This is a genomic window from Bradyrhizobium sp. CAR08 (assembly GCF_052871955.1).
Window position 1 is genome coordinate 55,891 of record NZ_JBIXJX010000018.1, and the last position, 85,241, is coordinate 141,131.

The following is an 85,241-nucleotide window of genomic DNA, read 5'->3' on the forward strand; positions in this document are numbered from 1 at the left end:
GGTGACGACCGACGGCGTCGATTTCGTCGATGAAGATGATGCAGGGCGCGTTCTTCTTAGCCTGCTCGAACATGTCGCGGACGCGGCTGGCGCCGACGCCGACGAACATCTCGACGAAGTCAGAACCCGAAATGGTGAAGAACGGCACGTTGGCTTCGCCCGCGACCGCACGCGCGATCAGGGTCTTGCCGGTGCCGGGAGGTCCGACCAGCAGCACGCCGCGCGGAATTCGGCCGCCGAGGCGCTGGAATTTGCCGGGGTCGCGCAGGAATTCGACGATCTCCTGCAGGTCCTGCTTGGCCTCGTCGACGCCCGCGACGTCCTCGAAGGTGACGCGGCCATGCGCTTCAGTCAGCATTTTTGCGCGCGACTTGCCGAAGCCCATCGCCTTGCCGGCGCCGCCCTGCATCTGCCGCGACAGGAAGATCCACACGCCGATCAGCGCGATGAAGGGCAGCCAGGAGACCAGCAGCGAGACGAACCACGGCACGTTGTCGCCGGGCGGCTTCGCGGTGATCTGCACCTTGCTGTCATAGAGGCGCTTCACGAGCGTCGGATCGCTCGGCGCATAGGTCTGGAAGCTCGAGCCGTTGGTGAAGGTGCCGTGAATGTCCGGCCCCTGGATTACGACGTCGCGCACATTGCCGCGGTCAACCTCGCTCAGGAGCTGGGAGAAGGCGATGTCCTGCGAGGAGGCGCGCTGACCCGGATTCTGGAAGAGCGTGAACAACGCCAACAGCAGCAGGACAATGATGACCCAGAGGGCGAAATTGCGCAGATTGGCGTTCATCGATCTTCCTTCGTGGTCGCGCGGATCGCGGCCTGAGCCTTGGGCAGTTATTTGGGCAGCGCGAGGAAATCCCCAAGGAATCCTCTCGGTTAGACGCATACAATCTAGGTGTCGCTCCGGTCGCTGCCAAGGGAACGAGATGGGACTATTTAGCCCATCTTAGTCCGATTCCCGCTGAAATAATGGCGCCCGGATCCGGGTTTTTCCTGCCTGGTTAAGGTGTCCTCACGGCGCGGTCTCGAAACGGCCGGTGCCATGATCCGCCCTTATTCACCCTTGATCCACCCTTGCGCCGGGCCGGCGCCGGGGCGATGCGGATACGTCCCCCGGCAAGGCTGATCAAGGCTCCCGCAAGCGTCTGCTTCAGGGCCGGCCAGCCATTTGCGGGTGCGCGGGCACTTGCGGCAATGGCCTGATCGAGCACGGCCAGGAGGGATTCGACCTTGCCGAGTTCCGCCGGCCCCTCATGCCCGAACGCGTTGATGGCCCGCAGCAGGATCCGCAGCCGGACCTCCTCCGGCAGGGCGGCAAACCCGGAGGCCTCGAAGCTTCGAACGCCGGCCTGCGGCGCATCGCCGCGATCCCGCAAACGGAGGAAGCGCTCGGCTCCATCGGTCAGCACCTCGACGGCCAAATTGGCGCGCGCCAGCCTTGCCGCGAGCCGAGCCAGGCTGCGGGCATCACCGCCCTCCGCCGCGAGCTGCGGCAGCAGCGCACGCAGCCGCGGCCGGGTAAAGGCAGCGTCGTGGTTGGTGGGATCGTCGGCAAAGCCGATCTTCGCCCGCTTCAAGGTCGCGATCAGCTGCGACTTCGGAACCTCGAGTAGTGGACGCGCAAGAACGACGCCGTCGCGCTCGGTGAGACGGGCCATCGCCGACAGCCCGGCTAATCCGCTGCCGCGCACAAGCCGCATCAACAGGGTCTCGGCCTGGTCGTCGCGGGTGTGGGCGGTCAGCACGTGGCTCGCACCGGCGAGGCGCGCGGCCTGCACAAGCAGGCGGTAGCGAGCTTCGCGCGCGGCGGCCGGCAGTCCCGTTTTCGGCTTTGCCCCGCGCCAGCGCACGGTCCGGTGCGGCAGGCCAAGCCCGGTTGCGAGACGCTTGACCTCGCGCGCCTCGCGCGCCGCCTCCGGCCGCAAGCCGTGGTCGATGGTGACTACGGTGAGACGCGGGCCGCGCGAAAGGCTGCGATGCCAGCGCGCCGCAAGCCACATCAGCGCCACCGAGTCGGGCCCGCCGGAGACCGCGAGCAGCAGTCCCTGCGCGCCTTTCAGGCCTGCGAAGAGGCGCTTGGCCTCACGCGCCGAGATCGGTGAATTGTCCTCTGACATGACACTGCAATCGTCCGCGGATGGACACTGTTTAGCGCAGCGCCATCCGTCTTGTCAGGATCAATCGCCGCGCCTCAGCACTTCACCCGCTTCTGCTCGCGGTCGACCGCAGCTTTGACGCCGGCGGAAGCGCGCGGATATTTGCGCCCGACTTCACCGAAGGCGGCACACGCCGCCTCCTTCTCCTTCAGCGCCGCCAGCGACTGGCCGAGCCGCAGCAGGGCATCCGGTGCCTTGGCGGATTTGTCGTATTTCGTGGTGACGGCGAGGAAGGCTTCCGCGGAGTCGCGATATTGCTGGCGCTGGAAATAGCTCTCGCCGAGCCAGTATTGCGCGTCACCGAGCAGCGGGTCGCTCGGATATTTCTGCGAGAAATTCTTCATGGTCTGCTCGGCCAGCGCATAGTCCTTGCGCTGCATGTAGCCGATTCCGAGGTCGAATTCGTCGCGCGGCGTTGCCGAGGGCGGCAGGGTCGCAAGGCCCGTGCCGCCTGATGGCGCGGGAGAGCCGGATGAGACCGGCGGATAGCCGGGCTGCGCAGCCTGAGGCCCGACCGCCTGCGGATAGCGGGGGCCGCTGTTGGCGAGATCAAGCGGTTCGCCGGCGCCACGGCCGCCGGGCGCGCCGCTCGGGGCACCTGCAGGCATCGGTTGCTGCCCGCCGCCGAGCGCGCGCGGCGCACCCGGCGCATTCGGACTCTGGTTCGGGTCGAAGGCATCGCCGCGGCGGCGCGTGCCCGGCGCGCCGGGCGCAGGCTGCTCCTGAACGATCGGTGCCGGAGAGGCGATCTGCGGCTGCTCGTAATTCGGCTGGGCCGCTTGCTGGTGCGGCGGCTGCTGGCGATAGGCCGGCGCGGCTTGTGCGGGCGGCATGGCCGCGACATTGGGCTGGACCGGCGTCTGGCCGGGCGAAGCTTGCGCGCCGCCCTCGAGCGCTCTTAGCCGCTCTTCGAGCTGGCGGTTGCGATATTGCAGCTCTTCGTTCTGACCGGTGAGCTGGCGCAGCTGGTTCTCCAGCCGCTCGATCCGCATCTCGGGATCTGCATCGTCCGATTGTGCGAGGGCGGGCGAGCACAACGAAAGCAGCGCGGCGATCGCCACGGTGCCGGTGAAGACCTTAAATCTGGATGACATCTTGCCCTGACGACGAAAGCGAAATGGCCTGCGACCGAACATTCGACGCGCCACACATTGAAGGGGAGTACGCCAAAACTGTGACTGTAACAAACGGGTTTCTGTCACAGATCGCTGAAACGAAACCGGCGCCCGAGAGGGCGCCGGCATAATCGCTATCTGAAGATGAACGGCGCCTGACCGATCGTCAGGAGCTCGCGTTCAGCACGGTGACGGCGCGGCGGTTCTGCGACCAGCAGGAGATGTCGTTGCAAACGGCCACCGGCCGCTCCTTGCCGTACGAGATCGTGCGCATGCGGTTCGGATCGATGCCGCGCGAGGCGAGGAACGAACGCACCGATTGGGCGCGGCGAGCGCCGAGCGCGATGTTGTATTCGCGGGTGCCGCGTTCGTCGGCATGACCTTCGACGGTGAAGCTGTAGCGCGGATAGCTCTGGAGCCACTGCGCCTGCTTCTCCAGGGTCACGATCGCCTGCGGGGTCAGATCGGTCTGGTCGCTTTCGAAGAACACGCGGTCGCCGACATTGACGACGAAGTCTTGCTGGCTGCCCGGCGTCGCCGCGTTGGCCATCGCATCCGTGGCAGAGTTCTTGTTGGCGCAGGCACCCATCGACAACGCGACGGCAAGCACCGCGGCCAGCTTCAATCCCTGGAGGATGCGCATAGGATGTTTCATTCCGGAGCCTCCACGCTCACGTTTCGTCCACTGCTGTCCGGTCTACAGGGGGTTGGTTAAGCGAACGTTCCGTCAACCTTGATGGAACCTTGCCACAGCCGGTCAAATGCCCCCAACCAGCGAAAAGCAACCGTCATGGTTAATGGGTTGTAAATGTGGCGCGACGGTGAAGGCAAGCCGCAACGACCGGCAAAAACCGCGGCCTTTGCTGGAATTTTAGGCTCGTCGCGTGGGGCCTAGCGGGCAGAACCCGTTGCCGAGACGGCTACGTCCGGGGGCCGCTGCGTGGCCAGCGACACCGGGCGCGCGGCAGCCTGGCGGGGGCTGCTGCGTTGAAACAGCATGCGCCGCTCAAACGCGCTGGAGCGCATGATCGGAAAGCGCGTCAGGACCTTTTCCCGCTGGTTCCGGAAATCGGACGCCATCAGCACGGCCTTCTTGGTGGGCCAGCCCGGAAACCCGCGTGGCTCCGGTGAAATGGTCTCGTGCAGGAAGATGCGACGATAAAACGCCTGGTGGTCGGTCCGGATCATGGCCAGCCCGGTATCGGCGTTGAAATGATCGCAGGCCACAAAGGCCAGCCGCACCGTCAGATAGGGCAGCTCCGGAAAACGCTGGTGCTTTTCGGGATCGGCAACAAACCGGCATGGATCGATGAGAACTTCGCCGCGGTCGAGGCGGGGATGCAGCACGTCGCCAAACACTTCGGTCGTGTAGGACATCCGCCAGTCCGACGTCAGGACGTGAATGCGAACGGAGCTGCAGAGCTCTCCATCGACATAGACCCCGAAATTCCAGGTGTTGGGCGCATCGTCGAAGCGATCGGTTACGCGCCGCGACTCCGACGGCTCGATCAGACCGGCGTGCAGATAGGCCCGGTACCGCATCAAATAGAGGTTGTCTCGGTCCTCGGGAGTTTCGATCAGGCGGTAATCGATGCGGTCAAACAGAGCGGCTCCCCGCGGAAGGAGCACCGTTTGCGGTTCAGCTCCAGACGTCATCCAGTACCCCTACACTCCAAAGCAACTTCTGCGAGTGTGAGGAGATTAATGGTTCATTAACGGAATTGCAAAGGCTTAGAAACGTTAGGGTTAACCTTTGCAGCCCGCAAAAACACGGGCGAACGAGAGCTAAATGCGTTGAAGGAGCGAGGCGGAGAAAGATCAGGCGATCGATCGCGAGGACACCATGACGATGTGGTCCTCAGCCCCGCGGCGGCCATGCGAGGCATTGAGCAATTGGCGAATCCGGACTGCCGGCACCGGCCGGCTGAACAGATAGCCCTGCCCTTCGGTCACGGTGCCGTCGGCGCTGATCAACTCGAGCTGATCATTGGTCTCGATGCCCTCGACCACGACCGCCATGCCGAGATCGGCCGACAGCCGCGCTACGCCGCGCAGCAGCGTCAGCGGCCGGTCGGCATCGATGCCCTCGAGGAAGGAGCGGTCGATCTTCACCTTCTGCATCGGGAAATTGTGCAGGTAGCTGAGGCTCGAATAGCCGGTGCCGAAATCATCCAGCGAAATGCGCACGCCGATCGCATGCAATTGCGACAGGATGTCGTGCGTGAGCTGGGTGTTGCGCAACAGGGAGGATTCGGTGATCTCGATCTCCAGCCGATGCGCCGGGAGCCCCGAAACCTCGAGCGCGTAGCGGATTTCGCTCAAGACGTCGCGCTGGTGGAATTGCTGCGGCGAGAAGTTGACGGCGACGCTGACGCCCTCCGGCCATTTCATGCATTCCATGCAAGCGCGGCGCAGGATCCAGCGGCCGAGATCGACGATCAGCCCCATGTCCTCGGCGACCGGGATGATGTCGATCGGCGAGACCGTGCCGCGCACCGGATGATTCCAGCGCAGCAGCGCCTCGCACGTCGTGATCTTGCCGGATTTCAGATTGACCAGCGGCTGATAGAACAGCTCGAACTCCTCGTTGGCGAGCGCCTTGCGCAGATCGAGCTCGAGGATGCGGCGCGCCTCGACGGTCGCCGCCATCTCGTCGCGGAAGAAGCAGAAGGTGCCGCGGCCGTCGGCCTTGGCCCGGTACAGCGCCATGTCGGCATTCTTGAGCAGCGTGTCTGCGCTGATGCCCTCCGGCAAGGTCAATGCGATGCCGACGCTGGCGCCGATCTCGACCAGATGATTGTCGATGCGGTAACGCTCGCTCAGCCGTTCGACGATCCGGCGCGCCAGCGCAGCGGCGTCCTCGGGCGAGGAGATGTTCTCCTGGAACACGACGAATTCGTCACCGCCGAAGCGGGCGACGAAATCCTCGGGGCGCAGCATCTCGCGCAGACGGTTGGCGACCGCGCACAGGAGCTGGTCGCCGCAGGGATGGCCGAGCGTGTCGTTGACCTGCTTGAACTGGTCGAGGTCGACGAACAGCAGCGCGGACAGGCGCTCGGCGCCGTGCGAGATCGCCAGCAGCCTTTCGATCTCATCGCGGAAATGAACGCGGTTGGGCAGCGCGGTGAGGTCGTCGTAGCGCGCCAGATGCGTGATCTTGGCCTCGGCGCTACGTCGCTCGGTAATGTCCTCGAGCAGCACCACCGCGCCACCGTCAGCCATCGGCTGGACAGTCCAGGACAACGACCGGTTTCGCTGCGTATCGGGATCGGCGGTGATGATCTCCTTGGCTTGCGAACTCTCGATGTCCGCGACGATTCGCTCGCCGCTCCCAGCGGAGATGGATCCCGCGCTCACGCACGCCGCGACGATGTCACGCGCGTTGACCCCGCGCTGCGCGAGACCTTCCGGCAGATTCATCATTGCGCCGAAGCGGTGGTTCATGACCGCCAGCTGTCCGTCGACGCGGAACATGCAGAGGCCGTGCGGCATGTTGTTCAGAGCCGTATCGAACTGGCCGGCGAGCGCGGCTTCACGCTCACGTGCCACGACCGCTCCCATGAAGATTCGATGCAGATTCACCGAGAGCTGCATGATCGCCATCAGGAACGCGGCGCTGACCAGCGCCATCGCGATGTAGTAGGGTGTTCCACGCAGCGCCAAGGCAAGCACGGCCGGGCCGAAGATCAGCACGGCCTGGAGGTGGAAGATCGCAGGCCGGCCATATGCCCTGCCCGCGCCGCCTGCCGCGATTCCGGTCGTGACGGACAAGGCGATCATGTGGGCCACGGCGTCGTCCGTGGCCAACAGGGTGGTGGCGCACCAGATGCCGATCGCAGCCGCCTGGATCTTTGCTCCGATCTGATAGCGCTTCTGCCAGCGTGCGGCCGCCTCGACGGTCATGACCGCGTGACGTGCCTGATAGAGGCGCAGGTCGATCGCCCGCGCGGTCCCGGCCAGGATCAGAAGTGCGACGCACGCCCAGATCAGCGGCTCGCCCGTCCTCAGCGCGGTGAGGGCCGCACCAATCGACACGAAAATGAGTCCCGCCAGCAACGGGCCAGGCGCTTCGAACAGCGAATCGATTTGCGCCGCCGAAGTTTTCGGCGGCCGCTGTTCCGGCTCTCCGCTCTGACTTGCAAACTGCATCTGGTGTTTACGCGCGTCCTGTCTGGAGCGCAGTTTTACCGATCCGGTATGAAGTCTTTCTGAGGGAACATCGTTAAAGTCGAGTTGTTTTGAATGACCAATAGTCGGAATACATCAATAGAAACAAACCCATGGGAAAAGTTTGCCTAGTGCAACCTTAAAGAACAATTATCGCGGGGAAACATCTCGCCAAGTTGCCGGAAAAGGCGCGCGGTCAAATCATCGCGCGCCGGGGGCGGCGGCTAGCCCGATGTCGAGGACAAGAGCGGCGACCATGCCGGGTCGGAGGCGAAGCCCGGCGTCGGCACTTTCAGCTCGTTGCGCCCCGAGATGTCGACGGAGAACAGCGACGGCCCGCCGCTGCCGCCCGGATCGCGGAAGAACATCAGCACGCGGCCGTTCGGCGAGAAGGTCGGACCTTCGTTATGATAGCCGGAGGTGAGAAGCCGTTCGCCGGAGCCGTCCGGCTTCATCACGCCGATCGAAAACTGCCCGCCACCTTGCCTGGTGAAGGCGATGTAATCGCCCCGCGGCGACCACACCGGCGTCGAATAGGTGGCGTTGTTGTCGTCCTTGGAGAAAGAGATGCGCTGCGCCGCTCCGCCGCCCGCGGCCATGACATAGATCTGCGATCTGCCGCCGCGATCGGACTCGAAGCAGATGCGGGTGCCGTCCGGGGAGTAGGAAGGCGAGGTGTCGATCGCGGGCGTGTCGGTGAGGCGCGTGGTCGAGCGCGAGCGCAGATCCATCACGAACAGGTTGGAATTGCCGCCCTGCTGCAGACTCATGATGACGCGCTGGCCGTCCGGCGAGAACCTCGGCGCAAAGGTCATGCCGGGGAAGTTGCCGACGATCTCGCGCTGGCCGGTCTCGATGTTGAACAGGTAGACCTTCGGATCGCCCTGGCCAAATTCCATGTAGGTGATCTCTTGCGAGTTCGGCGAGAAGCGCGGCGTCAGCACGAGGTCGGAGCCGCGGGTCAGATAGCGCACATTGGCGCCGTCCTGGTCCATCATCGCGAGCCGCTTGACGCGGCGCTCTTTCGGCCCGGTCTCGTCAACGAACACCACGCGGCTGTCGAAATAGCCCTTCTCGCCGGTCAGCTTCTCATAGATCTGGTCGGAGATGATGTGGGCGATGCGACGCCAATATTCCGGCGAGGTGAAATATTGTTGGCCGGCGAGCTGCTGGCCCGTGACGACGTCCCACAAGCGGAATTCAGCCTTGAGGCGGCCGTCCGGCTGCCGCGTCATGCGGCCGGTGACGAGGGCCTGCGCGTTCAGGGTCTTCCAGTTCTCGAACTGCGGCGCGACGTCGATGTTGCTGATGCGCTCGATGAAGGCGGCCTGGTCGACCGGCGCAAACAGGCCCGAGCGCTTCAGATTGTTGGTGATGACCTGGGTGACGCCGTTGCCGACGTCACCGTCGGCCGGCGAGCCCGGCACAAAATTGGTGATCGCAATCGGAATCGGCCGAAACTCGGTGGGATCGATGCGGAGCCGTCCCTGCGGCTGCTGGGCCAAGGCTTGTCCGCCCCCCAGCATCGCGAGCGTCGATCCGGTCAGGGTCATGAAGCGGCGGCGGTTCATCGATCGAACGTCATTCATCGCAAAATTCTTTTGTTCGGATGTCACAACATGTCTTTCAGGCCGAAAGTCATCGGAATGAGCTTCCAGCTCTCGTATTGCTGCTTCGGCATGAACGAATAGACCTGACACTGCACGATGGCGCGTCTGGCACTCTCCGCCACCGCCTGTGCGATCGATCGCGACGGTCCCCTCACCGCGACGACGATCGGCTCGGACGCGAGCGATCCGTCGATCTTCATGGGAATGTCGATGTCGGCTTCGTATTGATCCGCATCCTGGCCGTTATAGGTCGGCGTGAAGCAGCGCTTCACCGCCCCCTGGAACGCGCCCCGCCAGGTCGCAATGTTGTTGGCGGCCGTTCCGGTCGTCGATCCCAGCGAGGCCGACGCATTCAGCGTCGAGCCGGCGAGTTCGTGCCGGGTCGCGGCGCGCTTGTCGAGATCGCGCTGGATCTGCGCGGGATCGAAGCTGCGCTCCTTGGGCTTCGGCAGCTGCTGTTGCGGCTGCACCGCCGCGACCTTTTGCTCCGGCGGCTTGGGCGGCGGCTTCTTGGTTTCGAGCTTTTTCTGCAGCTCGGCGATCGGATCTTCCTTGGCCGGGTCAGGCTTTTTTTCCGGCGGCTTCGGTTCTTCCTTGGGCTTCGCCTCAGCGACGGGCTTGGGCGGCTCGGGCTTCTTCTCGACCGGCTTCTCCACGGGTTTTGGCGGCGGCTCCGGCGTCGAGTTGGTCTTGATCAGCTCTTTCTTCTCGGTGACCTTGCCGACAGCGTCTTCCTCGGGCTTGGCTTCCGCGATCTTCTCGACCTTCGGCTTCGGCTCTTTCTTGTCGCCGGTCTTCTGCCCCGACATCATCTGCGCGAGTTGATCGGTGGAGATGATGTCGATCGGCAGCGACTCTTCCGCCGGCACAAAAGCCCTGCTGCTAAAGGTGACGAGCCCCCATCCCAGCACGAGGACGTGGAGGGCAATCGACGCAACGAGTGTCTTGTCGACCTTCACCTTCACGGTTTACCCCTGATCCGCTTCCGTGACGAGCGCCAGCTTCTTGAAGCCTGCGCCGGACAACTGGCCCATGACCTTGGCCACCGTCCCGTAATCCGCCTTCTTGTCGGCACGCAAATAGATGCGTTCCTCGAGCCCGCCGCGCGCGTCCGTGATCGCCTTCAGCTTGGGGATCAGTTCGTTGATCGCGATCTCGGCGTCGTTGATGAACACCTTGCCCTTGATGTCCACCGACATCTGGATCGGCTTCTGGTCGTTGTTTTCGAGGCTCTTGGCCTGGGTCTGCGGCAGGTCGAGCGGCACGCCGACCGTCAACATCGGCGCCGAGACCATGAAGATGATGAGCAGCACCAGCATCACGTCCACCATCGGCGTGACGTTGATTTCGGCCACGACCGGCTTGCGCCGGCCACGGCGCCCACCGCCTCCGGACGAACTCGCAACGTTCATGCCCATGGTCTGGTGCCCAAATTGCCCTTCACACTATACATGCCGTCCGTCAGCCCCGCTCGTCGATCTGGCGCGACAGGATGGCTGAAAATTCATCGGCGAAGCCTTCGAGCCGCTGGGCCTGCCGGTTCACCTCGGAGGTGAACTTATTGTAGAAAATAGTGGCAGGAATGGCGGCGATAAGGCCGACGGCGGTCGCAAACAGCGCCTCCGCGATGCCAGGGGCCACCACCGCCAAAGAGGTGTTTTTCGACGCCGCGATCGACTGGAAGCTCGACATGATGCCCCAGACGGTGCCGAACAGGCCGACGAAGGGGCCTGCGGAGCCGACGGTGGCGAGCACCAGCAGCCGGCGTTCCAGCCGCTCGACCTCGCGGGCGATCGAGACATTCATGACCTTGTCGATGCGCATCTGAAGGCCTGCGACCGAGCGGGCCTGGCTCTCGAACGAACGCTTCCACTCGCGCATCGCGGCGACGAAGCAGGCCGCCATGGAATGTGTCGGCTTGGCCGAGAGCGTGCGATAGAGGTCCTCGATCGACTCGCCGGACCAGAAAGCCTGCTCGAAACGGTCCATCGAGCGGCGGGTGCGGGCAAACAGGAAGATCTTGTCGATGGCGATCGCCCAGACCCAGACCGAGCAGGCGAGAAGCCCCAGCATCACCGCTTTCACGATCCAGTGAGCCTGCCAGAACAGCGCGATCAGCGACACGTCCGCGGAAGCGGCAACCGGAAGGGCTGACTGAGCCACGTCGGCCGGATTCATAAGCAGTATCCTCTCAAGGCGATCGTTACCTGATGTCCCGACCTAATGTCCCGGCCAGCAAATGGCCGCCGGTTCCCCAATAGCCGCGCTAGAACCGGCGCGGCCGGCAAGCCCGCTCAAAGCCTTGTCTTTCTGGGGTGCAGGGCTCGTCCAAAGCCGGCCGCCTGCATTCCCTGCCAAGATGTCAAAACTATGGGCCCGACCCCAAGGCTCAGACTTCAGGCTTTGGGCGCGCGATTGTCCGCAATTACCAGAGCCCGGCGATGGTTAATGCTGGGTTACCGCAGACGAATTTGAGTGCGGGAAAGGGAGGTCGCACAGGGGGATGGGAGGCGCGGCGGGCGGGCCGTGTTCCCGACGGGACGGTGCGCTGCGCCCGGGACAGCAGAGTTCCGCTTTCCCGTGCGCATCAGGAGCGGAGCCCGCTATCCCGGTCAGAGGAACCAGCCTCCGTCCGAAAAATTGTCTGGAAAATCACTTCTCGCGAGGTTTTGCCATGAGCATCAACCCCAAGACGACCGCCGCGGTCGGCGATCATCCGCTCCACCCCATGATCATCCCGTTCCCCGTCGCCTTCCTGGTCGGCGCGCCCATCGCCGATCTCGCCTTCATCGGCACCGGTGACGGCTTTTGGGCCAGAGCCGCGATCTGGCTGATCGGCGCCGGTATTGTGATGGCGCTCGTTGCGGCCGTGGCCGGCTTCACCGACTTCTTCAGCGACGCCCGCATCCGCAGCCTCAATGACGCCTGGTATCACATGATCGGCAATCTCGTAGCCGTCGTGCTGGCCCTGATCAATTTCTACCTCCGCTACGCGCAAGGCGCGGAAGCTGCAATCAAGCCGTGGGGCGTGGCGCTGTCCCTGGTCGTGGTCGGCATTCTGCTTTTCACGGGCTGGAAGGGCTGGGAGTTGGTCTACCGGCATCACGTCGCGGTGCTGGACGCGCCGGGCCAGACCAGTTCGGAGCCGGTCAGCCCGCGTCATGGCGGCGAGAGCCGCCGCCGCGCCGCGTGAACGAGGAGCACGTCGCCTGATGACGTGACGGCGAGTCAGGCCGCGGAAGCGGGCTCTGGGCAATTGGTCAGCCGCGCCGGATTGCCGATTGCGGTGCAGCCCCGGGGCACGTCGCTCGTCACGACGGTGTCGGCGCCGATCTTTGCAAAATCGCCGATTCTGACGTTGCCGAGAATTGTCGCGCCGGAGCCGATGAACACGCCGCGACCAATGCGAGGCGAGCGCGCCGGCAGTTCCGTGCCACGACCGATGCTGACGTTCTGAAGCATGGTGACCTCGTCGCCGATCACCACATCGGCACCGATTACGATGCCGGTGGCGTGGTCGAGATACACCGACGATCCCAAGCTCGCCGACGGATGAATGCTGACCTGCAGGACGTTCGACGCCTCGTTCTGAAATAGCAGCGCCGCGTCACCACGGTCGTGATGCCAGAGCCAGTTCGAGACGCGCCACGCCTGCAAGGCGACGTAGCCCTTCAAGTGCAGCAGCGGCGCCAACACTCCGCTGATGGCGGGATCGCGAAGCACGATGGCCTGCAAGTCGCGGCCGGCCGCCTCGATCAGATCCGGCTGACCATTGAAGGCGTCGCGGGAAATGTCGTGAAGCGCGCGCGTTCGACCTCGCTGTCGCCAAGCCGGCGTCCGATCAGGTCGGACAGTGCGGCGGTAAAATCGTCATGGACGAGGATGAGTCCGACAAGAGCCTTGCCGAATATGGCGTCGGCTGCCGCGGTGCGCTGCGCCTCGTCGCGGATCTTCTGCCAGAGGGTTTCGCTCGCCATCATCGCCGCTTCCGCCATCGTTGCTGCCTGCGGTATTTTGACGCTTCCTTTTCACTGTCGGCTATAGGCCGTCGGCAGCCCGCGCGCCACGCACCCCGTGAGGCTACGAGCTTGCATGCCAAGCAGTCGGGATCATATATATGGAGGCAGCCGAGTTCCGCCCGTAGCTATGGTCTCAGGTTCGTGCTGCCGCGCTGGCCCGGGTTGCTCAGGCAAAGCATCTCGTTCAAAGCCCCGCAGTGGTCCGCCATCCCCGGGATTGTCGCACACAGCGGCCCTCAGTGCTGCCGAAGCGAATCCCGAATCCCCGTCCTCCAAGGTCACGCCAATACATGTCGCCCAACGCCCCCGCTGACGACCAACACGACGACATCATGTATCCCTCCGCCCTGCCGTTCCTGCTGGTCCATCTCGGCTGCATTGCTGCGATCTGGACCGGCGTTACCTGGCAGGCCATCGCGATCTGCGCCTCACTCTATGTCGTCCGTATGTTTGCGATCGGAGCAGGCTACCACCGCTATTTCTCCCATCGGGCTTTTGCGACCGGTCGAGTGTTTCAGTTCATCCTGGCCTGGCTTGCGCAAAGCACCGCGCAGAAAAGCGTTTTGTGGTGGGCGGCCAAGCATCGACATCATCATCTGCATTCCGATACCGAAGACGACGTGCATTCGCCGCGTCATCGAGGCTTCCTCTACAGTCATCTCGGCTGGATTTTTTACAGGGAGCACGATGGCACCGACCTCGTGAAAGTCGGAGATTTCGCCGCCTATCCGGAGTTGATGTGGCTGCATCGCCTGGAACTCCTGCCAGCCGTCACGCTGGCTGCGCTCTGCTTCCTGGTTGGCGGATGGTCCGGTCTCGTCGTCGGCTTCCTGTGGAGCACCGTGCTGGTCTATCACGCGACCTTCTGCATCAATTCCCTCGCCCACGTGCATGGACGCAAGCGGTACGTGACCGGCGATGATTCACGCAACAATTGGCTGCTGGCCTTGTTCACTCTCGGTGAGGGCTGGCACAACAATCACCACGCCTACCAGAGCAGCGTGCGGCAGGGTTTTCGCTGGTGGGAAATCGACGTCACCTATTACATCCTGAAGGTGCTGTCCTGGTTCGGCATCGTCTGGAACATGAAGTCGCCACCCGAGCAGGTGCTGCGCAACGAGCAGCCGCTTGGCGCACGCGTCATCAACCGGGCGGCCCGCGAGCTTGCCGGACGGTTCGATGCGCAGACCCTGGCGCATGCGATTTCGTCGGCGCTCCGCCGAGCCGATTTGGCCCAGTTGCAACTGCCGACGCTGCACGACATCCTGAGTCGCGCGCACGAAGGTGTCGATGCACTGACGCATCTGCACTTGCCGAAGATTCCGACCCGCGAGGAGTTTCTCGCCGAGGCCAAGGCGATGTTTGCGCGAACGCGATCACTGAACGAGATCGTGGACTATGCCTACGAACACTTCCTGGAGTCGGTTCGCGCGCAGCTCGCCACGGCGCGCTGACCAAGTCTCTCTGGACCAGGACTTTCCAGACCAAGACTTTTCCAAACCAAGGCAATCCGGACGGTCGCGGCAGCCTGACGCGCATTCCCAAAATCAAACCGCCCGCCTGCGGGTTGCGCAGGCGGGCGGCTCGGGGCCATCAGGACTTTGGGGGCATGCGCCTGACGGCTTTGAGAGGCGTCAGTCCCGAGATCAAGCTTGAGATCAACCTTGCTGCTGGTCGGTCGGCGGCGGGGTCGGGCGTGTCTTGTGTTGCGCCATGAACTGGTCGAACTCTTCCTTGTCCTTGGCGTGACGCAGACGGTCGAGGAAGTTCTTGAACTCGACCTGCTCCTCCTCGAGCCGCTGCAATGTCTCGGTGCGGTACTCGTCAAAGGCGCGGTTGCCGCTCGAGGGCGGACCGAAGCCAAAGCCGAAACCGTGGCGCTCCATGCGGCCGCGCATACGATCCATCTTGTACTGCATCCGCTCCATCTTGTTCTGCCAGCGATCCTGGTTGCTCCAGCACGACATTCTTCTGCTCCCGAGTGTGAAAAAGAGAAGGGCAAGTCCGATCGGCCACCAGATGATGAAGCCGAGGATGGTCACGGCGATCCAGCCGGGATGCCAGGGCGTATTGAGCATGTGGGGGCGCTCGTAGTGTTGGTCCGAAGGGCCGCGCCATCGATTGACATCAGCGGTGTAGGCCATTTCCCTCTCCATGACGGCATCAGCGCCGTTGTGAATGTAAATAACATTTACATAGGTAGATCATCCCGCGGTTTTGTCAAGCCGACCGCCTGACAGGGCGGGGCAATTATTTGGGTAACTTTATTTCGGCTTGCCCCAGGGACCACCGGGCGGCACGCCTGAACCGGAGGATGCCTCCGGCGGCACCGGCGGCGGCTCGGCGCTTTTCGCCGGGGGACGGCGATCGGTCGGGAAGCCGAGACCGCGCAGATAGATCAGCACCTCAGCTTCGAGCAGCTCGTCCGGCGACATCGGCAGCTTTCGACGCGCGGCGTCACCGCGGGAGAACAGCGAGGCCACGCCATGCGCCATGGACCAGATGTGCAGCGCCATCATCATCGCCGGCGGCCGCGGCGTGCCCGGCGGCGCCAGCGCGGCAAGCCGCTCCGCCGCGGCACGAATGATGTTGAAAGCACGCTCGCTGGCCGCCTGGAGCGCCGGATTGGCATCCACCGGGAGGCCAGATTCGAACATCGCGTTGTAGAACGCGGGCTCCTCGCGGGCGAAGGCGAGATAGGCCCTGCCGACACGCTCGAACGCCGTGACGGTGTCGGGCCGTCCGTCGTCCCAAGCCGCGGTCAGGCGCGATTCAAACTGCTCGAAGCCGCGCTGCGCGATCGAGGACAGCAGTTCTTCACGGTCGCGAAAATGCCGGTACGGCGCCGCCGCACTGACGCCGGCCATGCGCGCGGCATCGGCAAAGGTGAAGCCGGCCGCGCCCTTCTCGGCGATCAATCCGAGGGCGGCCTGCAACAGGGCTTCCTTCAGATTGCCGTGGTGATAGCCGCGCTCGGCGCGGCGCGTCTCCTTGCGCCAGCTCATGTGAACGACCTTTACATGAGCCGGCGGTGAAGGTCACTAGCGGCGACGGGTTGATCAGCCCGTATTCTTCCCGGTCCGGCGAGGCGGCCCGAGATCCTAGCCGCTAGGGATCGGCAGCACCGGCATGATCTCGACGCGTTCGCCGGGGAAGATCGTGAAGTGCGGGTGGTTCTCGAACATCTTCGCCGCGGCTTCATGGGACGCTGCGCGCACCACGGTGAAGGCGCCCATCTCGTTGGCGATGTCGGCGATGCCCTTGCCGTCGACCTTCTTGGTCTTGCCGAGCGGGCCGCCCATGGGCTCGATCGCGCCCTGGTGCTTTTCGACCCAGCCTTTCCACGCCGCCATGCCCGCCTGCTCTTTCGCCTTGCGCTCGGCCTCGGGCATCGCATTCCATGCGGTCCATTTGGAACTGGTCTTGCTGCCGAGGAAAACGGCGAGATAGGTGTCGGTGCTCATCGGTTCTCTCCTTTGGTGATGGATAGACGAAGCTGCGGCTATTTCTTCAGGTCGCCGAAACCGGCGGCCTCCTGCACGTCAGGCGGGAAGTCGCTCATCTCCTGCACCTGACGGATCTCGATGATTTCGTTCGGTGCGGCCGGACACCGCCTGGCCCAGGCGATCGCCTCGGCACGCGAGGCAACCTCGATCATCCAGTAGCCGCCCAGGACCTCCTTGGCCTCGGCGAACGGACCATCGGTCACGATGGGCTTGCCGGCCGCAAACGAGACGCGCGCGCCCATCGAGGGCGGGTGCAGGCCGTCGAGCGTGATCAGCACGCCGGCGTCCTTCAGCGCCTCGTTGTAGCGCATCATCGCAGCGACCCGCTCGGGATCGAGTTGAACGTCGGGCGCCGCGGTCTCGTAGCCGAGCGGGATCATCAGCATCATGAATCGCATGAGCACTCCTTGCGTGCTTTTTCGTTCGGGTTGCGCGGCGAGGCGCCACTCCGGATGGGCGGGAGCGACGGCCCGGGCCGCCCACCCTCACCTCCAAGACGAAGGAACCTTGACGAAACCGACAGGTGACGAAAATTATTCTGGCGATTATTGGCTGGCGCTAGCGCGCCTGCGGCAGGAAACGCCCGTCCTGCCGGGCAGCGCCGAAATAGACGTCGATGCGGCGAACCTTGCCGCCGGCGAAGGTGAAGAACTCGGTGTTGCGAAAGCTCCTGCCATCTGTCGCCCGGCAGAGATAGGTGACGAAGGCCTCGTCGCCTTGGACGAAAATCCGCTCGATGTCGTGCCGCGCAATCCAGCCGGTGTCCCTCCAGCAACGCTCGAAATAAGCCGCCTTGTCGAGATCGTCGTCGAACGGGCTGGTGAAGCGGAAATCGTCCGCCAACGCGTCGGCGACCCGTTGCCGGTCGTTGCCGAGATAAGCGGCGAAAAGGTCTCGAATCTGGCGCTCGTGGTTGGACATTGCGGATCTCCCTGGCAATGGTCCCTGGAAGACGATCCATCGAGGACCGTCCCGACATCGTGCCTTCGAGTTAAGGCCTTCCTCGTCGGGACGAAAGCGAAGTAAAAGAGGCTCGCGTTTGCGCGACCCAATCTTTCATAAGGACCGATCAGCCAATGCCCCCTACCCCGCACCGCGTTGCCCTCGTCACCGGAGCCGCGCGTGGCATCGGGCTTGCGACCGCGAAGAAGTTTTTGAGCGAGGGCTGGCGGGTGGCGTTGATCGACATCGAGGGCGAGTTGCTCGGCTGCGCGGTCGCCGAGATCGGCCGGGACGAGGCCACGCTGGCGTTGACCTGCGACGTCTCGGACGCAGCCGCGGTTGCCGCCGCGATGACGACGGTCGAACAGCGGTTTGGCCGGCTCGATGCGCTCGTCAATAATGCCGGCATTGCCGTGTTCGCGCCGCTGATGGAGACGTCGGAGACCGATTGGCGGCGCGTGCTCGAGGTCAACCTCACCGGCCCGTTCCTCTGCACCAAGGCGGCGGTGCCGCTGATGCGCGACGGCAATGGCGGCGCCATCGTCAACATCACCTCGATCTCGGCAGTGCGCGCCTCGACGCTGCGCTCGGCCTACGGCACCAGCAAGGCCGGCCTCGCGCACCTTACCAAGCAGCTCGCGGTTGAGCTCGCGTCCCTCAACATCCGCGTCAACGCGGTCGCGCCGGGACCGGTCGACACCGCGATGGCGAAGCAGGTGCACACCAGCGAGATCCGCGCCGATTATCACGACGCCATTCCGCTCAACCGCTACGGCCTGGAAGAGGAACTCGCCGAAGCCATCTACTTCCTGTGCTCGGAACGATCGAGCTACATCACCGGACAAATTTTGGCCGTCGATGGCGGCTTCGATGCGGCAGGCATCGGCCTGCCGACGCTGCGCGGCGAGCGGAGGAACGGGTAGGCACCGCGTAGGTTGGCCTAGCGAAGCGTTACCACCTCTTCTCGTCGGCCTATCCTACGGACTCGAATTCGCGGAGGCTTCATGCGGCGCGTCACCTTTCTCAGGGCCCTGATCCTCGCATCCGCGCTGCTCGCCGCCACGCCTGCCTCGGCCGAAATCCGCATCATCCAGTCGCCCGGTGGACAGGTCGGGCCGTTCCTCGATTTGTTCGAGAAGGTGCGCGAGAGCGGCGAGCGCGTGGTGATCGATGGTCCCTGCCTGTCCGCCTGCACACTGGTACTGAGCATCGTGCCGGGCGAGCGGATTTGCGTGACGAAACGCGCCGTGCTCGGCTTCCACGCGGCGCGATCGGTCGATCGGCGCGGACGCTTCTACGCCGAGCCGGAAGCATCAGATGCGGTGCTTGCGGCCTATCCCGGCCCGGTGCGTGACTGGATCAGCCGCCGCGGCGGCCTCTCGTCGCGGTTGCTTCTGCTGAAGGGACGCGACCTCGCCGCGATCTATCCGCGTTGCCGGTGATGATCGGCGGACGCAATCGCCCGCCAAAATTGCGCCGGTCACCGCTTCGAGAGGTCTAGTAAAAACTCTGGATCAACTCGGTCAATTCCATGCTCGCGCAGATGAGCATACCCCAAAGTGCAAAGTTGATCTGCAGCGCCGCCGCCATCGGTCGCTCCCCTTCCAAGTCCGCCCGCCCCAGTTTTTAGAATTTATGACGAAATAAATAACGATTCTGTCCCGGAGTTCACAGCCTAATCTTGCGCCAGTTGTTGTGCGATGCGGTCCGCATCATTTCACGAAGCGGCCTCACTGCTCTCGCAATGTGGTGCGACAGCAGAATTCATATTCGGCCATGTCGGCCACGCGTTTCCCTTAGGTTCCATTTGAGCGGTGCGACGCAAGCTTCGGTAAGCGGACTTGGCGCGTCGCATACAACACCCAAGGGTCCGGCATGATGCGACACGGCTTCGTCTTGCTCACTTTTTGCGCAACGCTCATGGGATGCGTGGTCGCGCCTGCGCAGGATCGCCGTCCGATCGCATGGGACGGCCTCGGTCAGGATCCGAACCGTCCCTCCGTCATCAAGCGTCGCGTGGCGACCCAAGCTCCCGCGGCGAGTGATCCGAATCAGGAGCGGGAGAGAGTCCTCGGCACCTTGCGCCCGTACTCCGCGGCGTGGTGGGCAATCCATGACGAAATCGAAGCGGAGAATGACAGGCAGCTCGGGACAAAGCTCGTGATCTGTCCGCGCTGCGTTCCCTCCTCCCAGCCACCGAGCAATGACGTGACCGGATCGATCCGCTGAGGGGCACGCGGTCGACGCGACGTCCTCATGGGCGCCCCTCTCCCGCATCGTAGGGGAGAGGGGATCGCCGTTCAGCGCGTCAGGCGATCGCGCCTGTCACATTTCCTCGGCCGGGCAGTTCACCATCCAGGGAATACCGAACTTGTCGACGCACATGCCAAAACCCTTGGCCCAGAACGTCTTGCTGAAGGGCATGGTGACGTTGCCCCCATCGGCGAGCGCGTTGAACTTGCGCTCGCCCTCCGCCGGGTCCGCGACCGTGAGCGAGATCGAAAAGCCCTGCGGCTTGTGAAAATGTTCGCTTGGTGCGTCGGAGGCCATCAGCACGCTGCCGTCGGGCAGCGACATCCGCGCATGCATGATCGTCTTCTCACGGCCGGGCGGCGCAGCCATGTCCGGCGGTGCGTCCGAAGAACGCATCATGGCGTCGATCTTGCCGCCGAGAACCTTGGCGTAATAATTGAACGCCGCTTCGCAGGTGTCCTGATAGAACAGATAGGCATTGAGCATCGTTTCTCTCCTTTTTGCTTTGGTTCGGGGTGACGGCGCTACTTCTCGGTGAGCTTCTTCAGGCTGGCCAAGCCCGCCTCGAAATCCTTGCCGATCATGTTGTCCATGTTGACGAACACCTGCATGACTTTGGACAGGAACGGGGCCGGACCGGACATCGCCCACGTGACCAGTGTGGCATCGCCTTGCGGCACAAAGGTGAACTCGGCGGTGTTGTGGCCTTCGAAAGGCCGCTCGAAATCGAGCTTGATGCGTAGTTTTGACGACGCACTCGCCTCGAGGATCTCCATATGGCCGGCGCCGACATTGTTGTTGCCGTCCCAGGCATAGGTCGCGCCCCTTCCTTCCGCAGTTCCGCCGAAGGTGCGCTTCATGGCGGGATCGCGGCCCTCGTAGGGGGACCAGGCTGTCCAGCGATGGAAATCGGCAACCAAGGGATAGACTGCATTGGCCGGCGCTTTCACGGCGAGGCTGCGCTCGACGCGGAATGTGTCGGGCTTCGTCAGGGCAAAGCCGAGCACGCCCACGATTCCGACCGCGAGCAGGATGGCGATGACGGCAATGGCTTTCAGCATGAATGGCTCCCTGGATACGCTCCTAGGACGAAGGGAGGGGACCGGGCCCGACAAGGCGAAGCGGAAAAATTTGTTATGCCCGAGGCAGGCGCTCCCTCTTCACCTTTGCGCCTTCGACCTTAGCGTCTTGCCTGGCGCCGCCATTGGCGCCCTTGGGCTGGCTGTCCCGGATCAGGCGATCGAGATGCATGCGGATGTGAGCGGCTTCTGCGGACGTGTTGGCGAGGGCGATGGCGCGGTCGAAGGCGACGCGGGCTTCGTCGTTGCGGCCGAGCTGCATCAGGAAGGCGCCGCGCACGCCATAGAAATGGAAGTAGTTGGCAAGCTTTGGCGCCAGCGGCTCGATCAGGTCGAGCGCGGCTTGCGGTCCGCGCACCTTGGAAACCGCGACCGCGCGGTTGAGCGTCACCACCGGCGAGGGCTGCACCACCTCCAGCGCACCATAGAGCAGGTCGATCTGCGCCCAGTCGGTCTCCTCAGGCGTGGAGGCGCGGGCATGCAGCGCGGCAATCGCGGCCTGGATCTGGTAGGGCCCGCTGCGGCGATGGCGTATCGTCTTGTCGATCAGCGCGAGGCCTTCCGCGATCATCGTGCCGTTCCACAGCGAACGATCCTGGTCGTCCAGCAGGATCAGCGAGCCATCCGCGGCAAAGCGCGAGGCACTGCGCGCATGCTGCAACAAGATGAGCGCCGTGAGCCCCATGATCTCCGGCTCGCTCTGGAACAGCCGCAGCAGCAGCCGCGCCAGCCGGATCGCTTCCTCGCACAGCGGCTTTCTGATTTCGGCGGTGTCGCCGCTCGCCGAATAGCCCTCGTTGAAGATCAAATAGATCATCGCCGCGACAACGGCGAGCCGCTCCGAACGCTCGACCGCGCCCGGCGTTTCAAACGGCGTCCCGGCCTCCGCGACCTTGGCCTTGGCACGCGTGATGCGCTGCTCCATCGCCGCTTCCGACACCAGGAAGGCGCGCGCGATCTGCTTCACCGTCAGGCCGCAGACGATGCGGAGCGCCAGCGCGATCTGCTGCGTCGCCGGCAGCCCTGGATGGCAGCAGATGAACATCAGCCGCAAGATGTCGTCGCGGTAGTGCGAGCCGTCGAGCCGCTCGGCGAGCGCGCCCTCGGCGTCGTCGAGATCGGAGATCGCCTGGTCGTCCTCCGGCAGCGGCTGCTGCTTGCGGGTGCGGCGCACCTCGTCGATGGCAACGTTGCGGCCGACCATGATCAGCCAGGCGGCGGGATCGCGCGGCGGTCCGTTCTGCGGCCAGGTCTTCAGCGCGCGCAGGCAGGCGTTCTGGAAGGCCTCCTCGGCGGTGTCGAGATCGCGGAAATAGCGCAGCAGCGCGCCGACCGCCTGGGGGCGCGCCGAGGTCAGCGCGGTCTCGATCCAGGCGGTATCGGCTTCGCTCATTTCAGATTCCCTCCGGGACTGAACACGCCGACGGGGCGCACCTCGTAGGCGCCGCCGGGATTGGCGGCACCGAGGTCGCGGGCGACATCGAGTGCGTCATCGAGATTCTTGCAATCCACGATATAGAAGCCGAGCAACTGCTCCTTGGTCTCAGCGTAGGGGCCGTCGAGCACCAGTGGCGGGTCCTCCTTGCGCAGCGTCGCTGCCGCAGTGGTCGGCAGCAGCCGCGCCACCGGGCCGAGCCTGTCCTGCTTCGCGAGACCTTCCTGCACCACGGCGAGCTTCTTCATCACGGCCTCGTCCTGGTCCTTGCTCCATGAGCCGACGAAGTCCTCGTCGTGATAGCAAAGGATCGCATAAAGCATGGCAGTACCTTCTCTGAGCGCTTGTTTTGAAGACGATCCAGTATGCCTTGCCCCGACATGGCTGCGGAAAAAAATTGCAAGAAAAATCCGGCAGATCGTGCCAAGGAGGGCCTTCAAAAGCGGAACTTAAAGAGGCACTTCGAATGACCGTTGGCACCCTGGCCGTCCTGATCAACAGCACGCAGCAGAACTGGCTGCCTGAGCGCTGGAAGGCCCGGTTCGACGCCGTCTGCGGCGGCCGCCGCGTGGTGCTGCTGCCCGATGCCGGGCTCGATCCGGCCGAGGTGCATTATGCCGCGGTGTGGAAGCCGGTGCCGGGCGACCTCGGCTCTTTCCCCAATCTGCGTGCGATCTTCAATCTGGGCGCCGGCGTCGACGCGCTGATGGCGGACAAGAGCCTTCCGAACGTGCCGCTGGTGCGCGTGGCCGTGCCTGATCTGACCGGCCGCATGACCGAATACGTCGTGCAGCACGTGCTGATGCACCACCGCCAGGAGCTTTATCTGCGCCAGTCGCAGCGCGAAAAGCGCTGGGAGCCGACCTATCAATGGCCAGCGAGCGCCGTCACGGTGGGTATCATGGGCCTGGGCACGCTCGGTACTGATGCGGCCGATGTGCTGCGGCAGCTTGGTTTCCGCGTCGCCGGCTGGAGCCGCAGCCCGCGTATCATCGCGGGTGTCGAATGTTTCCATGGCGCCGGGCAAATCGACGCGTTCCTGCGCACGACCGATATTCTCGTCAGCCTATTGCCGCTGACGCCTGATACACACGGCATCCTCAACCGCGACGTCTTCACCAAGCTCAACCGCAAGAGCCCGCTCGGTGCGCCCGTGCTGATCAACGCCGGCCGCGGCGGCCTCCAGAATGAAGCCGACATCCTGGCCTGCCTCGACGACGGCACGCTGGGCGCCGCCTCGCTCGACGTCTTCGTACAGGAGCCGCAGCCGGCGGACAGCCGGTTCTGGACCCATCCCAAGGTTTTGCTGACCCCGCACAACGCCGCCGACACCGACGCCGACGCGATCTCGGCCTATGTCGCCGAGCAGATCGCGCGGTTCGAGGCGTGTGGTGTGCTGGAGAACGTGGTGGACCGGACGCGGGGGTATTAGGCCGCACGCCTGAAAAAGGCACGACCGCTCCCTACCCTCCGTGTCGTCCTGGCGAAAGCCAGGACGACCCCCTACATCGTGGGGGACGACCGCCCCCCCCCCCCCCGTGGTTGCCGGGGGGCACAACCCCCCCCCGACACCAGACTTCTTTGGTCACTCCGTCACCCCCGAAGGCACCCGCTCGGCCGGCATCCCGTTCACCCTCTCTTAGCGAGAAGTTGATAGGTCTCCTTAATCAACGCTCAACGAACGAGTCGGACATGCGCTTCACGCTCGGCCTCAGGATGCGGATCACGGTTGCGCTGGCGGTGACGGCGGCGGCGACCGCCCTGTTCGCCGTGCTCGGGGCGATGTGGATCATTTCCGGCATCATCGACCGGGCCGACCAGCGCGAGCTTCGCAGTCATTACGACGCGCTCCAGTCGCGAATTGCCGAGGAATCCCAGCGCGCCGCCGCCATGAGCGCCGTCGTCGCCGCGATGCCGGCAACGCAGGACGCGATGGCCAAACAGGATCGCAATGCCCTGATCAGCCTGTTCGGGCCGGTGTTTGCTGCGACCAAATCGGAGTACGGCGTCGAACAGTTCCAGTTCCACGTGGCGCCCGCGACCTCGTTCCTGCGCGTGCACCAGCCTGCTAAATTTGGCGACGACCTCTCGGGCTTCCGCAAAACCGTGATCATGGCCAACCAGGAGCGCAAGGTCGTGGTCGGCCTCGAGGGCGGCTTGGCTGGGCTCGGCATCCGCGGCGTCGTGCCGATCGCGCAAGGCGGCAAGCATCTCGGCTCAGTGGAGTTTGGCCTGACCTTCGGCCAGTCCTTCCTCGACGATTTCAAGACCAACCGCCATGTCGACATCGCCTTCCATCTCGCGGACGGCGGCGGCTTCAAGCTGTTCGGCGGCACGCTGAAGGGGAAGAGCTTCTTCGATGCGGCCGATTACGGCCGCGCCGCCGGCGGCGACTTCACGGTACGGCAGGCCAAGCTCGACACGACGCCGGTAGCGGCGCTGCTCGGACCGATCAGGGATTTTTCCGGCAAGCCGCTCGGCGCCGTCGAACTGGTGATGGACAATGCCGACTATGTGGCCTCCGCCGACCGTGCCTGGCTGCTGGCATTCGGCATCGCCGCGCTCGGGCTCGTGCTCGCCGCCATCGTCGGCTATCTCATCGCCCGCAGCATCTCGCGCCCGATCATTTCCATCACCAGCGTGATGCGCGAGCTGGCCGACGGACACCTCGATGTCACCGTCCCCGTCAGCAAGGCGAATGACGAGGTCGGCGCGATGGTCAAGGCTGTCGCGGTGTTCCGCGACAACGCCGTCAACTTCAACCGGCTCCAGGCCGAACAGGCCGACACTAAGGCGCAATCCGAAGCGGAGAAGCGACGCGCGTTCGCCGCGCTCGCCGACAATTTCGAAGCCAGCATCCGCGAGGTCGTCACCACGGTCTCCTCGGCCGCGGTCGAGATGGAGAACACGGCGCGCTCGATGTCTGATATCGTCGAGCGGTCGCGGCAGCAGACCGGCACGGTGTCGTCGGCCTCGGCGCTCGCCTCGGAAAATGTGCAGACGGTCGCTGCCGCCGCGGAAGAGCTGTCGTCGTCCATGACCGAGATCAGCCGGCGCCTTGCGCACGCGACCGCGGTGGTCGGCAAAGCCGCGAGCGACGGACGACGGTCGAACGAGCGCGTGCAAAGTCTGGCCGACGCCGCGCAAAAAATCGGCGACGTCGTCTCCTTCATCAGCGGCATCGCCGAGCAGACCAATCTGCTGGCACTCAACGCGACGATCGAGGCGGCGCGCGCGGGCGAAGCCGGCCGCGGCTTTGCGGTGGTCGCCTCCGAGGTGAAGGCGCTGGCAACCCAGACCGCCAAAGCGACCGAGGAGATCGGCGCCCAGGTCACGGCGGTACAAGGCGAGACCACCGGCGCAGTGGACGGCATCCAGTCGATCTGCGCAACGATCCAGGAGGTCGACGAGATCTCCGCCGCGATCGCCGCCGCCGTCGGCCAGCAGGGCACCGCAACGCAGGAGATCGCCCACAACGTGCAGCAGGCAGCCGCCCGCACCGGCGAGGTCTCGCAAAACATCGCAGGCGTCACCGCCGGCATCGCCGCGACGGGAACAGCAGCGGAGGAGGTGCTGGGCTCCGCGATCGAGCTGTCAAAGCAATCGCAGCGGCTGCGGGACGAGGTGGACCGCTTCCTCGCGCATATTCGCGCGGCTTAGGCGGGCTACAGGGAGGAGCTGCGGCGCGACGGCGGCAACTCCGAATCTTCGCCAAACCAGATTCGGTGGCTAGGGGTCCTGGCTTTCGCCAGGACGACGTTAGCTCGCGCCACGCAACCGCCTAGCTCTTTCGTCCCACCATCACGTCGATCGCTCCCTTCACGATCGCCTCGAGATCCTTCCGCGACACGCGCGCGCGCGAACGAATGGCAATTGAGTGCACGGTCGCTGAAGCGAGCTGCGCCAGCACGGCGGGATCGGCGCTTTCGGGCAATTCGCCTTTCTCCTTGGCGCGGCGGAAGCAACTCGCAAACGCCTTGTCGAGTTCGTTAAGGCCATCGAGCACCATGGCGCGGATGTCGGGATCGCCGACCGCTTCGGAGGCCGCCGTGACCACGGTGAAGCAGCCGCGCGGGCCGGTTGCGCCGGACAGATAGATGTTCAGCGCGGAGGCGAAGATACGCTCCAGCCGCTGGCGCACGGGCATCTCCTGGCGAAAGATCTCCACCATGGATGCGCGCGCGTCCTCACGGTAGCGCTGATAGCTCTTGATGTAGAGCTCGCGCTTGTCGCCGAAGGCGCCATAGAGGCTCGGGCGATTCATGCCGGTGGCTTCGCTGAGATCGTCGAGCGAGGTCGCGGCGAAACCCTGCGTGCGGAACAGGTCGAGCGCCTTGCCGAGCGCGACCTCGGGTTCGTAGGCGCGCGGACGGCCGCGGCGCTTGGGCTCAGTGGCAGCAGCTGGCGGCTTCGATTTTTGTACCATTTCGCAATTTAATCCTTGACCAACTCCATAATATGCAAGACAGTACAAAAATCAATCTGGCCAGGTTGAGCGCCACTCCAAAAGTCACATCGAAGAATTGCCCAAGGAGGCTCAAGATGGATCTTTATTTCTCGCCGCTCGCCTGTTCGATGGCGAGCCGCGTCGCGCTGTATGAAGCCGGCGCCGAAGCCAATTATCTCGAAGTCGATCCGCCGACCAAGACGGTGCTGAGCGACGGCACCGACTTTCGAACCGTGAACCCGATCGGCCTGGTGCCGACACTGCGGACGGACGACGGCGTGGTGCTGACCGAGAACGCCGCGATCCTGCAATATATCGCCGACCGCTTCCCGCAATCGGGTCTCGGAGCCGCAGCGGGCATCGAGCGCACGCGACTGCATCAATGGCTCTGCTTCATCGGCACCGAGCTGCACAAGGGCCTGTTCATCCCGGTGCTCGACCGCAAGGCGCCGCAGGAGACGAAAGCCTACGCGCTGGAGAAGAACCTGTCGCGGCTGGACTATCTCGACAATTACCTGAAGGGGCGCGACTTCCTGCTCGACCAATTCAGCGTCGCCGACGCCTATCTCGTCACGGTCATCAACTGGACCATGGCGACGCCGCCGATCGAGCTCGCCAAATGGCCGAACGTGAAGGCCTATTACGAACGCCTGCGTCAACGGCCCTCGATCGCCAAGGCGATCGAGGAAGAGTTCGAGCTGTACAAGGCCGAGCAGGCGCGGAAGAAGGCCGCGGCGTAAGCTTTGACGATTGAGGCGCGCCGTCCCGGCTGAGCGGCCGGGACGGCGCAATCTATCCGTACAACACCCTCGGCAGGATCGTGACTATGCCGGGCCAGAGCGTCAGCAGCAGCACGAATCCGACCATGATGAGGAGATAGGGCATCGTGACGCGCGCGATGTAGCCGAGGCCGTCGTCGGTCAGGCCTTGGATCACGAACAGGTTGAAGCCGACCGGCGGCGTGATCTGGGCCATCTCGACCGCGAGCACGAGGAAGATGCCGAACCAGATCTCGTCGAAGCCCGCGCCCTTCACGATCGGCAGCACGATCGGCAGCGTCATCACGATCATCGAGAAGCCATCGAGGAAACAGCCGAGGATCAGATAAAAGATAATCAGCACCACGATCAGCATGAACGGCGATAGCCCCAAGCCCTTCACGAAGGCGGCGACTGCCTGCGGGATGCCGAGGAAGGCCGCGGCGTTGCCGAGGATCGAGGCGCCGAGCACGATCAGCGCGATCATCGAACAGGTCACGACCGAGCCGATCAGCACGTCACGCATCACCTGCTGCGACATCGAGCCCTGCGCCCAGGCGACCAGCGCCGCGCCGAACACGCCGACCGCGGCGGCCTCCGACGGCGTCGCCAGCCCGCCATACATCGAGCCGAGCACGCAGGCGATCAGGAACAGCGCCGGCGCGAGGTCCTTGAGCGCCGCAAACCGTTCGCGCCATGGCACTTGCGAGAGCTTGGCTTCCGCCTCCGGCACCATGCCGGGGTTAAGGGTCGTGTGCAGCATCACCCACCCCATGAAGGTGGCGGCCAGCAGCAGTCCGGGCAGCACCCCGGCCGTGAACAGTTTCAGGATCGAGACGTCGCCGAGCACGCCGTAGATGATCATGATGTTGGATGGCGGGATCAAAAAGCCGAGCGTGCCGGCGCCGGCGAGCGAGCCGATCGCGATGTCGCGGGAATAGCCGCGGCGCAGCAGTTCGTTCAGGGACATGCGGCCGATCACCTGCGTCGTCGCCGCCGACGAGCCGGAGATTGCGGCGAAGATGGTGCAGCCGATCACGTTCACATGCAGAAGACGCCCCGGCAAAAGCCCCGCCCAGGGCGCGAGCCCCTGGAACAGAGAACGTGACAGACGGGTGCGAAACAGCAACTCGCCCATCAGGATGAACAGCGGCAGCGCCAGCAGTTCCTGCGTCGTCAAGATGTTCCAGGCGTATTGCGGCAGCAGCTTGTCGAGCGGGATTGAGCGGAACATCGCCAGCAGCAGCGTTGCGGTGAGCGCAAGCGTCAGGCCGATCCATACGCCGCATGCCAGAAGCGCAAACAGGATCCCGAAGAGAGCAACGACTTCGATGGTCATGGTATCCGGTGTCTGCTGGCTGGCGCGTGGGCGATCATTCGACGGGCGAGGCCTTCATGCGGTGGTCCTCCAGCGGCAGGCCGAGCACGGCCTGGATCACGCGCGCCAGGAACTGCAGCGTCAGCAGCAGCATGCCGAAGGTGACGACGGCCTGTGGAAACCACAGCGGGGTGTCGCTCGAGGTCGAGACCTGGCCGCGCACATAGGCGCCGAAGGCGAACTTCGCCATCGATGATGTCAGGAAGGCCATGAAGGCGAAGCCGGCGGCGGCCGACAGGATTTCGATCGCGCGCTGAAACGGAGCGGGGACGTTCTTCAGCAGCAGCACGACACGGATATGGCCGCCGACGCGCAGGGTCATGGCGGCGCCGAAGGTGAAGGACGCCGCCATCAGATAGGAGGAATACTCCCACGCGATCGAGATTGTGGGCGGAAAGAACGGCAGGAAGTTCGAGAGGAAGCGCGTTGCGACCTCGCACAGCATCAGCAGCGTCAGCATCAAGAGGCAGCCGCCACCGATCCAGCCGTCCAGCCGGCCAAGACGGTCGATGCCGTCGAGCAGGATGCGCAGCGGCGCCGGCGCCGCCGCGTTGAGACTATGGGACGACGCAGGCAAAACATCCGCCACTGCAAGTCCTCAGCGCTTCATTTCGGCGAGATAGGCCCGCACCGGCTTGTCGGCCGCCGGCACGCGCTTGACGAAAGCGTCGAGCTGCGGCGCCGTCTTGGCGCGAATGTCCGTGATCATGGCATCCGAGACCGGCACCACCTCCATGCCGCCTTCCTTGAGCCGGTTGAGGCTGTCGACGTCCGCCTTGAGCGAGTTCGCCCAGAAGCCCGGCTCCATCTTCGCGGCAATGCCGGCGACGAGCTGCTGCTGATCGGCACTCAGCGCCTTCCAGGAATCGAGGTTGACGGTGAGCATCTGCGACGACCAGACGTGGTTGGTCGGGTAGATGTATTTCAGGAATTCCCAGAATTTTCCGTCGACGCCCGACACCGACGAGGTGGATACGCCGGAGACCGCGCCCGACGCCAGCGCCGGGATGGTCTCGCCCCACGGAATCATCACCGGCGCCATGCCGACCACGGCCAGCATGTCGACGGCGTTCTTGTCGGGCACGCGGATCTTGATGTTCTTCAAGCCGTCGACATCGGCGACCTTGACCTTGAGATGCAGATATTGCGTCGGCCAGGGCACGATGTAGAGGATCTTCTGGTTGTTGCGCGCGGCGACCTTCTCGTATTCGGGCCGCACGTATTTGTGCAGCACCTTCAATTCGTCCATGGAGCCGCAGAGAAAGGGAATGCTTTCGACGCCCATGAAGGGTTCGTCGCCGACCTGCTGAATATTGAGGACATCGGCGAGCGGCACCAGACCGTCGCGGACGGCGCGCAGATGCTCGGGGCCCTTGAAGCCGAGCTGTCCACCGGCCTTCACGGTGATCGCGACCGAGCCAGCCGTCTGCTTCTTCACCTCTTCCGCGAAGGCAAACGCGTTCTGGGTGTGGAAATTGCCGTCGGGCCATACCGTCGACATGTCCCAGCTTACCGTCGCCGCTCGCGCGCGGGTCGAGATGTGGCCGGCTGCGAGCAGCGTCGCTGCGCCCGCGGTAAAAGTCCGTCGCGTGATCATTGAGCCCCTCCGTTTGCTACGCGCACGGCGCCTGAAGCGTCATCGCGTGTGCCCATAAATTTCAACCGCATTGTCGGCAGACACGAGGCCGCTTTCGATGTCGTCGTTGACGGCTGTCGGCGCGCGCTCCCGGGGATCGCCGATGCCGGCGCCGCCTGGTGTCAGCACCACCAGCCGGTCGTCCGGCGGCACCTGCTGAAAGCCTTTTCCACGCAGCTTCTTGCCGGACTTCAGGCCGACATAGCCGGCCTCGCCGTTCTTGCCGCCATCACGTCCGCGTGGCGGATGATCGATGCGATCGAATGCCGCCAGGATGTCGAACGGCGCATCGACACCGCTGCCGACCTCGATGATCTGGCCGAGGCCCCCGCGGGTTCGCCCTGCCCCGCCGGAATCCGGACGCAGTTCCTTGCGCCAGAAGATCAGCGGCGTCTGCGTCTCGGCGATCTCAACCGGCGTGCCGCGCACGCCGCTGGGATAGGCGGTCGCCGACAGCCCGTCCTTCGCGAAGCGCGCGCCGGTCCCGCCATTGGAGGTCACCGCCATCGAAAATCCGTAATTGCCGCCGGCGCCCGAGCGGGTCTGGCCGCGCACGTTGAGATTCCACAGGCACGAGGTGCCTTCCGCGGGCACGCGCTCGGGAATGATCTGGCGCAGGCAGCCGAACACGACATCGGGCAGCATCTGGCCGATGATGTGGCGCGAGGCGACCGGCGCCGGCTTTGGCGCATTGAGGATCGCGCCTTTGGGAGCCGACACCGTCAGTGGCGAGAGCGAACCGGCATTGTTCGGAATCTGGGAGGCGACGACGCAGCCGAGACCGAACACGGTGTAAGCGATGGTGTAGGACAGAGGCACGTTGATGCCGAACCTGGACGCGGCCGAGGTGCCGTCGAAGTCGACGTGGATGCCTTCGTCCGAGATCGTCAGCACGGCGGCCAGCGTGACCGGCTCATCATAGCCGTCGACCACCATGGTGTTGCGCCAGCTGCCTTTCGGCAGTTTGGCGATCTCGGCCAGCACGGCCTCGCGCGAGCGGTCGCAGATGTAGTCGCCGAGCGCATCGAGCGAGTCGATGCCGAACTCGGTCATCATCTCGACCAGGCGCTCGCAGCCGACGTCGTTGCAGCCGGCGAGCGAATAGGTATCGCCCTCGGTGTCGATCGGCAGCCGCGTGTTGGTGCGGATCATCGCCATCAGCGTCTCGTTGACGACGCCCTGGTCGATCAGCTTCAGCATGGGGATGTAGAGCCCCTCCATGAACACGTCGGTGGCGTCGGGTCCGAAGCCGATGCCGCCGATGTCCATGAGATGGCTGGTGCAGGAAAACAGCGCGACCGGCTTGCCGTCCTTGAAGCAGGGCGTGGTGACGACGAAATCGTTGAGATGGCCGGTGCCCATCCAGGGATCGTTGGTGATGTAGGCGTCGCCCTCCTTCATCGTCTCGATCGGAAAGTGGGCGATGAAGTGCTTGACCGATTCCGCCATCGAGTTGACGTGGCCGGGCGTGCCGGTCACCGCCTGCGCCAGCATCCGTCCCTTGAGGTCGAACACGCCGGCCGAGAGGTCGCCGCATTCGCGCACGATCGGGCTGAAGGCCGTGCGGAGCAGCACCTGCGCCTGCTCCTCGACCACGGCGATCAGCCGGTGCCACATGATCTGAAGGTCGATCAGGCTCGCGCCGCTTGCCTTGCTCATGATCAGGCCGCCTTCCGTTCCATGACGATGCTGCCGGCACCGTCGATATGGGCATCAAAACTGTTGGAGACGAACGTCGAGGTCTCGTCCTCCGCGATCACGGCGGGACCTGCAATCGTCGCGCCTGGCGCCATGTCCTCGCGGCGATAGAGCGGGATCTCGATCACCTCCCCGACCCGGCCATCGAAGAACTTGCGGCTGCCGGTCGCCTTCCCGGCGGGCTTGCGCGTAACGGTTGCGACAATAGGCGGATTGCGCGCCTCGGTCGTCGCAAGCACCGACCAGCTCAAGACCTCGATCGCCGCACCCGGGATCGGCCGCTCGAACATCACCGCATAATCCGCCTCGAACTTCTGACGCAGGCCGGCCAGATCGGCCGTCGCCAGCCGCCGGTTCGGCAGTTCGATCGAGATCTCATGGCCTTGACCGACATAGCGCATGAAGGCCGCGCGGCGCTCGCGGACCGGCGCGCCTGCCGCACCCGTCTCGACCAGCGCACGCGCTTCGGTCACCATCTCCTGGAGCAGATCGGAGACCCCTTCGGTGTCGAAATCGTCGAGCCGCACATGACGGCTGCGCACCAGCTCGTAGGCGATCGGAGCCGCGAGGAAGCCAACGGCCGAGCCGACGCCGGCATTGGAAGGAACGATCACGCGGGAGACACCGATCTTCTCGGCGACGCGCGCCGCATGCAGAGGCGCCGCGCCGCCGAAGGCGATCAGCGTGTGCTGACCGACAATCTCACCGCGCTCGACCGCATGCACGCGCGCCGCGCTCGCCATGTTCTCGCAGACGACCTCGTGCACGGCATAGGCCGCAGTCTCTGCCGACAGACCCAGCGGCTCGCCGACGCTGCGCAGCAGCGCCTGCTTCGAGAGTTCAGGGTCGAGCTTGATCGTGCCACCCGCGAAGTCGTCCGGATCGATCATGCCGAGCGCGACGTCGGCATCCGTCACGGCCGGGCGCAGGCCGCCGCGGCCGTAGCAGGCGGGCCCGGGCTCCGACGAGGCACTCTCAGGACCGACCGTGACGCGCTTCATCGCATCGACATGGGCGATCGAGCCGCCGCCGGCGCCGATCTCGACCATCTCGATCACGGGAATCCGCACCGGCAGACCCGAACCTTTCAGGAAGCGCGCTGCGCGATCGACCTCGAACACGCGCGAGGTCTCGGGCTGGTATTTTTCGATCAGACAGATCTTTGCCGTGGTACCGCCCATATCGAAGGACAGCACCTTGCTCTCGCCGAGACGCGCCGCGATCTGCGCCGCGAAAATGGCGCCGCCGGCAGGACCGGATTCGACGAGGCGCACCGGAAAGCGCCGCGCCGTCTCGATCGAGGTGACACCGCCGCCGGAGGTGACGAGATAGATCGCGCCGCGGTACTGCTCGACCTGCAAGGCGTCGGACATGCGAGCGAGATAACCATCGATTAGCGGCTGCACATAGGCGTTGGCCACTGCAGTCGATGTGCGCTCATATTCGCGGATCTCCGGGCACACCGCGGACGATACGGTCACGGAAATGCCGGGCATCTCCTCACTGATGATCGCGGCCGTGCGGCGCTCGTGCTCGGGATTGGCGTAGGAGTGCAGGAACGCGATTGCGACGCTCTCGACGTTCAGCGCGCGCAATCTTGGCGCGAGCGCGCGCACCGCCGCTTCGTCCAACGGGAGGCGGACGGCGCCATGCGCGTCGATGCGCTCGGGCACGGTGAAGCGCAAAGATCGCGGCGCCAGCGGCTTCGGCTTGTCGATGGAGAGGTCATACTGGTCGTAGCGGCTCTCGGTGCCGATATCGAGCACGTCGCGAAAGCCCTCGGTCGCGATCAACGCCGTCTTGGCGCCGCGACGCTCGATGATGGCGTTGGTCGCGAGCGTCGTGCCGTGAATGAAGACGTCGATGTCGCTGATATAGGCGCGCGCATCAGCGAGAATGAGCCGCATGCCGTCCAGCACCGCCTCTTCCGGCCGCTGCGGCGTCGTCAGCAATTTGCGCGTCTTGCGCACCTCGCCCACGTCCAGCACGATGTCGGTGAACGTGCCACCGATATCGACGGCAAGCCGCACCTCGGCTCCCTCAAGCATTCCAAACTCTCCGTGCTGATCGTCAAGACCGAGGACAAAAGCGCAGCAATTTCCATGCCATGGATGACAGGAACATGCTGCCGTCCAGCTATTCTGCTTGGCACCCATGCAATAGGCAAGGCGTGTTCGCAGGCCGCGCGATCAGAGCAGGAATGCAAGCGCCGCTTCGCAGCGCTCCTCGACCTTCAGCGTGAGGAGATCATCGGCGCGGGTGCGTCCGAGATTGACCGCAGCGATCGGGATTTGCCGTTGCGCGGCCGCCTGCACAAAGCGGAAACCGGAATAGACCATCAGTGACGAGCCGACGATGAGCATGGCGTCCGCCTGCGCCAGATGATCCTGCGCGGTCACGACCACGTCGCGCGGGACGGTCTCGCCGAAGAACACGACGTCGGGCTTGAGGATGCCGCCGCAGGATTCGCAGGCCGGCACCTTGAACGACGAAAAATCCGCATGCTCCAGGTCCGCATCGCCGTCGGGCGCATCGGCCGCGTCGAGCGTCAACCATTCCGCATTGGCGTGGCCGAGCGTCTCCTGGAATTCGCTCCGCGGGGTCTTTTGACCGCAGCCCATGCAGCGGACCAGATCGAGCCGGCCGTGCAGGTCGATCACCTGGCGGTGGCCGGCGGATTGATGCAGCCGGTCGACGTTCTGGGTCAGCAGCATTCCGCAACGCCCGCTCGCCTCGAGCCGGGCGAGCGCGTGATGCGCATCGTTCGGCCTCGCCTGGCCGAACCGCCGCCAGCCGATCAGGCTGCGCGCCCAATAGCGCCGACGCGTATGCTCTTCCGACATGAAAGCCTGGAAGTTCACCGGCTGGGTCCGCTTCCAGTTGCCGTGACTGTCGCGATAATCGGGGATGCCCGAATTGGTGCTGCAGCCAGCGCCGGTCAGCACGAACAGATTTTCGTGCCGTCCGACGAAATCGCGGAGCGGATGATTTGCCATGACGCAGATGTAGTCTGCGCAGGCCGGTTTTGCCAGATGGCGAGGAAGCCCGCTAGCTTGCCCAGTTCTCGCGGAATTCGGGAAACAGCGTCAGACCTCCGCACGCATAGATGGTCTGCCCCGTGATGTAGCTGGCCTCATCCGAGGCGAGGAAGGCGAACACGCCGGCGATCTCCTCCGGCGTGCCGACACGGCCGAGCGGAATGTGGCTGGTGACCACACCGCGCTTTTCCGGATCGCCGGTCCAGGCCGCGTTGATTGGGGTGTCGATCGCGCCTGGACCGACCGCATTGACGCGAATGCCGCGGCCGGCGAATTCGAGTGCCAGCGTGCGTGTCAGATTGGCCATGCCGCCCTTGCTGATGGAATAGGCGAGGTAGCCGGGTTTCGGGATGATCTGGTGGACGCTGGAGCAATTGATGATGCTGCCGCCTGCGCCGCGCGCAACGAAATGCGCGAGCGCCTTCTGGGCGCAGAGCACGGCGCCGTTGAGATTGACGTCGATGATGCGGCGATAGGTGTCGATGTCGAGCGCCTCGCTCGGCGATTCCCGCTGGAAGCCCGCATTGTTGACCAGGCAGTCGAGACGCTTCCAGCGCGCCAGGATCGTCTCGAACATCGCGGCTACGTCCTGCTCGTTGCTGACGTCGGCCCTGACGACGACATGGTCGAGCTTGCCGTGGCCGCGATCGCTCGATGCCGTACGCGCGTACGCGAGCACCTCCTCTGCCTTTTCCGGATGATCGACATAGTTGATGGCAACGGTCGCGCCTTCCTGGGCAAGCCGAATGGCGACGGCGCGGCCGATGCCTTGCGAGGCGCCCGTCACCAGCGCGTATTGGCCGACGAGGCGCGAAGAAAAGGTGGTCGAGCGGTCGGTATGTGGCATCGTTCTTCTCCGGGGACACATCAACATGGAGGGAACCGGCGTTTTGTTCCATCCGTCGGCGCACCGCTGGGATTCACTCCTAGCGGCGAGCCAGTCGCGAAGTCAGGATCTGGTACAGGATGATGGCGCCAAAGGTTGCGGTGCCGATCCCGCCGATCGTGAAGGCGCCGAATTTGAGCGTGAGGTCGCCGGCGCCTGCGGTGAGCGCGACCGCGACGGTGATCAGGTTTGCCGGACTTGAGAAGTCGACCTTGTTCTCGACCCAGATCCGGCCGGCCATTGCGGCGATCAACCCGAACAGCACGATCGAGAGCCCACCGATGACGGGACCCGGGATCGACAGGACCAGCGCGCCGAATTTCGGCGAGAAGCCGAGCACGATCGACACCATCGCCGCGAAGGCAAACAGCAAGGTCGAATAGACCTTCGTCGCCGCCATGACGCCGATGTTTTCGGCATAGGTGGTGACGCCGGTGCCGCCGCCGCAGGCGGCCACCATGGTCGCGAGGCTGTCGGCAAGCAAGGCGCGGCCGAGATAGTCATCGAGGCTCCGGCCCGTCATGGCGCCGACGGCCTTGATGTGACCGAGGTTCTCGGCGACGAGAATGATCGCGACCGGCGCGATCAGGACGATTGCATCGGCCTGGAAGGTCGGCGTGGTAAAACTCGGCAGGCGGATCCGCGACGCAGCCGAAACTTGCGTGAAGTCGATCGGCCTGCCGAAGCCGAGGCCGTTCGCGAACAGCAGGTACAAAAGATATCCGCCGATCGCGCCGAGAATGATCGGCAGGCGGCGCCACAGGCCAGGCGCGCCAACGGCAACCACGCCGATGATCAGAACGGTCGCGAGCCCGATTCCTGTGTCGAACGCATTGGCGCTCACTGCCTTGACCGCCACCGGCGCGAGGTTGAGGCCGATCGCGGCGACCACAGCGCCGGTGACGACCGGCGGCAACAGCTTCTCGATCCAGCCAACCCCCGACCACATCACGACCAGCGCGATCAGGCCATAGAGGACGCCGGCTCCTACGATGCCGCCAAGCGCAACCGACAGGTTCGGGTTCGGCCCGTGCCCGGCATAGCCTGTGGCGGCGATCACGACCGCGATGAACGCGAAGCTCGAGCCGAGATAGCTCGGCACGCGCCCCGCGACGATGACGAAGAAGATCAGCGTGCCGATGCCGGAAAACAGCACCGCAACATTGGGATCGAACCCCATCAGCAGCGGCGCGATGATCGTCGAGCCCGACATTGCGACGCAATGCTGGAGACCGGAGACGACGGTCTGGCCAAGCGGCAGCCGCTGCTCGGGCATGATCACGCCGGAGGACTTCACAATCCAACGCGGAAAATAGCCTTGCGCTCGCTCATCGGAGCCCGTTGCAATCGGCATGTTCCCCCCAGTTGCGGTGCAGCGACCGATCTTCGTGCGAACAGACAAAAATGTGATTGTCGCTTCTGCAGCGGCCATCACATGATGCAAATCAAACAAGATCAATACGTCCGGGGCCTATTCTATGACACAGATTGCGATCCAGCCAGCCGTCCACCGCCGGCACCAGCCCTGGTACAAGATCCTCTACATTCAGGTGCTGATCGCGATCGCACTCGGGGTGCTCGTCGGCTATTTCTATCCCGATCTCGGCAAGGCCCTGAAGCCGCTCGGTGACGGTTTCATCGCGCTGATCAAGATGATGATCGCGCCGGTGATCTTCTGCACCGTGGTGCACGGCATCTCCTCGATGGGCGACCTCAAGCGCGTCGGTCGGGTCGGGCTGAAGTCGCTGATCTATTTCGAGACGGTCTCGACCGTGGCGCTCGCGGTCGGCCTGCTGGTCGGCGAGGTGCTCCAGCCCGGGCACGGCTTCAACATCGATCCCGCCACGATCGACCCGAAATCGGTGGCGACCTACGTCACCAAGGCCAAGGAAGAAGGCATCGTCGCCCATCTGATGGCGATCATCCCCGACAGCTATCTGGGCGCCATCGCACGCGGCGATCTGTTGCAGGTGCTACTGATCTCGATCCTGTCGGGCTTCGCCATCGCGTTCCTCGGCAAGGCCGGCGAGCCCATTGCGGAGGCGATCGACAAGGCCGCAAAGATGTTCTTCGGCATCATCCGCATCATCGTGCGCGTCGCCCCGATCGGAGCGTTCGGCGCGATGGCGTTCACCGTCGGTGCCTACGGCCTCGGTTCGCTGCTCAACCTCGCGGCCCTGATCGGCACGTTCTATCTCACCAGCATCCTGTTCGTTGTGGTCGTGCTCGGCGCAATCGCGCGGCTCGCCGGCTTCTCGATCTTGCGTTTCATCGCCTACATCAAGGACGAGCTGCTGATCGTGCTCGGCACCTCGTCATCAGAAACGGTGCTGCCGCAGATGATCCAGAAGATGGAGCATCTCGGCGCCTCGCGTTCGGTGGTCGGCCTCGTCATTCCGACCGGTTACAGCTTCAACCTCGACGGCACCAACATCTACATGACGCTGGCAACGCTGTTCCTGGCGCAGGCGACCAATACCCATCTGACCATCTGGCAGGAGCTCGGCATTCTCGGCATCGCCATGATCACCTCGAAGGGCGCCTCTGGCGTGACGGGGGCGGGCTTCATCACGCTGGCGGCGACGCTCTCGATCGTGCCCGACATCCCGATCCAGTCGATTGCGATCCTGGTCGGCATCGACAAGTTCATGAGCGAGTGCCGCGCGCTGACCAATCTGATCGGCAACGGCGTCGCCTGTGTCGTCATCAGCATCTCCGAAGGCGAGCTCGACCGCGATGCGCTGCACGAGACCATGGCCCATCCGCTGGAGATGGGTGAGGCGCTCGAACCGGGCGGCAGCGCCGCCTCCTAGGCGGGCGCAGGTTGGGCGGCGTCCGGTTCCAACGCGGTAGTTTCCCGGGGTGGTAAATTGGAGCGACGCGAGTCACAACTGCTGCGTTGGGATCACGGATTGATACTCATCTTTTTCCACCCGACGCGCTGGGGGCAGGGCGTCGGGTTTTTGAAAATTGTCGTCGTGCCGAACCGCAAAGCGGGATCAAATGATCCTGCAACCGGCGCGCTGCCTCGGGGCAGCAAGATCGAGCCGTCGGGTAATCCCGATCGCCTGCAAAAACGCCTCATCATGACTGACGACGAGCAGCGCGCCGTCATAGGCCCTCAAGCCCGCTTCGACGGCTTCGATGGATTCGATGTCCAGATGATTGGTCGGCTCGTCGAGGATCAGCAGCGACGGCGGCATCGCTCCGCCCAGCACGCAGGCAAGGCCTGCACGAAACATCTGCCCGCCGCTCAAATGTCCCGCAATCTGCAAGGCGGCATCGGCTCGAAACATGAACCGGGCCAGCGCCGCATGGCATTCATTTGCACCCGCCTTCGGATGGAAGCGCCTGAAGTTATCCAGGATGGAGACCGCGGGATCGAGCAGGCTGGCCTTCTGATCGAACAGCGCAAGATCCGGCCTGACCCGCATGGTGCCGGAGAGCGGACGTAGTTCGCCGGCGACGAGTTTCAGCAGCGTCGTCTTGCCGGAACCGTTGGGTCCGACAATTGCCAGGCGCTCCGGACCAACGATCGCGAGCGATAGATCGCGCAAGACTTCCCGGTCCGGCCGATAGCCGGCGCTGACGCAATCGAGCCAAACCACCTCCCTGCCCGCCGGCAGCCGGGTCGAGGGCAGCTTTACCGACAGCGGCTGAAGAATCTCGATGCGCCGGCGCGCCGTATCGACGGCCTCAAGCGCATCCGCACGCCGCCGCTCGGCGATCTCCGCGGTCTTGCCGCCGGTGTCTTCGCTACGGTCCTTGCGTGCGCCGGCCAGGATGCGCGGCATGTCGCCCTTGGCGCGCTTCTTCTTACCCCCGCCGTCCTTGCGCGCTTTCCTCTCCGCGGCTTCCTGCGCTTTCCCGTCGATCTCGGACAGGCGCCTCTGGGCATGCGCGAGGTCGTGCCTGACAGCCGCGAGCGCAACGGCTTTCTGCTCGCAATAACTGCTCCAATTGCCGCCGTATCGCGTAGCTCCGAGCGACGTCAGCTCGACGATCGCATCCATGGTTTCGAGCAGGCTCCGATCGTGGCTGACGACGATCGCCCCACCGCGCCAAGACGCAAGGAAATCGATCACCGCCTTGCGCCCCTCCCGATCGAGATTGTTGGTGGGCTCGTCGAGCAGCAGGAAGTCTGGCTCCGCAAAGATCAGCGCGGCCAGACGAACCCGCGTGACCTGCCCGCCCGACAGGCGGTCGAGCTCGATCTCCGGAGCGACGTCGAACCCGACACGCGCAAGGGCGGACGTAAGCCGTGTTTCGAGGGTCCAATCGACCTCGGAAACCTCCTCGGCCAAGGCATCCCCGCGCTCGGCACGGCGAAGCAGATCGAGCGCGGCTCGCGCACCGAACAGGTCGATCACCTTCGCGCCCGCAAGGGGCTGGACGTCCTGGCGCAACAGACCAACGGTTCCGTTGATAGCAACGCGCCCCGATTGAGGAATGTGCTCTCGCGAAATCGACGCAAGCAGCGTCGTCTTCCCGACGCCGTTGCGGCCGACGAGGCCGGTCCGCTCGGCGCCGAACGTCAGGTCGATGTTGGAAAAAAGAGAGCGGCCGTCAGGCGTGGACAGCGACAGGTCGGACAGGATGATGGAAGCAGGCATGGAATTCCCCGTGAGCAAGGCAGGTCGGCTTTGCGGTCGGGGTAAAATCCATGGCTCTCGAATATCCTGGTTGAGGGCTCTCTAACTAATCCCATCGAAGGGCGAGATCAAGGCGAGGCTCGCAGGAACGACGGCGCGCGGAGCGCCGACGTCCGCCGCAGGCCCGCGCGATCAACCCTTGAGCGCGGTGACCACGACCTCGATGAGCGCGCTGCCACCGAGATCGGCGACGCCGACGGTGGCGCGGGTCGGCAGATTGTCGCCGAAGAACTCGGTCCAGACCGCGTCCATCTCCTTCTTCTTGGAAAGATCCGTGACGAAGATCGAGGTGCTCACGACGCGCGACTTGTCGGTGCCCGCTTCCTTCAGATAGCCGGCGATCTTGCCGAGGATGTTGCGGGTCTGCTCGCCCATCGAAACAGAGGTGTCGTCGGCGATGGTGCCGCCGATGAAGACGAAGCCGTTGGCTTCGACGGCGCGGTGCATGATGGGCGTGCGGATGCTGCGGATGATGCTCATGATGTCCTCTTGATGCTAGTGCGTGGAAGGATGGAAACGGTCGATGCCGAGATCGCCGATCCGGGTCTGGGTGCCGCCGTTGACAATCAGCTCCGCCATGACGGCGCCCGCGCCGGGGCCGAGCTGGAAACCGTGCAGCGAGAAGCCGAACTGGTGATAGAGGCCCTTGTGGCGGCTGCTCGGCCCGAACACGGGCAGATCGTCCTTGGTCTTGGCCTCGATGCCGGCCCAGGCGCGAACGATCGTCGCGCCGCGCATCACCGGGAACAATTCGAACACGGTGCGGGCGCTGGTTGCAAGGCTTTTCCAGTCCAGCACCGTCTCGTTGCGGTCCCGGTACGGCGTTGCCAGATGGCCGCCGCCGATCAGCACCGTGCCGTTCTTGAATTGCTTGAAGGACAGTTTGCGCCCGCGCAGGATCACGACCGGATCGATGAAATGCGGCACGCGCGAGGTGATCATCAACATCGGCGCCACCGTCTCGACCGGAACGGGCTCACCGAGCGCGGCCGCGATGGTCCCGGCCCAGGCCCCGGCGGCATTGACGAGCACCGGCGCGGCAAAGCTCTCGGCGCCGACATCGACATGCCAGAGACCATCGGTGTGCCGGATATTCGTGGCGGCAATGCCCTCGCGCACGGTCGCACCGAGCTGCCCGGCCTTGCGCCGGAACGCCGTCGTCGCCTGCGCGGGATTAGCCGCACCGTCGCGGCGCGAGACCACGCCGCCGGGACAGGTCTCGGCGACGGCGGGCACGAGGCGCCGCAACTCGGCCGCATCGATCAGCTCCTCGTGGGTAAAGCCGAGCGCGTTGAGCTCGGCCACACGTGCGCGGCAGACCGCGAGTTCCTCCTCGTTCTCTGCGACAAGGACCTGGCCATAGCTCTCGAAACTGCAATCGTCGTCGAGGAGATCGGCGATCTTCTCCCAGATTCCCATCGAGCGGATCGAAAGCGGGATTTCGGGGATGTGCCGCGCAAGCTGGCGGACGCCGCCGGCGTTGACACCGGAGGCGTGCCGGCCGGCATAGTCCTTCTCGATCAGCACCGGCTTCAGGCCGGCGAGACACAGATATAGCGCGGTCGAGCACCCGTGGATGCCGCCGCCGACGACGATCGCATCCACATTTTTCGTCATCCGCGCACCACCGCCTTGATGTCGTCTGCGCTCTTTGGAACGGCGGCGAGCTCGGCGAGCGTGATCGGCTTGACCGGCGCGCGCAGCCGGTAATAGCCAATCTCCTGCGGGCTCTTGCCCCGCGCCTGCGCCATCAGCTCGGTGACGGTGAGGCCGCAGAGCCGGCCCTGGCACGGCCCCATGCCGGTGCGGCGGTAGGCCTTGAGCTGGTTCGGCCCGGTCGCGCCGATCGCGACGGCGTCGAGAATATCCTTTGCGGTGACCTCCTCACAGCGACAGACGATGGTGTCGCCTGCGGGAATGCGAAACTGCGGCGCCGGCCGGAACAGCGTGTCGAGAAAAACGCGACCACGTTCGGCCTTGGCGAGATCGGCGCGGAGGCTCGCCATCGGCGCAAATTTTTTTGCAGCCGCAGGCGCCAACGCCTCCACTGCCGCGCGTGCCGCGATGCGGCCGCGCACTACGGCTGCGTTCGCCCCGCCGATGCCGGCGCCGTCGCCAGCAATCGCAATGCCGGCGACCGACGAATTGCCGCTGGCATCCAGCACCGGAGACCAGCACAATTGCAAATCATCCCAGCGATGCTCGATTCCGGCCGCCATCGCCAGATTGACGTTGGGCACGACGCCCTGGTGCAGCAGCAAGAGATCCGCAAGGACGGTCTCGCGTTTGCCGCCGGCGACATAGCTGACGTTCGCGAGTTGGCCGTCACCAGAGGCAGCAAGCTCGCTGACACCTGAGAGGACCTGCACCTTCGCCTTCACCTCGCGCATCATCGACAAGCCCTTGGCGAAATACGGCGAGGTCAGGAAAGCGAAAGCGTGGGGGAGTGCGGCGAAATAGTTTCCGCGCTCGGTGGTGTCGAGAATGCGATCGATGCGACCGCCGAGACGCAAGATCTGCGCGGCGAGCAGCCAGAGCAGCGGCCCCTGCCCCGCGATCACCGTGCGGCCATCCGGCACCAGGGCCGATGATTTCAACATGGTCTGCGCGGCGCCCGCGGTCATCACGCCCGGAAGCGTCCACCCGGGAATCGGAAACGGCCGCTCCAGCGCGCCGGTCGCGAGGATCACGCGCCTGGCCTTGACGAAGGCGGACGCGCCGCCGACCGAGACGGCGATATCGAGATTGCGATCGAGGCTCCAGACCGTTGCGCGCTGAATGACCTCCGCGTTGCCTGCGCGTAGCGCCTGCACGAGATCGGTACCGACCCAATAGTCCTCACCGAGCTGGCTGCGGTCGGTCACCGGCGTCGAGGCGATGGCACGAAACACCTGGCCTCCGGGGCCGATATTCTCGTCGAGCAGCAGCGTGGACAGGCCGGCTTCGGCGGCCGTCGCGGCGGCGGCAAGGCCGGCAGGCCCGGCCCCGATCACCACGACGTCATATTCTTCGCGCTTGGGAGCCACAGTCATTTCCCGATCTCCCGCTTGCCCTTCTGAATCTCGATCTGCATGCCGTCGGTGACCGGCACCAGGCAGCCCTGTCGGTTGCCGACGCCATCGATGGTGACGAGGCAATCGAAGCACACGCCCATCATGCAATAGGGCAAACGCAGCGCCCCGCTGACTGCGGTCGAACGGCGTGCATCGCAGCTCGAGGCCAGCAGCGCGGCGGAGACGGTGTCGCCCTGCCGCGCCGCGACGGCAACGCCATCGACGAAGATTTGCACCGCTGGCCGCTTGTCCTGCTCGGATCGTTTGAACATCCTGGCTCCTTCAATGTCCCTAGTAGCCGCTGTTGTTCGCGGCACCGGCGGCGCCAAAACGGCTGGCCGAGAACGCGCCGACCAGCTCCGGCTCGAGCGCGCCCTGCGCGACCATCCGCGCGATCTCGAAGGCGTGGTTGGAGGCGAGCGTCACGCCGGAATGACAGCAGGCAACGAAGGCGCCGGGGTGCGTCTCCGACTGGTCGTAGATCGGAAAACCGTCCTGCGGCATGACGCGGATGCCGGCCCAGCTCCTGACCACGTTGAGCCGCGCGAGATGCGGAAACATGCGCTGGGCGCGATCGGTCATCACGGCGCTGATCGAATGCTTCATCGTGCGATCGTCGAGCTCGTCTTCCTTGCTGTCGCCGATCATCACCGTACCCTCGTCGGTCTGGCGGATCGTGGTCAGCGGATGCGGCAGGAACGGCATGGTGCGCTCGGTCACGACGATCTGGCCACGGGTCGGGCCCATCGGGGCGTAGAGACCGACCATCGGCGCCAGCGTCTGGTTGGCATTGCCGGCGGCGAGCACGATCTTGGCGGCACGGAGCTCGCCCTGCGGCGTCGTCAGGCGGAATTCACCGCCGCTCTGGCTGATCGCCGAGACCGGACGCTCCGGAAGATAATCGATGCCGAAGGCCCTGAAGCCGGTGTGGAACGCACGAAACGTGCGCAGCGAATTGACGTGACCGTCGAGTGGACAAAAGCTGCCGCCCGAAACTTCAGGCCCAATCAGCGGCAGCGCCTTCTTGACCTCGGACGCCGGCAGCATCTCCATCTTGTAGTCGGCGGCGCCTGTCTGGTTGTGCATGCGCTTGACCAGCTCGGTGCGCTGGCCGAATTCGTCCTCGCCGAGCGTGAGATGAAAGCCGCCATTCTGCTGAAGCGAGACATCCAGGCCAGTCTGCTGCTTCAGCTCGGACGCGAGCCGGCTCCATGCCTGTGACGCTTGCACGGTCCACACCGTATAGGCCGGCATGCCGAGCCCCTTGCTCTGCACCCAGACCAGCGCAAAGTTGGCACGCGAGGCACGCTTGGTGATGTCGCCTTCATCGAGCACGGCGACGCTCTTGCCGAGTCGGCCGAGGCCCCAGGCAATGGCGGAGCCGAGCAATCCGCCACCGACGACGGCGACGTCGTAATCTGTTCGCATGGACTCTCCTATCGCCCTGTATCGCCCTTGCCGGCGAGCACGCGGTCGAGCCCGTAGAAGCGGTCGAGCAGAATGAGGGCGGTCATGGTGATCGCGATCACGCAGGCCGAGACTGACGTCACCAGTGGATCGATGTTGTCCTGGATGTACAGAAACATGCGCACCGGCAATGTTTCGGTGCCGGGTGCCGCGAGGAAGACGGTCATGGTGAGATCGTCGAAGGACTGGATGAAGGCGAGCGCCCAGCCGCTGATGACGCCGGGCAGGCTCAACGGCAGCGTCACGCGGCGGAATAGCGTCCAGCCGCCGGCACCGAGCGAGACCGCCGCCATCTCGACCGAAAGGTCCATGCCGGTCGCCGCCGCCAGGGTCAGCCGTAGCGCGAACGGAAACACGATGATGACATGCGCGATGATCAGCGCGGCGAAGCTGCCGCCCATCCCGGCCGAGGTGAAGAAGCGCAGGAACGCGATGCCGAGCACGACATGCGGGATCATCAGCGGCGAGAGAAAGAGGGCCGCGAGCGCATCACGGCCGCGGAAGCGATAGCGCGCGATCGCGAGCGCCGCCGGTACCGCGAATAATAGCGCGACGAACGACGATAGTGCGCCCAGGCCAAGGCTGACCCAGAAAGCATGGACGAATTCGGGATAGTTGGCGATCGCCCTGAACCAGCGCAACGAAAAACCGTTTGTCGGCAACGACAGGAAGCCTTCAGGCGTGAACGCAACGAGGCAGACGACGAGGATCGGCGCCACCATGACGATGACAAAGATGGTGTGGAAGATCAGCGCGAGCGGGCCATTCCGGCTCATCGGAACACCTCCGCGTAACGGCGCTCGATCAGTGCGTTGCTGCCGACGACGATCAAGACCAGCGCGGCCAGCAGCAGCGTGGCGACCGCCGCCCCCAGCGGCCAGTTCAGCGTGTTGAGGAACTCGTCATAGGCCAGCGTCGCCGCGACCTTGAGTCGACGGCCGCCGATGATGGCGGGCGTCGCAAACGCGCTGGCCGAGAGCGAGAACACGATGATCGCCCCAGACAGCACGCCCGGCATGATCTGCGGCATGATGATGCGGTGGATGATGGTCGCAGGGCCGGCGCCGAGCGACATCGCGGCATTCTCGATCTGCGGATCGAGCCGCTGCAGCGCCGCCCACACCGACAGCACCATGAACGGCATCATCACGTGCGCGAGTGCGACCACCATGCCGGTTTCGGTGAACATGAAGGGGATAGGCGCGCGGATCAGCCCGGCCGACATCAGCAGCTTATTGACGAGGCCGTTGTTGCCGCCGAACAGCAGCGCCCAGCCGAGCGTCCGCGCCACCACGGAAATCAGCAACGGCCCCAGGATGACCAGGAGAAAAACGCTCTTCCAGCGTCCGCTCATGCGGTTGAGGATGTAGGCCTCGGGTGCACCGAGCACGGCGGTGAGCAGCGTGGTCAGGATTGCGATGCGAAACGTCCGCCCGAACATCTCGGCGTAATAGGGATCGGTGACGATCTCGTGCCAGTTCTTGAGGATGAAGACCGGCTCGATGCCCTTGTACTGGCCCCAATCATGGAACGACAGCATCACGGTCATTGCCAGCGGAATCAGGAGCACGCCGACGAACAGCATCAAAGCGGGCGCCGTCAGCGCCCAGGGCGTGCGTGCGTTTCGTTCCTCGGCGGAAGCGCTCATGCGACGCCCCTCACGCTCATGTCCTCGGGCCGCCAGGTGAGGTGAACGGCCTCGCCTTCGACCGGCTGCGACCGGCCGTCATTCTGGCGGATCACGGTCGCCGGGCCACATTCGCTCTCGCACTGGAACAGCCAGTGATTGCCCTGGAAGATGCGTGTGACGATCTTTGCGCTGAGGCCCGCGTCGCCAAAATCGATCCGCTCGGGGCGAATGCTAATGGTGACGGGACCGCTGCGCCCGACAGGCGCAGGCGCGCTCCACGAGCCGACAATCAATCGCCCAGGCGCACTGGTCCGATCGATCATCGCGGCAAAGTCGTTGGTCTTTCCCAAAAACTGCGAGACGAAGGCCGAGGCCGGCTTCTCATAGGTCTCTTGCGGGGTGCCGATCTGCTCGATCCGGCCCTGGCTCATCACCACGATGCGGTCGGACAACGACATCGCTTCGTTCTGGTCGTGGGTGACGAGGATCGTGGTGGTGCCGATGGTGCGCTGGATCTGGCGCAGCTCGATCTGCATCTCCTCGCGCAGCTTGGCGTCGAGATTCGACAGCGGCTCGTCGAGCAGCAATACGCTTGGCTTGATCACCAGCGCGCGCGCCAGCGCCACGCGCTGCTGCTGGCCGCCGGACATGCGGCGCGGATGGCGATCCTCGTAGCCCGCAAGCCCGACCATCGCGAGCGCGGCGCGGACGCGCTCGGTCCGTTCGCCGCGCGCCACATTGCGCATCTCGAGCCCGAAGGCGACATTCTCGGCCGCGGTCATGTGCGGAAACAGCGCGTAGCTTTGGAACACGATCCCGAGCCCGCGTTTGGCCGGATGGATCGCGGTCAGGTCCTTGCCTTCCAGCCGGATCGCGCCGCGGGTGGGATCGAGGAAGCCCGCGATCATCTGCAGGGTCGTGGTCTTGCCGCAGCCGGAGGGGCCGAGAAAGGAGACGAACTCCCCCTTCCCGACCGCGAGACTGAAGTCGTCGACGACAGTCTGCGCTCCGAATTGCTTGGCGACCCCTTCGAGCTCGAGATAGGCCATCGCACTGTCTCCGGGATGACCGATCAGCGCTCGACCTCGCGATTCCAGCGCTTGGTCCATTCCTCGCGCTTCTCGTTGATGACGGTCCAGTCCGGATTATAGAGCTTTGCCGCGCGCTCGCCGATCGGCGCCATCTTGCCGAGCTCGGGCGGGATCACCAGAGATTTCAGCACCGGGCCGTAGCCGTAGTCCTTCAGCATCACGAGCTGGATCTTGGGTTCGAGCAGCATCTTGACGAAGCTGGACGCAAGCGGCGAGGCGTTCGGCTTGGTGATCGGACAGGCGGTCGTCAGCAACGTCGCGGCGCCCTCCTTCGGATAGACGAAATCGACCGGGAAGCCGGTATTGGCAAAGCTCTGCACGCGGCCCGTGCCCCACACCGCGATCACGGCCTGGCCGGACTGAAACAGCTCGGTCATCTTCCCCGGCGACGGCTCATAGGCGAGCACGTTCGGATTGATCTGCTCCTTGAAGATCTTGAAGCCGGAATCGACATTGGCCTCGCCGCCGCCATTCATCTTCGACAACATCACCAGCGCTTCGAGCCCATAGGTGTTGTTGATCGGCGGGATCACGAGCTGCTTGGCGTATTTCGTGTCCTTCAAATCGTTCCAGGAGGTCGGCGGCGCCCAGCCCTTCTCCGCAAACACCTTGGTGTTGTACATCAACCCGGTGGCGACGATGCCGATGGCGACCGCGCGATCGTCCTTGAAGCGCGCAGTGTCGTAGAGATCGGCAGGCAGTCCCTCGAGCTTGCCGCAGAAGCCGAGCTGGATCGCCTGGTACATCGGGCCGTCGTCGACGATGGCGACGTCGATCTGCTGGTTGCCCTTCTGCGCCTGGAGCTTGGCCAGCGTGTCGGTGGAGTTGCCGGCGACGTACTCGACCTTGACGCCGTTCTCCTTCTCGAAAGTCGGGATCACCTCGTCGCGGATGGTCTTCTCGAACGAGCCGCCATAGCCGGCGACATAGAGCGTCTTTTGCTGAGCCGTGGCAACCGACGGGGCGGCGATGAGGGCCGCGATGCTGACCGCTGTCAGAAGGCGAAAAGTCTTCATGTGGTCCGATCTCCATACCGGGATGAGGTGACGTGCCGACGAGTCTCGTTGGCTGGACCTTCCGCATTTCCTTCCGCGCAAAACCCCTCTCCGACCAGGGCTCCGGCCCCTGCTCGACAGGTTTGGCGCGATCCGGAGGTTCGAACCCCTCCAATCTGCCGAAAAAGCGGGCCGTCTCCAGCTCTGATGAAAAAGATCGCAAACTCCGGCTTCCGTCGTCCAATGAATAATGGCACCCTCTGTATGCCTAAATGTTATGAATGGAATTCAGGATGGCGCGCATCAATTCGCGGCAGGTGGAAGCCTTCCGGGCTACGATGCTGACCGGCAGCGTGACTGAGGCGGCGGCGCTGATGAAAGTGACGCAGCCGGCGGTCAGCCGCTTGCTGCGCGACCTCCAGGCGCTGCTGAAGATGGAGCTGTTCGAGCGGCGCGGCACCGGCCTCGTGCCGACCGCTGCGGCAATGGCGCTCTACACCGAAGTCGAGCGCTCCTTCGTCGGCCTTGAACGGATCACGGCGGCAGCCGAGGAAATCCGCGGCCGCCGCACCGGCTCACTGCGGATCGCGGCACTTCCAGCATTGTCCAATGGCTATTTGCCGCGGCTCACCGGGCACTTCCTGAAGGAGCGGCCGAACCTCAACCTCGCTTTCTTCGGCGTGATCTCGCCGATCGTGGTCGACTGGGTACTGAACAATCAGTGCGACGTCGGCTTTGCCGAGGTGCCCATCGCGCATTCGGGCTTGCCGAGCCAGAAGCTGCCGGCGCCCGCGCGTGTGGCTGTACTGCCCACCGGTCACCGCCTCGCGGAAAAGGAAGTGCTGGAGCCCCGCGACTTCGAGGGCGAGACTTTCATCTCGCTGTCGGCGGGCTCGTCGAGCCGCCACCTCGTCGACCAGGTCTTCCATCGCCACGATGTCCGCCGCGTGCTCAGGGTCGAGACCACGCTGTCGGAGATCATGTGCGGCATGGTGTCGTCAGGACTTGGCGTCGCCATCTGCGATCCCTTCACCGCCCAGGAATTTTCTACCCGCGGCGTCGTCGTGCGCCGCTTCCTGCCGCGCATCGACTTCGAATTCTCGGCGGTCTTTCCGGCACAGCGCAGCCCCTCGCCGGTAGCGCTCGATCTGGTCGAGACCATACGCAAGGCGCTCGCCGAATTCGACGAGCCACCCCTCAGCCGTTGAACGCCGCCTGTGCCTCCGGCAGGTCCCAGATCTTGCCAATCGCAGCGGTGCCGGCAGCCGTGATCGCCGCCTCGTCGGCGCCGAGATAGCGGCCGGCATCGACCAGCATGCGGCCGTCGACCATGACCTGATCGATATTGGCGCGATTGGCGAGCGCGATCAGCGCGCGGCGCGGGTCGAACAGCGGCTGAAGATGCGGATGGGTGAGATCGACGATCGTGAGGTCGGCGGTCGCGCCCGGCTCGATACGGCCGAGATCGGGCCGCTTGATGACATCGGCCGCGATTGCCGTGTTCGCCTCGATCAACTCGGGCGCGTTCGCGACATCGGCACGCGCCGAGGTGATCTTGGAGATCAGCGACGCCGCATTGAGCTCGCCGAGCAGGTCCATGTTGTAGCCGTCGGTGCCGACCACCGTGCGCACGCCGTGCTCCGCGAACTGGCTGAAGGCCGCGGTGACGCCGGCGCGCGCGAACACGCGCGGGCAGTTGAGAACCGTCATACCGCGCGCGGCCATCAGCTTGAGATCGTCATCGGTGCTGAACATGCAGTGCGCCGCCATCAGGTCGGGCGCCAGCAGGCCGAGCCAGTCGAGATATTGCGCCGGCGTGCGGCCGCCATAGCGCTTGCCAATGGTTTCGACCTCGGCGCGGCTCTGCGCCATATGCGTCGTGACGGGCACGCCGAGCTCGCGTGCCCGCGCGGCACAGGCCCTCAACAGATCAGGCCCGCAGGTGTCGGTGGCATGCGGACTCATCGCAAGGCCGATGCGGCCGTCGCCGCGATTATTCCAGCGCTGGTAGAGTGCATCCCAGGTCGCCATGTCGGCTGTGCCGTCATCGCCGGAATAGTGCACCACGCCGTCGGGGCCGGCCTTGGCGTCCGACGTCGAGAACAGATAGGGCGCGCCGTAGAAGCGGATGCCCATCTCCTCGGCGGCATCGAACATCTCCGGGATCGAGTTGCGGAACGGCTCCATCACCGTGGTGGCGCCGCCCTTCAGGAGTTGGAGGATGCCGAGCCGCGCGACCGCCATGCGCTCTTCCGCCGACAAGATATCTGCACCGCGCTTGGTCAGCGGCAAAAGCACCGTGTAAACGATGCTCTGGTTGTTGCGGCGGCCGTTGCCGTCCTCGGTGTGGCTGCGCGCCACCGCTTCGGAGAAGCAGTGATTGTGCAGGTTCAACAGGCCCGGCAGAACGAAGCGGCCGGGACGGTCATGCACCTCGTCCGCCCGCGGCTTGTCGCGCGTGACCGCGGCAATCTTCTTGCCTTCGACCAGAACCCAATGGTCGCGCAACACGTCCTGCGCGCCGTCCTTGCGTGACAGCACATAGCTGCCGAAGATTGCGATCATGCTCATGCGGGGCGTACGTTCCAGAAGACGGCGGTGCCGTCGAGAATGCCGGTGATGGCTTTGCGATAGGCGGTCGGCTGCTTGTACAGGCCAATCGGAATATAGGGGATTTCCTGGAAAGCCACCGCCTGGATCTCACGGCAGATGCGCTGCTGCTCCGCGAGCTCGGAGGCCGCGAGCCACTGGCTGCGCAAGGCTCCCATCTTCTCGCTCGCATACCAGCCGGCGACTTTGCCCTCGCCGCGTATGTTGGTGTTGCCGGCCGGATTGAGCCAGTCGATGCCCTGCCAGTTGCCGACGGCCGCGCTCCAGCCGCCCTGACCGACCGGATCTTTCTTGAGCTGGCGCTGCAACACCACTGCGAAATCGAGCCCGGCATATTCGACGTTCATGCCGGCCTTGCGCAAGGAGTCGACGGCGATCTCGCCAAGCGGCTTCTGCGCCAGTGAGTTGGTGGGCACGAGCACCACGACCTTCTCGCCATTATACCCCGCGGCCTTGAGATCGGCCTTCACCTTGGCGTAGTCACGCGGGCCGCGGAAGACATCGAGGCCGACATCGCTGGCCATCGGCGTATTCGGCGCGAAATAGCCGATCGGTGAGACCTGGAAGTTCGGATCGGTACCGGCCACCGCGGTCATGAAGGCGGATTGATCGATGGCCCCCAGGAGCGCGCGGCGAACGGCAGGATTGTCGAACGGTGGCTGAAGATGATTGAGGCGCAGCATGCAGGCGTAACCGCGGGGATCGAGGATCCGCGTCTCGATGTCGCCGGCCGCCTTGATGATCGGCAGCAGGTCGTGTGGCGTGGTCTCTTGCCAGTCCTGCTCCCCGGTCTGCAGCGCGGCGACGCCGGTGCCGGCATCGGGCGTGGTGGTCCAGACCACCCGATCGTAGTGCACGATCTTCGGGCCCGCTGTCCAATCCGGCTTGCCGTCCGTGCGCGGCTGATAGCGCTCGAACCTCGCATACGCGTTGCGCGCACCCTGCACGCGCTCGTCGGCGAGATAGCGGAACGGGCCGCTGCCGATCACTTCGGTGAGCGGCTTGAACGGATCCTGGCCCGCCAGCCGCTCCGGCATCATGAAGCACGCGTTGATCGCGGCCTTGCCCAGCGCTTGCGGCAACAGCGGGAATGGACGTTTGAGGCGGAAGCGGATGGTGCGGTCGTCAGTGGCCGACAGCTCGTCAGTCGCCTCCATCAGCTCGCCGCCAAAGCCGTCGCGCGCGGCCCAGCGGCGGATGCTCGCGACGCAGTCGCGGGCGAGCACGCGCTCGCCATCGTGCCAGAACAGACCGTCGCGCAAGCTGAGGTCCCATTGCAGCCGGTCGCCGGAGACGACATGGCCCGACAGCATCTGGGGCGAGACCTGGAGCGAAGAGCTCATGCCGTAGAGCGTGTCGTAGACCATGAAGCCGTGGTTTCGCGACACTTGTGCCGTCGAATAGATGGGATCGACGAAGGCGAGGTCGATCACCGGAATGAAGCGTAGCGTGGTCTGGGATTCGGCGCGCAGGATGCCCGGAAATGACAGCGCCGGCACCGCGGCTGCGGCCTTGAGGAGCGAACGGCGGGAGACGGGCATTGCAAGAGGCTCCTGAAGGATCTTACGTGTTCAACAAGACCGCGCCGATCGCAGCGGCCACCGCCTGCTGCGCCGGCTCGACCACGGGCACACCGATGGCATCCGCAATCGCCGCGCGGTGCGAGGCCATGCCGGCGCAGCCCATCACCACGACATCGGCACGGCATTGCGAGACCAGCGCGCGGCCGGCTTCAATCAACCGTCCCCGGATGTCCGCGCCTGCCGTCTCCGCCGCGCTCGCGCCGACCGACCAGCTTCCGGCATAGCGGCTGTCGATGCCCATCAGCCGCACCATCCGCTGCTGGCGGCGAATGCTCGACGGCGACAGCGCGATGACGCCAAATCGCTCGCCCAGCATCATTGCGCGAAAGATGCCGCACTCGGCGATGCCCATCACCGGGCGCCCGCCGGCCGCCTCGCGCACCGCATGCAGGCCGGGATCACTGAAGCAGGCGAGCACGAAGGCATCCGCATCGGCGCGCGACACACGGTTGACCAGCGGCATCACCATGCTGTCGGCGTCGCGTTGCGAGCTGATGCCCGGCGGCCCCCCGGCAAGGCCGACGACCTCGATTGCGGGTCCGCCGGCGATGCGTAGCGGCGCGACGGCGTCGTCGATCGCCGCCGTCACCGATGCGGAGGAGTTGGGGTTGATGACGAGGATACGGGTCATGGCGTGGCTCAACTTTTTCCGGCCTCGTGGCGCAGGAAGTTGGCCGCGATCTTCTCACCGGTCGTGATCCAGACATCCGGGCACGACTTTGCGTAGGTCAGGAATTCGCGCAGCAGGCGCAGCCGCATCGGTCGACCGCTGCATTGTGGATGCAGCACGGTCGTCACCATCGCGCCCCAGTCTCTGGTTTCGTCGAGCTCGTCCTTCCAGATCGAGAGCACATGCTCCTTGGGGAAAATCGAGCGCGGACTGAAGCGCGCGGACAGGCCGTGCATCCAGTCGTCATAGCTGGCGGTCACCGGCAGCTCGATCGTGCCCGGCTTGCCGTCGGCGAGACGATGGCGATAGGGCCGCACGTCGTCGCGGAACGAGGAGGTGTAGACGATGCCGTGGCGCACTAACGCCACCCGCAGTTCCTCGGTGAATTCGCCGTAGGGCGCGCGGTAGCCGGTCGGCCTGACGCCGAGCCGGCGCTTGAGCGCCTCGAAGCCGCGCTCGAGTTCCTCCTCGATCCAGGGATCGCCGGGATCGGGAAGGAGATGGTGATAGCCGTGGTGGCCGATCTCGTGACCGGCCTTGAGAATGGACTCGGCCATCGCCGGATGCGCTTCGACCGACCATCCCGTGACGAAGAAGGTCGCCTTGAGATCGAACTGGTCGAGCAGCTCCAGGAGCTTCGGCGTGCCGACGCGTGCCTCATAGCCGCCATAGCTCATGGTGATGAGCCGCTGCGCGTGCACCGCGTCCTTGCTGGTCCAGGCGCTCTCCGCGTCCACGTCGAACGACAGGAACATCGCCGAATTGTACGGCTTCGGCCAGGGGTATTCCGGCGCAGGATCCGCGGTGTTGGCTGGGGTGAGCGGGATGCTCTGGAGTGCGTTACTGTCCAGCATTGATGGTCGCCTTTTCGAGTGCGTTGTCGCTCAGTTTCCACTTGGCAAGCAGCGTGCGATACGTGCCGTCCGCGATCAGCGCGTCGACCGCCTCCAGCATGGCTTGCTGCAGCGCCTTTTCCTTGACCGGCAGAGCGATGCCGGTGAATTGCTGCGCGATGGGCTCGCCCACGGTCGCATAGGTGCCGGGCTCGAGGTCCATGATGTAGGGCAGCGTCTCGTTGCCCTGGGCGGCGGCATCGATGCGGCCCTGCCTGAGCTGGGTGCGGGCGTCGGCCGAGCCGTCGGTGCCGACGAACTGGATCGGATTGGTGCCGCAATTCTTCTCGCTCCAGGCCGCGATCTGCGCCGGGAACATGGTGCGGCGGCTGGCGCCGACCTTCTTGCCACAGAGCGCGGCTGCGTCCTTGAACTCCGCCTTGCGCGACTGCTGCACGAAGAACTGCGGGCCGCTGCGTAAATAATCGACGAAGGACGCGATCTCGTGCCGGCTGGCATAGTCCGTGAAGCCGGACAGGATGGCGTCCACCCGCCCGGTCGAGATCGACGGCATGAACTCGGCAAAGCTGGTCTCCTGCCACTCGATCTTGACGCCGAGCTTGCGGCCGATGGCCTCGCCGAGATCGATGTCGAAGCCGGACAACGCGTTGGTGGCGGGATCGCGGAACTCCATCGGCGGATAGTTCGGCACCAGCGCGACCTTGATGCTGCCGCGCTTGGCGATCTCCGCCGGCAGCTCGACTGCCATGACCGGAGCGCTCATGGCGCCAACGAGTGCCGCCGTAACCAGAAGTCTCTTCATCGATACGCCCCCATTCAGATCACTGCCGAAAGAAATGCCTTGGTACGCTCCTCGCGCGGCGCGCCCAAGATATCGGATGCGCGCCCGTGCTCGATGATCGCGCCCTGGTCCATGTAGACGACGCGGTCGGCGACCTCGCGCGCGAAGCCGAGTTCGTGCGTCACGACCATCATGCTCATGCCGCTCCGCGCCAGCTCCTTCATGACCGCCAAGACCTCGCCGACGAGCTCGGGATCGAGCGCGCTGGTCGGCTCGTCGAACAGCATCAGCATCGGCTTCATGGCAAGCGCGCGGGCAATCGCGACCCGCTGCTGCTGGCCGCCGGAGAGCTGGGCGGGATACGCGTCCGCTTTGGCCGACAATCCGACGCGCCGCAGCAGCTCGATCGCCTCAGCGCGCACCTCGTCGGATTTTCGGCCTTGAACCTGGAGCGGACCCTCGGTGATGTTTTCGAGCGCGGTCTTGTGCGGAAACAGATTGAAGCGCTGGAACACCATGCCGGTTTTCAGCCGTTGCCGCCCGATTTCGCGCTCGCTGAGCCGATGCAGTCGTCCGCCCTGCTCGCGCACGCCCAGGAGCTCGCCGTCGAGCCAGATGCCGCCGCTGTCGATCGCCGCGAGCTGGTTGATGCAGCGGAGCAGTGTGGTCTTGCCCGAGCCGGAGGCGCCGATCAGACACATCACCTCGCCGGGCCAGACGTCGAGCGTGACGCTCTTGAGAGCCTGGAACTCGCCGAAATTCTTGGCGACGGAGCGAATCGCGACGAGGGGTCTTGTCATCGCGCGAGCCGCAATGTGCCGCGCGCAAAACGGCGTTCGAGCAGCATCTGGAGCGGCGTCAGGATTGAGACGACGAGCAGGTACCAGAGCCCGGCCACGATCAGGAGCTCGATCACGCGCGAATTGGCGTAGTAGATGTTTTCGGCGTTGTGCAGCAGTTCCGGATACTGGATGACGCTGGCGAGCGAGGTCGCCTTCACTATGCCGATGAACTCGTTGCCGAGCGGCGGGATCACCACCCGCATCGCCTGCGGCAGCACGATCCGGCGCAGCGCACGCAGGCGTCCCATGCCAATCGCCTGCGCGGCCTCATATTGCCCGATATCGACTGACAGCATGCCGGCGCGCATCACTTCCGAGGTATAGGCACCCTGGTTGATGCCGAGCCCGAGCAGCGCGGCAAGGAACGGCGTCATGACGTCGACGGCGCGCGCACTCCACAGGCCGGGAATGCCGATGGTCGGAAACACCAGCGCGAGATTGAACCACAGCAGCAGTTGCAGGATCAGCGGCGTACCGCGGAACAACCAAGTGTAGCCGGCGGCAACGGTCTTCAGTACCGGGTTGGGCGACAGCCGCATGATCGCGACGACGACGCCAAGGAAGATACCGAGCGCCATCGCCAGCACCGCCATCACCATGGTGTTGACGATGCCCTCTATGATCACCTTTGCGGTCAGGAAGCGGCCGACATAAGACCATTCGATCTGGCCGCCCGCAAAAGCGCGCCCGATCAATGCAAGCACGAGGACGATCAGCGCCGCGCTGAGCCAGCGAAACCAGTGCGGCTCGCGCGCGACCCGCATTCCCGACAGATCGGGAAAACCCTCCGCGAGTGCCGGTGCCGGCTTCATTGCGGCGCCGCGTTCAGCATGGGCTGGGCGACCGCGTTGCCGCCAAGGCTCCATTTGTCGAGGACAGCCTTGTAGGAACCGTCGGCGATCATCGCGATGAGCTTCTCGGTCACCACTTCACGAAGCGCCGCATCGTCCTTGCGGAACATGATGCCCTGATAGCCTTTGGCAAAGGGCTCGCCGATCACGCGGTATTTGCCGGGTTCCTGCGTCTGCGCATAAGGCAGCGTCTCGCTGCCCTGTACGGCGGCGTCGATGCGGCCCTGCTTGAGCTGGTTGCGGACGTCGATCGAGTTCTCGCCCGGCACGTACTGGATCGCCGGCTTGCCGGCCGCCTCGCAATTCTGCTTGCTCCACTTCTCGATCTCGACCGGGAAGCTGGTGCTGCGGGTGGTCCCGACCTTCTTGCCGCAGAGATCGGTCGCAGCCTTGGCTTCGTTCTCCGCCATCACGAAGAACTGCGGGCCGGTCCCGAGATAATCGACGAAATCTGCGGTCTCGCGCCGCGAGGCGCGATCGGAGATGCCGGAGATGATGAAGTCGGCGCGCCTGGTCTGGAGCGACGGGATCAATTCGGCGAACGGCGTCTCGCTCCAGACGATCTTCACGCCGAGGCGCTTGGCGAGCTCGTTCGCCAGATCGACGTCGAGCCCGACGAGCTCATTCGTTGCGGGATCGCGATATTCCATCGGCGCGTATGTCGAGTTGACCGTGAGCTTCAACGCGCCCGCTTGCTTGATCTCGGCCGGAAGCTCCGCCGCCTGCGCGGACGTGGCGGCCGTCAGCGCTGCGATGCCGAGGAAATACGAGAGGCGCGTCATATCGGCTCCTTTGCCAACGTTGTTGGAACGTCCTGTCAGTCCGCGTCGAGAACCGCGGGTTCGATGACGCCGGCGCGTTCGGTGATCACCCTGTATTGCTCCGGCCGCCGGTGCGCGGCGAAGTTGAACATCTTGTCCTTGCCCTGGCGGCAGAGGTCCAGATCGATATCGGCGACGATCACCTCGTCGGTCAGCGTTGCGGCCTGCGCGACGATGCGGCCATTGGGATCGACGATGCAGGAGCCGCCGATCAGCCCGGAGCCGTCCTCCTCGCCCGCCTTCGCCACCGAGATCGCCCAGGTCGCGTTCATATAGGCGTTGGCCTGCGTCACCAGCGTGGAGTGGAAGGTGCGCAAGGAGGCATCTTCCGTGCTACCGCCATTGGGATCATAGGCCGCCGAATTGTAGCCGATGCAGACAAGCTCGACGCCCTGCAGGCCAAGCACGCGCCAGGATTCCGGCCAGCGGCGATCGTTGCAGATCATCATGCCCATAATGGCGTGGGCCCAGGCCGAGCCGGCGCGGAAGGCCGGAAAGCCGAGGTCGCCATAGTCGAAATAGCGTTTCTCAAGCTGCTGGTAGCGCGCACCTTGTCGCGGCTCGACCGAGCCCGGCAGGTGCACCTTGCGATAGCGGCCGAGCAGCTCGCCGTCGCGGTCAACCAGGATGGCGCAATTGTAGCGGCGTCCATCCGGCGTCAGCTCGGCATAGCCAACATAGAAGCCGACGCGCAGCGCACGCGCACGGTCAAACAAGGCGGCGACGTTCGGGTTCGGCATTCCGCGTTCGAAATAATGGTCGAGCGCGTCGCCTTCGAGCAACCAGCGCGGAAAGAATGTGGTGAAGGCAAGCTCGGGAAACACCACGAGGCTGGCGCCGCGGCCGGCCGCCTCTTCCAGCAGCGCAAGCATCCGCGACAGCGTATGCTCGCGCGGATCGGCTTTTTGCGTCGGCCCCATCTGTGCGGCGGCAGCGCGAAGGACACGAACCAAGATTGCCTCCAATCTGTGCGCAGTGGCGCCTCAATGGGCGGATGAACCCTTTGATGCGACGTGCAAATCCGCGGCCATTACGCGGAAGCGGGGCTGCAAAATCAATTCGTTCTGCTATGATGTTTTGGCCCAGAGTATAATCGGCAGTGATATGAACCTGCGCCAGCTCGAGATTCTCCGCGCCGTCATCCGCCACCGCACCACGGTTGCGGCCGCCGACGAACTAGCGCTGTCGCAGCCTGCAGTCAGCAATGCGCTGAAGACGATGGAGGCGCAGGCGGGTTTTGCGCTGTTCGAGCGCGTCAACAACCGGCTGTTTCCGACCACGGAAGCGATGGCGCTCTACAAGGAGAGCGAGGCGATCTTCGCGCTGCACGCAAAGCTCGAGAACCGCGTGCGCGATCTGCGCGAGAACCGCTCCGGGCATCTCGCGCTGGTCGCGACGCCGCCGCTCGCCTACAGCATCATCCCCGCGGCGCTGTCAGGCTTCCTGCGCCGCCGCCCGGAGACGCGGGTGTTCTTCGACGTGCGGCGCTATGAGGGCATCATCGAAGGCGTGCTCAACCGCGTCGCCGAGCTCGGCTTCGCGCTCGGGCTGACACATCATCCCGGCATCGCCCATGAGGTGGTGCACACCGGCGAGATGGTGTGCGTGCTGCCGCTGCAGCACCCGCTCGCCGACCGGCCGGTAATCTCGGCCGCGGACCTGTCCGGACTCCCCTTCATCGGGCTCGAGCGCGGGACGCGGCTCGGTGAAGCCGTGCGCGACAGTTTTGCCCGCGCCGGCGCGCCGTTCCAGCCGACCGTCGAGGTGCGCTACTGCAACACGGCCTGCGTGCTCGCCGCCGCTGGCGTCGGCGCCGCGGTGGTCGATCCCTTCTCGCCACGGCAGAACGGCGGGACCGGCCTCGTCGTACGGCCGTTCGCGCCGACGACGCACGCGGTGGCCTATATGCTATGGTCGGAAGCCGAGCCGCTGTCGCGCCTGGCCAAGGCGTTTCTCAACGAGGTCCGGAAAGAGAGTGCGCTGCTGGAGCCCACAGGGCCACACCAGCAACATGGGGCAGGAAGCGACGAGGCTTGACCTTTACCAGAGGGCACATGGCACGCATCACCATCATCGAGAGCGGGCAGGTCCCACAAAAATATCGCGAGCGCCACGGTTCATTCCCGGACATGTTCGAGCGCATGGTCCGCGCCGAGGATCCGACAGCTACGGTCGAAATCGTCAGCATCCCGAACGGCGATGCGCTGCCCGATCCGCGCAATTTGGAGGCGGTGCTGATCACCGGCGCGGCCGCCGGCGTCTATGACGGGCTCGACTGGATCGCGCCGTTGGAAGATTTCGTGCGCACGGCCTACGCCAATAGGACACCCATGGTCGGCGTCTGCTTCGGCCATCAGTTGATCGCGCAGGCGCTCGGCGGCACCGTGCGCAAGTCGGAGAAGGGCTGGGGCATCGGCCGGCATGTCTATCAGGTGCTGCCGGACAACGGCGTCGTTGACGGCGAAGCGGTCGCCATCGCCTGCTCGCATCAGGACCAGGTGATTGAGCCGCCCAACGATGCGTTGACGATCCTCTCCTCCGATTTCACCCCGCATGCCGGCCTGCTCTACGCCAACGGCGCGACGCTCACCCTGCAGCCGCATCCGGAGTTCGACGTGGAGTTTGCGCAGGTGTGCTGCGAGCTGCGCATCGGCAAGGCGCCGGAGGATGTCGTTGCCACCGCGAGGGAATCACTGGCGCAGCCGATGGATCACGCCAAGCTTGGTGGCGCGATTGCAAGGTTTCTGGCGAAGCGTACGGCAACGTAGTCCGCAGCTCTCGCCACGCAGACTCTTCCCTTCTCCCCTTGTGGGAGAAGGTGGCGCGAAGCGCCGGATGAGGGGTCTCTATCCGCGGATTCAATCGCGAGAGGTGCTCGCTGAGGGAGACCCCTCACCCGTCTCGCCGCTTCGCGGCGAGCCACCCTCTCCCACAAGGGGAGAGGGAAGAAAGCGACAAGCTCGTCTTGATAGGCCTCAGAACGGATCCGTCCCCAGCCCCACCACATCCGCAGGCCTCGGCCCCGGTGCCGGCCAGTGAAACCGCCGGTCCTTCTCCGCAATCGCGATGTCGTTGATCGAGGCTTCGCGGCGCCGCATCAGGCCGTGCTCGTCGAACTCCCACTGCTCGTTGCCGTAGGAGCGATACCACTGGCCGCTCGCATCGTGCCATTCGTATTGGAAGCGCACCGCGATGCGGTTTTCGTCAAACGCCCAGAGGTCCTTGATCAGGCGGTAGTCGTGCTCCTTCTCCCATTTGCGGGTGAGGAACGTGACGATGGCCTCGCGCCCCTGAAAAACCTCGGAGCGATTGCGCCAGCGGCTGTCCTCGGTATAGGCGAGCGAGACGCGCACCGGGTCGCGCGAATTCCAGGCATCCTCGGCCATGCGGGCCTTTTGCGCTGCGGTCTCACGGGTAAAGGGCGGGAGCGGCGGGCGCGACATGAGGGCCTCATCGGTTGGCGGGAGTGCAATCTATCGCCGCGCGCGGGGGAGTCGAGAGGCCGTCCGCTATCGCCCGATCACGAAATCGGATCAGCCTTCATCAACGCGCGGATCGATTTCGGGATCGGCTGGGCACGGCCGCCGCTGATGAAGGCGACCCGCACCTCGGCTTTCACCAGCACGACTTCGCCGCGCCGCACCTCCTGCGCCAGCATGATGGAGGCACCCTTCACGGCGACCGGCCAGGTCACGACGTCGAGCACGTCGTCCATCCGGGCAGGCTTGAGGAAATCGAGATGCATCGAGCGCACCACGAAGGCGAAGCTTGCGTCTTCCGCCTCGGCCTGCTCGAACAATGCCTGCTGCTCGGCGCCCATCAGCCGCAGATGATTGGTCCGCCCGCGCTCCATGAAGCGCAGATAGTTGGCGTGATAGACGATGCCGGAAAACTCGGATTTGACGATATCGCAACAGAATACCAACTGCTTGATTTCGTTGGGGCGCTGGAGGGCGGTAGCGTGAACAAGCGCAGATTTTTCTACGTCCCTTTCATGGCGAGCCGCAGCGCCTTCGGGATCAGCTTCAGTGTTCACCTAGCTCGCCTCGAGAGAAATGTCAGCCCGGCCGCGAGCATAGCGGCCCGAAGGGGCATGCGGGACGAGTGCAGCGACAACACCGGTGTTTGAGCGGCACGCGGGAACGGGGCCGTAATAACGCTCGCCACAGGCGAGCCCGTTTTCCGAGTGCCCCCGGCGAGGAGCACTTTATGGCTTGCGCGAGGCATCGTGATCCGAAAGGCCGAGACAGCATGGCTCGGCAAGCTGGCTCATAGAGCCCCGTCCGCGGAGCGGACGCGCCCACAACCTAATCGGACCCGTACTTGTGCCATGGGCGAAAACCGCGGCACTTATGAGCCTGATTTCGGGAGATCCTATCGCGGACCTCACACCACTGACCCACATTAAGAACGTGTGCGGTTATTTGCGTGAGAGTTTCCGGGTTCGTTGCTCCGTCGGCGCCGCCCCTGACCGAAAGCCCAACCGATCGCTCCTGCATTGACGGTTTCATCCGCGGAGCCGGAGCAGGACTGGCGTGTATCGTACTCCGTCAACCCAGCTCCATGGTCTGGCCGGAATAGTCGACGAACAGCTTCTCGCCGGCGACATGGACCTGGGGACAGGATGGGCTTGAGGGGGCCGGCCCATTGCTTGTAGCGTTCGCATAGCTGAAGCAGTCGGAGTTAGGCAAAAGACCAAGGTAGCCGGGTTGCAGACTGTCAGCGGTGCGCGCCTCCTGCGTTACCCCGATCGCAATCGCTGAAATAGCGATCACGATCGGCTGGAAACGGTGATCACGATGCTCTGGAATGGGCGATCACGATGGCTTGGACTCCGTGATCACGAACGGCTGGAACACGCAATTACCGGGCGCCCCGTCGACCTACCACGCTACTACGTCGCGAGGTGGAGCATGCCGTCAAGCTGTCGGGTGCGCGAGAGGCAGGACACCGCGCTGATCTACGCTCGCAAGCGAAGGGGCATGTCAAGGAGTTGGAGATATCTGCAACGCCGCAACCTGACGCGGCGTTTGTTTCACGCATTTCTTCCAGCGCCAATGTTGCGATGCAGTTACAGCAATTTGCGTGCACGTTGTTAAGACGCAGCAGGCTGGGGGGCACTCAAGACATGGGAATAGAAATGAAGAACTTGTTGCTTATGACAGTCAGTACGGTGGCGCTTGCTGCGGTGGCCCCCGCATTCAGTGCTGATCTGCCTGCGCAACCCATCAGGCCTCTCTACACCACCGCTCCGGGACCTGTCGCGGCTGCAATCTACGATTGGAGTGCTTACTATTTCGGCGTGAACGGTGGTCTGAGCTCAGGCGAGAGTTGTTGGGAGTACCTTGGCAGCAAGCCCGAGGGCTGTCATCATCCGACAGGCGGTAGCGTGGGCCTCCAGATCGGCTATCGATGGCAGATGGGCCAGATCGTGCTGGGTGTTGAGGGCCAGGGCAACTGGGCTGATTTGACCGGGTCCAATCACAGCATCCCGTTTTCCGATACTACCAACCAGACTAAGATTGACGCGTTCGGTCTCATGACGGGGCAGATTGGTTATGCCTTTGGGAATAACGTACTTTACGGCAAAGGCGGCGCCGCAGTCACGAGCAACATCCATCAGATCAGCTCGACCGTGGCAGGAGCCGCTAGGAAAAGTGACGTTCTTTGGGGCGGTGTGTTGGGGGTCGGATTCGAGCACGGCATCGCACCGAACTGGACGGTGGGCTTCGAGTACGACCACCTGTTCTTCCAGCCCCGCACGGTGAAATTCAGCGGGAACATTGGTGGGGCCGATCGCATCCGCGAGGATCTCGATCTTATCACGGTACGGGTCAACTATAAGTTCGGCGGTCCGATTCTCCTGAAATATTGATCCCTAGTTGCGTCGATGGCCCCGGCCTAGCCGGGGCCATTTGAAGGGAAGCATGGCCCGCTCAGAGCCCGGCCATTCAGGCAACTCCGACGTGAGATTCAAGCGCCGCCTGCGCGATCCCGGCCCCTTTCGCTGGCCTGCGACCCCTCCTTCTCCGGACGGCAAGCTCAGCACTTCGCGGGGAACCACCGGCTCAGCGCTGAGCACACTCGACACCGAAAGTCAGCCGTAATCGTGGACAGGGGTAGTCGCAAGGGCGACGAGCTCGGAACCTGCGTCGATGCCGCGGGAATGATACTGCTTAGCTTGCGGCTGCCGCCTTGCCAGGGTAAGCGGCGCATCGCCGTCGCAATCGAGGCAGACGAGATCGTCGAACACAGCTGCCTCCGCTGAGGCGGCCACGGCAAGATCCGCCTGCAAGCGTTGAGGACATAATAGATTGGCTCATCCGCGTCTGTCGCGAACCCGGACGATAGGCAGCTCGGCTTTCCAACATCTCACCGGCCCGTCCGATCTTTCGGATCACTCGGCCTCGCCTGCTTCGGCTACTAGCGGCAACCGAGCAGGCGAGCACCCTGCCCTCCGACATCGCCGACATCGCGCGCCAAGCGCCGATGCGGACCGAGGAGAAATCATCTGTGCCGCGGGCGGGGCGCAATGACGTCAGTGACAGCCGCGGACACGGGCGACCTCATGATGAGGCAAGGCGGCATCCACAGCAGGACTGACCCGAGTTTCTCCGGCCAGGACGCCATAACCCTCGCGCTCAGATGGCATCGCTGCCGGGCGCAAGCTCCATGGCCGGGCAGACCTCTAATCTCGCGTCGCCTTGCAACCCGCCGAAACCCAGGCGGTCAGCCACGCCGAAGCGCGGGGAATAGTTTGGAGTTCATTCTCGGTCCTTCACACCTCGAAGGGGGTTCTGCAGTTCGCACCCGTAGCAACCACAACAGGATTCCTGCAGAGTCCGTAGCGCGAGACGCGTCAAGACAGTTGGATCCAAGTGACCTTTTGCGGCCAGAGCTAATATCTTTTCGGCGAGGCACGCCTTCAACGAAGACGTCCGGTTTGCTTCGGGCACCATCCCGATCGCATCGTCCAGAACACCTCGCAACAAAGCGCATAGTTTGATTTTCGGTGTCATGGCGCTAATCCAAAACCAACGGAGATCTGGCCGACCTCGGCTCCGGCCCGCCTGGCCGGCGGCCACCGGCAAGCCATGCGGAATAAACCTTCTTCGCTCCAGGGAGCTGGGGGAATAAGGGAGGGCCGAGCCTACAAGTACAAGAGCTAGGTTTCGGTAATGTGACAGTTCGTGCTCCGCTCATTCTGGATGCATAACGGCTTAAGAAAGCATCCTGCGGATAGGTCCTTTGGTTTTCAGTTCAACGCTTGCTGACGCTATCAATAAAAGTTCGTAAAGCATTTGGTGAGGATCGCCGCGCCGTGATTGGGCAGCCTTAGTGGATTGCTGTTCCGATCGCGCCAATTCCAGCTTAGGAGCTCGTCGCGCCTTTTGAGCCGGATGTACGGCGCGGTTGCTATAGTCGGCGAGCCACGCTTGTGAATCCACGCTGCTCAATCTGGCGGTCATGTTCACGGCCAGAGCTCCGGCTCGGCGGAAACGGATTGGTCCGCAGGCTCAGAGTTGTCAAATCCCGGTTCTGGTAGTTGAAACACGACGCAACATCATCTTGAACTCTTCTGGCACGGTTCACAGTTGAGCTTACGGTGATAAGAATTTCTCTTCCAGATCATTTCGGCGTGCTCCGGCCAGCCCAGCTAGTCGCCGTCCAGGATCGCTGGTTCGAGTGGCTCGATATTCGCACCGAAACTTTCGCCCAGCTGCGCGATCCAGTGACGCTAGAACGTGCTTGGGTGCCACTGGGCTCGATTACCGTTCCGCCAGAACCAGAATGGACACCAACACATCCGGCGGTCGCCAGGGCTCGCCGCCCCACGTAATGCCTACCTCCCTGTTTAGCACCGTATTCCATGGAGCGGATCAAGTTTGAAACATCCCGCATGGTCGTTCTGGCTAGTCAGTCACTGTCCGGTGCCATGTGGGACACAATTATGATTGCTCCCGGGACAACACCGTTGAGGCGTGTCTGACTCACACTGTCGAACTTACGACACGGTGGTACCTATTTGTAGAGCTGGCGGTGTGGACTCTGAGAACCCATTTCCAGGAGAAAAGGAGAAAATCAGATTCATGGCTGTTTTCTCGGAGCAAGTCTTCGGTGTCATGAACCCCTGGCTCGACCGGAGGTCGAACGCGACGCGGCTGCTTTGTAGCTTACCCGCGGCGGCTGTAATGGCCCCTACAGCCATCCGCCGCCCCTTTGCCTCAGTCCGCGCGCTGCAACAGAGCGCTAGCCGTCATCCACAACAACACGTCACGGGGGTTCCGATATGCAGCTGCTAAGTTTCTCCACGCCGAGCGCCATTCTCTCGAATGCCCTTCTCACAACTTAAGCAATTCAGCAGCGTTGCGACCGATTGACGCGGAACGGAAGGTCAGGTGTCCGTCAACTCCCTACAGCTATAGGAATCATGTGGCTTGCTTCCTTATCTCGATCGACGGCAGTAGCCCACCGTGGATCTTTGCCTCAAAGCTCCGCAGGCGCTGATAAATCGAGATCAGTTCGACGATCGTGCTCCAGGAGTTGACGAGATACTGAAACGAGGTTCGCACTTGGTTGAACGCGTTGAGGATCTGGTTCATCGCGCCGAGGGTGATCCTGCCCGCGATGATTGTGGGCGCAAGCAGCAGATAAGGAAAGATGACGTCAGTCTGCAGATAGACGATCCGGCCGATATTGAAGTACATGAAGTTCACATAGAGCCGGAAGTAATTCCTGCGAATGTCTCTAAACAGTACGCTCAATGTCGGCGCATTGGCACGCGCCGTATCATCCTCGCCGAGCACGAGCTCCTTGCGATAGGCCGCTTCGACCCGCTGGTTGAAAAATTCAATTCCGGGCAGGCGGATGCCGATAAGCGCGAGAACGCCGGTGCCCAGGATCGACCAGATCACCGCGGCGAACACCAGCGGATAGGGAATCGAGCCGAACAGAGGCAGCTCGGTGACGTTGCTGGACAGCCTCACCAGAACCGGCAGGAACGCCAACAATGTCAGCACCGCGCTGATGAGATTGACGCCTAGACCTTCCATGGTGCTGGCGAAGCGCATGGTGTCTTCCTGGATGCGCTGGGAGGCGCCTTCGATCGTGCGCAGCCGTGGCCAGTTGGCGACATAAAAATCGTTCATCGCCGTGCGCCAGCGGAAGATGTAGTGGCTGACGAAAAATCGCGTCATCACGCCGACCACGACGGCCACGAGCGCGATACCGGCAAAGGTCGACAATTCGTTGTAGAACTGCTCAACCGTGACCGGCGCCGATTTCGAAAGCGCAGCCTGGACCAGGTCGTAGAACGGTCCATACCAGCTGTTGATCGCGACCGAGACCTGAACCTGAAAGTAAGAGGTGAACAGGATCAGCGCCGAACCAAGAATGGACCACGTCGCCCAGGGATGGGGGGCAAATAACATCCATGCCGCCGCGAACACCGTAACGGTCAGCGCAAAATAGAGATCAAACCACAGCGCCGAGGCCGACCAGAACGTCGCAAGCCCGACCGGCTTCTCCGGGGCTGGAAAGAGATTGCCGGCAAATACATACCAAAACGCCATCGCCAACGCCGTCCAAAGAATTGACGACGCAAAGAACAACTTTGGTCGAGGGAAGAATGAAACGAACATGCTCGCTGTCCTTTATCGACTTAGAACTTCAGCTCAGAAGATGAACTCGCCGCGATTTTGCTAACTATTCGTGACTTCCGGTCACCCGCCAGTCGCGTCGCACGCGCGATGCCTGAAAGGCCCCGGTCTAGCCGGGGCCTTCGATTCACCAGTCCGACTTCAGATCAATATTTGAGCAGAATCGGGCCGCCGAACTTATAGTTGAGCCGCGCAGTCACAAGATCGAAATCCTGGCGGATGCGGTCGCCGCCCAGCGAACCAGCAGCCACGACAAAGTTCACGTCGGCATCCCGCATGAACAAGTGGTCGTACTCGACGCTTACCGACCAGTTCGGCGCGAAACCGACTTCGATCCCGGCGCCCACAGTAGCCCCCCAAGGGCTGCTATCAGCGCCCGCGAACTGCGCGCCCGTGACTGCGGAGTTGACTCGATACGTGTTGCTCGACACTGCGACGCCGCCCTTGGCGTAAAACAGTACGGTGTCGAGCGCATAACCGATCTGCCCAGTCATCGTACCGAACGCACCAATCTTGCTCTGGTCGACATCGCCGAACGCAATGCTGACGTTGGATCCGGTCAGATCAGCCCAGTTCCCCTGACCTTCAACGCCCAGCACGATCTGACCGATCTGCCATCGATAGCCGATCTGCCCGCCGACGGTAATGCCGGTTGCATCATGACAGCCCTCAGGGGTGCGACCATTGTAGTCCCAGCAATTCGAGCTTGAGCCCAAGCCGCCGTTCACACCGACGTAGAGGCCGCTCCAGTCGTAAATTGCAGCCGCGACAGGCGGCGGAGCTTTGGAGTAGAGAGGTTGGACGGGCTGCGCAGCCAGGTCTGCACCGGATGCGGACGCAATTGCGCCAAGCGCCACAATGCTCACAGTCGTAAGCAAGAAGTTCTTCATTTCTACTCTCATGTCTTGAGTGCCCCGAGCCTCATGCGTCTTAACAACGTGCGCGCGAATTGCTGTAGCTGCGTCACAACATTCGTGCCGAAAGAAATGCGTGAACCGGACGCTGCGTTAGGTTCTGCGTTGCAGATCATTCCCAAGCGTCCCCTTACGGAGGCCACCATGGGCGGAGCGCCACATCGGCATGCGTTTGTTGGAATCCCGGGCCCACCTTGATATCCCGCATTCCAAGTTCGGCGGAGACATCGAGCAGTTGCCGACGGAATTTGTCGGATTCCATTCGCTTCTCGTCAGTCCTGTACCAATCGAGCAGAAATTCAATCTTTAGATATTTGATGCCATTGTCTTGAAGAATGCGTCTCATTTCCGCAAAACCAATCTTGCTTTGCGCGACCATCGTGCCTTCGTAGTGAAGACCAAACCCGTTGAACCCCGCGCGCGCTGCCCCTTCGACCCTGCCTTTGAATGGGAATGGAGTGACCTCAGTAGGCCCCCAGCGGGTAAACGTGCCCCGAAAGCGCGAAATACGAGATCAGAAGCTCTACGTCATTAGCCACGGCACTATCCTCGCGCGTTCAAGCGGTGAAGTAAGGTATGGCAGCCCACAGGCCACCGGTTGCCGTTCTGATATCATGGCACTCGCTGACATAAAGTGGGCGCCCCACGAAACAGTTTTGCCTATTGGAGGCCCGGACCAACTTCGAAAATGGCCGCGCGGCCCTATTCGATTGGCGGCGCATCCGGCGCAATGTTGTTGTCGGCACGGCACGCGGCATGAAGAGCGCTAGCCGATGCGCGGTCTCGAACGTAAGCGGCATTTCCGCGACGATATCCATCCTCTTTGAGCGACGGTGAATGACGCTCGCTCGATCGTGCTGATCCGCATTCCAGAAAACAACATAAAGATTGTACCCTCTAATGAATCCGACAAACGTGCCTTTGATGTTTTCAGGCCCAAGGACGAGGCCGCCGGCCGCCTTCGATTGGGCCGGCTCCTGGACCGTCTTGACCATCTCGTCGAAAATGATCGCGCTCGGTTCCGCCCTCTTCCATGATTTTTTATCGGGAGTGGCAAGAGCACCGAGCGTTGGCGCGCAGCCCGGAAACGATCCGCCTCGCTGCCGTCAGCCAGATGGAGCATGGGGCAATGGAGACGGTGCCGCCATTTGAGAAGAGCCGCGAAAAGCGATCGCGCAAGTTCACCACGGCAGCGCCGCCGGGATAGCCGCGCCAGTCGCCAATCGGCCCGTCATCCTTGACGTAGGTTTCGCTGTGGTCGCTGTGACCAAAGCGGCCGACGAAGTCCGATTTATTTTCGTTCTTCGCCGGCTTCTGATTCATCCGGCTGGACTGTGCAATTGAGCCGCCCCGGGTTTGCCGCAGCCCATTTGCTTTAACTTACGCCGCCATGATGACTTGATTTCGATGGAGCGCTGCGAGGCAAACGCGTGAATGAGGCGGCAGATTTATCTATGCGCTTCCATAGCGAGCCGCAGCGACTTCGGGATGCGCTGCGCCTTTCCAGCTGAGATAAACGCTACCCGTACACGTGCTGTGACCAGGAGATCGTCGCCACGCCTGCATTCCTGCAGCAAGGCAATCGACGCGCCCCTCACCTCTTGCGGGACTGTGACGACGTCAAGAATGTCATCCAAGACCGCCGGTTTCAGAAAATCGATCGTCATCGAGCGCACAACGAAGGCAACACCGGGCGCATCGTTCTTGGCTTCTTTGAGTAATGCTTGCTGATTCGTTCCGAGCAGGCGCAAGTAGTTCGTTCTGCCGCGTTCCATGAAGCGCAAGAAATTTGCGTGATAAACAATCTGGCCGGAGTCGGTATCTTCGAAATAGACCCGGATCTGCATATGATGGCGGCCGTCGCGAATTTCGCCATCAAGAGAGGCTCTCACGGTGTGGTCCCCTTGCTGCCCTTTTGGGACCCATTGTCTTGCACAAAGGTGCGTTCCAGAGCAAGCGCCGATGGGCTTTGGCTTTGTTCGCGCAGTCGGAGCTCCGGCGCACCGCCGCGTGGGTGCTGCGCGTGCCCTCAACAGATCAACAACTTAGAAGCTCGGCCTGATCTTCGGGGTGATGACGAACTGCCCTTTTGGCCTGCGATTTGCCTGCCGGTGTGGCGCTGGCACGTCAGTGTTGGATACTAGGGAGGTCCGCTTGGATACTAGAGAGGTCCGCCAGAACTTAGCGGTGTTCACGATGGCTGCTGGAGCTCGGGTCGATTAAGAAGCTACTTGTAAGAGGATTGGCGGATGCGAAACAATCGACGATCACACGGACTGTGGGTGCTGACTGCGCCACCAGCGCCACAAACTGCTCCACTTACCGATGAAATTGCAGCGGATATCGTCGTGATTGGCGGTGGATATACCGGGCTGTCGGCGGCCCTTCATCTAGCTGAAGGTGGAGCGCGTGTTGCGCTTTTGGAGGCGTCTGAAATAGGATTCGGCGGGTCCGGGCGGAACGTCGGACTCGTGAATGCGGGCATGTGGCTCATGCCTGAGTCGCTTCCGGCCGCGCTCCGCGCGCCTTTTGGAGAACGGTTACTTGAACAGCTCGGCCGCGGACCGCAGACGGTATTCGAGCTCATCGAAAAGCACCACATCGAATGTGAAGTCGAACGTGCCGGCACCTTGCATTGTGCGGTCGGACGTAAGGGCTTGGAGGAGGTTGAGGCCCGTGCCGAACAGTGGCAGAAGCGTGGAGCGCCCGTCCTGGTGCTAAATGCGGAGGCAACACGCAGCAAAGTAGGCGGTGGCGACTACACCGGCGCGCTGCTCGATAAGCGCGCCGGCACCATACAGCCATTGGCTTATGTGCGAGGGTTAGCGCGGGCCGCGCTTGCGATGGGAGCCAGGATATTTACGCATAGTGAGGCCGTCATGGCGCAACAGAATGGTTTCCGCTGGAGAGTCGGCACCGAAAGCGGATCTGTAGAGGCCGACTGGGTGGTCGTCGCGACGGACGCTTATAGCAAGGGACTTTGGTCTGAGGTACGGCAGGAACAGATTCAACTGCCCTATTTCAACTTTGGCACGCCATGTCTGCCCGATGATCTGAGAAAGTCGATCCTGCCTGAGCGGCAGGGTGTGTGGGACACTCGAGAAGTCCTCTCTTCGTTTCGTCTCGATCGCTCCGGGCGACTCGTGTTTGGCAGTGTTGGTGCGCTTGAGGGGATTGGGCGATCTATTCACCGCGCTTGGGCCCAAAGATCGTTGCACAAGCTTTTTCCAGGACTTCGGGGCGTCCAGTTTGAAACCGGCTGGTTTGGCATGATTGGAATGACCTCCGACAACTTGCCCCGGCTTCACAAGCTGGACCGCAAAGTCATCGGTTTCAGTGGCTATAACGGCCGCGGAATCGCACCAGGCACTGTGTTTGGCAGTGTTTTGGCTTCGTATGTATTGGGGCAGATCGCGGAGAACGACCTGCCGTTGCCGGTCACCGCCGTTGAAGCCCAGCGCTTTCGTGCAGCGCAGGAGGCGTTTTATACGGCGGGCTCCCAGCTTGTTCACCTGATGGATTCCTGGTTCTGATCACCCCAGCAACCCGGTTGGTTTCATAAGCTGCCCTCGCTCGAAGCATGCCGGTCCTCGTGATGTTGTTATGATGTGTTCAAGGGGGCCGTCATGGAACTTAGGATACCTCGGGGTCAGACAACCCAATCGGATGGTGAAAACGACGAGCTTGCGACGGGTGACGTTCATGACTCGAGCTGTCGGTTCTCCGCCGAATGCCAGTCCGCACCGTAGAGGCGGATCATCTCCCCGACGGGATCGCTCGATGAAGACGCGCTCAACGCAAAAGCCGGCAGTGACCGAAGCCGCACTTTAAAAGGGTTTCTCGATATCGCGAGACACCAGCGCGAAGGCCCACCCCAAACTGGAAGCGCTCATGAGTTGCCGTCACGGCGGTCGAAAGGGAAGCGCCAGCCTGTGAGGCGAGTTCTGCGTCATTTCGTTTCGCTGAACCCGTCTGGAAACTCCCTTATGATGGACAGGGCAACTTCGCCTCCCTGCTTTATCCGGCATCGTAGTGCTAGATGCCAGCGCGGCTTTCTGTTTGGGTGTCATAATTAATCCATGCGCCGAGCGCGTGCGGTGCGCGGCGAAATCTCTTCCGAATAATGAGGTTGTCCACCGGAAGGCCCTGTGAATAGCCGGCATAAGGTTCCGCTATTTGCGGTGCACGCCGGGAAACGTGTTCCACTGGTCGTAACGAATCGGGGAGAACCGCCAGCTTGCGACTGGCGGCCCCGATTGCCCGCGCAACGCTGCGGACTGCGGGCCAAACGCTGATGTTAGCAGCAACAGCATTACATTCGGTAAGCCCCGAGAGGTCAAGTCCGGCTTTACTCTAGTGACAGAAGTCGAATGGCTACCTATAAGAACGCCAACTACCTACCGCAATCTAACAGCGACTGTTTCGATCAGGATCAGGGGCCGGGAGTCGCGGCTCCTTTTGCCGCTCTCTACCGATGCACGGGCTGTCATCGCGAAATCGGAATTGCAGCAGGCCACACATTGCCTCCGCAGAGCAATCATGCGCATACGTCAGCACAAGCAAATTTCGATGGCGTCTGATCGTATGGGCAGATCACAATCCCAAGTGAGCGACCGACAACAGCGGAAGTCCGGTTCAGCCGGGCTTCTACACTCTTGTTTGGAGATGCCCATTCAGGCGAGAGTACTTGAGAATGAACTAGAAGTATTTCGCGGCCGGGTCTTCAGCATCTTCCACTTCCGGCATCATTACTTTCGATGCATCGGACAGCGAGCCGCCAATGGAAGTCAGCATCATTCTGAGAAGATTCAGAGCTTTCGCAAACGTCTTCGCCTCCGATTTGCCGCGCAACCAGCCCGCTTGCCATTGCCACTAGCGTCCGGTGGCTCCGGGTTCAACCATCGAAGGTCATCAGACAGCGTTCGCCGCGCCTCGCGCTCGTGCGGTTTGCCTAAGCATTTCGGCGGTTCGCCTAACGGACCCAAGCCGTTTGGCTCTTTGCGGCCCGAAAATCGTTTTGGATTCTTGCGAGTGCGGCCGGTCGCCCGGGCTTTGCTGAGAGGAACGCATGCGCGTGCCATTGAGCTTCATTCCTTTATATAAATTGGCTATGGGGACTCCATTTGCAGCTGTGCGCGTGAACGACCCGGTCGGTGTTTGGGTTGGCCGTTCTGTGCCTTTCGAGATGCCCCTACCCATGTGGAGCCACGCGAGCGCGACAAAGATTGCAATCAGGTGCATGCTCCGAACAAACATCTTCTCGGAAGCAACGGCAATATAGGCAACGGCGATGAATGAAGTTACGATGCTCAACGCGGAGTTAGATCGCTGCAAGGCTGAGCTGAGGGACCTTAACGCGAAGATGAGCTCAATTTCCTGCAGGCAGCCGGTGGACATGACCGCAGTCGAGGACGTGGCGAGGCGAATTCGCCAAATTGCCGAACGGGTCGAAGTCTTGACGCGCACCATCCTCCACGGTCCACAAGCCGGAACACAATAAGGCTGCCAGGAGCGCTGCCGGGCGGCCAGTTACAAAGTTAACCCGGCAGGGACATGCCCAGATTAGATCATATTTCTAAGCCTTGCGTGTTCTTGCAGCAGCTCAACTTCTTCTGTCTGAGCCCCTGTTGCTTTCGTCAACTGCCGGCCACCTAATCTTGCGAGGCGGTTCGCGATCACCGTAGGTCGCAGGAACGTGCACTTTTTAGATGACGTAACGTGCGCGACACGCGATGCAGCTTCTGCGCTGCTACGGTCGAAAATGTCTTAAGCGGGCAGATATTCTGGCGGGAATTGTGCGAGGGCTTTAGCCTCTTCGCCCTGCCCGTGCGTTGGATGTAACCGTTGACATAAGTGCGATGGCAAGGGCCGCGTCCCCAAGCCGGATGATGAGCGGACCTGAGGCGCATTCAGCGAAGCTCGAGTCTGCCAAGGACCGCGAGTGCTCGCCACGAAAGATCGCTTCGCGGTCCTCAAATCGCGTGTTGCTCAGGCAGTCGCCTGCTGAAGCCCGACTTCCCCATGCCAACCGGAGCGTCTTCAGCGCAAAGGCCCCGTCTCCATGGAGCGCCGCCCGCGAACACTTGCGAATGGCGCCTCCATCATATTCAACATTTCGCGTTGTCGTCTTCAGCCGTATCCGGCTGAAGACGTTAATGTCGGAGACCAGACACTGACGCGCGAGTATTCCGTCGCCTGAGCCGAAGAACATGGTTTTGCCCTCTTCAAGCGAGGCTCGCAAATGGCTTTGGTGGCACGTGGATTGCTGGGACACCGAAAAGAGCCCGTACGATCATGACGGCCTCGCAGTCGCCGGCCCAGGAGTCCAAATGAAACTTGCTCGATTGATCGCGGGCGTCAATCGTCTCCATTCTCGCCAGCATTTCAACTCATCTAGTGTGTCGATGCCCATGCCGTAGTAGTTCGGTGCTACTATACGTGGCGAACGACGGTGGCACCCGCACGGAATCTATGCTTAAGGTCAGATCATGAAACCGGTTCTCGTCTTCGATTGGAATGGAACGTTGCTCGATGATGCATACGCACTGCTCGAAACCACCAATGCAATTCTAGATCGCTTTGGTCGTACAACGATCGACATGAAGACGCTTCGGGAACATTGCGACATTCCGCTGTCTCTTCTTTATCGCAGCCTCGGACTATCGCAAGACGAGCTTGCGACGGTGGATCGCGATGGGAGTGCAATGTTTCACGACGCCTATGAGGCTCATGCGGGCAGAGCCGATCTACGCGAGGGCGCGCGCAGAGTCTTGGAGTTGGCGCGCCGAGAAGGGGTTTCGTCCATCATCGTGAGCAACCATATAGTCGACGCTCTGCGCTACCAATTGAGAAGACTTGGAATCAATGACTGCATCGACGATGTGCTCGCGTTCGAAAGCCGCGACACGCAATACAAATCGACAAGCAAAGGAGAGCGACTTCGTCTATACATGCAGAAGAACAACTTGAAGCCAGCGTCAACTTTCATCATCGGCGATATGCCGATCGAAACGGATATTGCACGGAATCTCGGACTGATAAGTATAGCCATTACCGGGGGATTTGTTTCCGAGGCGCGCCTGCAAGCGGCGCATCCAGACTACACGATTAACAACCTTCATGAGCTGTTGCCAATCTTACGAAGCTACGGTTTTTTTGGAATGCACAAATCATGATCGGCGAAGAATCACCGCACAGCGTCTGTAAAACCTTGATCATGTCGTCCATGTTGAACGAGTTTATCTCGGCGATTCGAACTCCGCCTTCGACATCGCACGCGTCGCATGGCTCAACTCAGTCGCGGGTCCAGCATCTGCAATACCGAACCCGTAATCCGGTACCTGCCGCACTCGCGGCATTCCAGGCGCCTGTAGTCGTCACCGGTGCGCTGCTCGAGGCTTGACGATGCCAGATCGAACAATAACCCATCTCTCACCCACACATTGCCGCTCTTACGACCTCAGCGATCCCAGATATTCGAGCGTGTTGGCAAGCGTCACATTGTAGAATCGGAGAGCAACTTCACCCCGTGCGTCGAACGCTGACCCCAGCTATTCCATCGCAAGTCAGTACTGGTCTGGACGAAATCAGCAGTAGGCCGGGGTCATGGTTGGACGCTGACGGGGCCAGTTGGGTATCCGGAACTCCGCAACCGTAACAGCACCAGCGCTCGTGCCGCACGGTACGCCAAAGGCACCGGTTCGGTTTGACGCGCGGGTCGCGCTGCCGGATGGAGATGCGCTTCGCCGCTGCTGGCGGACATAGTCCAATTCGCTCCCACACCCCCTACCCAGGGGACCTGTTCGTGTGCGCCACAGGCGAGTCAACGACCTGACTTTCTGAGCCGCTGGGAGAACTCGGCGGCTGCTCCTCAAGATGCATGCGCTCGCGCGCGCTCGCGGGCTTCGCGGCGACGCTGGAAGCGCTCGCGTCAGCGGTTCGCTCGTTCCGAGGGCTGGGCACCGATCGCACCGGCCCGGCCGTTTCGACTGGGACCTTCTCCGTCGGCTCGTCTTGGCCTCGGCGCGCCTCCATGGTCTCGAGCACAACTCGCCCTCTCACCGTGATTCTCCAACCGCCGCCGTTTTGGCGCTCAACGAGGCCGTCCGAAAAAATGTCCAGCCCGGGAACGCGCGCGGCCAGCCGTTTGGTGCGCTCGGCCCATTCCGGGCCGCTGGTCGCGAGGATTGCCATGTCCCGCTTGAGGTCCGCCATCACGGCAAATCCTTGGGGGTAACTCACCAGGATCTTCAAGACTGTGACCTGGAAGTTCACTCCGCACCTCGCCCGATCAACGCCACATAATCGACGCTCGGGCCAGGGCTTTACGCCCGATCTGCCGCAGCAGCTTCGGCGTTGTTTCGTCGGTCTTTGCGGCTTCGACGATCTTGGAGGCCAAACCAGCGCCGCTCTCCTTGCGCGGAAGCGTCTCGCAGACCTCGTCAAGTACCGCTCGCGATAGAGCGGTCGTGGGGTATTCAAACATGGACGCCTATCCTACCGTAATTCTTTCGACCTTGGGATTCCCGCAGTTGAGGTAAACTCAGCCGCGCTGCGCACGACGGCTCGCGCTCTACTGATGTACCGCGGTCTTGATTCTGATCGATGCGGACTCAAATTGGTAGGCCGAGCTGCAGCTCGGCCTACGGTTCGCCCTGGCGTGAAGACAAGAAGGCGGATCGGCTTTGGAGCGGGTATCTCGTTTGAAGGAAGACGAGCGACAAGTTTCGAGCTCGCAGCGGCTCGAAATCGGGACGCGTCCGGTCCTGCTCCGCGTGATGATCTCGAGATCGTTGAACCTGCCCCTCAGTTTAACCGTCCGGCCCCGCGAACCTTTGTCCTCGCAGTGCCTCCAGACCTTCTCGATGAGCGGCTGTGCCTTCCTGACAACGGGGGGGACGCCGGGGTGTCGACACCCAGTCAAGGCGATGCCGGTGATCTTGACGACGCGGCGCCGCGTGCAACCGCCCGCAACTGACTGGAAAGCGCACACAGCAAATATCAGTCTCCTCACACCGGCGTCGGACTTGAACGCTTCCCGCGATAGTAGCAAGCGGACTTTCTACGTGGCCACCCCGCGCCGCAACAATGTGACAAATTCATTTGCATATCCGTCACGTGCAGCGACGCTGCCTGCATCAGCCGAGCGACTCCCTCGTAAGCTCGTCGTGCAGCAGATGTTCGCGATTGAACATGAGAGGCCTCCATCATCATTCAACATTCCGCGTTTGTCGTGTTCAGCCGTGTCCGGCTGAAGACGTTAATGTCGGGGACCAGACACCGAGGCGCGAGTATCCCGCCGTTGGCGCCGAAGAACATGGTTTTGCCCTCTTCAAGCGAGGCTCGCAAGCGGCCTTGGTGGCACGTGGATTGCTGGGACACCGCAAAGATTCTGTACGACCATGACGGCCTTGCTGTCGCTGGCCCAGGAGTTCAAATGAAACTTGCTCGATTGATCGAAAATGCCATGGACATTGCGCTGTTGCCTACGTCCGGCTTAAAGCTTTGCCGCGTTGCCCCGCGGGTGGCTATCTCCGAGGTCGAGCACCATTTTCTCGAGGAGTATTCGCACCCTCTGCGCCTGAAGTCTTCCTCGGTGCCGTTTAGCAACGCCCGAGGGGGCATTCGCGTGGGCCACGGCATCTGTCTTCCTCGCCGAACCATAATCGACCCTCGCGTGTAGCCGAGCGGATGGCGGCCCGTGTTCTGACTACGGTGGTTGCCTCGAGGGGGAGCCGACAACCCCGCGCCTTTTATCGAAACGCATGGCTACGGTATCGAGCCCGAGCTGAAGAGCGGAATGTGAAGCGAGGGACGGAGGTGCCATCGCCCCTTGCTTCACACGAAAGCTAGAGGAGTTTAACAAAATGCGCGTCCCGACCTATTCCGAAGCCTTGGAATTCGCGATCGACCGATCGTACGACATTAACCTCGACATGTTGAGGTCACGGAATTTGCACCTTGACACGCACAACGATTATCTCGTCGGCACATATCCGCCTCTCAAGGCAATGGGCGATCTAGATGCCGAAAACTTGTTGCTTCAGGTTACGCCGTCAATTGATCTCTACTTTCACGTCCCCTTCTGTGATCAGCATTGCACCTTTTGCCACTTCGCCAAAGAAATCCATCCATCTTCCGAGCGAGTGGAGCGCTATCTGGCGGCCTTAGATAAAGAGATGAGTTGGTCGGACGCGGCACTGGCTGACAGAGCTGTTGAGACTGCTTTCTTTGGAGGCGGCACCCCCTCGTTCCTGACCAACAGTCAACTCAAAACGCTATTTGGTATGATTGGCCGGCGCTTTGATTTGTCTAAGTCGGAGGTGAGTTTCGAATTACATCCCTCTCTTGCAAAGCAAGTGGATGCTGCAGATCGCATATCGACACTGCTCAGATCCGGCGTAAACCGCTTTGTATTGGGCGTACAGAGTCTAGATCCGAGCATTTTACGCATACTAAACCGCGGGCACCGCGTGGACGAGGTGGTACAACTCGTAAAATTGCTGAATGAGATGGGCGTTGAGAATCTCTCGCTCGACCTCATGTATGGATTGCCGCAGCAAACGCTCCGTAGCTGGTACGACTCACTCATCGGCTTACTAGATTTGGGGATAGAGAAGCTCAATGTATTCCCCTTAATGTTCAAATCTACAGACCCCGTGGCCCGCCATTTGGCTCAGGGACGATATCAATTCGCCGGGGCTAAGGAGCGCATTATCATGCATTTTATGGCCGAGCACATCCTCACGACACTCGGCTATCGTCATGGGCCGATTTTCTACTGGAGTAAGCAGTCGCAGCCACACTCGGTTCAACAGCGCCGCAAATACGATTCCTGGAACGACAATAATCTGGTTCCGTTTGGGGTTGCCGGATTTGGCTACATGAGCCAGTGCCAGTTCTATAACGAGGCAGATTTAGATCGTTACCTATATAGGGTCGAGGCTGGCGAGAAGCCAGTGTGGAAGGGTGTTGTCCTGTCGCAAGATGATCTCATGCGCAGAACAGTAATGTTTGCCCTGCGAAGCAGTGGAGTGTCGCTCTCCCGCTTCGAGCGGGAGTTTGGGGTGTCGATTGAGAAATGCTTTGGCCGCGAGCTAGAAAACTTGAATGAGGCAGGTCTCATCTGCATTTCAAATGATGGCCTGCTTTCGTTAACTGCCGCCGGCACCATCAATTCGGGCGCGGTATCGCTGTTATTCTTCTCGAACAGTATACTTGAGCGGGTCGCGTATAACGACAGTAGGATAGCAGACAAACGAACTGATCTGCTCGAAAAGCATGATTACTCACCGGCCGCTCGATACGGCTCAAGTACCGAAATGCAAGTTGCATTTCGATGAAGCCGCGGGCGGGCTCGTTTATGGTCACTCCTTTTTCCGTTTCCACTCCGCAAAGCTCGCCTTGCGAAGGGCACGACATATTTTTGCATCTGGCCGATAGTATTGATCGGCGGCAGCGAGAACGCCCGCTTGGGCTGGTCAGCAATTTTGTCACCGATGAACTGCCGCACTGCATTGCGGAAATCAAATGCAGTGAACGACCAGATGAAGCGGTTAAGGCGCTTGGACGCAGCGTCAACGCGATGATCGCCGCGAGTGACTATGATGCGTTGCTGCTAAGTCTTCCGCAGTCCGACTTCGAAATCGCTAAGACAGATATCCAATATCTCCTAAATTGTGCTTATCAGATGTCCGCGTTTGCCGGCCTTCACCCCGTGGACGCCGAGCTGACGGTGGGAGAGGGACTGAGCCACCTTGCGCGATCAAGCTGTGACCGGCAACCCGGCATTGAGGTCCTCTCCTATGAAGATATGATCCTTACGAATCCGCTGCAGAACGATCCACGCGTATACTGCCTTGGCGCGGCCGGGGTCGAGGAACGAGATTTTTGCTTGGGCCATCAGATCATCGAGAGCGAACTGCAGTCAGCAATGGACGCTCTCCTCGACTTGCGTGATGCGGCCGAGGTGGATGCGGGGCAATGTCTTGCGCTATGCTTGGCGCGCCTTGAGTCAGCAAACTATATTCTGACGCGCTTTTATGAACATATGTCACCGGACCTATTTGGCCAATTTCGTGTGTTTTACGGAAAGAATCCTTACAAGAATACGCTTGGTCCAAGCGGCCGCTTCTCGGCCCGCATCGTGGCAGTGTCGGTGCTACTACTCGGTGAAGAACTCTTCCACCACAAACCGCAATTCTATAGTGATCTATATCGGCTTTCCGAATATTATCCGCAGAGGTGCATCCACGAAGTATTCCGCTGGCTCTCGTCAGACAACGGGAGTGCACCGATCAAGCCGGGTTGGCTAGAAGGGAAAGCGGAGTTTCCCAGGCTTGCGACGATTTCGCCAATAGTGGAGCATCACGGCGAGGAAATCGGAAGGCTGCGCGCGTCCTGCATTTGTGCACTGGATCGGTTTACCCTGATGCACCGAAGTACGGCGTTAAAATATACCGTCGAGCCGGGTCGTCCAATCGTCGGAGTTGAGGTATCGGAGAATGTTGAGGCTGTCCTTTCTCAGCGACTGTTGACAGAGGCGGGTCGGTAAGCTGACGGTGGTCCCTGCTTGGCTAAACAGAAACGATGCCATAGGCGCAGGTGTTCGACGCCCGTCGAGAGGTTATAATCGATGTCTCAAGACGAACTGATCGTTCGTCGGTTCGAGTCCGGGGATAGCGATGGTGTATGGCATCTGCACAGAAGCGCATCGCAGCATGTTGGTGTGTGTGGACCGGAAGGGACCTGGGAGGATGATTTACGCAATGTCGGCGCAGTATACATCGGGTCGGGCGGAGACTTCGTAGTTGCCCATATTGGTCCCCAACTCGCTGCCATGGGTGGGCTGAAACGTGTTGATGACGATGTCGCAGAAGTTAAACGTATGCGGGTCGATCCCGACTTTCAGCGACGAGGGCTTGGAAGGAGGGTTCTTCGTGAATTGGAGTCGCGAGCTGTTGCTCTCGGTTTCAAGTGGATAATGCTCGACACAACAACGATCCAAGCAGGGGCTCAGAGACTTTACGAGACCGCTGGCTATGTTCGCCGGAAGGAAGGGACGTTGCACGGATATGCAGTGATCTTTTACGAGAAGCGGCTCATTGGCCAGGACGACCCCACATGAGCAAATGATGCGGATATTCGACTGAAGCTCTACGGACCGCTCAGACAAAACCGTCACATCCGGCGAAGACCCCCTTTCAATAGTCCCGCGAGATCTGCGGCCGGAATGAATCGTGTCACTGTAGCTGACGAGGACTTAAAAGATTTCGCGACCGACAGCCCTCGAACGCACGCCCGAACTCGCGCCTGCCTGAACCAGCGTTGAGCTCAAAAGAGAGCTGGAGCGGTGCGCCCGCGACTTATCGGCATGCTGAAGGCCTATGGGGTCTATTTCTCCGAGCCGCTCGACCTCGATCTGACGATGCTAAAGGCATTCCCTGAGGCGTACGCGGCCACGATTCTCGCTGGTGATGGACCGCGGTCGACGCTGGAAAAGGCGGCCGAAGCCGCGCTCGGGACGGTCGGTCCGGCCTCACGCAATATGTCGGACCTTACGACAACGGAGCGGATATGCTGCCAGCCTACCGCTACCATTTCCTGACTCCTTGATGAATTTGCCGACGATCTCTGTGTCCTTCATCGCATCGAGGACGATGCGGAATCCATGGATCTTGTCAAATGGCTTTTGACGCAGGCCGCCGGTAACGACGAGAGCGCGATAGGCGTCGCCGAGTAATTCGGTTCACTTTGAATCCTGCCGCTCATTGCTCGGGGCTTGCGGACCGGCGTGCTGAAGGCTCGTTTGGACGGATCACTTGAATTCGACGAAAGTCACGCTCATTCAATATGTTAATAGTCTTGCCGCTGGGAACAGGTCTAAAATAAGATCCACGGATGCTGCAAACGCTTTGATTGGAAGGGGCCGATGTTGCTACCATGCCGAGCGTTGACTTATGTGTTATTTCGAGCTCCCCAAAGGCGTTAAATGTCCGGTGCTCCCCATGCTGCCAGTATCACTGTCCGCGAAACGCTTGAACTCCTCGACGGCGCCTTCGCGGAGATGGCTTCAGGCATCGCCGAAGATCGCTATGCATCGTGGTTGGGGTCCGGAATATCGCTGGGACGAATCCCGGGCCTGAAACTGCTCATCCGGAATGCGCTCGAACATCCTTTGGCAGGCATGAGACGAAGGCCGCATAGTCGGCCTCGCCGAGTTCGCGTGCGTGACCGGCCTTGATCAGATCGGATGCAGCCCGCTCGACGCAATCGATCTCGGGGTAGTTGAACAGCGATCGGTTGAATATGGCACCAGGCCTATTGATCATTCGGACCAGCAGACATCGTGCATCTCTCGACATGTCCTCGAACCGCGCTATGAAGGCGTGATGCTCCGGACCAAGCACGGGGGCGTACGTTCGCTGCACGAACCCGAGCATTTCGGCGAAATGGTCGAGATAATAGTAGACGGGCAGTTGCGGCAGTTTAGCCAAGCGGACCTTCGCGGTGGGAATCGTTTGTTCTATTTTTGTTCGAATGATATGGGTGAAGTCAAGCGGAGACGATGAGCTGTATCAGCCCCCGCGTCATTTCGCGGAATGTGTGTGGCTCGCAAAGCCGGAGTCTGGCTTAGCGATGCAGAGCCCTTCTCACTGTCGCTGCCGACTAACGGCCGCGATGCACCAAGGACGGTATCGATTTTCGTAAAATTTAGCGGATGCGGCCCGCGCCACGATTTAAGCCGTCTTTGGAAAATCTACTTAGGATTGGTCGCGCGACATTAGCCGACGAACGAGTGCCTACTGGTGCTAGCGACGGGCACCACAGCCAGCCCCGAGGGATGAATGATACGCACAGTCGTGTTCTTCTTTGCCGCGCTCTGCATTTCCGGCGGCCTAGCGGCGGCAGCATGCGCTTCGGAAGCGAATGCGCCGCCCTGTCAGCAGTTCTCCGAAACCCGACTGTGCGGCGAACCAGCATTGGAGTTGCCGGCGCAGGTCGTGGCAGAGGTTCGCGACCTTGCTGACCAATGCAAGGAAGTCGGGGGCAAGCCTCTTTCCGGCCCAGCAGTTGAACACGGTCGACTGACAAGCGGTCCCGAGTTCTGGACCGTTGATGAGGTTGCGCTTGAGTGCGAGGGCGCCTGGGGTCTGTTTTCGAATGCTCACGGCTGGAATTCCGCAATCTTCGTCACCCCGTCAGGGGGAGAGATCAAGCGTTTCGCGGTGGTGGGCTTCGGGATCAAGTCGGAGCCCGGCGCAGGTTCGTCAAAACTGTGGGCGGCCGTGGCCGGCGCGAATTGCGGTCAGATGCACGCTCGCAGCACTGCCGAGATGATCGGCTGTGAACGCGAGCTCTTGTGGCGCGCGGACTCTCAACAGTTGGACTTCGCATCCCTGTCTCAAGCCCGCTTCACGACTGCTTCCACGCAAGAAAACCCGCCTGCGCCTGCGGCCCCAAAGGCGAACAATGTTGCACAATTGCGTCTCGCGGCGCTCTCCCCTGCGGGGCCTGTAACGCGCGTCTACACAAAAATCGATGACGTTCGTGCAGATCGATACGGGATCTGCAAGGTCGTTCAACGAAGCGGCACCAGCGATAATCCGGTTCTGGAAGAGCGTTGCCCGCCGGGTCCGGATGGCTGGACCGTGAGCATGTTCTCTGCTGATGCTCGCGAGTATGTGCACTTCGGGCGCACGGCTAAGGGCGGCAAAACCGTCTCCGATGCATTGGAAGGGGCGTTCGCCGAGCCAAACAATGTAATTGAATGGAGAGTTCTCAACGGCAAGCCCTTCGCCGCGATCCATAGATACTTCCTTGACAATCGTCAGGTGCTGACGATCCACCGATTACAAGCTGACAAGACCTCTTGTGTGGCTGCGCTCGTCAACGTCCGCAAAGGCGTGGATGCAAACGACCAGGCCATAAAGATTGCGGACAGGCTCGGAACCGAATTTCAATGCAGCCGCGATCCACTCGTAGTCGATTGAGGCGAGATGCCGCTTACTTCTGCGACACCCCTTAAACGAACTTGCCCTGAGAAGCCCCTCTGACGCAATGTCGCGGTATTCGATCGGAGTAGAACTTCGGCTCGCCCCAAGTGGCCTTGGGCTTGCGAGCCGGCGTGGTTAGTTTCGCCTTTCGGGCTCACCACGGTGTCCAACTTCTTAGAGATCGGCTAGAGACCGTGCGTGAGCAGCCGGTGCCCGCCCTCAGTATCTCGATTACTGGGCGCTACCTCATATGTGAGGTGCCGCTATTGGGCGCCGCTAACGCCGTGCTTGCTGGCGCTGCCTAGGGAAGTGGGCAGGTTGTTGTCGATCAATAGCTTGCAATCACAAACGTCGCCAAAGGGCGGCGTTGAAGTCAAACGGCTTTTTCAAAGAATTACAAACGAGTTCGTGGACATGAAATCGGCCGCACGCGCAGAAACGCGGGCGGCCGTTGAGGTCGGTCGATAGTGCTTGTCGGTGTCGGAACCGAAACTTTAGCACAACGCTCGCGCCCTCAATAGTAAGCGTCGTTCCGCTCCCACCTTCTCGCGGCACATGGGATAGGCGAGTTTCACGATCTCTTTGAAGGGATCGGCTTGTGTCTATGCTTGACCATACGCTTAAATCGGACGTGACGGCGCGCCGGC

Annotated in this window: 82 protein-coding genes and 1 pseudogene (1 of these 83 running past the window's edge); 21 read left to right on the plus strand and 62 right to left on the minus strand. The window is 62.7% G+C overall.

From position 1 onward, the window contains the following. The 10 genes from ftsH to tolQ all read right to left on the minus strand — a co-directional run. On the minus strand, positions 1-790 hold the 5' end (the start) of the coding sequence (ftsH, locus tag ACIPUD_RS30860) for an ATP-dependent zinc metalloprotease FtsH (protein WP_007596301.1). 1,133 nt of this gene lie to the left of the window's left edge; only the first 790 of its 1,923 coding nucleotides appear in the window; it begins with the start codon at positions 788-790; its stop codon lies beyond the left edge, outside the window. Between the two features lie 214 nt (positions 791-1,004). Beyond that, positions 1,005-2,120, minus strand: coding sequence for a tRNA lysidine(34) synthetase TilS (tilS, locus tag ACIPUD_RS30865; protein ID WP_446482173.1), 1,116 nt, complete (start codon positions 2,118-2,120; stop codon positions 1,005-1,007). A 74-nt stretch (positions 2,121-2,194) separates the two neighbouring features. Further along, a complete protein-coding gene (ybgF, locus tag ACIPUD_RS30870) occupies positions 2,195-3,253 on the minus strand; it encodes a tol-pal system protein YbgF (protein ID WP_018453795.1) in 1,059 nt (352 codons plus the stop codon). 187 nt (positions 3,254-3,440) lie between these two features. Continuing rightward, positions 3,441-3,929, minus strand: a complete 489-nt coding sequence (gene pal / locus ACIPUD_RS30875; protein ID WP_026232595.1) for a peptidoglycan-associated lipoprotein Pal — start codon at positions 3,927-3,929, stop codon at positions 3,441-3,443. Between the two features lie 236 nt (positions 3,930-4,165). After that, positions 4,166-4,930 carry an N-acyl amino acid synthase FeeM domain-containing protein gene (locus tag ACIPUD_RS30880; protein ID WP_026232594.1) on the minus strand — a complete coding sequence of 255 codons (765 nt, stop codon included), beginning with the start codon at positions 4,928-4,930 and terminating at the stop codon, positions 4,166-4,168. A 162-nt stretch (positions 4,931-5,092) separates the two neighbouring features. Beyond that, positions 5,093-7,423: a putative bifunctional diguanylate cyclase/phosphodiesterase gene (locus tag ACIPUD_RS30885; protein WP_018453792.1), complete on the minus strand. Its 2,331-nt coding sequence runs from the start codon at positions 7,421-7,423 to the stop codon at positions 5,093-5,095. A gap of 242 nt (positions 7,424-7,665) precedes the next feature. After that, positions 7,666-9,012, minus strand: a complete 1,347-nt coding sequence (gene tolB, locus ACIPUD_RS30890) for a Tol-Pal system beta propeller repeat protein TolB (protein WP_026232593.1) — start codon at positions 9,010-9,012, stop codon at positions 7,666-7,668. A 41-nt stretch (positions 9,013-9,053) separates the two neighbouring features. Then, positions 9,054-10,016 (minus strand): hypothetical protein, encoded by a 963-nt coding sequence (locus ACIPUD_RS30895; RefSeq protein WP_018453790.1) that lies wholly within the window; start codon positions 10,014-10,016, stop codon positions 9,054-9,056. A gap of 3 nt (positions 10,017-10,019) precedes the next feature. Continuing rightward, positions 10,020-10,469, minus strand: a complete 450-nt coding sequence (gene tolR, locus ACIPUD_RS30900) for a protein TolR (protein ID WP_018453789.1) — start codon at positions 10,467-10,469, stop codon at positions 10,020-10,022. A 43-nt stretch (positions 10,470-10,512) separates the two neighbouring features. Then, positions 10,513-11,229, minus strand: a complete 717-nt coding sequence (tolQ, locus tag ACIPUD_RS30905) for a protein TolQ (RefSeq protein ID WP_007596319.1) — start codon at positions 11,227-11,229, stop codon at positions 10,513-10,515. Between the two features lie 496 nt (positions 11,230-11,725). Here tolQ and ACIPUD_RS30910 point away from each other — a divergent pair, with 496 nt between their 5' ends. Further along, entirely contained in the window at positions 11,726-12,244 is a 519-nt protein-coding gene (locus ACIPUD_RS30910; RefSeq protein ID WP_018453788.1) for a DUF2231 domain-containing protein, read from the plus strand. Positions 12,245-12,279: 35 nt separating this feature from the next. On the opposite strand, the pseudogene ACIPUD_RS30915 reads toward ACIPUD_RS30910, so the two are convergent. Next, a pseudogene (locus ACIPUD_RS30915) lies at positions 12,280-13,046 on the minus strand (serine O-acetyltransferase). A 314-nt stretch (positions 13,047-13,360) separates the two neighbouring features. Between ACIPUD_RS30915 and ACIPUD_RS30920 the strand changes: the two are divergent. Then, positions 13,361-14,524, plus strand: coding sequence for an acyl-CoA desaturase (locus tag ACIPUD_RS30920; protein ID WP_368507136.1), 1,164 nt, complete (start codon positions 13,361-13,363; stop codon positions 14,522-14,524). Positions 14,525-14,728: 204 nt separating this feature from the next. Here ACIPUD_RS30920 and ACIPUD_RS30925 read toward each other — a convergent pair whose 3' ends face one another. The 5 genes from ACIPUD_RS30925 to ACIPUD_RS30945 all read right to left on the minus strand — a co-directional run bounded on the left by ACIPUD_RS30925 (position 14,729) and on the right by ACIPUD_RS30945 (position 17,497). Then, positions 14,729-15,214, minus strand: a complete 486-nt coding sequence (locus tag ACIPUD_RS30925; RefSeq protein ID WP_007596323.1) for a DUF2852 domain-containing protein — start codon at positions 15,212-15,214, stop codon at positions 14,729-14,731. Positions 15,215-15,334: 120 nt separating this feature from the next. Then, complete coding sequence (locus ACIPUD_RS30930; RefSeq protein WP_085348908.1) at positions 15,335-16,075, minus strand: TetR/AcrR family transcriptional regulator; 741 nt, start codon at positions 16,073-16,075, stop codon at positions 15,335-15,337. A 96-nt stretch (positions 16,076-16,171) separates the two neighbouring features. Further along, entirely contained in the window at positions 16,172-16,534 is a 363-nt protein-coding gene (locus ACIPUD_RS30935; protein ID WP_446482174.1) for a hypothetical protein, read from the minus strand. A 38-nt stretch (positions 16,535-16,572) separates the two neighbouring features. After that, a complete protein-coding gene (locus ACIPUD_RS30940) occupies positions 16,573-16,974 on the minus strand; it encodes a YciI family protein (RefSeq protein ID WP_085348946.1) in 402 nt (133 codons plus the stop codon). 160 nt (positions 16,975-17,134) lie between these two features. Continuing rightward, positions 17,135-17,497, minus strand: a complete 363-nt coding sequence (locus ACIPUD_RS30945) for a nuclear transport factor 2 family protein (RefSeq protein WP_085348909.1) — start codon at positions 17,495-17,497, stop codon at positions 17,135-17,137. 155 nt (positions 17,498-17,652) lie between these two features. Between ACIPUD_RS30945 and ACIPUD_RS30950 the strand changes: the two genes are divergently transcribed. From ACIPUD_RS30950 to ACIPUD_RS30960, 3 genes are all read left to right on the plus strand, one after another. After that, on the plus strand, positions 17,653-18,441 hold the full coding sequence (locus ACIPUD_RS30950; RefSeq protein ID WP_085348910.1) for an SDR family NAD(P)-dependent oxidoreductase: 789 nt from the start codon (positions 17,653-17,655) through the stop codon (positions 18,439-18,441). A gap of 81 nt (positions 18,442-18,522) precedes the next feature. Further along, positions 18,523-18,960 (plus strand): hypothetical protein, encoded by a 438-nt coding sequence (locus ACIPUD_RS30955; protein ID WP_018453779.1) that lies wholly within the window; start codon positions 18,523-18,525, stop codon positions 18,958-18,960. A 433-nt stretch (positions 18,961-19,393) separates the two neighbouring features. Next, entirely contained in the window at positions 19,394-19,747 is a 354-nt protein-coding gene (locus tag ACIPUD_RS30960; protein ID WP_085348911.1) for a hypothetical protein, read from the plus strand. 96 nt (positions 19,748-19,843) lie between these two features. Here ACIPUD_RS30960 and ACIPUD_RS30965 read toward each other — a convergent pair whose 3' ends face one another. The 4 genes from ACIPUD_RS30965 to ACIPUD_RS30980 all read right to left on the minus strand — a co-directional run bounded on the left by ACIPUD_RS30965 (position 19,844) and on the right by ACIPUD_RS30980 (position 22,608). After that, entirely contained in the window at positions 19,844-20,257 is a 414-nt protein-coding gene (locus ACIPUD_RS30965) for a VOC family protein (protein ID WP_085394688.1), read from the minus strand. A 38-nt stretch (positions 20,258-20,295) separates the two neighbouring features. Continuing rightward, entirely contained in the window at positions 20,296-20,832 is a 537-nt protein-coding gene (locus tag ACIPUD_RS30970; protein ID WP_085394689.1) for an SRPBCC family protein, read from the minus strand. Between the two features lie 73 nt (positions 20,833-20,905). Then, on the minus strand, positions 20,906-22,243 hold the full coding sequence (locus tag ACIPUD_RS30975) for an RNA polymerase sigma factor (protein WP_446482175.1): 1,338 nt from the start codon (positions 22,241-22,243) through the stop codon (positions 20,906-20,908). Then, positions 22,240-22,608, minus strand: coding sequence for a YciI family protein (locus ACIPUD_RS30980; RefSeq protein ID WP_085394691.1), 369 nt, complete (start codon positions 22,606-22,608; stop codon positions 22,240-22,242). Before ACIPUD_RS30980 ends, ACIPUD_RS30975 begins: the two co-directional genes overlap by 4 nt. 143 nt (positions 22,609-22,751) lie before the next feature. On the opposite strand from ACIPUD_RS30980, the gene ACIPUD_RS30985 reads away from it, so the two are divergent. Then, positions 22,752-23,717, plus strand: coding sequence for a 2-hydroxyacid dehydrogenase (locus tag ACIPUD_RS30985; protein WP_446482176.1), 966 nt, complete (start codon positions 22,752-22,754; stop codon positions 23,715-23,717). A gap of 260 nt (positions 23,718-23,977) precedes the next feature. Beyond that, entirely contained in the window at positions 23,978-25,945 is a 1,968-nt protein-coding gene (locus tag ACIPUD_RS30990) for a cache domain-containing protein (RefSeq protein WP_446482177.1), read from the plus strand. Positions 25,946-26,066: 121 nt separating this feature from the next. On the opposite strand, the gene ACIPUD_RS30995 is transcribed toward ACIPUD_RS30990, so the two are convergent. Beyond that, positions 26,067-26,711, minus strand: coding sequence for a TetR/AcrR family transcriptional regulator (locus tag ACIPUD_RS30995; protein WP_018453770.1), 645 nt, complete (start codon positions 26,709-26,711; stop codon positions 26,067-26,069). Positions 26,712-26,827: 116 nt separating this feature from the next. Here ACIPUD_RS30995 and ACIPUD_RS31000 point away from each other — a divergent pair, with 116 nt between their 5' ends. Then, positions 26,828-27,472, plus strand: coding sequence for a glutathione binding-like protein (locus ACIPUD_RS31000; RefSeq protein ID WP_085394692.1), 645 nt, complete (start codon positions 26,828-26,830; stop codon positions 27,470-27,472). Between the two features lie 52 nt (positions 27,473-27,524). On the opposite strand, the gene ACIPUD_RS31005 is transcribed toward ACIPUD_RS31000, so the two are convergent. From ACIPUD_RS31005 to ACIPUD_RS31040, 8 genes are all read right to left on the minus strand, one after another. Beyond that, positions 27,525-28,829, minus strand: a complete 1,305-nt coding sequence (locus ACIPUD_RS31005; RefSeq protein ID WP_085348915.1) for a TRAP transporter large permease — start codon at positions 28,827-28,829, stop codon at positions 27,525-27,527. A 34-nt stretch (positions 28,830-28,863) separates the two neighbouring features. After that, positions 28,864-29,457, minus strand: a complete 594-nt coding sequence (locus tag ACIPUD_RS31010; RefSeq protein WP_085348916.1) for a TRAP transporter small permease subunit — start codon at positions 29,455-29,457, stop codon at positions 28,864-28,866. Positions 29,458-29,466: 9 nt separating this feature from the next. Continuing rightward, positions 29,467-30,465 (minus strand): TRAP transporter substrate-binding protein, encoded by a 999-nt coding sequence (locus ACIPUD_RS31015; protein ID WP_018453766.1) that lies wholly within the window; start codon positions 30,463-30,465, stop codon positions 29,467-29,469. Positions 30,466-30,504: 39 nt separating this feature from the next. Beyond that, a complete protein-coding gene (locus ACIPUD_RS31020) occupies positions 30,505-32,163 on the minus strand; it encodes a hydantoinase B/oxoprolinase family protein (protein WP_085359478.1) in 1,659 nt (552 codons plus the stop codon). 2 nt (positions 32,164-32,165) lie between these two features. Further along, on the minus strand, positions 32,166-34,250 hold the full coding sequence (locus ACIPUD_RS31025; RefSeq protein ID WP_204512226.1) for a hydantoinase/oxoprolinase family protein: 2,085 nt from the start codon (positions 34,248-34,250) through the stop codon (positions 32,166-32,168). A gap of 141 nt (positions 34,251-34,391) precedes the next feature. Beyond that, positions 34,392-35,198 carry an NAD-dependent protein deacetylase gene (locus ACIPUD_RS31030; protein ID WP_085348919.1) on the minus strand — a complete coding sequence of 269 codons (807 nt, stop codon included), beginning with the start codon at positions 35,196-35,198 and terminating at the stop codon, positions 34,392-34,394. A gap of 52 nt (positions 35,199-35,250) precedes the next feature. Further along, the gene (locus ACIPUD_RS31035; protein ID WP_085359482.1) at positions 35,251-36,087 is read right to left on the minus strand and encodes an SDR family oxidoreductase; all 837 of its coding nucleotides are present in this window, start codon (positions 36,085-36,087) and stop codon (positions 35,251-35,253) included. A 79-nt stretch (positions 36,088-36,166) separates the two neighbouring features. Beyond that, a complete protein-coding gene (locus tag ACIPUD_RS31040) occupies positions 36,167-37,480 on the minus strand; it encodes a solute carrier family 23 protein (protein ID WP_446482178.1) in 1,314 nt (437 codons plus the stop codon). Between the two features lie 124 nt (positions 37,481-37,604). Here ACIPUD_RS31040 and ACIPUD_RS31045 point away from each other — a divergent pair, with 124 nt between their 5' ends. Further along, positions 37,605-38,939: a dicarboxylate/amino acid:cation symporter gene (locus ACIPUD_RS31045; protein WP_085359486.1), complete on the plus strand. Its 1,335-nt coding sequence runs from the start codon at positions 37,605-37,607 to the stop codon at positions 38,937-38,939. 186 nt (positions 38,940-39,125) lie between these two features. Here the strand turns inward: ACIPUD_RS31045 and ACIPUD_RS31050 are convergent, their stop codons facing one another. From ACIPUD_RS31050 to ACIPUD_RS31095, 10 genes are all read right to left on the minus strand, one after another. Further along, on the minus strand, positions 39,126-40,739 hold the full coding sequence (locus tag ACIPUD_RS31050) for an ABC-F family ATP-binding cassette domain-containing protein (protein ID WP_377829339.1): 1,614 nt from the start codon (positions 40,737-40,739) through the stop codon (positions 39,126-39,128). Between the two features lie 171 nt (positions 40,740-40,910). Continuing rightward, positions 40,911-41,258 (minus strand): RidA family protein, encoded by a 348-nt coding sequence (locus ACIPUD_RS31055; RefSeq protein ID WP_377829338.1) that lies wholly within the window; start codon positions 41,256-41,258, stop codon positions 40,911-40,913. A gap of 15 nt (positions 41,259-41,273) precedes the next feature. Next, on the minus strand, positions 41,274-42,395 hold the full coding sequence (locus ACIPUD_RS31060) for an NAD(P)/FAD-dependent oxidoreductase (RefSeq protein WP_377829337.1): 1,122 nt from the start codon (positions 42,393-42,395) through the stop codon (positions 41,274-41,276). Then, a complete protein-coding gene (locus tag ACIPUD_RS31065) occupies positions 42,392-43,810 on the minus strand; it encodes an FAD/NAD(P)-dependent oxidoreductase (RefSeq protein ID WP_446482179.1) in 1,419 nt (472 codons plus the stop codon). The genes ACIPUD_RS31060 and ACIPUD_RS31065 overlap by 4 nt, the downstream gene beginning before the upstream one ends. After that, positions 43,807-44,103: a (2Fe-2S)-binding protein gene (locus ACIPUD_RS31070; RefSeq protein WP_018453756.1), complete on the minus strand. Its 297-nt coding sequence runs from the start codon at positions 44,101-44,103 to the stop codon at positions 43,807-43,809. Before ACIPUD_RS31070 ends, ACIPUD_RS31065 begins: the two co-directional genes overlap by 4 nt. A gap of 19 nt (positions 44,104-44,122) precedes the next feature. Beyond that, entirely contained in the window at positions 44,123-45,259 is a 1,137-nt protein-coding gene (locus tag ACIPUD_RS31075) for an NAD(P)/FAD-dependent oxidoreductase (RefSeq protein WP_085394696.1), read from the minus strand. A gap of 8 nt (positions 45,260-45,267) precedes the next feature. Further along, positions 45,268-46,074, minus strand: a complete 807-nt coding sequence (locus ACIPUD_RS31080; RefSeq protein WP_085394697.1) for an ABC transporter permease — start codon at positions 46,072-46,074, stop codon at positions 45,268-45,270. Beyond that, positions 46,071-46,946, minus strand: coding sequence for an ABC transporter permease (locus tag ACIPUD_RS31085; protein ID WP_018453753.1), 876 nt, complete (start codon positions 46,944-46,946; stop codon positions 46,071-46,073). Before ACIPUD_RS31085 ends, ACIPUD_RS31080 begins: the two co-directional genes overlap by 4 nt. Then, on the minus strand, positions 46,943-47,977 hold the full coding sequence (locus tag ACIPUD_RS31090; RefSeq protein WP_446482180.1) for an ABC transporter ATP-binding protein: 1,035 nt from the start codon (positions 47,975-47,977) through the stop codon (positions 46,943-46,945). Before ACIPUD_RS31090 ends, ACIPUD_RS31085 begins: the two co-directional genes overlap by 4 nt. A 23-nt stretch (positions 47,978-48,000) precedes the next feature. Then, positions 48,001-49,035 (minus strand): ABC transporter substrate-binding protein, encoded by a 1,035-nt coding sequence (locus ACIPUD_RS31095; RefSeq protein ID WP_085348930.1) that lies wholly within the window; start codon positions 49,033-49,035, stop codon positions 48,001-48,003. A gap of 272 nt (positions 49,036-49,307) precedes the next feature. Between ACIPUD_RS31095 and ACIPUD_RS31100 the strand changes: the two genes are divergently transcribed. Beyond that, entirely contained in the window at positions 49,308-50,222 is a 915-nt protein-coding gene (locus ACIPUD_RS31100) for a LysR substrate-binding domain-containing protein (protein WP_085359495.1), read from the plus strand. Here ACIPUD_RS31100 and ACIPUD_RS31105 read toward each other — a convergent pair. Genes ACIPUD_RS31105 through ACIPUD_RS31145 form a run of 9 tightly spaced genes read right to left on the minus strand, consistent with a single transcriptional unit; the run spans position 50,212 to position 58,979 of the window. Further along, on the minus strand, positions 50,212-51,585 hold the full coding sequence (locus tag ACIPUD_RS31105; protein WP_204512233.1) for an amidohydrolase family protein: 1,374 nt from the start codon (positions 51,583-51,585) through the stop codon (positions 50,212-50,214). The two genes, ACIPUD_RS31100 and ACIPUD_RS31105, sit on opposite strands and share 11 nt — an antisense overlap. Beyond that, positions 51,582-53,165, minus strand: a complete 1,584-nt coding sequence (locus ACIPUD_RS31110; protein ID WP_446482181.1) for an ABC transporter substrate-binding protein — start codon at positions 53,163-53,165, stop codon at positions 51,582-51,584. The genes ACIPUD_RS31105 and ACIPUD_RS31110 overlap by 4 nt, the downstream gene beginning before the upstream one ends. Before the next feature lie 22 nt (positions 53,166-53,187). Next, on the minus strand, positions 53,188-53,838 hold the full coding sequence (locus tag ACIPUD_RS31115; protein WP_247294022.1) for an aspartate/glutamate racemase family protein: 651 nt from the start codon (positions 53,836-53,838) through the stop codon (positions 53,188-53,190). Positions 53,839-53,846: 8 nt separating this feature from the next. Further along, positions 53,847-54,731, minus strand: coding sequence for a polysaccharide deacetylase family protein (locus tag ACIPUD_RS31120; protein ID WP_446482182.1), 885 nt, complete (start codon positions 54,729-54,731; stop codon positions 53,847-53,849). Beyond that, positions 54,718-55,533 (minus strand): ABC transporter substrate-binding protein, encoded by an 816-nt coding sequence (locus ACIPUD_RS31125; protein ID WP_204512237.1) that lies wholly within the window; start codon positions 55,531-55,533, stop codon positions 54,718-54,720. Before ACIPUD_RS31125 ends, ACIPUD_RS31120 begins: the two co-directional genes overlap by 14 nt. 14 nt (positions 55,534-55,547) lie before the next feature. Further along, positions 55,548-56,312 carry an amino acid ABC transporter ATP-binding protein gene (locus tag ACIPUD_RS31130; RefSeq protein ID WP_446482183.1) on the minus strand — a complete coding sequence of 255 codons (765 nt, stop codon included), beginning with the start codon at positions 56,310-56,312 and terminating at the stop codon, positions 55,548-55,550. Next, a complete protein-coding gene (locus ACIPUD_RS31135) occupies positions 56,309-57,166 on the minus strand; it encodes an amino acid ABC transporter permease (protein WP_446482184.1) in 858 nt (285 codons plus the stop codon). The genes ACIPUD_RS31130 and ACIPUD_RS31135 overlap by 4 nt, the downstream gene beginning before the upstream one ends. Further along, positions 57,163-57,987, minus strand: coding sequence for an ABC transporter substrate-binding protein (locus ACIPUD_RS31140; protein WP_085348939.1), 825 nt, complete (start codon positions 57,985-57,987; stop codon positions 57,163-57,165). The genes ACIPUD_RS31135 and ACIPUD_RS31140 overlap by 4 nt, the downstream gene beginning before the upstream one ends. 35 nt (positions 57,988-58,022) lie before the next feature. Further along, entirely contained in the window at positions 58,023-58,979 is a 957-nt protein-coding gene (locus ACIPUD_RS31145) for an N-carbamoyl-D-amino-acid hydrolase (protein ID WP_083926347.1), read from the minus strand. Positions 58,980-59,130: 151 nt separating this feature from the next. Here ACIPUD_RS31145 and ACIPUD_RS31150 point away from each other — a divergent pair, with 151 nt between their 5' ends. Both ACIPUD_RS31150 and ACIPUD_RS31155 read left to right on the plus strand, forming a co-directional pair. Then, complete coding sequence (locus tag ACIPUD_RS31150) at positions 59,131-60,063, plus strand: LysR family transcriptional regulator (protein ID WP_446482185.1); 933 nt, start codon at positions 59,131-59,133, stop codon at positions 60,061-60,063. 17 nt (positions 60,064-60,080) lie between these two features. Further along, on the plus strand, positions 60,081-60,794 hold the full coding sequence (locus ACIPUD_RS31155) for a type 1 glutamine amidotransferase (RefSeq protein ID WP_446482186.1): 714 nt from the start codon (positions 60,081-60,083) through the stop codon (positions 60,792-60,794). Positions 60,795-61,001: 207 nt separating this feature from the next. Here ACIPUD_RS31155 and ACIPUD_RS31160 read toward each other — a convergent pair whose 3' ends face one another. Then, on the minus strand, positions 61,002-61,469 hold the full coding sequence (locus tag ACIPUD_RS31160) for a nuclear transport factor 2 family protein (RefSeq protein WP_085348942.1): 468 nt from the start codon (positions 61,467-61,469) through the stop codon (positions 61,002-61,004). Positions 61,470-61,546: 77 nt separating this feature from the next. Further along, entirely contained in the window at positions 61,547-61,951 is a 405-nt protein-coding gene (locus ACIPUD_RS31165; RefSeq protein ID WP_210350912.1) for a YbgC/FadM family acyl-CoA thioesterase, read from the minus strand. Positions 61,952-63,166: 1,215 nt separating this feature from the next. Here ACIPUD_RS31165 and ACIPUD_RS31170 point away from each other — a divergent pair. Next, positions 63,167-63,901, plus strand: a complete 735-nt coding sequence (locus tag ACIPUD_RS31170) for an outer membrane protein (protein WP_085348947.1) — start codon at positions 63,167-63,169, stop codon at positions 63,899-63,901. Between the two features lie 222 nt (positions 63,902-64,123). On the opposite strand, the gene ACIPUD_RS31175 is transcribed toward ACIPUD_RS31170, so the two are convergent. The 7 genes from ACIPUD_RS31175 to ybgC all read right to left on the minus strand — a co-directional run bounded on the left by ACIPUD_RS31175 (position 64,124) and on the right by ybgC (position 70,491). Further along, positions 64,124-64,279, minus strand: coding sequence for a hypothetical protein (locus tag ACIPUD_RS31175; RefSeq protein WP_377791964.1), 156 nt, complete (start codon positions 64,277-64,279; stop codon positions 64,124-64,126). A 967-nt stretch (positions 64,280-65,246) separates the two neighbouring features. Further along, positions 65,247-65,501, minus strand: a complete 255-nt coding sequence (locus tag ACIPUD_RS31180) for a hypothetical protein (RefSeq protein ID WP_377791963.1) — start codon at positions 65,499-65,501, stop codon at positions 65,247-65,249. A 954-nt stretch (positions 65,502-66,455) separates the two neighbouring features. Further along, positions 66,456-67,667 carry a peptide antibiotic transporter SbmA gene (gene sbmA / locus ACIPUD_RS31185; protein ID WP_446482187.1) on the minus strand — a complete coding sequence of 404 codons (1,212 nt, stop codon included), beginning with the start codon at positions 67,665-67,667 and terminating at the stop codon, positions 66,456-66,458. Between the two features lie 164 nt (positions 67,668-67,831). Further along, entirely contained in the window at positions 67,832-68,575 is a 744-nt protein-coding gene (locus ACIPUD_RS31190) for an outer membrane protein (protein WP_446482188.1), read from the minus strand. A gap of 154 nt (positions 68,576-68,729) precedes the next feature. Next, the gene (locus ACIPUD_RS31195; RefSeq protein WP_377791959.1) at positions 68,730-68,978 is read right to left on the minus strand and encodes a hypothetical protein; all 249 of its coding nucleotides are present in this window, start codon (positions 68,976-68,978) and stop codon (positions 68,730-68,732) included. Positions 68,979-69,640: 662 nt separating this feature from the next. Then, the gene (locus ACIPUD_RS31200; RefSeq protein ID WP_446482189.1) at positions 69,641-69,922 is read right to left on the minus strand and encodes a hypothetical protein; all 282 of its coding nucleotides are present in this window, start codon (positions 69,920-69,922) and stop codon (positions 69,641-69,643) included. 125 nt (positions 69,923-70,047) lie between these two features. Continuing rightward, entirely contained in the window at positions 70,048-70,491 is a 444-nt protein-coding gene (ybgC, locus tag ACIPUD_RS31205; RefSeq protein ID WP_377791955.1) for a tol-pal system-associated acyl-CoA thioesterase, read from the minus strand. Positions 70,492-70,848: 357 nt separating this feature from the next. Here ybgC and ACIPUD_RS31210 point away from each other — a divergent pair, with 357 nt between their 5' ends. Next, positions 70,849-72,132 carry an NAD(P)/FAD-dependent oxidoreductase gene (locus ACIPUD_RS31210; RefSeq protein ID WP_007614421.1) on the plus strand — a complete coding sequence of 428 codons (1,284 nt, stop codon included), beginning with the start codon at positions 70,849-70,851 and terminating at the stop codon, positions 72,130-72,132. A gap of 1,165 nt (positions 72,133-73,297) precedes the next feature. Here the strand turns inward: ACIPUD_RS31210 and ACIPUD_RS31215 are convergent. Next, positions 73,298-73,450, minus strand: a complete 153-nt coding sequence (locus ACIPUD_RS31215) for a hypothetical protein (protein WP_377791954.1) — start codon at positions 73,448-73,450, stop codon at positions 73,298-73,300. 1,637 nt (positions 73,451-75,087) lie between these two features. On the opposite strand from ACIPUD_RS31215, the gene ACIPUD_RS31220 reads away from it, so the two are divergent. Next, positions 75,088-75,774, plus strand: coding sequence for an HAD family hydrolase (locus ACIPUD_RS31220; protein ID WP_377791952.1), 687 nt, complete (start codon positions 75,088-75,090; stop codon positions 75,772-75,774). After that, positions 75,771-76,001, plus strand: a complete 231-nt coding sequence (locus tag ACIPUD_RS31225) for a hypothetical protein (RefSeq protein ID WP_377791951.1) — start codon at positions 75,771-75,773, stop codon at positions 75,999-76,001. Before ACIPUD_RS31220 ends, ACIPUD_RS31225 begins: the two co-directional genes overlap by 4 nt. 383 nt (positions 76,002-76,384) lie before the next feature. Here the strand turns inward: ACIPUD_RS31225 and ACIPUD_RS31230 are convergent, their stop codons facing one another. The 3 genes from ACIPUD_RS31230 to ACIPUD_RS31240 form a co-directional block, all read right to left on the minus strand. Continuing rightward, positions 76,385-76,873 (minus strand): hypothetical protein, encoded by a 489-nt coding sequence (locus ACIPUD_RS31230; protein WP_446482190.1) that lies wholly within the window; start codon positions 76,871-76,873, stop codon positions 76,385-76,387. Positions 76,874-76,889: 16 nt separating this feature from the next. Then, entirely contained in the window at positions 76,890-77,084 is a 195-nt protein-coding gene (locus ACIPUD_RS31235; RefSeq protein ID WP_377791947.1) for a hypothetical protein, read from the minus strand. Positions 77,085-77,171: 87 nt separating this feature from the next. Further along, on the minus strand, positions 77,172-77,612 hold the full coding sequence (locus ACIPUD_RS31240; protein WP_446482195.1) for a DinB/UmuC family translesion DNA polymerase: 441 nt from the start codon (positions 77,610-77,612) through the stop codon (positions 77,172-77,174). An 853-nt stretch (positions 77,613-78,465) separates the two neighbouring features. Here ACIPUD_RS31240 and ACIPUD_RS31245 point away from each other — a divergent pair. The 4 genes from ACIPUD_RS31245 to ACIPUD_RS31260 all read left to right on the plus strand — a co-directional run bounded on the left by ACIPUD_RS31245 (position 78,466) and on the right by ACIPUD_RS31260 (position 82,205). Then, a complete protein-coding gene (locus ACIPUD_RS31245) occupies positions 78,466-79,941 on the plus strand; it encodes a coproporphyrinogen-III oxidase family protein (protein ID WP_377791946.1) in 1,476 nt (491 codons plus the stop codon). Next, positions 79,938-81,152 (plus strand): hypothetical protein, encoded by a 1,215-nt coding sequence (locus ACIPUD_RS31250; RefSeq protein WP_377791945.1) that lies wholly within the window; start codon positions 79,938-79,940, stop codon positions 81,150-81,152. The genes ACIPUD_RS31245 and ACIPUD_RS31250 overlap by 4 nt, the downstream gene beginning before the upstream one ends. Positions 81,153-81,233: 81 nt before the next feature. Beyond that, positions 81,234-81,725, plus strand: a complete 492-nt coding sequence (locus tag ACIPUD_RS31255) for a GNAT family N-acetyltransferase (RefSeq protein WP_446482191.1) — start codon at positions 81,234-81,236, stop codon at positions 81,723-81,725. A 246-nt stretch (positions 81,726-81,971) separates the two neighbouring features. Further along, positions 81,972-82,205: a hypothetical protein gene (locus tag ACIPUD_RS31260; RefSeq protein ID WP_377791943.1), complete on the plus strand. Its 234-nt coding sequence runs from the start codon at positions 81,972-81,974 to the stop codon at positions 82,203-82,205. A gap of 544 nt (positions 82,206-82,749) precedes the next feature. Here ACIPUD_RS31260 and ACIPUD_RS31265 read toward each other — a convergent pair. Continuing rightward, positions 82,750-83,094: a hypothetical protein gene (locus ACIPUD_RS31265; RefSeq protein WP_446482192.1), complete on the minus strand. Its 345-nt coding sequence runs from the start codon at positions 83,092-83,094 to the stop codon at positions 82,750-82,752. Positions 83,095-83,445: 351 nt separating this feature from the next. Between ACIPUD_RS31265 and ACIPUD_RS31270 the strand changes: the two genes are divergently transcribed. Then, positions 83,446-84,591 carry a hypothetical protein gene (locus tag ACIPUD_RS31270; RefSeq protein WP_446482193.1) on the plus strand — a complete coding sequence of 382 codons (1,146 nt, stop codon included), beginning with the start codon at positions 83,446-83,448 and terminating at the stop codon, positions 84,589-84,591. Positions 84,592-85,241 lie beyond the last annotated feature (650 nt).

Coding starts and splice junctions, on each gene's coding strand:
- tilS (WP_446482173.1), bottom strand. CDS start 2,120: ATGTCAGAGGACAATTCACCGATCTCGGCGCGTGAGGCCAAGCGCCTC.
- ybgF (WP_018453795.1), bottom strand. CDS start 3,253: ATGTCATCCAGATTTAAGGTCTTCACCGGCACCGTGGCGATCGCCGCG.
- pal (WP_026232595.1), bottom strand. CDS start 3,929: ATGAAACATCCTATGCGCATCCTCCAGGGATTGAAGCTGGCCGCGGTG.
- ACIPUD_RS30880 (WP_026232594.1), bottom strand. CDS start 4,930: ATGACGTCTGGAGCTGAACCGCAAACGGTGCTCCTTCCGCGGGGAGCC.
- ACIPUD_RS30885 (WP_018453792.1), bottom strand. CDS start 7,423: ATGCAGTTTGCAAGTCAGAGCGGAGAGCCGGAACAGCGGCCGCCGAAA.
- tolB (WP_026232593.1), bottom strand. CDS start 9,012: ATGAACCGCCGCCGCTTCATGACCCTGACCGGATCGACGCTCGCGATG.
- tolR (WP_018453789.1), bottom strand. CDS start 10,469: ATGGGCATGAACGTTGCGAGTTCGTCCGGAGGCGGTGGGCGCCGTGGC.
- tolQ (WP_007596319.1), bottom strand. CDS start 11,229: ATGAATCCGGCCGACGTGGCTCAGTCAGCCCTTCCGGTTGCCGCTTCC.
- ACIPUD_RS30910 (WP_018453788.1), top strand. CDS start 11,726: ATGAGCATCAACCCCAAGACGACCGCCGCGGTCGGCGATCATCCGCTC.
- ACIPUD_RS30920 (WP_368507136.1), top strand. CDS start 13,361: ATGTCGCCCAACGCCCCCGCTGACGACCAACACGACGACATCATGTAT.
- ACIPUD_RS30925 (WP_007596323.1), bottom strand. CDS start 15,214: ATGGCCTACACCGCTGATGTCAATCGATGGCGCGGCCCTTCGGACCAA.
- ACIPUD_RS30930 (WP_085348908.1), bottom strand. CDS start 16,075: ATGAGCTGGCGCAAGGAGACGCGCCGCGCCGAGCGCGGCTATCACCAC.
- ACIPUD_RS30935 (WP_446482174.1), bottom strand. CDS start 16,534: ATGAGCACCGACACCTATCTCGCCGTTTTCCTCGGCAGCAAGACCAGT.
- ACIPUD_RS30940 (WP_085348946.1), bottom strand. CDS start 16,974: ATGCGATTCATGATGCTGATGATCCCGCTCGGCTACGAGACCGCGGCG.
- ACIPUD_RS30945 (WP_085348909.1), bottom strand. CDS start 17,497: ATGTCCAACCACGAGCGCCAGATTCGAGACCTTTTCGCCGCTTATCTC.
- ACIPUD_RS30950 (WP_085348910.1), top strand. CDS start 17,653: ATGCCCCCTACCCCGCACCGCGTTGCCCTCGTCACCGGAGCCGCGCGT.
- ACIPUD_RS30955 (WP_018453779.1), top strand. CDS start 18,523: ATGCGGCGCGTCACCTTTCTCAGGGCCCTGATCCTCGCATCCGCGCTG.
- ACIPUD_RS30960 (WP_085348911.1), top strand. CDS start 19,394: ATGATGCGACACGGCTTCGTCTTGCTCACTTTTTGCGCAACGCTCATG.
- ACIPUD_RS30965 (WP_085394688.1), bottom strand. CDS start 20,257: ATGCTCAATGCCTATCTGTTCTATCAGGACACCTGCGAAGCGGCGTTC.
- ACIPUD_RS30970 (WP_085394689.1), bottom strand. CDS start 20,832: ATGCTGAAAGCCATTGCCGTCATCGCCATCCTGCTCGCGGTCGGAATC.
- ACIPUD_RS30975 (WP_446482175.1), bottom strand. CDS start 22,243: ATGAGCGAAGCCGATACCGCCTGGATCGAGACCGCGCTGACCTCGGCG.
- ACIPUD_RS30980 (WP_085394691.1), bottom strand. CDS start 22,608: ATGCTTTATGCGATCCTTTGCTATCACGACGAGGACTTCGTCGGCTCA.
- ACIPUD_RS30985 (WP_446482176.1), top strand. CDS start 22,752: ATGACCGTTGGCACCCTGGCCGTCCTGATCAACAGCACGCAGCAGAAC.
- ACIPUD_RS30990 (WP_446482177.1), top strand. CDS start 23,978: ATGCGCTTCACGCTCGGCCTCAGGATGCGGATCACGGTTGCGCTGGCG.
- ACIPUD_RS30995 (WP_018453770.1), bottom strand. CDS start 26,711: ATGGTACAAAAATCGAAGCCGCCAGCTGCTGCCACTGAGCCCAAGCGC.
- ACIPUD_RS31000 (WP_085394692.1), top strand. CDS start 26,828: ATGGATCTTTATTTCTCGCCGCTCGCCTGTTCGATGGCGAGCCGCGTC.
- ACIPUD_RS31005 (WP_085348915.1), bottom strand. CDS start 28,829: ATGACCATCGAAGTCGTTGCTCTCTTCGGGATCCTGTTTGCGCTTCTG.
- ACIPUD_RS31015 (WP_018453766.1), bottom strand. CDS start 30,465: ATGATCACGCGACGGACTTTTACCGCGGGCGCAGCGACGCTGCTCGCA.
- ACIPUD_RS31020 (WP_085359478.1), bottom strand. CDS start 32,163: ATGAGCAAGGCAAGCGGCGCGAGCCTGATCGACCTTCAGATCATGTGG.
- ACIPUD_RS31025 (WP_204512226.1), bottom strand. CDS start 34,250: ATGCTTGAGGGAGCCGAGGTGCGGCTTGCCGTCGATATCGGTGGCACG.
- ACIPUD_RS31030 (WP_085348919.1), bottom strand. CDS start 35,198: ATGGCAAATCATCCGCTCCGCGATTTCGTCGGACGGCACGAAAATCTG.
- ACIPUD_RS31035 (WP_085359482.1), bottom strand. CDS start 36,087: ATGCCACATACCGACCGCTCGACCACCTTTTCTTCGCGCCTCGTCGGC.
- ACIPUD_RS31040 (WP_446482178.1), bottom strand. CDS start 37,480: ATGCCGATTGCAACGGGCTCCGATGAGCGAGCGCAAGGCTATTTTCCG.
- ACIPUD_RS31045 (WP_085359486.1), top strand. CDS start 37,605: ATGACACAGATTGCGATCCAGCCAGCCGTCCACCGCCGGCACCAGCCC.
- ACIPUD_RS31050 (WP_377829339.1), bottom strand. CDS start 40,739: ATGCCTGCTTCCATCATCCTGTCCGACCTGTCGCTGTCCACGCCTGAC.
- ACIPUD_RS31055 (WP_377829338.1), bottom strand. CDS start 41,258: ATGAGCATCATCCGCAGCATCCGCACGCCCATCATGCACCGCGCCGTC.
- ACIPUD_RS31060 (WP_377829337.1), bottom strand. CDS start 42,395: ATGACGAAAAATGTGGATGCGATCGTCGTCGGCGGCGGCATCCACGGG.
- ACIPUD_RS31065 (WP_446482179.1), bottom strand. CDS start 43,810: ATGACTGTGGCTCCCAAGCGCGAAGAATATGACGTCGTGGTGATCGGG.
- ACIPUD_RS31070 (WP_018453756.1), bottom strand. CDS start 44,103: ATGTTCAAACGATCCGAGCAGGACAAGCGGCCAGCGGTGCAAATCTTC.
- ACIPUD_RS31075 (WP_085394696.1), bottom strand. CDS start 45,259: ATGCGAACAGATTACGACGTCGCCGTCGTCGGTGGCGGATTGCTCGGC.
- ACIPUD_RS31080 (WP_085394697.1), bottom strand. CDS start 46,074: ATGAGCCGGAATGGCCCGCTCGCGCTGATCTTCCACACCATCTTTGTC.
- ACIPUD_RS31085 (WP_018453753.1), bottom strand. CDS start 46,946: ATGAGCGCTTCCGCCGAGGAACGAAACGCACGCACGCCCTGGGCGCTG.
- ACIPUD_RS31090 (WP_446482180.1), bottom strand. CDS start 47,977: ATGGCCTATCTCGAGCTCGAAGGGGTCGCCAAGCAATTCGGAGCGCAG.
- ACIPUD_RS31095 (WP_085348930.1), bottom strand. CDS start 49,035: ATGAAGACTTTTCGCCTTCTGACAGCGGTCAGCATCGCGGCCCTCATC.
- ACIPUD_RS31100 (WP_085359495.1), top strand. CDS start 49,308: ATGGCGCGCATCAATTCGCGGCAGGTGGAAGCCTTCCGGGCTACGATG.
- ACIPUD_RS31105 (WP_204512233.1), bottom strand. CDS start 51,585: ATGAGCATGATCGCAATCTTCGGCAGCTATGTGCTGTCACGCAAGGAC.
- ACIPUD_RS31110 (WP_446482181.1), bottom strand. CDS start 53,165: ATGCCCGTCTCCCGCCGTTCGCTCCTCAAGGCCGCAGCCGCGGTGCCG.
- ACIPUD_RS31115 (WP_247294022.1), bottom strand. CDS start 53,838: ATGACCCGTATCCTCGTCATCAACCCCAACTCCTCCGCATCGGTGACG.
- ACIPUD_RS31120 (WP_446482182.1), bottom strand. CDS start 54,731: ATGCTGGACAGTAACGCACTCCAGAGCATCCCGCTCACCCCAGCCAAC.
- ACIPUD_RS31125 (WP_204512237.1), bottom strand. CDS start 55,533: ATGAAGAGACTTCTGGTTACGGCGGCACTCGTTGGCGCCATGAGCGCT.
- ACIPUD_RS31130 (WP_446482183.1), bottom strand. CDS start 56,312: ATGACAAGACCCCTCGTCGCGATTCGCTCCGTCGCCAAGAATTTCGGC.
- ACIPUD_RS31135 (WP_446482184.1), bottom strand. CDS start 57,166: ATGAAGCCGGCACCGGCACTCGCGGAGGGTTTTCCCGATCTGTCGGGA.
- ACIPUD_RS31140 (WP_085348939.1), bottom strand. CDS start 57,987: ATGACGCGCCTCTCGTATTTCCTCGGCATCGCAGCGCTGACGGCCGCC.
- ACIPUD_RS31150 (WP_446482185.1), top strand. CDS start 59,131: ATGAACCTGCGCCAGCTCGAGATTCTCCGCGCCGTCATCCGCCACCGC.
- ACIPUD_RS31155 (WP_446482186.1), top strand. CDS start 60,081: ATGGCACGCATCACCATCATCGAGAGCGGGCAGGTCCCACAAAAATAT.
- ACIPUD_RS31160 (WP_085348942.1), bottom strand. CDS start 61,469: ATGTCGCGCCCGCCGCTCCCGCCCTTTACCCGTGAGACCGCAGCGCAA.
- ACIPUD_RS31170 (WP_085348947.1), top strand. CDS start 63,167: ATGAAGAACTTGTTGCTTATGACAGTCAGTACGGTGGCGCTTGCTGCG.
- sbmA (WP_446482187.1), bottom strand. CDS start 67,667: ATGTTCGTTTCATTCTTCCCTCGACCAAAGTTGTTCTTTGCGTCGTCA.
- ACIPUD_RS31190 (WP_446482188.1), bottom strand. CDS start 68,575: ATGAAGAACTTCTTGCTTACGACTGTGAGCATTGTGGCGCTTGGCGCA.
- ACIPUD_RS31195 (WP_377791959.1), bottom strand. CDS start 68,978: ATGGTCGCGCAAAGCAAGATTGGTTTTGCGGAAATGAGACGCATTCTT.
- ACIPUD_RS31200 (WP_446482189.1), bottom strand. CDS start 69,922: ATGAATCAGAAGCCGGCGAAGAACGAAAATAAATCGGACTTCGTCGGC.
- ACIPUD_RS31210 (WP_007614421.1), top strand. CDS start 70,849: ATGCGAAACAATCGACGATCACACGGACTGTGGGTGCTGACTGCGCCA.
- ACIPUD_RS31220 (WP_377791952.1), top strand. CDS start 75,088: ATGAAACCGGTTCTCGTCTTCGATTGGAATGGAACGTTGCTCGATGAT.
- ACIPUD_RS31225 (WP_377791951.1), top strand. CDS start 75,771: ATGATCGGCGAAGAATCACCGCACAGCGTCTGTAAAACCTTGATCATG.
- ACIPUD_RS31235 (WP_377791947.1), bottom strand. CDS start 77,084: ATGTTTGAATACCCCACGACCGCTCTATCGCGAGCGGTACTTGACGAG.
- ACIPUD_RS31245 (WP_377791946.1), top strand. CDS start 78,466: ATGCGCGTCCCGACCTATTCCGAAGCCTTGGAATTCGCGATCGACCGA.
- ACIPUD_RS31250 (WP_377791945.1), top strand. CDS start 79,938: ATGAAGCCGCGGGCGGGCTCGTTTATGGTCACTCCTTTTTCCGTTTCC.
- ACIPUD_RS31255 (WP_446482191.1), top strand. CDS start 81,234: ATGTCTCAAGACGAACTGATCGTTCGTCGGTTCGAGTCCGGGGATAGC.
- ACIPUD_RS31260 (WP_377791943.1), top strand. CDS start 81,972: ATGCTGAAGGCCTATGGGGTCTATTTCTCCGAGCCGCTCGACCTCGAT.
- ACIPUD_RS31270 (WP_446482193.1), top strand. CDS start 83,446: ATGATACGCACAGTCGTGTTCTTCTTTGCCGCGCTCTGCATTTCCGGC.